At 74.3% G+C, this 82,352-nt stretch carries 73 protein-coding genes and 3 pseudogenes; 39 read left to right on the top strand and 37 right to left on the bottom strand.

The annotated features are described in order from the left end of the window. Positions 1 to 249: 249 nt before the first annotated feature. Entirely contained in the window at positions 250 to 624 is a 375-nt protein-coding gene (locus ACFV9M_RS31325; protein WP_385079816.1) for a ferredoxin, read from the top strand. A 146-nt stretch (positions 625 to 770) separates the two neighbouring features. Here ACFV9M_RS31325 and ACFV9M_RS31330 read toward each other — a convergent pair whose 3' ends face one another. Next, positions 771 to 1,628 (bottom strand): NUDIX domain-containing protein, encoded by an 858-nt coding sequence (locus ACFV9M_RS31330; protein ID WP_385079813.1) that lies wholly within the window; start codon positions 1,626 to 1,628, stop codon positions 771 to 773. A gap of 162 nt (positions 1,629 to 1,790) precedes the next feature. On the opposite strand from ACFV9M_RS31330, the gene ACFV9M_RS31335 reads away from it, so the two are divergent. From ACFV9M_RS31335 to ACFV9M_RS31345, 3 genes are all read left to right on the top strand, one after another. Continuing rightward, positions 1,791 to 3,374: a phytoene desaturase family protein gene (locus ACFV9M_RS31335; RefSeq protein WP_385079811.1), complete on the top strand. Its 1,584-nt coding sequence runs from the start codon at positions 1,791 to 1,793 to the stop codon at positions 3,372 to 3,374. Between the two features lie 82 nt (positions 3,375 to 3,456). Beyond that, on the top strand, positions 3,457 to 3,648 hold the full coding sequence (locus ACFV9M_RS31340; RefSeq protein ID WP_385079809.1) for a DUF2795 domain-containing protein: 192 nt from the start codon (positions 3,457 to 3,459) through the stop codon (positions 3,646 to 3,648). Between the two features lie 130 nt (positions 3,649 to 3,778). Then, positions 3,779 to 5,272, top strand: coding sequence for an acyl-CoA synthetase (locus ACFV9M_RS31345; RefSeq protein ID WP_385102594.1), 1,494 nt, complete (start codon positions 3,779 to 3,781; stop codon positions 5,270 to 5,272). Positions 5,273 to 5,309: 37 nt separating this feature from the next. Here the strand turns inward: ACFV9M_RS31345 and ACFV9M_RS31350 are convergent. Beyond that, a pseudogene (locus ACFV9M_RS31350) lies at positions 5,310 to 5,649 on the bottom strand (phenylacetate--CoA ligase); the annotation flags it as partial. Between the two features lie 269 nt (positions 5,650 to 5,918). On the opposite strand from ACFV9M_RS31350, the gene ACFV9M_RS31355 reads away from it, so the two are divergent. The 4 genes from ACFV9M_RS31355 to ACFV9M_RS31370 all read left to right on the top strand — a co-directional run bounded on the left by ACFV9M_RS31355 (position 5,919) and on the right by ACFV9M_RS31370 (position 8,514). Continuing rightward, positions 5,919 to 6,161, top strand: coding sequence for a DUF397 domain-containing protein (locus ACFV9M_RS31355; RefSeq protein ID WP_385077596.1), 243 nt, complete (start codon positions 5,919 to 5,921; stop codon positions 6,159 to 6,161). A 150-nt stretch (positions 6,162 to 6,311) separates the two neighbouring features. Next, positions 6,312 to 7,217, top strand: coding sequence for a universal stress protein (locus ACFV9M_RS31360; protein WP_385077594.1), 906 nt, complete (start codon positions 6,312 to 6,314; stop codon positions 7,215 to 7,217). Positions 7,218 to 7,258: 41 nt separating this feature from the next. Continuing rightward, positions 7,259 to 7,861 (top strand): CGNR zinc finger domain-containing protein, encoded by a 603-nt coding sequence (locus ACFV9M_RS31365; protein ID WP_385077592.1) that lies wholly within the window; start codon positions 7,259 to 7,261, stop codon positions 7,859 to 7,861. 155 nt (positions 7,862 to 8,016) lie between these two features. Further along, positions 8,017 to 8,514 (top strand): hypothetical protein, encoded by a 498-nt coding sequence (locus tag ACFV9M_RS31370; RefSeq protein WP_385077590.1) that lies wholly within the window; start codon positions 8,017 to 8,019, stop codon positions 8,512 to 8,514. Between the two features lie 4 nt (positions 8,515 to 8,518). On the opposite strand, the gene ACFV9M_RS31375 is transcribed toward ACFV9M_RS31370, so the two are convergent. Together ACFV9M_RS31375 and ACFV9M_RS31380 are read right to left on the bottom strand one after the other, a co-directional pair. After that, complete coding sequence (locus tag ACFV9M_RS31375; protein WP_385077587.1) at positions 8,519 to 10,486, bottom strand: N-acetylmuramoyl-L-alanine amidase; 1,968 nt, start codon at positions 10,484 to 10,486, stop codon at positions 8,519 to 8,521. 459 nt (positions 10,487 to 10,945) lie between these two features. Next, positions 10,946 to 12,085 (bottom strand): aminoglycoside phosphotransferase family protein, encoded by a 1,140-nt coding sequence (locus tag ACFV9M_RS31380; protein ID WP_385077584.1) that lies wholly within the window; start codon positions 12,083 to 12,085, stop codon positions 10,946 to 10,948. Positions 12,086 to 12,316: 231 nt separating this feature from the next. Between ACFV9M_RS31380 and ACFV9M_RS31385 the strand changes: the two genes are divergently transcribed. Continuing rightward, positions 12,317 to 13,816 (top strand): hypothetical protein, encoded by a 1,500-nt coding sequence (locus ACFV9M_RS31385; RefSeq protein WP_385077582.1) that lies wholly within the window; start codon positions 12,317 to 12,319, stop codon positions 13,814 to 13,816. An 88-nt stretch (positions 13,817 to 13,904) separates the two neighbouring features. On the opposite strand, the gene ACFV9M_RS31390 is transcribed toward ACFV9M_RS31385, so the two are convergent. Continuing rightward, positions 13,905 to 15,323 (bottom strand): PP2C family protein-serine/threonine phosphatase, encoded by a 1,419-nt coding sequence (locus ACFV9M_RS31390; protein ID WP_385077580.1) that lies wholly within the window; start codon positions 15,321 to 15,323, stop codon positions 13,905 to 13,907. 420 nt (positions 15,324 to 15,743) lie between these two features. Here ACFV9M_RS31390 and ACFV9M_RS31395 point away from each other — a divergent pair, with 420 nt between their 5' ends. Beyond that, on the top strand, positions 15,744 to 16,166 hold the full coding sequence (locus ACFV9M_RS31395) for an SsgA family sporulation/cell division regulator (RefSeq protein WP_385077577.1): 423 nt from the start codon (positions 15,744 to 15,746) through the stop codon (positions 16,164 to 16,166). A gap of 48 nt (positions 16,167 to 16,214) precedes the next feature. On the opposite strand, the gene ACFV9M_RS31400 is transcribed toward ACFV9M_RS31395, so the two are convergent. The 4 genes from ACFV9M_RS31400 to ACFV9M_RS31415 all read right to left on the bottom strand — a co-directional run bounded on the left by ACFV9M_RS31400 (position 16,215) and on the right by ACFV9M_RS31415 (position 21,647). Continuing rightward, positions 16,215 to 17,228: a Gfo/Idh/MocA family protein gene (locus ACFV9M_RS31400; RefSeq protein WP_385077575.1), complete on the bottom strand. Its 1,014-nt coding sequence runs from the start codon at positions 17,226 to 17,228 to the stop codon at positions 16,215 to 16,217. A gap of 117 nt (positions 17,229 to 17,345) precedes the next feature. Then, positions 17,346 to 18,440, bottom strand: coding sequence for a chemotaxis protein (locus ACFV9M_RS31405; protein WP_385077572.1), 1,095 nt, complete (start codon positions 18,438 to 18,440; stop codon positions 17,346 to 17,348). 51 nt (positions 18,441 to 18,491) lie between these two features. Continuing rightward, positions 18,492 to 19,985: a glutamate synthase-related protein gene (locus ACFV9M_RS31410; RefSeq protein ID WP_385077570.1), complete on the bottom strand. Its 1,494-nt coding sequence runs from the start codon at positions 19,983 to 19,985 to the stop codon at positions 18,492 to 18,494. After that, on the bottom strand, positions 19,986 to 21,647 hold the full coding sequence (locus tag ACFV9M_RS31415; RefSeq protein ID WP_385077567.1) for an alpha/beta hydrolase: 1,662 nt from the start codon (positions 21,645 to 21,647) through the stop codon (positions 19,986 to 19,988). Between the two features lie 270 nt (positions 21,648 to 21,917). Between ACFV9M_RS31415 and ACFV9M_RS31420 the strand changes: the two genes are divergently transcribed. After that, the gene (locus tag ACFV9M_RS31420; RefSeq protein WP_385077564.1) at positions 21,918 to 22,709 is read left to right on the top strand and encodes a chaplin; all 792 of its coding nucleotides are present in this window, start codon (positions 21,918 to 21,920) and stop codon (positions 22,707 to 22,709) included. 68 nt (positions 22,710 to 22,777) lie between these two features. Here ACFV9M_RS31420 and ACFV9M_RS31425 read toward each other — a convergent pair whose 3' ends face one another. Next, on the bottom strand, positions 22,778 to 23,254 hold the full coding sequence (locus ACFV9M_RS31425; RefSeq protein ID WP_385077561.1) for a nucleoside deaminase: 477 nt from the start codon (positions 23,252 to 23,254) through the stop codon (positions 22,778 to 22,780). A 133-nt stretch (positions 23,255 to 23,387) separates the two neighbouring features. On the opposite strand from ACFV9M_RS31425, the gene ACFV9M_RS31430 reads away from it, so the two are divergent. Then, positions 23,388 to 24,164 carry a GNAT family N-acetyltransferase gene (locus tag ACFV9M_RS31430; protein WP_385077558.1) on the top strand — a complete coding sequence of 259 codons (777 nt, stop codon included), beginning with the start codon at positions 23,388 to 23,390 and terminating at the stop codon, positions 24,162 to 24,164. 131 nt (positions 24,165 to 24,295) lie between these two features. Here ACFV9M_RS31430 and ACFV9M_RS31435 read toward each other — a convergent pair whose 3' ends face one another. Together ACFV9M_RS31435 and ACFV9M_RS31440 are read right to left on the bottom strand one after the other, a co-directional pair. Next, positions 24,296 to 24,736 carry an SPW repeat protein gene (locus ACFV9M_RS31435; protein ID WP_385077556.1) on the bottom strand — a complete coding sequence of 147 codons (441 nt, stop codon included), beginning with the start codon at positions 24,734 to 24,736 and terminating at the stop codon, positions 24,296 to 24,298. A gap of 415 nt (positions 24,737 to 25,151) precedes the next feature. Further along, entirely contained in the window at positions 25,152 to 25,772 is a 621-nt protein-coding gene (locus ACFV9M_RS31440; RefSeq protein WP_385077553.1) for a sigma-70 family RNA polymerase sigma factor, read from the bottom strand. Between the two features lie 137 nt (positions 25,773 to 25,909). Between ACFV9M_RS31440 and ACFV9M_RS31445 the strand changes: the two genes are divergently transcribed. Continuing rightward, positions 25,910 to 27,097 (top strand): MerR family transcriptional regulator, encoded by a 1,188-nt coding sequence (locus ACFV9M_RS31445; protein ID WP_385102596.1) that lies wholly within the window; start codon positions 25,910 to 25,912, stop codon positions 27,095 to 27,097. A gap of 306 nt (positions 27,098 to 27,403) precedes the next feature. Here the strand turns inward: ACFV9M_RS31445 and ACFV9M_RS31450 are convergent, their stop codons facing one another. Next, positions 27,404 to 28,099, bottom strand: coding sequence for a type 1 glutamine amidotransferase domain-containing protein (locus tag ACFV9M_RS31450; RefSeq protein ID WP_385074426.1), 696 nt, complete (start codon positions 28,097 to 28,099; stop codon positions 27,404 to 27,406). 200 nt (positions 28,100 to 28,299) lie between these two features. Between ACFV9M_RS31450 and ACFV9M_RS31455 the strand changes: the two genes are divergently transcribed. Then, positions 28,300 to 29,208 (top strand): LysR family transcriptional regulator, encoded by a 909-nt coding sequence (locus ACFV9M_RS31455; protein WP_385074429.1) that lies wholly within the window; start codon positions 28,300 to 28,302, stop codon positions 29,206 to 29,208. A 296-nt stretch (positions 29,209 to 29,504) separates the two neighbouring features. Further along, the gene (locus ACFV9M_RS31460; protein ID WP_385074512.1) at positions 29,505 to 30,740 is read left to right on the top strand and encodes an NAD(P)/FAD-dependent oxidoreductase; all 1,236 of its coding nucleotides are present in this window, start codon (positions 29,505 to 29,507) and stop codon (positions 30,738 to 30,740) included. An 81-nt stretch (positions 30,741 to 30,821) separates the two neighbouring features. Here ACFV9M_RS31460 and ACFV9M_RS31465 read toward each other — a convergent pair whose 3' ends face one another. The 3 genes from ACFV9M_RS31465 to ACFV9M_RS31475 all read right to left on the bottom strand — a co-directional run bounded on the left by ACFV9M_RS31465 (position 30,822) and on the right by ACFV9M_RS31475 (position 35,309). Then, positions 30,822 to 32,327, bottom strand: coding sequence for a cryptochrome/photolyase family protein (locus ACFV9M_RS31465; RefSeq protein ID WP_385074431.1), 1,506 nt, complete (start codon positions 32,325 to 32,327; stop codon positions 30,822 to 30,824). Positions 32,328 to 32,336: 9 nt separating this feature from the next. Then, positions 32,337 to 33,701: a cryptochrome/photolyase family protein gene (locus tag ACFV9M_RS31470; protein ID WP_385074434.1), complete on the bottom strand. Its 1,365-nt coding sequence runs from the start codon at positions 33,699 to 33,701 to the stop codon at positions 32,337 to 32,339. Between the two features lie 84 nt (positions 33,702 to 33,785). Further along, positions 33,786 to 35,309 (bottom strand): SDR family oxidoreductase, encoded by a 1,524-nt coding sequence (locus ACFV9M_RS31475; protein ID WP_385074437.1) that lies wholly within the window; start codon positions 35,307 to 35,309, stop codon positions 33,786 to 33,788. 126 nt (positions 35,310 to 35,435) lie between these two features. Here ACFV9M_RS31475 and ACFV9M_RS31480 point away from each other — a divergent pair, with 126 nt between their 5' ends. The 3 genes from ACFV9M_RS31480 to ACFV9M_RS31490 all read left to right on the top strand — a co-directional run bounded on the left by ACFV9M_RS31480 (position 35,436) and on the right by ACFV9M_RS31490 (position 38,494). Beyond that, the gene (locus tag ACFV9M_RS31480; protein WP_385074438.1) at positions 35,436 to 35,942 is read left to right on the top strand and encodes a MarR family winged helix-turn-helix transcriptional regulator; all 507 of its coding nucleotides are present in this window, start codon (positions 35,436 to 35,438) and stop codon (positions 35,940 to 35,942) included. Between the two features lie 171 nt (positions 35,943 to 36,113). Continuing rightward, a complete protein-coding gene (locus tag ACFV9M_RS31485) occupies positions 36,114 to 38,252 on the top strand; it encodes an MMPL family transporter (RefSeq protein WP_385074441.1) in 2,139 nt (712 codons plus the stop codon). 74 nt (positions 38,253 to 38,326) lie between these two features. Continuing rightward, positions 38,327 to 38,494, top strand: a complete 168-nt coding sequence (locus tag ACFV9M_RS31490) for a hypothetical protein (RefSeq protein WP_385074443.1) — start codon at positions 38,327 to 38,329, stop codon at positions 38,492 to 38,494. Positions 38,495 to 38,668: 174 nt separating this feature from the next. Here ACFV9M_RS31490 and ACFV9M_RS31495 read toward each other — a convergent pair whose 3' ends face one another. The 7 genes from ACFV9M_RS31495 to ACFV9M_RS31525 all read right to left on the bottom strand — a co-directional run bounded on the left by ACFV9M_RS31495 (position 38,669) and on the right by ACFV9M_RS31525 (position 46,334). Further along, positions 38,669 to 39,700, bottom strand: coding sequence for an acyl-CoA dehydrogenase family protein (locus ACFV9M_RS31495; RefSeq protein ID WP_385074445.1), 1,032 nt, complete (start codon positions 39,698 to 39,700; stop codon positions 38,669 to 38,671). A gap of 506 nt (positions 39,701 to 40,206) precedes the next feature. Further along, entirely contained in the window at positions 40,207 to 40,899 is a 693-nt protein-coding gene (gene urtE / locus ACFV9M_RS31500; protein WP_385074448.1) for an urea ABC transporter ATP-binding subunit UrtE, read from the bottom strand. Beyond that, on the bottom strand, positions 40,899 to 41,672 hold the full coding sequence (urtD, locus tag ACFV9M_RS31505; RefSeq protein ID WP_385074451.1) for an urea ABC transporter ATP-binding protein UrtD: 774 nt from the start codon (positions 41,670 to 41,672) through the stop codon (positions 40,899 to 40,901). The genes urtE and urtD overlap by 1 nt, the downstream gene beginning before the upstream one ends. After that, positions 41,669 to 42,760 (bottom strand): urea ABC transporter permease subunit UrtC, encoded by a 1,092-nt coding sequence (gene urtC, locus ACFV9M_RS31510; protein WP_385074453.1) that lies wholly within the window; start codon positions 42,758 to 42,760, stop codon positions 41,669 to 41,671. The genes urtD and urtC overlap by 4 nt, the downstream gene beginning before the upstream one ends. Further along, positions 42,757 to 43,653: an urea ABC transporter permease subunit UrtB gene (gene urtB, locus ACFV9M_RS31515; RefSeq protein ID WP_385074455.1), complete on the bottom strand. Its 897-nt coding sequence runs from the start codon at positions 43,651 to 43,653 to the stop codon at positions 42,757 to 42,759. Before urtB ends, urtC begins: the two co-directional genes overlap by 4 nt. A gap of 64 nt (positions 43,654 to 43,717) precedes the next feature. Continuing rightward, complete coding sequence (urtA, locus tag ACFV9M_RS31520; RefSeq protein WP_385074458.1) at positions 43,718 to 44,986, bottom strand: urea ABC transporter substrate-binding protein; 1,269 nt, start codon at positions 44,984 to 44,986, stop codon at positions 43,718 to 43,720. A 235-nt stretch (positions 44,987 to 45,221) separates the two neighbouring features. Further along, complete coding sequence (locus ACFV9M_RS31525; RefSeq protein WP_385074461.1) at positions 45,222 to 46,334, bottom strand: substrate-binding domain-containing protein; 1,113 nt, start codon at positions 46,332 to 46,334, stop codon at positions 45,222 to 45,224. A gap of 84 nt (positions 46,335 to 46,418) precedes the next feature. On the opposite strand from ACFV9M_RS31525, the gene ACFV9M_RS31530 reads away from it, so the two are divergent. From ACFV9M_RS31530 to ACFV9M_RS31550, 5 genes are all read left to right on the top strand, one after another. Further along, positions 46,419 to 46,868: a MarR family winged helix-turn-helix transcriptional regulator gene (locus ACFV9M_RS31530; RefSeq protein WP_385074463.1), complete on the top strand. Its 450-nt coding sequence runs from the start codon at positions 46,419 to 46,421 to the stop codon at positions 46,866 to 46,868. A 293-nt stretch (positions 46,869 to 47,161) separates the two neighbouring features. Further along, positions 47,162 to 47,326 carry a hypothetical protein gene (locus ACFV9M_RS31535; protein ID WP_385074466.1) on the top strand — a complete coding sequence of 55 codons (165 nt, stop codon included), beginning with the start codon at positions 47,162 to 47,164 and terminating at the stop codon, positions 47,324 to 47,326. Next, the gene (locus tag ACFV9M_RS31540; protein ID WP_385074468.1) at positions 47,323 to 47,889 is read left to right on the top strand and encodes an RNA polymerase sigma factor; all 567 of its coding nucleotides are present in this window, start codon (positions 47,323 to 47,325) and stop codon (positions 47,887 to 47,889) included. Before ACFV9M_RS31535 ends, ACFV9M_RS31540 begins: the two co-directional genes overlap by 4 nt. After that, a complete protein-coding gene (locus tag ACFV9M_RS31545; protein ID WP_385074471.1) occupies positions 47,886 to 48,755 on the top strand; it encodes a hypothetical protein in 870 nt (289 codons plus the stop codon). Before ACFV9M_RS31540 ends, ACFV9M_RS31545 begins: the two co-directional genes overlap by 4 nt. Positions 48,756 to 48,807: 52 nt before the next feature. Then, positions 48,808 to 49,713 carry an aldo/keto reductase gene (locus ACFV9M_RS31550; RefSeq protein WP_385074473.1) on the top strand — a complete coding sequence of 302 codons (906 nt, stop codon included), beginning with the start codon at positions 48,808 to 48,810 and terminating at the stop codon, positions 49,711 to 49,713. Positions 49,714 to 49,740: 27 nt separating this feature from the next. On the opposite strand, the gene ACFV9M_RS31555 is transcribed toward ACFV9M_RS31550, so the two are convergent. Further along, positions 49,741 to 50,199, bottom strand: coding sequence for a pyridoxamine 5'-phosphate oxidase family protein (locus tag ACFV9M_RS31555; RefSeq protein WP_385074476.1), 459 nt, complete (start codon positions 50,197 to 50,199; stop codon positions 49,741 to 49,743). Between the two features lie 343 nt (positions 50,200 to 50,542). Between ACFV9M_RS31555 and ACFV9M_RS31560 the strand changes: the two genes are divergently transcribed. Then, on the top strand, positions 50,543 to 50,938 hold the full coding sequence (locus ACFV9M_RS31560) for a VOC family protein (RefSeq protein ID WP_385074479.1): 396 nt from the start codon (positions 50,543 to 50,545) through the stop codon (positions 50,936 to 50,938). Between the two features lie 83 nt (positions 50,939 to 51,021). Continuing rightward, on the top strand, positions 51,022 to 52,110 hold the full coding sequence (locus ACFV9M_RS31565; protein WP_385074482.1) for an adenosine deaminase: 1,089 nt from the start codon (positions 51,022 to 51,024) through the stop codon (positions 52,108 to 52,110). Here ACFV9M_RS31565 and ACFV9M_RS31570 read toward each other — a convergent pair. Beyond that, positions 52,074 to 52,589 carry a DinB family protein gene (locus ACFV9M_RS31570; protein ID WP_385074484.1) on the bottom strand — a complete coding sequence of 172 codons (516 nt, stop codon included), beginning with the start codon at positions 52,587 to 52,589 and terminating at the stop codon, positions 52,074 to 52,076. The two genes, ACFV9M_RS31565 and ACFV9M_RS31570, sit on opposite strands and share 37 nt — an antisense overlap. Positions 52,590 to 52,732: 143 nt before the next feature. Further along, complete coding sequence (locus ACFV9M_RS31575; protein WP_385074486.1) at positions 52,733 to 53,620, bottom strand: LysR family transcriptional regulator; 888 nt, start codon at positions 53,618 to 53,620, stop codon at positions 52,733 to 52,735. Between the two features lie 126 nt (positions 53,621 to 53,746). On the opposite strand from ACFV9M_RS31575, the gene mgrA reads away from it, so the two are divergent. The 5 genes and pseudogenes from mgrA to ACFV9M_RS31600 form a co-directional block, all read left to right on the top strand. Continuing rightward, positions 53,747 to 54,739, top strand: a complete 993-nt coding sequence (mgrA, locus tag ACFV9M_RS31580; RefSeq protein WP_385074488.1) for an L-glyceraldehyde 3-phosphate reductase — start codon at positions 53,747 to 53,749, stop codon at positions 54,737 to 54,739. Between the two features lie 457 nt (positions 54,740 to 55,196). Beyond that, entirely contained in the window at positions 55,197 to 55,607 is a 411-nt protein-coding gene (locus ACFV9M_RS31585; RefSeq protein WP_385074491.1) for a hypothetical protein, read from the top strand. A gap of 68 nt (positions 55,608 to 55,675) precedes the next feature. After that, positions 55,676 to 58,015: an FHA domain-containing protein gene (locus tag ACFV9M_RS31590; RefSeq protein ID WP_385074493.1), complete on the top strand. Its 2,340-nt coding sequence runs from the start codon at positions 55,676 to 55,678 to the stop codon at positions 58,013 to 58,015. A 7-nt stretch (positions 58,016 to 58,022) separates the two neighbouring features. Continuing rightward, positions 58,023 to 58,568, top strand: coding sequence for a hypothetical protein (locus tag ACFV9M_RS31595; protein ID WP_385074495.1), 546 nt, complete (start codon positions 58,023 to 58,025; stop codon positions 58,566 to 58,568). Further along, positions 58,568 to 59,548: pseudogene (locus ACFV9M_RS31600) on the top strand (serine/threonine-protein kinase); the annotation flags it as partial. The gene ACFV9M_RS31595 and the pseudogene ACFV9M_RS31600, both read left to right, overlap by 1 nt. A 76-nt stretch (positions 59,549 to 59,624) precedes the next feature. Here ACFV9M_RS31600 and ACFV9M_RS31605 read toward each other — a convergent pair. Continuing rightward, positions 59,625 to 60,866 (bottom strand): streptophobe family protein, encoded by a 1,242-nt coding sequence (locus ACFV9M_RS31605; RefSeq protein ID WP_385074514.1) that lies wholly within the window; start codon positions 60,864 to 60,866, stop codon positions 59,625 to 59,627. A 272-nt stretch (positions 60,867 to 61,138) separates the two neighbouring features. On the opposite strand from ACFV9M_RS31605, the gene ACFV9M_RS31610 reads away from it, so the two are divergent. Together ACFV9M_RS31610 and ACFV9M_RS31615 are read left to right on the top strand one after the other, a co-directional pair. Beyond that, the gene (locus tag ACFV9M_RS31610; RefSeq protein WP_385074498.1) at positions 61,139 to 62,401 is read left to right on the top strand and encodes a DUF6777 domain-containing protein; all 1,263 of its coding nucleotides are present in this window, start codon (positions 61,139 to 61,141) and stop codon (positions 62,399 to 62,401) included. 108 nt (positions 62,402 to 62,509) lie between these two features. Continuing rightward, entirely contained in the window at positions 62,510 to 62,965 is a 456-nt protein-coding gene (locus ACFV9M_RS31615) for an ATP-binding protein (RefSeq protein ID WP_385074501.1), read from the top strand. Positions 62,966 to 63,016: 51 nt separating this feature from the next. Here the strand turns inward: ACFV9M_RS31615 and ACFV9M_RS31620 are convergent, their stop codons facing one another. Further along, entirely contained in the window at positions 63,017 to 63,904 is an 888-nt protein-coding gene (locus ACFV9M_RS31620) for an RNA polymerase sigma factor SigF (RefSeq protein WP_385074516.1), read from the bottom strand. Between the two features lie 335 nt (positions 63,905 to 64,239). Between ACFV9M_RS31620 and ACFV9M_RS31625 the strand changes: the two genes are divergently transcribed. Then, complete coding sequence (locus ACFV9M_RS31625; protein WP_385074503.1) at positions 64,240 to 64,644, top strand: helix-turn-helix domain-containing protein; 405 nt, start codon at positions 64,240 to 64,242, stop codon at positions 64,642 to 64,644. Between the two features lie 370 nt (positions 64,645 to 65,014). Further along, complete coding sequence (locus ACFV9M_RS31630; RefSeq protein WP_385074505.1) at positions 65,015 to 65,497, top strand: VOC family protein; 483 nt, start codon at positions 65,015 to 65,017, stop codon at positions 65,495 to 65,497. Between the two features lie 435 nt (positions 65,498 to 65,932). Here the strand turns inward: ACFV9M_RS31630 and ACFV9M_RS31635 are convergent. Then, positions 65,933 to 66,931 (bottom strand): annotated as a pseudogene (locus ACFV9M_RS31635) (family 2B encapsulin nanocompartment shell protein); the annotation flags it as partial. 231 nt (positions 66,932 to 67,162) lie between these two features. On the opposite strand from ACFV9M_RS31635, the gene ACFV9M_RS31640 reads away from it, so the two are divergent. After that, positions 67,163 to 67,969 carry a VOC family protein gene (locus ACFV9M_RS31640; protein WP_385074508.1) on the top strand — a complete coding sequence of 269 codons (807 nt, stop codon included), beginning with the start codon at positions 67,163 to 67,165 and terminating at the stop codon, positions 67,967 to 67,969. A 136-nt stretch (positions 67,970 to 68,105) separates the two neighbouring features. Next, complete coding sequence (locus ACFV9M_RS31645) at positions 68,106 to 68,801, top strand: ribonuclease H (RefSeq protein WP_385102599.1); 696 nt, start codon at positions 68,106 to 68,108, stop codon at positions 68,799 to 68,801. Positions 68,802 to 68,816: 15 nt separating this feature from the next. On the opposite strand, the gene ACFV9M_RS31650 is transcribed toward ACFV9M_RS31645, so the two are convergent. Further along, positions 68,817 to 69,269, bottom strand: coding sequence for an SRPBCC family protein (locus tag ACFV9M_RS31650; protein ID WP_385078827.1), 453 nt, complete (start codon positions 69,267 to 69,269; stop codon positions 68,817 to 68,819). Positions 69,270 to 69,589: 320 nt separating this feature from the next. On the opposite strand from ACFV9M_RS31650, the gene ACFV9M_RS31655 reads away from it, so the two are divergent. Next, positions 69,590 to 70,807: an FAD-dependent monooxygenase gene (locus ACFV9M_RS31655; RefSeq protein WP_385078824.1), complete on the top strand. Its 1,218-nt coding sequence runs from the start codon at positions 69,590 to 69,592 to the stop codon at positions 70,805 to 70,807. Between the two features lie 101 nt (positions 70,808 to 70,908). Here ACFV9M_RS31655 and ACFV9M_RS31660 read toward each other — a convergent pair whose 3' ends face one another. Continuing rightward, entirely contained in the window at positions 70,909 to 72,630 is a 1,722-nt protein-coding gene (locus tag ACFV9M_RS31660; RefSeq protein WP_385078821.1) for a cholesterol oxidase substrate-binding domain-containing protein, read from the bottom strand. A 136-nt stretch (positions 72,631 to 72,766) separates the two neighbouring features. Here ACFV9M_RS31660 and ACFV9M_RS31665 point away from each other — a divergent pair, with 136 nt between their 5' ends. Both ACFV9M_RS31665 and ACFV9M_RS31670 read left to right on the top strand, forming a co-directional pair. Beyond that, a complete protein-coding gene (locus ACFV9M_RS31665; RefSeq protein WP_385078818.1) occupies positions 72,767 to 73,750 on the top strand; it encodes an aldo/keto reductase in 984 nt (327 codons plus the stop codon). Between the two features lie 161 nt (positions 73,751 to 73,911). Further along, complete coding sequence (locus ACFV9M_RS31670; RefSeq protein WP_385078830.1) at positions 73,912 to 74,337, top strand: DUF6328 family protein; 426 nt, start codon at positions 73,912 to 73,914, stop codon at positions 74,335 to 74,337. Here the strand turns inward: ACFV9M_RS31670 and ACFV9M_RS31675 are convergent. The 6 genes from ACFV9M_RS31675 to ACFV9M_RS31700 all read right to left on the bottom strand — a co-directional run bounded on the left by ACFV9M_RS31675 (position 74,258) and on the right by ACFV9M_RS31700 (position 82,014). After that, positions 74,258 to 74,989, bottom strand: coding sequence for a DUF2238 domain-containing protein (locus ACFV9M_RS31675; RefSeq protein ID WP_385078815.1), 732 nt, complete (start codon positions 74,987 to 74,989; stop codon positions 74,258 to 74,260). The genes ACFV9M_RS31670 and ACFV9M_RS31675 overlap by 80 nt on opposite strands. A 93-nt stretch (positions 74,990 to 75,082) precedes the next feature. Then, positions 75,083 to 76,054, bottom strand: coding sequence for an LLM class F420-dependent oxidoreductase (locus tag ACFV9M_RS31680; RefSeq protein ID WP_385078812.1), 972 nt, complete (start codon positions 76,052 to 76,054; stop codon positions 75,083 to 75,085). A 74-nt stretch (positions 76,055 to 76,128) separates the two neighbouring features. Next, on the bottom strand, positions 76,129 to 77,799 hold the full coding sequence (locus ACFV9M_RS31685; protein WP_385078809.1) for a serine/threonine protein kinase: 1,671 nt from the start codon (positions 77,797 to 77,799) through the stop codon (positions 76,129 to 76,131). Positions 77,800 to 78,101: 302 nt separating this feature from the next. Beyond that, entirely contained in the window at positions 78,102 to 79,061 is a 960-nt protein-coding gene (locus ACFV9M_RS31690; RefSeq protein WP_385078807.1) for a pyridoxal-phosphate dependent enzyme, read from the bottom strand. Between the two features lie 195 nt (positions 79,062 to 79,256). Then, complete coding sequence (locus ACFV9M_RS31695; RefSeq protein ID WP_385078804.1) at positions 79,257 to 80,597, bottom strand: CAP domain-containing protein; 1,341 nt, start codon at positions 80,595 to 80,597, stop codon at positions 79,257 to 79,259. Between the two features lie 106 nt (positions 80,598 to 80,703). Beyond that, positions 80,704 to 82,014 carry a serine hydrolase domain-containing protein gene (locus tag ACFV9M_RS31700; RefSeq protein ID WP_385078801.1) on the bottom strand — a complete coding sequence of 437 codons (1,311 nt, stop codon included), beginning with the start codon at positions 82,012 to 82,014 and terminating at the stop codon, positions 80,704 to 80,706. Positions 82,015 to 82,352 lie beyond the last annotated feature (338 nt).

Here is an 82,352-nt window from a genome sequence, read left to right on the forward strand (position 1 = left end):
CCACGGCCCAACAACTTGCCGCGATCGCCGGGCGCGATCTCGCGAGCTCATGACCACGCCAAGACCAAGGACTTATTTTTCGACACTCCCCTGGCGGTCCGCCCGGCTCCACGCGTGCGCGCATCCGTATCCGTATCCGTGGCCCACTGCTCCGTATCCGTGGCCCACTGCGCTCCCGGTGCTCACGGAAGCCGACGAGCGCGCCGCCCCGGCAGGTTTGGGTCCGGCCGGCGCGGCAACCCGCACGGTGTGACTTCGACGACATCCCAACAGGAACTCTTCCGGTTCCTGGAGGACCGCTTCGCCTGCGCCCAGGCGTGCACCGAGTGTGCCCGTGCCTGCGCGCAGCGCGCGAGCCTCGTGGATCCGGACGGGACGGAACTGCAGGACCTCATACGCCGCAAGGGCATCATGTGCGCGGAGGTGTGCGACGCGACCTGCCGCATGCTGTCCGAGGACAACCGGACGGACGAGAGCGGCATCCGCGTCCAGCTGGAGTGGTGCCGCACGGTCTGCCTGGAGTGCGCGCACGTCTTCGACCGGCAGCCCGGCGCCGAGCGGAGCGCGGCCGCGTGCCGCGCCTGCGCCCAGGCCTGCACGGACTTCATGGCAACGCTCAGTTGATCAGTGATCACTGATCACTGATCGCTGATCTGCCGCTCACGCTTGGCTGATCGGCTGATCGGCTGATCGGCTGATGCGCCGGTCCGGCGGGCCGCCCTCGCGGTCCGGGGCGACCCGGGAGGGGATGCGAGCCCGTCCGGCCCGTCTCAGTCCCGGCCCCAGCCCCGTTCCGAGTAGAGCCGCCCGGCCCGGATGCCGTCCAGGGCGGTCCGTGTGTAGCCGACCAGCGGGTCCGGCAGGGCGTCCAGCGGCCACCACTCCCAGGCGAGGCACTTGTCCGGCTCCAGCAGCCGGGGTTCACCCGCCCACCGCCGGGCCCGGAACACCAGCTGGAGGCGCGGCCGGGTGCCGGGCGTGTCGACGACGTGCACGACGTGGGCCAACTCGACGTCCGCGGCCTCGATCACCAGTCCGGCCTCCTCCTTGGCCTCCCGGATCAGACAGGCCACGGCGGACTCCTGCTCGCAGTGGCCGGCCAGGAAGTGGTGGTGCAGGGGCGCGAAGGGCGAGTCGGGGTGGCGCAACCCGAGGAGGACCTTCCCGTCGCGCTCCAGGTACAGGTGCACGCCGACGACGTTCGCGACGGCTTCCCGCTGCGCGTGGCGCCGGGGCGGGGGGATTCTCCCGTCGGCCTGATGGCGGGCGAGGACCTCCGCCGCCCACGGCGCCATCGTCAGCTGGGCGGTGGTCGCGGCGTCGAAGAAGGCGAACATGATGCCCTCGCCGACCGGCAGCCGGGACGGATCGCCGTCCCAACGGCCGAGGAAGACCGTCATGTCGTCGATGACGGTGAAGCGGGTCAGCCCGTCCAGAACGAGCCCGGTCTCCTCCAGCAGTTCCCGCGCGACGCCCTCCTCCGGCGTCTCGTCCCCCTCCCGCGCCCCGCCGGGCAGGGACCAGGCGCCCGGATCGCAGATGGGTTTGTGCGCGTCGCGCAGATGGAGCAGGTACCGGCCACGCCGGTCGACCAGGAGCGCGGAGGTGTGGCGAGGCTCGGTGTCCATGCGGTGCCCTTCGTTCCGTACACGTGAGCGCCGGGACGAATTCCCGGATCCCCGACCGTACTTGAGGCCGTCCTGATGCGTATGGCAGCCGACACCGCGTACCACGGAAGGACGGGCGAGGAGTTCGCCGCCCGTTCCACCAGCAGTGTGTTACGAAGAGGCATGCCTGCACACGAGGGACCGGAACGCCCAGGGCACCGCGCCTACGACGCCGTGATCGTCGGCGGCGGCCACAACGGGCTGGTCGCCGCCGCCTACCTGGCCCGGGCCGGGCGGTCCGTGCTGGTGCTGGAGCGGCTGGACCACACCGGGGGCGCGGCCGTCTCCACCCGCCCGTTCGCCGGGGTGGACGCCCGGCTGTCGCGCTACTCCTACCTGGTCAGCCTGCTTCCGCGGAAGATCGTGCGGGACCTGGGCCTGCGGTTCCGCGTCCAGGGGCGCACCATCTCGTCGTACACCCCCGTGGAGCGCGGCGGGCGGCCGACCGGCCTGCTCGTGGGCGGGGGCGAGGAGCGCACCCGGGAGGCGTTCGCCCGGCTGACCGGCGGGGAGCGGGAGTACGCGGCCTGGCAGCGCTTCTACGGCATGACCGGACGCGTCGCCCGGAGCGTCTTCCCGACGCTCACCGAGCCGCTGCCCACCCGCGAGGAACTGCGCCGCCGCGTCGACGACGAGGACGCCTGGCGGGCCCTCTTCGAGGAGCCCCTGGGCCTCACGATCGAAGAGCACTTCGCGGACGACCTGGTGCGCGGCGTGGTCCTGACCGACGCCCTCATCGGCACCTTCGCCGACGCCCACGACACCTCCCTGAAGCAGAACCGCTGCTTCCTCTACCACGTCATCGGGGGCGGCACCGGCGCCTGGGACGTGCCCGTCGGCGGCATGGGCGCCCTCACCGACGCCCTCGCCGCGGCAGCCCGGGACGCGGGCGCCGTCCTCGCCACCGGCCACGAGGCCGTACGGATCGCCACGGACGGCCGCGGCGCCGAGGTCACCTGGCGCACCGCCGACGGCGAGGGCGTCGCCGCCGCCCGGCACGTCCTGGTGAACGCCTCCCCGCAGGCGCTCGCCGCCCTCGCCGGCGACGAGCCGCCCGCCCCCGCCGAGGGCGCCCAGCTCAAGGTGAACATGCTGCTCGAGCGGCTGCCCCGGCTGCGGGACGCCTCCGTCGACCCGCGCGAGGCCTTCGCCGGGACCTTCCACATCGCGGAGGGCTACGAGCAACTCGCCCGCGCCCACGCCCGGGCCGCCGCCGGCGAGCCGCCCACCGCCCCGCCGTCCGAGCTCTACTGCCACTCCCTGACCGACCCGAGCATCCTCGGCCCGGACCTCGCCCGACGCGGCTGCCAGACGCTGACCCTGTTCGGCCTGCACACGCCCGCCCGGCTCTTCGCCCGGGACCACGACGCCGTACGCGACACGCTGCTGGAGGCCACCCTCGCCCAGCTCGACGCCCACCTCGCCGAACCCCTCGCCGACTGCCTGGCCACGGACGCCGACGGCCGCCCCTGCATCGAGGCGCGGACCCCGCTCGACCTGGAACGCGACCTCGGCCTGCCCGGCGGCCACATCTTCCACCGCGACCTGTCCTGGCCCTACGCGGACGAGAGCGCCGGCCGCTGGGGCGTCGGGACCCGGCACGCCGACGTCCTGCTGTGCGGGGCCGGCGCGGTGCGCGGGGGAGGCGTCAGCGGAGTGCCGGGGCACAACGCGGCGATGGCGGTACTGGAGAGCGGGGACGGCTGACGAGCCGCATGCGTCGCGTGGGGAGGGGTACCCCGGCACAACGGAAAGACCGCACGAACGCACGGATGACAGGGAGGCTGTCATGGCGGACCTGAGCCCCATCGACCTGCAGAAGGCCCTCAGCGGCATGGACTACCCGACGGACAAGCAGCACCTGGTGGAGCGTGCCCGTCAGAACAAGGCCGACGACAAGGTCGTCAGCCGCCTCGACGGACTGAAGCAGGACCACTTCGACGGGCCCAACGAGGTGCAGAAGGCCGTCTTCAACCAGTAGCCGACGACAGCGGAGCCCGCGGCCGGCCGACGGACCGCCCTCGGCCGGCCGCGGGACCCTGATCCCCCGGCGCCGGACGTGCGCGCCGACCGCTTGACCCGCCCGCGTCGTCCCCCGAGGATCCTGTGTCATGACGCCAGGACACGGCAGCACGGTCGACGGGGTGCTGCGGCGCAGCGCCCGACGCACCCCGGCACGCGTCGCGGTCGAGTACCGCGACCGCACCTGGACCTACGAGGAACTCGACGAGGCCGTCTCCCGCGCGGCGGCCGCCCTGCTCGGCCTCGGCCTCGCCCCCGGCGACCGGGTCGGCGCCTACGGCCACAACTCCGACGCCTACCTCGTCGCGTTCCTCGCCTGCGCCCGCGCCGGCCTCGTACACGTCCCCGTCAACCAGAACCTCACCGGCGACGACCTCGCGTACGTCGTCGGCCAGTCGGGCAGCGCCCTGGTCCTCACCGACCCCGACCTCACGCACCGGCTCCCCGACGGCGTACGGACCCTGCCGCTGCGCGACAGCGACGACTCGCTCCTCTCCCGGCTGGCCGGCACCCCGCCGTACGACGGCCCCGAGCCGCGCGGCGAGGACCTGGTCCAGCTGCTGTACACCTCGGGCACCACGGCCCTGCCCAAGGGCGCGATGATGACCCACCGCGCCCTGGTGCACGAGTACCTGAGCGCGATCACCGCCCTCGACCTCGGCGCCGGCGACCGGCCCGCCCACTCCCTGCCGCTGTACCACTCGGCGCAGATGCACGTGTTCCTGCTGCCGTACCTCGCCGTCGGCGCCACCAACATCGTCCTGGACGCGCCGGACGGCGACCGGCTGTTCGACCTGATCGAGGCCGGCCGCGTCGACAGCCTCTTCGCTCCGCCGACCGTGTGGATCTCCCTGGCCAACCGCCCCGACTTCGCCACCCGCGACCTCGACGGACTGCGCAAGGCGTACTACGGGGCGTCGATCATGCCGGTCCCCGTCCTGGAACGCCTGCGCGAACGCCTCCCGAAGCTCGCCTTCTACAACTGCTTCGGCCAGAGCGAGATCGGCCCGCTCGCCACCGTACTCGCCCCCGACGAGCACCAGGGCCGCATGGACTCCTGCGGCCGCACGGTCCTCTTCGTGGACGCCCGCGTCGTCGACGAGAACGGCGAGGACGTGCCCGACGGCACCCCCGGGGAGATCGTCTACCGCTCCCCCCAGTTGTGCGAGGGCTACTGGAACAAGCCCGAGGAGACCGCCGACGCCTTCCGGGACGGCTGGTTCCGCTCCGGCGACCTCGCCGTGCGCGACGCCGACGGCTACTTCACCGTCGTCGACCGGGTCAAGGACGTCATCAACTCCGGTGGCGTGCTGGTCGCCTCCCGCCAGGTCGAGGACGCCCTCTACACCCATGAGGCCGTCGCCGAGGCGGCCGTCGTCGGCCTGCCCGACGAGAAGTGGATCGAGGCGGTCACCGCGGTCGTCGTCCCCAAGGGCGAGGTCACGGAGGACGACCTCATCGCCCACGCCCGCGCGAAGCTGCCCGCCTTCAAGGCGCCGAAGCGGGTGCTGTTCGTGGACGAGCTCCCGCGCAACGCCAGCGGGAAGATCCTCAAGCGGGAGCTGCGGGACCGGCTGGGCTGAGGAGCCGCCCGCCGCCCGCCGCCCCGGGACGGCGGGCTCACCGCGGCCGCAGGTCCACGATCCGCCTGATCTTCCCCACCGACCGCTCCAGGGACTCCGGCTCGACGATCTCCACACCGACCGACACCCCGATGCCGTCCTTCACGGCCGCCACGACGGCCCGCGCGGCCGCCTGACGGACCTCCGCCCCGGCGCCGGGGCGGGCCTCGGCGCGCACGGTCAGGGCGTCGAGGCCGGCCAGGTCGCGGCAGTCGTCGGGGTGGACGCCCGCCTTGTCGAAGGCCTCGCGGTAGAAGGGGACCCGGGTGTACGCGTGCCGCAACGAGGCGCGCAGCCGCTCCTGTTGCAGGGCGCGCAGCGCGTCCGCGCCGAGCCGTTCGCCGTCGTCCAGCAGATCCCTCGCAGCCGTCACGGACGCCTCCTTCGCCGCTGCCCTCGCAGACGACCGATCATTCGGTCGCCCGCCTCGAGGTCAATGATCCGGACCACGGGACGACGGGCAAGGGGGGAGACACGAATTCCCGGCCCGCGCGGCTCGTGGGCGCGGGTTCCCCGGACAGCCGCAAGGTCCCCGTCATGTGCTCTGTCCGCGTCCGTGGCCGATCGCTAGGCTGGCCGCGGACGACGAACCGGGAGGAGCACGGACGTGGCCGAGAGCACCATCCAGCAGCAGCCGCTCGCGGGCTGGGAGAAGCCGGAGCTGGACCTCAGCAGGGCCGAATGGCAGTCCAGCAGCAGAGGCCGGGGGGATGTCCAGATCGCCTTCGTCGAGGGATTCGTCGCGATGCGCAACAGCGGCCGCCCGGAGAGCCCTTCCCTGATCTTCACGCCCGCGGAGTGGGGCGCCTTCGTCTGCGGCGCCCGGGAGGGCGAGTTCGACCTGACCTGAGCCCCCGCCGGTCCGGCCCGCCGCAACGGGCCGAACCGGCGGTGTTCCCCCTCGTTTTCCGGACACGCGACCCCGGGGACCCGGGCCGGGCCCCCACCTGGGCCAGGCTGGCCCCAGCAGGACGAAGGACGTGTCCCGGAGGTGAGGACCATGAGCACTCTGCCGGTCGTCGCGGCGGTCGACGGCTCCGAGAACGGCTGGCGCGCTCTCGACTGGGCCCTCGAGGCCGCCCGAGGGCGCGGGGCTCCGCTGCGCGTCGTGCACGTGCGCCAGTACGCCCTCTGGACCCAGCCCGGCGCCCCCGTGGTGGTGCCCCCGCCGCCGGACGAGGACCCGGTCCTCGCCGACGCCCGCGCCCGGCTGGCCGGCGCCGCGGACGGCACGGACCTGGAGTACGTCGGCCTGGACGGCGCGCCGGGCGCCCTGCTGCCCGAACTCGGCGCGGAGGCCGAACTACTCGTCCTGGGCTCCCGGGGTCGCGGCGGCTTCGCCCGGCTGCTCCTCGGCTCCAACGGCCTCACCGCCGCGCGGGACGCCGAGTGCCCGGTCGTGGTCGTGCCCCCGCCCGGACGCGAGGCGGACGGCCCGCACCCCGCGCCCGAACCGGGGCCCCGCGTGGTCGTCGGCCTCAAGACGGACGGCCCCGACGACGCCACCCTCGACTTCGCCTTCACCGAGGCCGCCCTGCGCGGCGCCCGCCTCCAGGTGGTCGCCGCCTACCCCTGGCCCGTGCAGACCTGGGCCGCCCCCGGCGAACTGATCGCGCCGGTCGTCGAGCAGGGGGCCGTCGAGCACGAGACCCGTACCCTCGTCGAGGGCTTCCTCACCGCGCACCGGGAACGGCACCCCGGAGTGCGCGCCGAACCCCACCCGGTCCCCGGTGACGCGGCCGGACAGTTCGTAGCCGCCTCCGCCGCCGCCGACCTGGTCGTCGTCGGCCGCCACCGCCGCCGTCTGCTGGCCCCCGCCCGCATGCTGGGCTCCGTCACCCACGCCGTCCTGCTGCACGCGGCGAGCCCGGTCGCGGTCGTGCCCCCGGCGCCGGGGGAGGAGTGACCGCCGGGGCGACGGACGCCGGTGGACCTATCATCGGCCGCATGCAGGACGCGACCCACGGCGACACCCGCCTCGCCCTCGACCTGGCGCTGACCATCCGGCGCGACGGTCACGGCGGGGTCGCCGACGACCTGGCCGACCCCGCCGGACTGACCGCCTGGGTGGCGGCCCACGCCGAGGACCTCCCGGACACCGCCGGACGGACCGTCGACGCGGCCGCCCTGGCCGCCGTGCACGCCCTGCGCGCCGCCGTCCGCGCCCTCTTCGCCCACGCCGTCCGCCCCGCCGAGCCCAGCCCCGCCGACGCGGCCCGCCTGCTGCCCCTGCCCGAGGCCCTGCGCCGCCTGAACGCGGCCGCCGCCCGCACCCCCACCGTCCCGGTCCTGCGGTGGACCGAGGGCACCGGCCCCGTCGCCGACCGGCGGCCCGTGCCGGACGGCGGCGATCTCACGGCCGCCCTCGCCCAGGCCGCGATCTCCTTCCTGACCGGCCCCGACCGGCAGCGACTGCGTGCCTGCCACGCCCCGCGCTGCGTCCGCTACTTCCTCAAGGACCACCCCCGCCAGGAGTGGTGCAAGCCGTCCTGCGGCAACCGCGCCCGCGTGGCCCGCCACCACGAACGCCACCGCAAGACCGTGGGCTGACCCACCGGGGAGGAACGCGCACGGCGGTACGGACGAAGGGACGGACACCGTCAGCGGAGGTCCCCTGTACGACCCGCCCGCGCACGGCGGTCCCGCGGCCCACCGCCCCCGTGACCTCCCGCCCATCGCCGAACGGCACCACGTACCATGGCCGCATGTCGTTCCTCCGCCGCCGCAGCGCCACCCCCGCCGGGCCCGACTTCGACGTACTGGCCATGGACCCGGGCGACTGGCCCGGCAATCTCGGCGCCGGGCTGCTGCCCGCCCCCGACGGCACCTGCCAGGGCGTCTTCCTGCGCTACGACCTCTTCGGCGGCCGCGGCCCCGCGATGATCATCGGCAACCTCCCGGCGGGCTCCCCCGCCCGCGAGGTCGCGGAGGGCCAGGTGCCCTTCGAGGTCGCCCAGCTGCTGCTGGCGCTGGAGAACGACGAGGAGGTGACCGTCGTCGGCACCGAGGACATGCCGGTGATGCAGGGCGACAACCTGCTGATCGTGCGCCGCCTCAAGCTCTCCGAGAGCCGCATCTCCTGCGTCCAGTTCGACCGCAGCGACAACGTCCTCGTCACCATCGCCGCCTGGGACCGCCCCATCACCGACGACCTGTACGCCCTGCTGAAACCGCTCCCGGCGGAGCTCTTCCAGCAGGGCTGACCGGTCAGGAGGCCGACACCCGCACGTCCGCCGCCCGCACGAACGCGACCCGGTGGCCGTACTGGATCTCGTAGTACAGGTCCTTGCCGACCACCACCCGGTGCGTGTCGGCCGCGAAGGTGACCGCGTAGTAGTACTCGCCCGGCACCTTGCCGCCGACCACGTACTTCTGGCCCTTCGGCAACCGGTACGGCAGCGGGGAGACCGCCTGCGCCGGGACGCCCGCCGGATAGGCCGACGCCTCCGGATAGGCCCGCCCGTAGACCGGGACGCTGTCCACGCCGTCCTTCGGGGTGACCACCGTGCCGGAGGCGGGCACGGCCGTCGGCTGCTTCGCCGGGTTGCGGAACCAGGCCTTCTGGCCGAGGTACCAGATCGCCGTCCAGTCCCCCCACCGGTCGGCCACCGCGTACTGCTGGCCGGTGGACACCCGCGAGGAGATGTCGTTCACGCCCGTGCCCGGTGTGGTGCCCAGGCCGATGTCCTCGATCAGGGGCGCGGTCTCGGAGTGGTCGGAATACAGCCGGACCTCGCTGGAGCCGTGCGCCGCGCACGGCTCGCCCCGACTGGCGCAGCCCGTGTACACCGGCTGGTGGGCCGTGTAGTCCGGCAGGATCGTCACCAGCGAGCCGTTCTGGCCGGCCGTGGCCCCGAAGGGGCGTCCCAGCAGCTCGAAGTAGTGCCGCCAGTCCCAGTACGGACCGGGGTCCGTGTGCATCCCCGCAACGGTCGCCGTCGTCGGGCCGGGCACGTTGTCGTGGCCCAGCACGTGCTGGCGGTCCAGGGGGACGCCGTACTTCGCGGCCAGGTACGTCACCAGGCGCGCCGACGACCGGTACATGGCCTCCGTGTACCAGGAGTCCGGGGAGGCGAGGAAGCCCTCGTGCTCCAGGCCGATCGACTTGGCGTTGACGTACCAGTTGCCCGCGTGCCAGGCCACGTCCTTGGCCTTCACGTGCTGCGCGATGTGGCCGTCGGTGGAGCGCAGCGAGTAGTTCCAGGACACGTACGCCGGGTCCTGGACCAGGTCGATGACGCCCTCCCAGCCGCCCTCGGTGTCGTGCACGACGATGTACTCGACGGACTGGGACGCCGGACGGTCCCCCACGTCGTGGTTGCCGTAGTCGTTGTCGCCGAACTGCTCGTAGGGCGCCGGGATCCACTCGCAGGAGACGGTGCTCGGGCACTCGGTGCCCGCGGCGGACGCCGTGCGCAGACCGGTGTGCCGCAACTGGGCGGTGTGCGGCCGCACCCGCGGCTGCGCGGGCAGGGCGACCCGCTGGCCGGCGTCCGTGACGCGCTCCGTGCCGGTGCGGATCACCTCGTACACGTCGTTCGCGTAGGCGGCGCCCGTCGCGGTGTCGTCGGCACCCGAGAAGTACGCCACCGCTCCGTACCAGTCCGCCGGGTCGGCGCTCAGCGGCTCGCCCAGATCCTGCTGGGCGGCGGCGAGCAGGGCGGCGCCGCCGGCCACGTTGGCCGCGGGGTCCGTGCGCAGTTCCTCGAGGCTCGAACCGGTCAGCTCGGCCGCGTGCAGGAGCGTCTTCAGCCGCGAGGGGATCTCGGCGTCCTCGGGGAGAGCTGTCCCGGGGCGCAGCGGCGGTCGGGCGTCGTCGCCGCGGGCGTCCTCCGCGCCCTCGCTGTGGTGCGGGGCCGAGGCCAGGGCGGTGCGGGCGTCGGTGAGGTGCATGGGGCCGTAGCCGCCGGTCACGCTCGGCGCCCCGGCGTGCCCGTCCCAGCGGGACTGGAGGTAGGAGACGCCCAGCAGCACGCTCTGCGGCACGTGGTACTCGGCGGCCGCGGTGCTGAACGCCCGCTGGAGCAGCGTCGCGGACGCGCCCGCCGCGTCCGCGGACCCGGAGGCCGCGCCGAGCAGCGGCAGCAGCAGGGCCGCCGACGCCACGGCGGCGGTGGCTCCGCGGGCGCGTGCGGAACCGGGCTCTGGTCGGGGGTGGGTGACGGATCTTCGCAATGCGGCCTCCTGGGACCAACGAGCGGGTCGGGGCGTGCGGGGCCGGGCGTGAGGCAGTGGTACCCGGTTGCCGACGGTCCGTCAATGATGCCCACCAGGAGACGATTTCCCATGTCAACAGGGGTTCGGCGAGTTTCGTGGCGGCGGCCCGCGGGCCTGCGGCCCGCCAGTGGAGTACACCTGTGGGTGAGGGTCTCGCCGGACGGCCGCAGCCTCGACGGAGCGCGTCACCCAGGCGGCCGTACCACCCGGCAGTGCGTGGAGCGGGCGGGCGTACCACCCGGCAGTGCGCGGAGCGGGCGGCCGTACCACCATCCGGCAGTGCGTGGAGCGGGCGGGCGTACCACCACCCGGCGGTGCCCGGTGTGAGGGCGTCCCGCCGGGAGCGCCCCGGGGGCCGGTCCGGACATGCGAAGGCCGCGGGGCGCCGCCGCTCCGGCGCTCCGCGGCCTTCCCCCCTCAGCGGGTGCCGACAGCCGCCCGTACGGCCCGCCGGGCCAGCTGGCAGTCGTCGTGCAGCCGCCGCAGCAGCAGCCGCTGTTCCTCGCCGGACTGCGCGACCGCCGGATGGGCCGTGCCCGGAGCCGTCGGGGCCGTGTCGTGCATCGAACGCTGCACGGCCGTCTCGTAGGTGCGGATCTCCCGGGTCAGGACCAGCATCAGGTTCACCAGGAACGCGTCGCGCGAGGCCGGGCCCGCCGACTGCGCGATCTGGCTGATCTGACGGCGCGCCACCGGCGCGTCCCCGAGGACCGACCACAGCGTCGCCAGGTCGTAGCCCGGCAGGTACCAGCCCGCGTGCTCCCAGTCCACCAGCACTGGACCGGCCGGTGACACGAGGATGTTCGACAGGAGGGCGTCGCCGTGGCAGAACTGGCCCATGCCCTGACGGCCCGCGGTCGCCGCGATGCCGTGCACCAGCTTCTGAAGGTCGCCCAGGTCCCGGTCGGTGAGCAGGCCCAGCTCGTGGTAGCGGGAGATCCGGGCCGCGTAGTCCAGCGGCGCGTCGAACGTGCCCGCCGGCGGACGCCAGGCGTTGAGCCGGCAGATCGCGCCCAGCGCCGCCCTGATGTCCGCGCGCGGCGGTGGCTCCGCCGGGTGCCGCAGGAGCGCCGCCGCCCGTCCCGGCATCCGTTCGACGACGAGCGTGCAGTTGTCCGGGTCCGCCGCGATCAGTCGCGGCACCCGCACCGGGGGGCGGTGCCGGACGAACGTGCGGTATGCGGCTATCTCGTGGCGGATCCGTTCGGCCCAGACGGGTGAGTGGTCCAGTAAACACTTCGCGACGGCCGTGCTCCGTCCCGTCGTACCGACCAGGAGCACGGAGCGGCCGCTGCGGCGCAGCACCTGCACCGGGGCGAACTCCGGGCAGATGCGGTGCACCGACGCGATCGCCGTGCGCAGCTGGGCGCCCTGGGGGCCGGACAGGTCGAGTCTCCCGCTGAGCGGTTGTGCGCCGAGACCCGCGGGACGCCGGCCGCGGCCCGCGCCGAGCACCGGGGCCGCCGACCGCGCGGGGTCGAGGTAGGGGCCGCCGCCGCCCGGGCGGGGGAGCAGCGACCGGGGCGGGGCGGACACGGAGGACGATGCTGCGTACATGGGGGAGACAGATCCCTTCGTGTGCCTGCTGTGTCAAAGCGCTGCCCGGCCCGGCCTCCCGGGTGCACCCTGGGGAATGTTCCCGGCGACCGGGTCGGGGTGGCGCGTTCCTACCTGACACCCGTAGCCCGGTGGCACACCATCTGGCGGACCCTGGCGAAACCCTGGCGAATAGTCCCTCGGCACTGTCCCCGGGCTACTGTCAACTCAGCCGAGAACCTGGGGGCTTACGTGAGCGGACAACCCAACACCCGGCTCGCGGACCTGTTCGGCCTGGCCGGCTGGTCCAAGGGCGAACTCGCGAGGCTGGTCAACCGGCAGGCGGCGGCCATGGGCCATCCCCAGCTGGCGACGGACACCTCGCGGGTGCGGCGGTGGATCGACACGGGAGAGATCCCGCGCGATCCGGTGCCGCGGGTGCTGGCGGCTCTGTTCACCGAGCGACTCGGCCGTGTCGTGACCATCGAGGACCTCGGTCTGGTACGGCACGGGCGTGCGGGGAAACGGCAGGGCGGCGGGAGTGCGGATCATCCCGACGGCGTGCCGTGGGCGCCCGAACGGACCGCCGCGGTCCTCACCGAATTCACGGGAATGGACCTCATGCTCAACCGACGCGGCTTGGTGGGCGCGGGCGCCGCGCTCGCCGCGGGATCAGCACTCAGCACGGCCATGTACGACTGGCTGCACACCGACCCCACCCTCTCCGCCGACGCTCCTGTCATCGACCACCCCCTCGCGCACGTCGACCCCGCCGGGTTCGACCGCTACGAGGCCGCCCCGATCGGGACGGAGGAGGTCGACGAACTGGAGCGCTCGGTCGAGGTGTTCCGAGCCTGGGACGCCGCCCGTGGCGGCGGGCTCCAGCGCAAGGCCGTGGTGGGCCAGCTCAACGAGGTGGGCGGCATGCTCGCCTACCGTCACCCACCCCATCTCCAGCGGCGCTTGTGGGGCGTCGCCGCCAACCTCGCCGTCCTCGCGGGCTGGATGTCGCACGACGTCGGCCTGGAGCCCACGGCCCAGAAGTACTTCGTCATCGCCGCCCATGCCGCGAGAGAGGGCGGTGACCGGCCGCGGGCCGGCGAGGCGCTCTCCCGGGCGGCCCGGCAGATGGTGCACCTCGGCCGGCCCGACGAGGCCCTCGACCTGATGAAGCTCGCCCAGTCCGGCTCCGGCGACGAGGTGCTGCCCCGCACCCGGGCCATGTTCCACACCGTCGAGGCCTGGGCGCAGGCGTCGATGGGCAAGGGCCAGGCCATGCGCCGCACCCTCGGCCGGGCGGAGGACCTGTTCGTCTCCGACCGCGACGACGCCAGGACACCGTCGTGGATGCAGACCTTCAAGGACGAGGACCTGTACGGCATGCAGGCCCTGGCCTACCGCACCCTGGCGGAGTTCGAGCCGGGCGCGGCCGCGCACGCCCAGTACTACGCGGAGAAGGCGCTGTCGCTGCGGGTCGACGGACGGGAGCGGTCGAAGATCTTCGACCATCTGTCCATGGCGTCGGCCTGCTTCATCGCGGACGACCCCGAGCAGGCCGACCGGTACGCCCGGCTGGCCCTGATGTCGATGGGGTCGAACTCCTCCCGTCGCACCTGGGACCGGCTGCGTCAGATGTACCGGCTCACCGCGGAGTACACCGGTTCCCCGAGGATCAGCGAGCTGCGCGAGGAGATCCGGCAGGCGCTGCCGAAGGCGAGGGGAGGGCGGGGCGGTAGCGCCGCTCCGGCGTAGGCCGCCGGCAAGGGGATCCGGTCCGGCCCGTCGGAGCCCGGTCCGACGACGGGGGCGCCGATGCGGCCGTCGCCGCGGTCCCGGTGCGTCACGCGTCGTACGGCGTCACCCGGGCGACGAGCACACAGGCGTCGTCCTGGCGGTCCCTCGTGCCGAACTCCTCCACGGCCATCCGTACGCAGTCCTGTGCGGTGGGCGTCGCCGCGAGGCGCGGGGCCAGGTCCAGCAGCGGGGAGTCCGCGTCGGTCCCGTGGCCGTCGCCGGGTACCAGGCCGACGGTGTGCAGGAGCAGGAGGTCGCCCTCCTCGAGGGTCTCCTCGGACTGTCCGTAGACGGTGCCGGGGGCGGCACCGAGGAGGGCGCCGGCCGGTGCGCCGAGCCGGCGTCCCGTCCCGTCGCGCAGGAGCAGCGGGGCGGGGTGTCCGGCCCGCGCCCAGGTGAGGGTGCGGGTCTGCGGCTGGTAGCGGCAGCAGACGGCGCCGGCTAGGGCGGGCTGGGCGCCCGCGTCGAGTAACTGGTTGAGCCGGGTCATCAGTTGAGCCGGGCGAGTGCCCGCCATCGCCATGCCGCGCAGGGCGCCCAGCGTCATCGCCAGTGTGGAAGCGACGGCCGGGCCCTGGCCGGTGAGGTCGCCGACGCTCAACAGCGTTTCCCCGTCGGCGAGTTCGAACACGTCGTACCAGACGTCGCCGATGGTCGAGCCGGCGTGGGCGGGCAGGTGGTGGGCGGCGATGTCGAGACGGCGGGGACCCTGGTGCGCGAGCCGCAGAAAACCGCGCCAGGGCGGCAGCGCGGCTTGCTCCGGTTCGACCGCGATCCGGCGCTCGGTCTGCGCCTGCCGCCGGTGCCGTTGCAGCGAGTCACGGGTCTCGCGCACCGCCCGCTGGCCGCGGCGCAGTTCGCCGACGTCCCGCAGCACGGCCCACATGGCGGCGGTGCCGCCGTCGGCGTCGAGTACGGGTTCGCCCATCATGTGCACGGTCCGGACCTCGCCGTCCGGCCGGACGATCCGGAACTCGCCGTCGATGGGCCGGGCGTCGACGAGGCAGCCGGTGACCATCGTGGTGAGCAGGGGGCGGTCCTCCTCCCGGACGAGCGAGGGCAGTTCGTCGAGGGTGAGCGCGGGGGTGGCCGGATCGCGGCCGACGAGCCGGTACAGCTCCGGGGACCAGACGGCGTCGTCGGTCAGCAGGTTCCACTCCGCGGTGCCGACCCGGCTGCGCGGTGCGCCGCGTCGGGGAGGGGACGGCGCGGGTGCCTCCTCCACCGCGGGCGGGCCGTCCCGCAGTTCGGCCAAGTGCGCGTCGAGGTCGTTGAGCTGATGCAGCGCCAGGTCGTAGAGCGCGCGCTGCCAGCGCCCCCGCGGGCCGGTTCCGTCGCTCTGCGTGTCCCTCCGTACGGCGTCGACCTCGCCCCTGAGCCGTCGCGTCTGCGTGATCAGCGCGTCGACCGGGCCGCGCCCCGGCGGCTGGGCGGCGGGGCGGTCCGCAGAGAGAGGGGGCGGCATGACGCACTCCGATGCGGGGGGACGGGACGACCAAGGGTGACGGAAGGGGCCGTTACGACTCTCGCACAGCCCGCGACGCCGTGTAAGTGATTCGGCAAGACACGATACGGTGATGCGCTTGGCATATGCCACAGTCTTCACGGCCGTATGTCCCGGTGCGGTTGAGGTAGCCGGATCTCTGGTGCAAGTCGTAGGTGGCGTAAGCGACTTGGGGGACCTCTGGGGTCGCGCGGGGGCGTCCATCCGGGTGTTCGACGGTCGTGTGTTCCATGCTGCGGGGCCTCGCGGAGCCGATGCGGCCGGGAGTGACGCAGCTCACATCAATTCATCATCGCTTCCGCGTAATGCGGAGCGCCCCTGCGGGGTCCTACAAGCAGTACGCCCGACCGGCCGACCTCTCAACCGCCGCGGAGACCGCCCATGGATTTCGTCCCCGTCACCGTCCAGCAGCCCGCCCGCGCCGAGCTCATCACCTCGCAGGAGCGGGAACTGCCGGTGCCCGTCACCCTCCGCTACTCCTCCGACGACCCGCTCGCCGTGCACCTCGACTTCCCGCCCGAGGCGTGCCTGAAGGACGAGGCCGTCACCTGGACCTTCGGGCGCGCGCTGCTGGAGGAGGGGCTGGACGGGCCGGCCGGCACCGGTGACGTGCAGATCTGGCCGTGCGGCCGGGCCGGGACGGTGCTGGAGCTGCACTCGCCGCTCGGACTGGCCCTCCTCCGCTTCGACACGGCCGCCCTGCGCCGGTTCCTGCTGCGCAGCCACGCCGTGGTCGCGGCGGGACGCGAGGACGTCGGCGCCGCGGTCGACCGCGGGCTCGAAACCCTCCTCGGCAACGTCTGACACGCTCGCGGCCGCCCGGCCCCGGCGCTGGGGGCCCGGCCTGGACCGTCAGCCGTACAGGGCCGGACGCGGGGCGAGGCCGACGTTCACGCGCGTCCCCGTCTCCGACGCCCGGACCCCGGCCTCGGCGACCACGGCGGCCGCGTATCCGTCCCAGGCGCTCGGACCGGTGACCGTGCCCCGCCGGACGGCGTCGACCCAGGCCCGCACCTCGCGGTCGTAGGCGTCGACGAACCGGACCAGGTAGTCCTGCGGTACGTCCGTGCCGGCCGTGCCGCCCGCCGCCACGAGCATGCCGTGGTCGTCTCCGATGCGGGCGCTGCCCGCCTCGCACACCGCCTCGCAGCGCACCTGGTAGCCGAAGCCGGAGTTGACGAAGACCTCCACGTCGACCAGGGCGCCGCCGTCGGTCTCGAAGAGCACGAACTGCGGGTCGGCCAGACCCGCCGGGGCGCCGGACGAGGGGCGCGGCCGCAGCACCGTGACCGCCGTCAGCTCCTGGCCCAGCAGCCAGCGGGCCGCGTCGATCTCGTGCGACACGGAGCTGTCGATGAGCATGGCGCTGGTGAAGCCGGGCGGGGAGGAGACATTGCGGTGGGTGCAGTGCAGCATCAGCGGCCGGCCCAGGCGCCCGTCGTCCAGCAGCGCCTTGAGCCTGCGGTACCCGGCGTCGTAACGCCGCATGAAACCGATCTGGGCCAGCCGCCGGCCCAGCCCCGCCTCCGCTTCCAGGACACGCAGCGCGCCGGCCGGGTCCGGCACCATGGGCTTCTCGCACAGCACCGGCAGACCGCGGGCGAAGGCCGCGAGCAGCGCCTCCTCGTGCGCGGGACCGGGAGAGGCGATCAGGACGGCCTCGACGCCCGGGGCGTCCAGAACGGCCTCCACCTCCGTGTGCGTGAAGACGCCCGCGATCCCGGCGACGGCCTCCTCGGCGCGGGCGGAGTCGGCGTCGGCCACCGCGGCGACCCTGGCGCCACTCACCACCTGGTCGAGGCGGCGTATATGGTCGGCGCCCATGTGTCCGGCGCCCAGGACCGCCACGCCCAGCAGGTCACCCACGTGCGTTCTCCCTCCCCGACGGTGATCACGCCGTAGCGTACGCCGCCGGGGAGAACGCCGAGGAGGGCTGCCCGGGTCGCCGGGGAGGGGCGCCTCGGACGTGGGGGGAGGGCCGCCTCAGTAGCGCAGCACCCCCGCGATGCCGTGCGCGTCGCCCAGGGCGCCGTCCGGGACGAAGTGCACCTCGGCGCCCGTCTCCAGGCACTGCTCGACGATCTCGTCGACGATGTCCTCGCGGGAGTCCAGGTCGCCGCCGCCCGCCGGGACCAGGTGGTCCCCGTCGTCGCGGACCGTGACGCGGTAGTTCTCCTCGACCGCCAGCAGCCGGACCCGGCCCTCCCGGGCGCTCCGCCAGACCTCGTCGACGCCCGCCGCGAAGGTGCGGTGGCCGCGCGCCGCGTCCAGCTCCCGGCCCACCGCGGCGGTGTCCCGGCGGGCCTGCGCGTCGTGCAGCGGCCGTACGGCCTGCCACACGGCCTCGGCGGAGCCGTGCGCGAGACCGCCGTGCCGCACGTGCAGCGCCTCCCGGGCGACGCCCCCCGACTCGTCCAGGAGGGAGAGCGCGGCCTCCTCGCCGGTCAGGTACAGCGGCCGCGGGTCCTGGCGCAGCAGCCGGGCCATGGCGATGTCGGCGTCGCGCAGGAAGCGGCGGGTGTCCTCGTCGCGGTAGGTGCTCGGCAGGTCGCCGATGCGCTCCATGCGCTCGGCGTCGAAGTTCTCCCGGCTCCGCACCAGCGGGAAGCCGCCGGTGCGGACCTCGGCGACCCGGTCGGCGCCGCCGTTCCACAGGGTGACGCGGTCGGGGGAGAGCGACAGCACCCAGAACGGCCGCTCGGCCGCCTGGGCGGAGACCAGGTTGCGGGTGAGGAACGTGTCGGAGAGGACGACCCGCTCGGGCACGGGGCGGGCCAGGGACCACACCTGGTGCTCACCCGGCGCGGCGAAGATCACCAGGCCGTCCTCGGCGTGCGTCAGGTCGACCTCGGCGAGGGCCCGGTCGAGCTGTCCGGCGACATCGGTGCGCCGGTTCCGGGTGACCGACGGATCGGCCTCCAACTGCTTCTTGGCCTCGGCGACGACATTGCGCAGCCGCACCCGGTCCTGGGCGTTGTCCGGCTCACGGCGATGCGTCGGGGTCAGCACGGACACCGCGGGGTAGGGGCGCGGACGGCGCAGTTCGGAGAGGGTCGCTGGGCTGAGTGCGTGCTCCATAGCAGCACGATAGGGCGGATTCGCGTGACGGGCATTCGGGGCAAAAGGGGATCAGGCGGGCAGGGGTGCGGGCCGGCCGAAGGCGTCCGGGTCCGCCGCCTCCCAGTCCCGCGCCCACGACGTCGGCGGCCCGGCGAGGAGCTCGCCCGGCTCCAGCCACTCGTACAGCTCCGCGTACGACCGGAGCGCGGCCGGTCCCGTCCGCCGCACCAGGTGGGCGGGGGTGAGGCCGGCCGTGTCCGGCACGCCCATCGACGCCATGACGCGGACGGCGCTGCGGACCGTGGCCCGCTGGTAGCGCTGGACCCGCAGGGACCCCTCGCCCACGTGCAGGGCGCGCGCCCGCAGCGGGTCCTGGGTGGTGACGCCCGCCGGACACGTGCCCGTGTGGCAGCGCCGGGCCTCGACACAGCCGAGGGCGAGCATCATCGCGCGGGCCGAGTTGGTGTAGTCGGCGCCCTGGACGAGACGCCGGACGATGTCCGGGCCGGTGGCCACCCGCCCGCTCGCCCCGATCCGGATCCGGTCCCTGAGGCCGGCTCCGACCAGCGCGTTGTGGACCGTGATCAGCCCCTCGGTGAGCGGCAGGCCCAGCCGGCCGGCGGACTCCGCCGGCGCCGCGCCCGTCCCGCCCTCCGCCCCGTCCACCACCACGAAGTCCGGCGCCACGCCCTCCGCCAGCATCGCCCTGCACACCGCGAGGACGTCCCGGCGCGAGCCGACGCACAGCTTGAACCCGACCGGCTTGCCGCCCGCCAGCTCCCGCAGCCGCGCCAGGAACAGCACCAGTTCCCGCGGGGTCGAGAACACCCGGTGGCACGGCGGCGACACCACCGCCTCGCCCACCGGCACCCCCCGCTCCCGTGCGACCCCGGCGCTCACCTTCACTCCCGGCAGGACCCCGCCGCCCCCGGGCGCGGCGCCCTGGGAGAGCTTCAGGCAGACGCACTTCACCTCCGGAAGCGCCGCCTTGTCCGCGAACTCCCGCCCGTCGAAGCCCCCGTCACCGGTCCGGCAGCCGAAGTACCCCGTCCCGATCTCCCAGATCAGGTCGCCGCCCCCGCGCAGGTGGTGCTCCGACAGCCCGCCCTCACCGGTGTCCTGCGCGAACCGCCCCAGCCGTGCTGCCCGGTTGAGCGCGAGGACCGCCCGGGGCGACAGCGCCCCGAAGCTCATCGCGGACACGTTCAGCAGCGCCATGTCGTACGGCTGGCGGCAGTCGGGCCCGCCCACCCGCACCGCCGGCGCCTCCTCGGGCGGCTCCACCGGGCGCAGGGACGGCACCAGGAACTCATGGCCGTCCGCGTCCACGTCCACCTCCCGGGCGCGCTCCCGGACGACGGCCCGCCCCCGCCGCAGCCGCCCGGCCAGGGGCCGCCCGCGCAGCACCGCGTCCCGGCGCTGCGCCAGGTCCCGGCAGCCCAGCCCGGTCAGCGCCAGCAGCGGACCGGCCGCCCACCACCACCCCGCGGACAGGACGGCCGCGGCCGTGGCCGTCCCGGCCGCGCCGGCCGCGACGAGCAGCAGCGGCAGGTACCGGAGCACTCAGCCGTCCTCGTCCGCCCCGCACGAGCTGCCGCTCGGCGGGAGGGAGCCGTACAGCAGGAAGTCGTCGACCTTGCGGTGGACGCACTTCGACGAGCCGTACCCGGTGTGTCCCTCGGCCCGGTTGTCCAGCACCACGGCCGACGGCCCGAGGCGCTCCGCCGTCTCCACGGTCCAGCGGTACGGCGTCGCCGGGTCGCCGCGCGTCCCCACGAGCAGCATCCTCGGCGTGTCGAGGTCCTTGACCTCGTCGCGGATGTAGTCGGTGCCCTTGGGGCGGCCGTAGCACATCAGGACCTGGGTGAGCCGGTACCGGCCGAAGACCGGCGACGCCTTCTCGTAGACGGCGCGCAGCCGCTTCAGGTCGGCGGTGACCTGGGCGGCGGTGGGGCGGTCGGGGTCGTCCGCGCAGTTGATCGCCATCAGCGCCGCCGGAAGGTTGTCGAGGGGGACGTCCTCCCCGTCGGCCGGCTCGCCGGCGTTCTCCGGCTTCCCGGCGCCCTTCAGGTCTCCGGTGCCCGCCAGGTCCCCGGTGGGTCCGGCGCCGCCGTCCGGGCCGCGGAACGGCAGCCCCAGGCCGCCGGTCGCGAACGCCATGACGCCGCTGGTGTCCCCGTGCTCGACGAGCTGTGCCAGCGCCCGCTCCAGGGACGGCCACAGCTCCTTGCTGTACAGACCCTGCCCGATGGCGCCCACCAGGTCCTGCCCGGTGAACCAGTCGCCGAAATCGGTCGCCACCGGGTCCTCGTCCAGCGAGCGGACGACCCGTACGACCTCCTCGCGGGCCCTGCGCGGGTCCTGGCCGAACGGGCACGCGATGTCGTCGGCGCACCAGTCGACGAACTCCTCCAGCGCCCGCTGCTGGCCCCGCGCGCCCGCGACGCCCTGCTCCGCGAGCGGCTCGGTGAGCGTGTCCACGCCGTCCATCACGAGCCGGCCCACCCGGTCGGGGAACTCCGCGGCGTACACCGCGCCGAGCCGGGTGCCGTAGGAGAACCCCAGGTAGTTGAGCTTGTCGTCGCCGAGTGCCGCCCGCATCACGTCCATGTCCCGGGCCGCGTTCACGGTGCCTATGTGCGGCAGGACGGGCCCGGAGTGCTCGGCGCACGCGGCGGCGGCGTCCTTCAGCCGCTCCAGCAGCACCCGCGGGTCGGAGGCGTCGGCCGGGGTGTTGTCGAGGGCGGCGAGCGCGTCCTCCTCGCCCTCCCCGCAGCTGACCGGCGAGGACCGGCCGACGCCCCGGGGATCGAAGGAGACCACGTCGTAGCCGTCGGTGAGGCCCATGAACTCCTTGCCGCCGCCGTAAGCGAGTTCGGCGACGCCCGGGCCGCCCGGCCCGCCGAAGTTCAGCAGCACCGAGCCCCGCTTGTCGCCGGTGGCCCGGTAGCGGGCGAGCGCCAGGTCCAGGGAACCGGCCTTCGGGTGCGCGTAGTCCAGGGGGACGGTCACCTTGCCGCACTGCAGATCGTCGGGCATGCCCTCGCCCTCGCACGTCGTCCAGGCGACCTTCTGGTCGTAGAACCGTGACAGGCCGGGGTGGCGGTCACCGTCCGTGTCCGCGGTCGCGGTGGGCGGGCCCGTGCCCAGCAGGGTCAGGGCGGCGGCGGTGACGGCGAGCGCGCGGCGCCGCGGCACGGGCCGCCTCGACAGCTTGGCCAGCATCAGTGCCTCCAGGGGCGCCCCACGGCGGACCGTGCGCCGACGCCCCCGCCCACGATAGGCGGGCCCCGCGGGGGCCGCCTCCGGACGGGCGGGAGGCCCGCGCGGTGGCCACCCCGCGCCCGCCGCGCGGGCCGTCGGGGGAGGGTGTCGTGTGTTCGACGAGGTGACACCCAATGGGGTGAAAGACCGATTAGGCATAACTCGGACGGTTCGTCCGCGTTCTACGGGGTGCGGGCGAGCGCCCGCGACATGTCTGGAAGGCAGGGACCCATGAGACGGGTTACCCGAAACGGTGTGATCGCCGTCGCCGCCGCATCGGGCGCGATGGCCGTGACGATGCCCGCGTTCGCCGACTCCGCCGCGAACGGCTCGGCGGCAGGCTCGCCGGGGGTGATCGCCGGCAACACCGTCCAGGTGCCGGTGCACCTCCCGGTGAATCTGTGCGGGAACACCGTGAACGTGGTGGGCTTGCTGAACCCCGCCGCGGGCAACACCTGCGTCAACGAGGGCTCCGGCCACTCGGGCGCGAAACCGGGCGGCGGTACGAAGCCGGGCGGCGGTACGAAGCCGGGTGGCGGCGTGAAGCCGGGCCACGGCGCGAAGCCGGGTGGTGGTGCGACGGCGACCAGCAGCACGGCGCACTCCCCGGGCGTCGTCGCCGGCAACGGCGTCCAGTCGCCGGTCGACCTCCCCGTCAACGCCAGTGGCAACGGCGTGGACGTGGTCGGCATCCTCAACCCGGTGTTCGGCAACGAGTCCGTGAACACCTCGGGCGAGGAGCCCGCGCCCCCGGCCGGGCCGGCGGCGGAGCCGCCGCGGAACACGCCGCCCGCCGCGTCCCGGCCGGGCCCGACCGGCCCGAGGACCGTCCCGGCGGCCCCGGCGCCCCAGGCCCCGGCGCCGGCACATCAGGCGCAGGCGCCCGAGGTGCCCGAAGCGGTCGGCGGCTCCCTCGCCCGGACGGGGGCGGACGTCACCGTCCCCGCCGCTGCGGGCAGCGCGGCCCTGGTCCTCGGTGGAGCACTGCTGTACCGCCGGTACCGGCCGGGCGCGCGTCGCTGACCCGCCCCTCCACCAGGGGCGTCCACCGGTCCGCTCCGGGGCGGGCGGCGACCGTCCCGCCCCCGCCCTCAGGCGCCGTGGAACCGCCGGTGGAGCCCCCGTACCTCCTCCGCCAGCTCCGGGACCGGCCCCTCCACGGTCACCCCGGGCGCCACCTCCTGGACCGGCAGGGCCCTGACCGGGGCAGCCGGTACGCCCCACTCGGCGAGCCAGGCGGCGAGCTGCGCGGAGGAGGCGACGTACACGATGCGGCCGAGGCCCACCCAGGCGTGGGCCGCCGCGCACATCGGGCAGTGCTCCCCGGAGGTGTAGACGGTGGCCGCCGCCCGCTCCTCGGGCGAGAGCCGGGCCGCGGACCAGCGGGCCAGCTCGAACTCGGGGTGGCGGGTGCGGTCGCCCGACGCCACCCGGTTGCGGTCCTCGGCGAGCACCGTGCCGTCGGCGCCGACCAGCACCGAGCCGAACGGCTCGTCCCCGGATCCGAGCGCCTCGGCGGCGAGCTCGACGCAGCGTCGCAGACAGGGGAGTTCGTCGTCCTTCACCATCGTCCACGGACCTCCTGGCCATCGGGTGCCGATCTTCGCCGACCAGCCCAGGACGGCGCGCGGCCCCGCCGGTCCGTCCGCGTCCGCCCGTAATCCGGTTGAGGCGGCCGTGCCGGGGTGCTGGAGTGGGCGCGTGGACCATGCCGCCGTACGCGCGCTCTACGACCGGGACATGCGCGAGGGCGCACGGCCCGACGGCCCCGGTGCCCGGATCGAACGCCACGGGAACGTAGTCCGGCAGGTGGCTTCCGCGCAGGGCTGGAACGGCGTCGTCTGGTCCTCGCTCGGGACGGCCGACGCCGATGCGGCGATCGCCGGGCAGATCGCGTACTTCTCGCGGATCGACCGCGAGTTCGAGTGGAAGCTCTACGGGCACGACGGCCCGGCGGACCTCGGACGCCGGCTCGCGGACGCCGGGTTCCGGCCCGGACCAGAGGAGACGCTGATGATCGGCGAGACACGTGACCTGCTGTCCGGTGCCGAACCGCCCGACGGGGTCCGCGTGCTGCCCGTCACCGACCCGGCGGGTGTCGACCTGCTGGCGGAGGTGCACGAGCGGGCGTTCGGGGCCGACGCCTCACGTCTGCGGCGGCATCTGCTGGCCTGTCTGAGCGATGCCCCGGACACGGTCGTCGCCGTCGTCGCCGTCGCCGGGGACGAGCCGGTGAGCTCGGCGCGGATGGAACTGGTGCCCGGCACCGGGTTCGCCGGGCTGTGGGGCGGCGGGACCGTCGAGGGCTGGCGCGGCCGCGGCGTCTACCGGGCCCTCGTCGCCCACCGGGCCCGCGCCGCCGCGGAGCGTGGCTACCGGTACCTCCAGGTCGACGCCTCCGACCTGAGCCGCCCCGTCCTGGAGCGGCTCGGCTTCGCGGCCGTGAGCACGACGACGCCGTACGTGTACGCGCCCTGACCGGCGGGCTCCGGGCCGCGCCGCCCACCCGTACGCGGGCCGTACGTCTGCCGTACGTCTGCCGTACGTCGGAGCGAGCGAGCCGGCCGGCCCGCGCGTGGACCGGCCGGCTCGCTCTCCGTCCGGTCGGGTCAGGGCTTCGGGACGCTCCTCGCCGCCGTACCGGCGCACATCAGCCCCAGGACCAGGGCCAGGGCGCCGATGACGATGTTGTTCACGATGACACCCGCGTCCGGGCTGTCGCCGACGACCCACGGGGCGATGATCATCCAGATGCCCAGCGCGCACATGGCCCAGCTGAGGCCGTACATGCGGGCCGGAGCCGCGGTGAATCCGAGCGCCAGCAGACCGATCGCCGTGCCGACGATCAGGTTGTGCGCCACGAGCGCGGGCTGGCTGGCGGTGTAGTGCAGTATCCACGGGGACACGGCGCAGTACAGACCGAGCAGGAACACCGGTCCGTCCACGAGCGCCACATCACGACCACCGAGCACGCGTTCGTACCGTGCGCGCATCTCGGATACATCGGGGTGAGTCGACATGTCGCCTCTGGCGGGCGAGACGTTGGCCATGACTCGTCTCCTTCGACTTGCAGGCCTGACCGCGTCTGGTGCGGTGTGCGGTAAGCGCCGCGCAGGTTCATTCTGCGCTTATTTGCCCTTTATGTGTAGAGGTCAGGTGGGGTGGGCCGGGTGCCGCGACGCGGGCGCGCGCCCGGGCCTGCCGCGTGTGTCGCGCAAAGGGCTCGCCCCCGGAGAGCACCGACTCTCTCCAGGGGCGAGGGGGGAGCGGGGCCGCGCTCCCGCCCGCGGCGCCCGAAGGGGAAAGGGCTGCCGCGCGAAGGGCTTCCGGCGCCCGAAGCCCTTCGGATGCGCGGGACGCGGAGTTCACCCGGGTGCCGGGTCTTCCGGCGCAGCGTTCGTGCGTCGAAAACGCCTCCGAGTGGCCCGACGGCCGGGGAGTCGGCGGCCGCGGGGCAGGTGTACGTCAGTCGTACGTCTCGTTCCCGCTCTCCAGGCGGCGTCGCAGCTGGTGCATGCCGCGCCGGGCGTGGCTCTTGACCGTGCCCAGCGGCCAGCCGGTGAGCGCCGCGATCTGGGTCTGGCTCAGGTCCCCGTAGAAGGCCAGCCGCAGCACCCGCCGCTGGGGCGCGGGCAGTCTGGCGAGCTCGCTGCGCAGCACGACGCGGTCCACGACCGTCTCCGGGCGGTCGCGTCCGGGATCGGTCAGGGCGAGGACGGAACCGGCCGAGGCGACCAGGTTCCCCCGGCGGGTGCGGGCCGCGAGGGCGTCGGCGATCTTGCGCCGGGTGATGCCGACGATCCAGCCGCCGACCGTGCCGCGCTCGGACCGGTAGCCCGCGCGACCGCGCCAGACGCCGATGAACACCTGCTGGGTGACGTCCTCGGCCTCCTTCGCGTCGCCCAGCGAACGCCAGGCCAGCGTGTGCACCAGGGTGGACCAGCGCCGGTAGACGGCGGCGAGGCACGCCTCGTCGCCCGCGACGAGACCGCGCGCCAGTTCCTCGTCGGGGAGGTGGTCCGGGTCGACGGCCCGTGCCGCGGCCGTGGGGGCGGGCGGGGCCGGGGCGATGGTCGGCGGGCTCATGACGACGGCTCCTCACGTCTGGCGGCCTGTCACCGGGCCGGTGCGGACGTTCGTCCGGGGCGTCCCGGTGCCGTCATCGTGCGAGCCGCTGCGGCGGCGCCTCAACGTGCGTCGATTCCGCGTCGTATCGTCGTGCCATGAGCGAGTTCCCGAGCCCCGAGGAGGCCGGCCTGACCACCGGCGCCCTGGCGCGCCGCCTGGGCGTGGCACCCACCACGCTGCGCTCCTGGGACCGCCGCTACGGCATCGGCCCCGCCGTCCGCGCCGACGGCCGGCACCGCCGCTGGCGGCCCCAGGACGTGGCCGTACTGGAGGCGATGTGCCGGCTGACGGCCGCGGGAGTACCGCCCGCCGAGGCGGCGCGGACCGCGCGGGAAGGGGCGCGGGCGGCACGGGAAGAAGGGGTCGCGGCGGGGCCGGTGCCGGAGGGGGGCGCGGCGGGGCCGGCACCGGAGGGCGGGGCCGGACCCGTCGACTTGGCCGCGGCCGGGACCGCGTCGGTCGCAATCGCGTCGGCTGGGACCGCGTCGGCTGGGACCGCGTCGGCCGGGGCCGCGGCGGGCGGCGGCGCACCGGCCGGTCCGGCGGCGGGCGGTGGCGGCCGGTCCCGCGCGGCCGGTGCGCTGCCCTTCGGCGGTGACGTGCGCCAGGAGTGCCGGGGGCTGGCCCGCGCCGCCGTACGGCTCGACGCGCCGGCCGTCGAGGACCAGTTGGCCGACGCCGTCGAACGGCACGGGCTGACCGTCGCCTGGCAGGAGGTGATGATGCCGACGCTGCACGCCGTGGGGCGGAAGTGGGCGTCGTCCGGCGACCGGTACGTCGAGGTCGAGCACCTGCTGTCCTGGCACGTCTCCACCACCCTGCGACGCGCCACCAGGCCCCCCGCGCCCGGGAACGGGGACGGGGGGCCTGGTGGCGCCGGGCCGGTGCTGCTGGCCTGCGTGCCCGGGGAGCAGCACACCCTGCCGCTGGAGGCGCTCAACGCGGGCCTGAGCCACCTGGGGCTGCGCACCCGCATGTTCGGCGCCGCCGTGCCCGCGGAGGCGCTGACGGCCGCGGTCCGGCGCCTGGGGCCGTCGTCGGTCGTCCTGTGGGCCCAGGCGCGCTCCATGGCGAGCCTGGCGCTCGCCCGCCACGTCGCCGACACGCGGTGGGGCGCGCACGGCGCCCGGCGCCGGCCCATGGTCGTCCTCGGCGGCCCCGGCTGGGCGGGGCGCTCGGCGCCCGGGATGCCCCGGCCCGCCGGGCTGCGCGAGGCCCTGGAGGTGCTGGCCCCCGCGCAGGAGCGCGGACCGGCGGCCGACGCCCCGTTCCCGCTCGGCTGAGCCGGGGGTGATGCTCCGCGCTCGCTTGGCGGGCGGCGAGGCGCCGACGCCTTTTCCCGCTCCGCCCGGCGCCCGGCGGAGCGGCCGATGGCCTGTACTCACCTGCCGGGACGGGGCGCCGGCGCGCTGTACACGCCTGCCGGGCGCTGGGTCGATGCCGGTACTTGTCCGCCCCTCGGTCAGGCGTCGACGCACCTCAGCCCGGTTTGTCGCCGGGGAGTCGACGCACCCCCGGCCCGTCGCCGGGGCACCGACGTTCCGTGTGCGCCCGGTGCGCCCGGTGCGCGGTGTCGCCCCTCCTCGCGGTCAGCCCAGCTGCTTCAGCAGCTCGGCCGCGAGCGGCTCGGAGGAGGCCGGGTTCTGGCCGGTGACCAGGTTGCGGTCGACGACCACGTTCGGCGCCCACGGCTCGCCGACCTGTACGTCGACACCCGCCTCGGTCAGCCGGTCCTGGAGCAGCCACCTGGCCTTCTGGCCCAGGCCTGCCTGGAATTCCTCGGCGTTGGTGAAGGCGGCGACCCGGTAGCCCGCGAAGGCGTTGGAGCCGTCCTCCCGCACCGCGGCCAGCAGGGCGGCGGGGCCGTGGCAGACCACCCCGAGCGGCTTGCCCGACTCCAGGGTCTCGACCAGCACCCTGCCGGAGGCGGCGTCCACGGCGAGGTCCTCCATCGGGCCGTGGCCCCCCGGGTAGAAGACGGCCGCGTAGTCGCCGAGGTCGACGTCCTCCAGACGGACCGGGCGGCGCAGTTCGGTCATGGTGTCCAGCCCGGCGGCGATCCGGTCGGCGCCCTCCTGGCCGCCGTTGGCCTCGGCGGCCAGGCTGCCCTTGTCGACGGGCGGGACGACACCGCCGGGCGTGGCGACGACGACCTGGTGGCCCGCCGCCCGGAACGCCTCGTAGGGCGCGACGGCCTCCTCGGCCCAGAAGCCGGTCGTGTGCCGGGTGCCGTCGTTCAGCGTCCAGTGGTCGGCGCCGGTCATCACGAAAAGGATCGTGGCCATGGTGTGTCTCCGAAAGGGGTCGAGGTTCCAGGGGGAAGGGGCGACCGTCGCCAGGACGCCGTCTCGCGGCGTGGCGCGCACGGCGCGAGGAACGGCCTGCCGACGTCGTCGAACGTAAGCCGTTCGAGGCGCAGGGCTCCAATGGGTCTTCCAATGTCCGGCATTGGAAAACGAATGGCAGGCCGGGAATACTCAGCACAGTGGAATACCCCCAGCACCTGGACCTGAACCTGCTGCGCACCTTTCTGGCGGTCTACCGGTCGGGTACGTTCACCGGCGCCGCCCATCTGCTCGGCCTGTCCCAGCCGACGGTGACGACCCAGATGCGCGCGCTCGAGCGGCAGGCCGGGCGCGAACTGTTCGAGCGACTCCCGCGCGGGGTCGCCCCCACGGCCGTCGCCGACCAGTTGGCGGCCCGGATCGCCGTCCCGCTCGACGAACTCGCCGCGGTGGCCGGCCCGGACCCGGCAGCGGCCGGCCGGCCCGGGCCCGTGCACCTCGCCGGCCCGGCCGAACTGCTGTGCACCCGCGTCCTGCCCGCCCTGGCGCCGCTCGTCGCCGACGGCGTCCGGCTGCGCGTGGCGACCGGACTGACCGACCCGCTGCTCGACGAACTGCGGGCCGGACGCCACGACCTCGTCATCTCCACGATCCGCCCGCGCGGCCGCACCCTGACCTCGTCACCCCTGACCGACGAGGAGTTCGTACTGGTGGCGGCCCCCGTGTGGGCGGAGCGGATCGGGGACCGGCCGGCCGCCGAGCTGCCCGCGGCGCTCCACTCCGTCCCCATGGTCGCGTACGCGGAGGATCTCCCGATCGCGCGCCGGTACTGGCGGCACGTCTTCGGGCGGCGGCTGTCCGGCCCCTCCGCGGTGACCGTGCCCGACCTGCGCGGAGTGCTGGCCGCGGTCGCCGCCGGCGCCGGATTCACCGTGCTGCCCCGCTACCTGTGCCAGGAGGAGCTGGCGTCGGGGGCGCTCATCGCCCTGCACGAGCCCGACGACCCGCCCATCAACACCGGCTTCCTCGTCCAGCGGCCCGGTGCGCTGGAGAACCCGGACATCGCACGCGTCCGAGACCTGCTGCTGGGCGCGGGCCGTACCTGGTGAGACGCCCGGCCCGCGCGCCGGTGCGGAGGAGCCACCCGGCCGGGCCGGGCCCCGACCACCCCCGCCACCCAGGCGGCCCACCGCGGACGCGGCGCCCGGCTGACGTCCGGCGCAGCCGCTTCCCGGCCGCGTCGAGGTCCGGCGATCCGCGCCCCGGCCGCGCCCCGGCCGCGCCCCCGCCCGGCCGATCCGCCTCTCCCGCACCCACGTCCCACCCGGAACGGGAAGCCCCGACGGGGGTACCCGGGCGGGCGGTGGCCCCCACCGGCCGTACGACGAAAGGCGCCCACGTGACCATGGACAGGGATCCCTCGGACGTCCTCGTGATCGGAGCGGGTGTCGCCGGGCTCGCCTGCGCCCGGGATCTGCTGGCGGCGGGGCTCGACGTCCGCGTGCTCGAGGCCTCCGACGGCGTGGGCGGACGCATGCGCTCCGACCACGTCGACGGGTTCGTCATCGACCGCGGCTTCCAGGTACTCAACACCTCCTACCCGCAGCTCCGGCGCCGGCTGACCCTGCGGGAGCTGCGGCTGCGCCCGTTCACCCCCGGCATCGCCGTGCGCACCGACCGGGGCATGCTGCGCTTCACCGACCCGACCCGTCGGCCCCGCGCCCTCCCCGACCTGCTTCCGGGACGCCTGGCCGGCCCGCGCGACCTCCTCGCCCTCGGCGTCCTGTCGGCGGGGGACATGTTCACCCCGGTACGGCTGCTGAAGCGCCGTGAGGCCGGCAGCACCCGGTCCGTGCTGGCCGCGGCGGGCTTCTCGGACGCGTTCGTGGAGACCTTCTTCCGCCCGTTCCTCTCCGGGGTGTTCCTGGAGGACCGGCTGGAGACGTCCGGCCGGGTCTTCCACCTCGTCTGGCGCAGCATGCTCCGCGGCACCCTGTGCCTGCCCTCCGACGGCATCGGCGCGGTGCCCCGCGCCCTGGCGGCCGCGCTGCCCGAGGACACCGTCCGCCTCGGGACCGCCGTGCGGCACCTGACCGGCACGGGCGCCGTGACGGCCGACGGCGCCGAGGTGACGGCGCGCCGGGTGGTGGTCGCGACCGGCCCGGGCCCGGCCGCCGCACTGCTGCCCGGCCTGGACGTGCCCGTCTGCCGCACGGTGACGACGTACTACCACGTGGCACCGCGCCCGCCGCTGCGCGAGCCGACCCTCGTGATCGACGACCGGCGCCGGTTCCTCAACACCTGCGTCCTGTCCGAGGTGGTGCCCGGCTACGCCCCCGCCGGCCACGCCCTGATCGCCACCTCGGTCCTCGGGCGCGACGACACCGGGCGGGAGCGCGCGGTGCGCGAGGCCGCGGGGGACGCGTACGGCGCCGACCCGGCCGGCTGGGACCTGCTGACCGTCCGGACCGTCCCCGACGCACTGCCCGCCATGACGCCCCCGCAGCCGCTGAGCCGCACGACCCGCGTGGCCCCCGGGCGGTACGTCTGCGGCGACCACCGCGCCACGGGGTCCGTCCAGGGCGCCCTGGCATCGGGGGCACGGGCCGCCCGCGAGGTGCTCCAGGACCTGCGCGACTGACGCCGTGCCCGCGCGGTGCGCTCCCGCACCCGGCCTCCGCACCCCGCGGGTGTGCCGCGCCCCACGCGCGGGCGCCGCCGCTCAGGGCGGTCCGTCGTCCCGTCCCGCCTCCTCCCGCAGCAGCTCGTCCAGGTCGGTCAGCCGGTCCAGGCCCGCCACGGGCTGCCTCATCCGGGGGTTGCCCGCGAAACGGCTCCGGTGCCGGTGCAGGAAGGCCCAGTAGCCGGCCGTGTACGGACACGCCCCCTCACCGACCCGGCGCGTCGGCCGGTAGGCGCAGGGCCCGCACAGGTCGCTCATCCGGTGCAGGTACGCCCCGCCCGAGGTGTACGGCTTGGTGGTCATCCGCCCGCCGTCGGCGTACTGGGACATGCCGACGACGTTCGGCAGCATCACCCAGTCGTAGCCGTCGACGAAGCAGCGGTGGAACCAGTCGGTCACGGCGGCCGGGTCCCAGCCGCGCTGGAGGGCGTGACTGCCCAGCACCATGAGCCGCGGGATGTGATGGGTCCAGCCGGTGTCCCGCACCTGCGCGAGGACCGTGGCCAGGCAGCGGGCCGTGACGGCGTCGGCGTCCAGCTCCAGGAACCAGCCCGGCAGGGGCGCCCGGTGCCCGAGGGCGTTGCTGTGCCGGTAGTCCTCGCCGAAGTGCCAGTACAGCTGCCACACGTACTCGCGCCAGCCCGCGATCTGCCGGACGTACCCCTCCGCGCTGTTGACGGGCACGTCGCCCGACCGCCAGGCGTCCTCCGCGCGCTCCACGCATTCGGCGGGATCCAGCAGACCCAGGTTGAGGGACGACGACAGCAGGCTGTGGCTCATGACCGGATCGGCCGCCAGCAGCGCGTCCTCGTACGGGCCGAAGCCGGCCAGCCGGTGGGCGACGAACCGGCGCAGCGCGGCCAGCGCCTCCCGGCGCGAGGCGGGGAAGAGCCGCGGCCCGTCGCGCCCCACGAAGGCGATGCCGTCCCGCTCCCGCCAGCGGTCGAGGTCGGCCCGGACCTCGTCGTCGACGGCGTCCTCACGGGGCCGGTAGGGCGGGGGAACGTCCAGGGCTCGGGCGCCCTTCGGGGGCGGCTCGCGGTTGTCGTGGTCGTGGTTCCAGCGGCCGCCCGCGGGTTCGTCGCCGTCCATCAGCAGGTCGTGCGTACGGCGCACCCACCGGTAGAAGTCCTCCTGCCGCAACCGCTGTCCGCCGTGCCCGTCGGCCCACGCGCGGAAGTCGTCCCGCGCCACCAGGAAGCCGCGCGGGGGCAGGACCGTGACGTTCTCCAGCGACCGCACGAACCGCAGCGCGGCGCGCGAGGTGGGATGGCACACGGTGACCGGCCCGGTGCCGACCGCCGCGCGCAGTCCCTCCCGGTAGGTCTCGGCCCGGACGTAGCGCACCCGGTCGCCGAGTTCGGCCGCCCGGTGGCGCATCGCGGACAGCACCAGGTGGGCCTTGGCCCGGTGGAAGCGCCGTCGGCGGAAGACGGAGCGGGCCTCGATCATCACCACGGGCGCCTCCCGGCCGGGACCGTCGTCACCGGGAGCGAGGAAGTGCGGTCCGAGCTGGTCGCCGAAGATCCAGTGCGGGGTGGTCACGGTCTCTCCTCAGCCGTGCGAGCGCGCCCGTCTGAACCGGGCGAGCCCCTCCGACAGTTCGACGAGGGGGTCGGGGTAGTCGATGGCCGCCCGTACCCGGCCCGGCAGCTTCCACGGCTCGTGCACCGCCGGGCCCTGGACACCCGCCAGTTCGGGCACCCAGCGCCGGACGTAGGCCCCGTCCGGGTCGTAGCGCTTGGCCTGGGTGACGGGGTTGAGGACCCGGTTGGGCCGGTTGTCGGTGCCGGTGCCCGCTACCCACTGCCAGTTGAGCTGGTTGTTGGCGACGTCCCCGTCGACCAGCAGGTCCAGGAAGTGCCGGGCGCCGATCCGCCAGTCGACGTAGAGCGTCTTGGCGAGGAAGCTCGCGGTCAGCAGCCGGCCCCGGTTGTGCATCCAGCCCTCGTGGCGCAGCTGCCGCATGGCCGCGTCCACGACCGGATAGCCGGTCCGGCCCTCCCGCCACGCCTCGATGTCCTCCCGGGCCGTCCGCTCCGTACGCCACCGGTCGTGCCGCGTCCGGTAGTCGGCGCCGGACGCGGCCGGGCGGGCCGCCAGCAGCTGGCGGTGGAAGTCGCGCCAGGCGACCTGCCGGACGAACGCGTCGGCGCCCCGGCCGCCCGCCGCGCGGGCCCGGTGCACGAGCTCGACGGGGGAGAGGGTCCCGAAGTGCAGATGGGGCGAGAGCCGGGAGGTCGCGTCACCCGCCAGGTCGTCGTGCCGGTCCTCGTAGGCGTGGATTCCCCGGTCCAGCCAGGAGGCGAGCCGCCGGCGGCCCTCCGCCTCCCCGCCCGCCGCCAGGCCCTCCGACACGCCCCGGTACGCGGGCAGGTCCTGCGAACCGACGCCGTCGGGCACCCGTACGGCCCGCGGCGCCCCGACCGGCTCCCGCAGCCGCTGGTCCGACCAGTGCCGGAAGTACGGCGTGAAGACGGCGAAGTGGTCGGAGGCGGACGGGGTGAGCGCGCCGGGCGCCACGGCCGTCGTCACCGCGTCGTGGACGTGCAGCCGCACACCCTCGGACTCCAGCGCGCGCCGCAGCCGCTCCTCCCGGCGGTGCGCGTACGCGCTCACGTCCGCCGACAGGTGCACCTCGTCGGCGCCCGCCTCGGCGGCCACCCGGCACACCTCCTCGGTCAGGCCCCCGGAGCGGACGACGAGCCGCCCGCCCCGCTCCCGCAGCCCCGCGTCGAGGTCGCGCAGGCAGTCGGAGAGGAACGCCAGCCGGTTGGGCGTGGCGAACCCGGCGCCGTCGACGGCCCGGTCGCGCACGAACAGCGGCACCACCTCACGGGCGCCGTCCAGCGCGGCGCGCAACGGCGGATGGTCGTGCAGGCGCAGGTCGGAGGTGAACAGGACGACCGAGACGTTCATTGCGCTGACTCCGGATGAGGTGAGAGGGCCACGGCTGATTCCCCGGCTGCGCGCCCGCCGGACGCGTGCTCGGGCGACGCGTGCTCAGGCGACGTGCGCCGTCGTGGCGGCGGACTGCGCCGCCGCGGCCCGGACGATGTTGCGGGCCATGCCGCCGAACACGACCGCGTGGAACGGCGAGACGCCCCACCAGTACGCCTGGCCGAGCAGTCCGTGCGGGTGGAACAGGGCGCGCTGCCGGTAGCGGGTGCGGCCGTCCCCGTCCGACTCCGCGTACATCTCCAGCCAGGCCAGGCCCGGCAGCCGCATCTCGGCCCGCAGCCGCAGCAGCCGGCCGGGTTCGATCTCCTCGACCCGCCAGAAGTCCAGCGAGTCGCCGACCCGCAGCCGCGTCGCGTCCCGCCGTCCCCGGCGCAGGCCCACCCCGCCGGCCAGCCGGTCCAGCCCGCCGCGCACCGCCCAGGCGAGCGGGAAGGAGTACCAGCCGTTCTCGCCGCCGATGCCCTCGATCACCCGCCAGAGGGCCTCGCGCGAGGCGTCCACGGTCAGTTCCCGGTGGTCGGTGTACAGGCTTCCGCCCGCCCAGTCGGGGTCGGTCGGCAGCGGGTCGCTCGGGGCGCCGGGCAGGGAGGCGGAGGACCAGCGGGTGGTGACCTGCGCGTCGCGCACACGCTGGAGGGCCAGCCGGACCGCCTCGTCGAACCCCACGGGGTGGCCCGGCGGATCCGGCACGTACCGGGCGATGTCGTGCTCGTGGCAGACCACCTCGTGCCGCAGCGACTCCGTCAGCGGCCGGGCGATCGACGCCGGCACCGGGGTGACCAGGCCGACCCAGTGGCTGGACAGACCGGGGCTGAGCATCGGCACCGGGAGGATCAGCCGGCGCGGCAGCTCCGCCACGGCGGCGTAGCGGACCATCATGTCGCGGTACGTCAGGACGTCCGGACCGCCGATGTCGAAGGCCCGGTTGACGTCCGCGGGCATCCCGGCGCTGCCCACGAGGGCGCGCAGCACGTCCCGGACCGCCACCGGCTGGATCCGGGTGCGCACCCAGCTCGGGGTCACCATCACGGGCAGCCGCTCGGTGAGGTAGCGCAGCATCTCGAAGGAGGCCGAGCCGGAGCCGATGACGACGGCCGCCCGCAGCACGGTGGTGGGGACGCCGGAGCCGAGCAGGACGCGCCCGACCTCCGCGCGTGAGCGCAGGTGCGGCGACAGCTCCCGTTCGGGCACGTCGGCCGGGGTGAGGCCGCCGAGGTAGACCACGCGCCGCACACCGGCGGCCCGAGCCCGCTCCCCGAAGATCCGCGCGGCCCGCCGGTCGGTCTCCTCGAAGTCGTCGCCCGTGCCCAGCGCGTGCACCAGGTAGTAGGCGACGTCGACGCCCCGCATGGCCCGCGCGACCGACGCGGCGTCCGTGACGTCTCCGCGCACCACCTCGGCCCGCCCGGCCCACGGGTGGTCGCGCAGCCGCTCGGGGGAGCGGGCCAGGCAGCGCACCCGGTGGCCCGCGGCCAGCAGCTCCGGGACGAGCCGGCCGCCGATGTACCCGGTGGCTCCGGTCACCAGGCAGAGCGGCGCGCCGGAGTCGTCGCCATGTGCGGTCATGAGTCCTCGGTCCTCCGTGTCGACGGTCCCCTCGGTATGGCTTCCACCCCGCGGCGGTGGGCGGATGCGCCGGTCCACGACCATGCACACGACCGGGTGATCGCCGGCAGCGACTACGCTGACCGCGTGGCCACAGCGAACGACGGTGAGCGCCGCGCGCGGGAAGACCGGCCGGGCGCTCCCGGAACACCGACCGACCTGCCCGCCTTCGCCGTCCGGTTGCGGAGGATGAACGGCGAGATCAACCGGCTGGTGCACGGGTTCGCCGGGGACCACGGACTGCACGCGACGGACGTGCAGGCGCTCGCCGCGATCCTCGACGCCGACGAGCCGATGACCCCGGGGCGGCTGCGCGAACACCTCGGACTGACCTCCGGGGCGGTCACCGCGTGCGTGGACCGGCTGGAGCGCGCGGGACACATCCGGCGGGTCCGGGAGAGCGCCGACCGCAGGGTGGTCCACCTCTACTACGCCGCCGACGCCCGGTCGGCCGCCCGCACCTACTTCCGGCCGCTGGCCGAGGCGACCGAGGCCGCCCGCGCCCGGTTCACCGAGGACGAGCTGGCGGTGGTGATGCGCTTCCTCACCGTGATGGGCGAGGCGCTGTCGGAGATCACGCCGCACGGCCGCTGAATCGTGGCCGCCCGGTGCATCCGGGGGCCGGGCGCGAGCGGAAGAACGGACACCGTCTACGATCATCGGCGACAAGTTAACTCAATGATTGAGATTGTTTGTCATTGAGATAGTTGCCGGTGCCGGGACACCTCGGCCAGGCCAAGAAGATCCATCCCCGCTGGGAGAACGATGTCCACCACCCCTCGACGCGCCCGCTGGCTCGTCCCCGTCCTCCTCGTCGCCGTATGGCTCGGCCTGGGCGGCGCCCTCGGCCCCTACGCCGGACGCCTGGGCGAGGTCGCCACCAACGACCAGGCCTCCTTCCTGCCGCGCAGCGCCGAGTCCACCGAGGTCATCGACGCGCAACGGGCCTTCAAGCAGGACGAGACGCTCCCGGCGATCGTCCTGTGGACCGCGTCCCCGGCCGGCTCCGGCTCCGGCTCCGCGAGCGGCGGCACCGGGCTCGAGGACCGCAAGCAGGCCGCCGACAGCGCCCTCGCCACCCTCACCGACGCCCCCGGCGTCGCCGGGCAGCTCTCGCCCGCCCTGCTCTCGGAGGACGGCGAGGCCATCGAGGCCGTGATCCCGCTCCGCCCCGACCTCGGCGACGACCTCGTCCCGGCCCTGGACCGCATCCGCGCCGCCGCCGAACGCGTCCCCGGCACCACGGTGCGGCTGGCCGGGCCGGCCGCGACCCAGGCCGACCTGTCCGACGCCTTCGCCGGCATCGACGGCCTGCTGCTCGCCGTCGCCCTGGTCACCGTCCTCGTCATCCTGCTGCTCGTCTACCGCAGCCTGCTGCTCCCCCTGGTGATCATCCTCGGCGCGGTCTTCGCCCTCGGGCTCGCCTGCGCCGTCGTCTACGCCCTCGCCGACCACGACGTGGTGCGGGTCGACGGTCAGGTCCAGGGCATCCTCTCCATCCTGGTGATCGGCGCCGCCACCGACTACGCCCTGCTGCTCACCGCCCGCTACCGCGAGGAACTCGCCTCCCGCACCGACCGGTTCGCGGCCGCGTGGGCCGCGCTGCGGCAGTCCTGGGGCGCCATCGTGGCCAGCGCCGCCACCGTCGCCCTCGGGCTCCTCGCCCTGCTGTTCAGCGACCTCACCAACAACCGCGCCCTCGGCCCGGTCGGCGCCATCGGCATCGCCGCCGCCGTCGTCAGCACCCTGACCTTCCTGCCCGCCGTCCTGGTCCTCCTCGGCCGCGCCGCCTACTGGCCCGCCAGGCCCCGCCCGTCGGACGGCCGCACCGGCGGCGCCGGCTTGTGGCACCGGGTCGCCGCCCTGGTCGACCGCGCGCCCCGCAAGGTGTGGGCGGTGTCGCTGGCGGGCCTGCTGGCCTGCGCCGCGTTCGCGCCGACCCTCGCCTCCCGGGGCGTCCCGCTCGACGAGACCTTCGTGAACGACGCCCCGTCCGTGACGGCCCAGCAGACCCTCGCCCGGCACTTCCCCGGCGGCTCGGGCAACCCCACGGTCGTCATCGCCGACGCGGACCGCGTCGAACGGGTGGTCGCCACCGCCGGACGGACCGAGGGCGTGGCCTCGGCCGCACCGGTCGGCGCCTCCGGACAGTCCGGCGGCGAGCCGCTCGTCGTCGACGGCCGGGTCCGCGTCGACGTCACCCTGAGCGCGGCGGCCGACAGCGACGCGGCGAAGGACACCGTGGCGCGGCTGCGCACCGCCCTGCACGCGGTGCCCGGCGCCGACGCCCTCGTCGGCGGCTACACCGCCCAGCAGTACGACACCCTGCGCACGGCGGAACGGGACCGCACCCTCATCGTCCCCGTCGTCCTCGCGATCATCTTCCTCATCCTGACCGCGCTGCTGCGCTCGCTCCTGATGCCCGCCCTGCTCGTGGCCACGGTGGCGCTGAACTTCCTCGCCACCCTCGGCGTGTCGAGCCTGTTCTTCGAGCACGTGCTCGGCTTCACCGGCACCGACGCGTCCGTGCCGCTGTACGGCTTCGTGTTCCTCGTGGCGCTGGGCGTCGACTACAACATCTTCCTCATGTCCCGGGTCCGCGAGGAGAGCCTGCTGCACGGTGTGCGCGAGGGCGTCCTGCGCGGCCTGGTCACCACGGGCGGTGTCATCACCTCCGCCGGCGTGGTCCTCGCGGCCACGTTCGCCGCGCTCGGCGTGATCCCGCTGGCCTTCCTCGCGCAGATCGCCTTCATCGTCGCCTTCGGCGTGCTGCTCGACACGCTCGTCGTGCGCTCGCTGCTGGTGCCCGCGCTGGTGCGGGACATCGGCAGGCGGGCCTGGTGGCCGGGACGGCTCTCGCGCGGCGGTGCCACGGCCGGTGCGGAGCCGGTCACCCGGGCGTGAACATGCTCGCGTCGATCCCGGGCAGGCGCAGTACGAGGGAGTTGTCCGTTTCCGGATCGGGAGGTGCTGCCGCTATGGGTGCGAAGGTGTTGGAGCGTTTTCCTGCGGGAGCTCCGCGCGGATCGTGGCCGGCGGAGGAGTACGCGGCGCGACGGCGGGCGGAGGGCGAGCCCGCGACCGTCGTCATGGACCTGAAGTCGGACGCCTTCCTCGTCGTCGTGCCGGCCGGCGACGACGAGTGACCCACCGGCCGCCACGGGCGCGGGCCCGGAGGACGCCGGTCCGCCGGCGGCCCCGGCCGCGCCCGCACCGGTACGCCGGGGCTGACGGCTGACGGCTGACGCCCGGACGGCCGGGGCGGCGCGGGCGCGGCCCACGCCGGAGTGCACCGGGCGGCGGCACCGGCGCCCGCCGTGTCACCCCGCCGCCAGCGCGGCCAGATGCGCCGACCGTGACGGCGCGGTCTGGCCCTGGACCATGAGGAACAAAGCCTCCCGCGCCAGGCGTTGGGCCCGGTTCGTCAGCAGCATCGAACGGCCGCCGCCGGCCACCACGGCCGCCGTGGTGGCCGCCAGCAGCACCTCGTACGCCGCCGTCCTCAGGGCGAGCCTGTCCTCCAGGTGCTCGTGGGGCACCGGATGGTCGGCCAGGGCGTAGGCCCGGCGGCGCACCTCGGCCAGGCGGTCGCGCAGGGGAGCGGCCGTGTCCTCGTCCAGCAGGGTGAGCGCCGTCTCCGTGACTCCGAAGACGGCCGGGTTGGCGGCCACCGTCTTCGGGCGGTCGGCCGCCGCCCACCGCTCGTACGGCGTCCGCAGGACCACCGCGTCCTCCGGCACCCACAGGCCGTCCAGCTCCTGGGAGACCGTACGGGCCGCGGTGAGGGCCGCCAGGCGCAACGGCTCCGACGCGCGCAGGCCCGGCTGCTCGCGGGCCTCCGTGAACGCGAAGAGCGCCTCGCCGGTGTCGGTGACTCCGGCGAGGAGCATCACGTCGTTCAGCCCCCAGCCGGTGTACCAGGGCACCGTCCCGTCGAAGCGCCGGCCGCCCCGCTCCCGCGTCACCCGCACGGGCACGCGCGGATGGGCCCGCAGGTGGGCGTAGGCCACCCCGGACAGCAGCTCGCCGCGCGCCAGCGGGCCGAGCAGCCGCTCCCGTGCCGGGCCCTCGCTCCTGGCCAGGGTCAGCACCGGCGTGTGGTGCTGCGTCTGCACGAACCAGGTCGAGCAGCACGCCCCCGCCAGGATCTCCGCCGTCTCGCGCACCGCCGCCGCCGGCGCCGCCGACCCGCCGTACTCCTCCGGCGCGTTCACGCCCAGCAGGCCCGAACGCCTGATCGCCGCGAGATGGCCCACCGGCACGCCCTCCTGATCGACGCGCTCGGCGTGAGGTACCAGCAGCTCGTCGGCCAGGCGGCGGGCGCGGGTGACGAGGGGGTGCGGAGGAGTCATGAACGAGATTGTCGGGGAGCGGCCGGGCGGGGGCGGCCCGGGGGTGCGTGGTCCGCGCCCGAGGCGGGCGGAGCTCTCCGCCGGGCTGCGCGGCGGGCCGGTTCGGGTGGTGGTCCGGTTCGGGTGGTGGTCTGCGCCGGGGGAGGTGGTGGCCTGTGCCCGGTTCGGCGGCGCTCGCCGCGGGCACCGCCGCCGTGCGCTCACGTGCCCGCCCGCCTTCGAGCCGAGCGCCGGCGGGCGGGCACTGATGTGCTGTGCGCCCGCCGCCGCCGTGCGCTCACGCGTCCAGCGTCGGCGCGCCGAGCACCGGTAGAGGCCGAGCGCCGGCGGGCGGGCACTGATGTGCTGTGCGCCCGCCGCCGCCATGTGCTCACGCGTCCAGCGTCGGCGCGCCGAGCACCGGTAGGCCGAGAGCCGGCGGGCCGAGCGCCGGTGCGCCGGGCGCCGGTGGGCCGGGCGTCGGCAAGCGGGCGTTCGCGGGCCGTGTGCCCGGTGCCGCCGCCCGCTCACACGCTGAGCGCCTCGCGGACCGCGGCTTCCGACTCCCGTCCGCCCGTGCCGGACGAGGTGACCCGTCCTGCCTCCAGGACGTAGTACCGCTGCGCCGCCCGCATCGCGAAGCCGACGTGCTGCTCCACGAGGAGGACCGACAGGCCGCCGCGGGCGGCCAGCGCGAGGATCGTCTCCTCGATCTCGGCGACCACCGAGGGCTGGATGCCCTCGGTCGGCTCGTCCAGGAGGAGGATCCGGGGCTCGGTCACCAGGGCGCGGGCGACGGCCAGTTGCTGGCGCTGGCCGCCGGAGAGCAGGCCCGCACGCCGGCCGGACAGCGCCCGGAGCGCGGGGAACAGGTCCAGGGCCTCGGCGACCGACTCCCTGCCCCGACGGCGCCCGTCCGCGACGAGCTGCAGGTTCTCCGCCGTGGTGAGGTGCGGGAACGCCTGCTGGCCCTGCGGCACGTACGCCATGCCGCGCGCCACCCGCTCGTGGGGCGGGCGGCGGGTGATGTCCTCGCCGTCGAGACGGACCGTGCCGCTCGTCGGCGTGAGCAGGCCGACGGCCGCCCGCAGCAGGGTGCTCTTGCCGGCGCCGTTGTGCCCGAGCACCGCGGCGACCGAGTCCTTCGGCACCTCGACGCGGACGCCGTGCAGGACGGTGCTGCGGTGGTAGCCGACCCGGACGTCCTCGATCTGGAGCATCACGCCTCCCGCACGGCCGCGTCCGCGGTGTCCTCGGTGGCCGCGTGCCCGAGGTACACCTCCTGCACCTTCGGGTCGGCCTGCACGTCGGCGACGGTGCCCTCGCTGAGCATCCGGCCGGCGTGCAGCACGCTGACGCTGCGGGCGTAGGAGCGCATGAAGTCCATGTCGTGCTCGATGACGACGACGGTGCGGTCCGCGCTGATGCGCCGGAGCAGTTCGCCGGTGGCCCGGCGTTCGTCGTGGCTCATGCCGGCCACGGGCTCGTCCAGCAGCAGGAGCCGTACGTCCTGCACCAGCAGCATGCCGATCTCCAGCCACTGCTTCTGCCCATGCGCGAGCGTCCCGGCGGGGGAGTCGACCAGCTTCGCCAGCCCGACCGTCTCCAGCGCCCTCGCCACGGGCTCGGGCACGCCCTTGCGGCGGCGCAGCATCGTCCACGCGCCGCGCCCCGCGCCCGCCGCGATGTCCAGGTTCTGCAGGACCGTCAACTCCTCGAAGACGGTGGCCGTCTGGAACGTCCGTCCGATCCCCGACCGGGCGATCCGGTGCACGCTGCGCCCGAGCAGCTCCTCGCCGCCGAACCGCACCGAACCGCGGGCCCGCACCAGCCCGGTGACCGCGTCCACCAGGGTGGTCTTGCCGGCGCCGTTGGGCCCGATGAGGAAGCGCAGATCGCCGGGGCGCACGTCCAGGTCCACCCCGTCCACGGCGGTGAACCCGTCGAAGGCGACGCGCAGCCCGCGTATCTCGAGTCCTGCGGTTGCGCTCATGCCGCTTCTCCCACGGGAACGACGGGTGCGGGCTGCTCCGTCCGCGCCGACCGGCGCCGGCGGACGACCTCGGTCAGCGAGACCAGACCACCGGGCAGGAACGCCAGCGCCACGACGAACAGCAGCCCCTGGAAGTAGGTCCAGGCCGCCGGGAACTCCTCCGACAGCGCGGTTTTCGCCCAGGCGACCGCGAGCGCCCCGAGCACCGCGCCGGCCAGGCTGGCCCGCCCGCCGACCGCCGCGCCGATCACGAACTCGATCGACGGGACGATCCCGATCAGCGCGGGCGAGATGATGCCGACGGCCGGCACGAACAGCGCGCCCGCCAGGCCGGCCATGCCCGCCGCGACGACGTACGCGACGAGCTTGACGTTCGCCGGGTCGTAGCCGAGGAAGCGCACCCTCTCCTCCGAGTCCCGTACGGCGACGAGGAGTTCGCCGTAGCGGCTGTGGACGAGCTGGCGGGCGAGCGCGATCAGGAGCAGCAGGGCGGCGGCGATGACGAAGTACACCATCCGCTGGTTGACCGGGTCGTCGAGGGCGTAGCCGAAGAAGCCCTGGATGTCGGTGAGGCCGTTGGTGCCGCCGGTGGTGGCCTGCTGGCCGACCAGCCAGATCGCGAAGGCCGAGGCGAGCGCCTGGCTGAGGATCGCGAAGTAGGCGCCCTTGACCCGGCGGCGGAAGACGAACAGGCCGAGCACGGTCGCGACCGCCATCGGCAGCAGCACGGTCGCCGCGAGGGCGAACACCGGGCTCGCGAACGGCTGCCACCACCAGGGCAGTTCGGTGGCGGTGCCGTACAGCTGCATGAAGTCCGGCAGGTTGCCGGGGCCGGCGTCGGCGATCTTCAGGTGCATGGCCATGGCGTAGCCGCCGAGCCCGAAGAACACGCCCTGGCCCAGCGTCAGCATGCCGCCGCGCCCCCAGGCGAGGCAGATGCCGACGGCCACCATGGCCATGCACAGGTACTTGGCGAGCAGCCCCAGCCGGAAGTCGGACAGGACGACCGGGGCGACGGCGAACAGCAGCACGGCGGCACCGGCGAAACCGGCGGCGGCCCGCGCCGGACGTCCCTTCAACACAGTCATACGAGACTCCTCGTGCGCAGCGTGTACAGCCCTTGGGGCCGCCACTGGAGGAACGCGACGATCGCGACCAGGACCAGCACCTTCGCGACGGAGACGGTGGTGGAGTACTCCAGCACCGACTGGAGCACGCCGAGCACGAAGGCCACGATCACGCTGCCCCTGAGCCGGCCGATCCCGCCGACCACGATCACCAGGAAGGCGTCGATGATCACGTTGGTGCCCATCGTCGGCCCGATCGGCCCGACCAGGGTGAGCGCCACCCCGGCGACCCCGGCGAGTCCGGAGCCGATGAAGAACGCGGTGCGGTCCACGCGGGCGGTGGAGATGCCGGACACCTCCGCCAGGTCCCGGTTCTGCACCACGGCCCGGATCCGCCGGCCCAGCGGCGTCAGCCGCAGCGTCAGCGACAGCGCGACCACGGCCGCGACCGCCAGCGCCAGGATGAACAGGCGGCTCGCGGCGACGGTGAGCGGATCGTCGCCGCCGATGAGGGTGACGTTCCCGGTCAGCGCGTCCGGCGCCCGTGTCTGCACGTTCGGCGCGCCGAAGACGTCCCGGGCGAGTTGCTGGAGCATCAGCGAGACGCCCCAGGTGACGAGAAGCGTGTCGAGCGGCCGCAGATACAGACGGCGTATCAGCAGCCATTCCAGAAGGGCCCCGAGGGTCCCCGACACGACAAAGGCGACGGGCAGGGCGACGACGAGCGACATTCCGGCGCTCGAAAGGGATTTCTGCAGGACGTACGTGGTGTAGGCGCCCGCCATGATGAACTCGCCGTGAGCCATGTTGATGACGTTCATCTGGCCGAAGGTGAGCGACAGGCCGAGCGCGATGAGCAGCAGGACGGCACCGATCGAGATGCCCGTGAAGGTCTGACCGAGGACGACGGTCATGCGGCGGCTCCGTGGGGGAGGCGGGTTCCGGGGCCCGTGCGGGCGGGCCCCGCGCGACGGACGGTCAGGACAGGCCGGAGGCCCAGGAGTAGCTCTTGAGGAACGGGTCCGGCTTGACGGGCTCGCCGGAGTTCCACACCTCGGTGATCAGGCCGTCGGTGCCGATCCTGCCGATGCGCGCGGTCTTGTGGAGGTGCTGCGTGGCGCCGTCGACGGTGACCTTGCCCTCGGGCGCGTCGAAGGTGATGCCGTCGGAGGCGGCCTTCACCTTCTCCGGGTCGAAGGACTTCGCCTTCTGCACCATCGACGCCCACAGGTACACCGAGGTGTACGCGGCCTCCATCGGGTCACTGGTCGGCTTGTCCGCGCCGTACTTCGCCTTGTACGCCGCCACGAACTTCTCGTTCGCCGCGCCCGGTGTCGTCTGGTAGTAGTTCCACGCCGTCAGCTGGCCCGCCAGGTACTGCGCCCCGATCGACTTGACCTCCTCCTCGGCGATCGACACCGACACGACCGGCATGCTCCCCGCGGTCAGCCCCGCGGACTTGTACTCCTTGAAGAAGGCCACGTTGGAGTCGCCGTTGAGGGTGTTGAAGACGGCGTCCGCCTTCGACGCCTTCACCTTGTTGGCGATCGTGCTGAACTCCGTGGAGCCCAGCGGCGCGTAGTCCTCGCCGAGGACGGTCATGCCGTTGGCCTTCGCGTACGCCTTGATCTCCTTGTTGGCGGTGCGCGGGAAGACGTAGTCGCTGCCGACCAGGTAGATCCTTTTCTTCCCCTGGCTCTTGAGGTAGTCGAGCGCCGGGACGATCTGCTGGTTGGTGGTCGCGCCCGTGTAGAAGATGTACGGGGACTGCTCCAGCCCCTCGTACTGCACCGGGTAGAACAGCAGCGACCTGTTCTTCTCGAAGACCGGCTTGACGGCCTTGCGGCTGGCGGAGGTCCAGCAGCCGAAGGTGGCGGCGACCTGGTCCTCCTTGATGAGCTTGGTCGCCTTCTCGGCGAACGTCGGCCAGTCGGAGGCGCCGTCCTCGCTGACCGGCTCGATCTTCTTGCCGAGCACCCCGCCGGAGGCGTTGATCTCGTCGACGGCCAGCAGCAGCGCGTTGCGTACGGTCACCTCGCTGATCGCCATGGTGCCGGAGAGCGAGTTGAGCAGACCGACCTTGACCGTGTCGCCGCTGACGTCGATCTCGGCGGCCCGGTCGGACGAGGAGCCGGCCGCGTCGGTCTTGGCGCCGCACGCGGACAGGGCGACGACGGCCGCGAGCGCGGCGCCGCCGGCCAGGAGACGGCGGCGGGGAACGCGTGAAACGGGTGAACCGCTGGACAAGACAACCCCCTCGGGTAGGGAGGCGAGAACCTCCTGAAGCGCGGTCCACAGCCTCAAGTCGCCCTGTTTCAGCGGTGTTTCGCGGGACTTTCCCGCAGGCAACAAAAAAGGCCCCGACGCACTGTGAGGGGCATTCAGAGCTGCTCAATCGAGCTGCGCATCATCTGAATTCACAATTCGCGCGAGGCATTCTAGTTACTTTCTGTGGGAAGTATCTTGAGAGGCTCGGGAGGTGTCAAGGGTGCGCACCGTGCGGGTCCAGTTCGGTGACGACGTCGAAGTCGAGCCCGTCGGCGCGGGCCAGGTAGATGCGCTGGCGGACATGGCTGCCCCGCAGGCGGAGCAGCCCGCGCGGACCCTCGTAGGACACCGTGCCGGCCGCCGCGCCGATCGCCGTCACGTCCAGCGTGCCCGCCCGCCTGAGCAGCGCGGCCAGCAGCAGGACGCCCTCGTGGCAGGATTCGCCGAGGCTGCCCGGGGCGGGCGCCTCGACCCCGAAGCGGCGGGCGTAGAGCCCGTGGAAGTCGAGCGTGTCGGCGTTGGCCAGCGAGGCGAAGAACCCGGCGGTGCTGTAGAGGTCCACGGTGGCCGAAGGGCCGCTCGCCACCAGCATGTTCTCGTCCATCAGCGTGCTGAGCCGCAGACAGCGCGCGTCCAGCCCGCGGGCGGCGAACGCGCGGTTGAAGCGGACCGCGTCGCTGCCGACGAGCAGCAGGAGCACCGCGTCCGCGTCGGAGCGCTCGATGCGCCGCAGGACCGGCTCGAAGTCGTGCGTCCCCAGCGGCAGGTACACCTCGCCGCCGATCCGGCCGCCCGCCTCCCGGGCGTACGCGTGCGCCGCGCGGGCCGTGCGCCGGGGCCACACGTAGTCGTTGCCGACCACGAACCACCGGCGCACCCGCCGCTCGTGCGCCAGCAGCACCATCGCGGGCCGGAGCTGGTCGCGGGGCGTCTCGCTCGTCAGGAACACCCCGGCCGTGTGCTCGCCGCCCTCGTACAGCGCGGTGTAGACGTACGGCACGCGGTGGGCGATCCTCGGTGCCAGCGCCTGCCGCACCGAGGAGATGTGCCAGCCCGTGACGCCCTGTACGGCGCCCAGGTCCACCAGCGCCTCGACCTGGTCGGCGACCTCGCGCGGCGGCGCCCCGCCGTCCACCGGCAGCAGCCGCAGTTCCCGGCCGAGCACCCCGCCCGCCCGGTTGACCTCCTCCACCGCCAGCAGCGCGCACAGCTCGCAGGCCGGCCCGAAGATCCCCGCCGGCCCCTGCTGGGGGAAGACCAGGGCCACGCCGAGCACGGAGTCGTCGGCCGTGAGCCGGCCGGAGTCGGGGGAGGGGTGCCGGAACATGGCGTCATGCTTGCCGGTCCGCCGGGTGAACTCCAGCCCGTCTCCTACGATGTACGCACCTCGTGACCTAGGAGCGATTCCGGGATGCCCACCTCGTCGCCGCGCGGCCCGCACGACCTGATGCAGCTGCTCACCCGGGCCGAGCGACTGGCCGCGCGCCGGCTGCGGGCCGCCCTGGACGAGGAGGGCTGCTCGCTGGACGCCTGGCGGGTGCTCGCCCGGCTCTCCGACGGCACCGGCCACCACATGACGGCGCTCGCCGAGGCCGCCTTCCTGCCGGCGCCCACCCTGACCAAGCTGGTCGACCACCTCGTCGACCAGAACCTCGTCCACCGGCGCGTCGATCCCCTGGACCGGCGCCGCATCCTCGCCCACCTCACCCCGCGCGGCCAGGAGTACTGGCGGCGCGTCGACCGCGCGGTGCACGCGGCCTGGCCGGCCGGCGGCGACGGCGACGGCGAGGGCGACGAGGAGCTGCTGCGCGCCCTGCTGGGCCGCCTCGCGGAGACGCTGGACGACGCGTCCCGCGTCTGAGACCCGAGGGAAGCCTAGGGAAGCCGAGGGAAGCCTAGGGAAGCCGAGGGAAGCCGAGGGAAGCCGAGGGAGGCGGACACCCATGGGCGGAAGCAGTCCCAAGTCGGTCGCAACGGCATGGCCGTTAGTCCGGAACGGTGCGCTCCGTAGTCCGAAACGGCCAATTCCATAGGACTTTCGAATCTCGCATGCACGAAACGCGTCCGCCCGGACGCCGTGGGGGCAGAAGGTGTAACCGTCGCCTTCCGGGGCTCGTGAGCCCCGCACCGCCAGCGGAGAGGACCGAAGGGTCCGTGAACGACCAGTTCGATCAGCTCGTCCGGGACATGGCGCTGTCCCTGCTCGCCCTGCGGGTCTTCGGGCCCGCCGCCGTCGCCCTCGCGCGCCGGGTCGCCGCCGCGCTCGTGCGGGTGGGCGTCCGCGAGATGGACCACCGGCTCCCGGGAGGCGATCGGTGACCCAGGAGGAGCTGCGGCCGGCCGGAAAGCCACGGGCGCCGGAGAAACTGCCCCTGGACTTCGCCGCCTTCCACCAGATGCACCGCCCCCGCTACGTCCGTGAGGCCGAGCGCTGCCTGCGCAGCCGCGCGGACGCCGAGGAGGCCGTGGACGAGGCGTTCGTCCAACTCGCCCAGGAGTGGCAGCAGATACTGCGCGCCGAGAACCCCGCCGCCTACGCCTGGCGCGTGATGAAGAACCGCGTCATCGACCACGCCCGCGCCCGCGGGCGGCGTGCCACCCTCATGGACACCGCGGTCTTCGAGACCGTCACCCTCCAGTGCGCCGAGGACGCCTTCGAGGTGATCGAACAGAACCTTCGGCTGTTCCGCGCGATCTCCCGCCTCCCCGAGCGCCAGCGGGACGTCATCCGGCTGCGCTACTGCGAGGGCTACAGCACCGCCGACGTGGCGTTCCACCTGGGCATCACCGAAGCCGGAGTGCGCTCCACCGAGCGCTACGCCAAACGCCGTCTGCGGGAGATCTACGCATCGTGCGCCGAGGAGGAGGCGGAGCACTCATGACCTTCGACACCGCGAGCGACATGGAGACCCTGCTGGCCAGGGCGCGCCTCGTGCCCACGGCCCCCTACAGCCGCTCGGACATCGAGGCCGCCGAGGCCCGTGTCGCCGCCCGGGTCGCGGCCCGCTCCGGCGACGAGCCCCTCGCCGCCCGAGCCTGCCCCCGGCACACCGCGACCACCCGCCGTGCCCCGGGGGCCCACCCCGCGGCCCGGGACCTGCGGGCGCTGTGCGAGGCGCTGCTGACCCACACCGGCGCCCTGCACGACCTCGGCAACTTCCTCGGCAGCGCGCTGCCGGAGCCCTCGGGCGCGCGGCTCCTCGGCGGCATCCTCTACCTGGCCGGCTGCGAGGACAGCGCCCGCTTCTGGTGGCAGTACGGCGCCGGCGCCTCCGACACCGTCTCCTCGTACTGCCTCTACCTCCACCACCGCTCGACGGGGGAGGACGAGGAGGCCGACTGGTGGCTGAGCCACACCGAGATCACTCCCGCCACGCTGAGCAGGGAGGCCACCGAGCTGGAGATCGCCACGGCGTTGCATGTGCTGCGCGGGCTGCGACGCGGCCGCAGGGGACTGCCCAAGGCGTTGCGGGCGCTGGTGGAGTACGTGCCGGCGGTGGTCGGCTTCGTCGACGACGACCTCGAACTCCCCCTGCCGGACGGCGATCTGGCCGACATCGTGGAGGAGGTCGTCACCCGTGGCACACCGCCCGCCGGGGAACGCCGGCGTGCCCGGTCCGGCTCCCTGCCCTCACGCCGGGAGCCGGCCGTGCACACGGTGTCGTCGGCCACCCCCCGCACGGCCCGGCACTGGAGCCGCGACGTGCAGGAGGCGCTGCGCAAGTGCGAGGAGACCGTGGCCTGTTGAAGGACCCGGGCCTGCCCGTGCCGGCGTCCGCGGTGCGTGGAACACTCCACGGATGACCACCGCAAGGATCACCGCGGATGCCGCGGGCAGCTGGGAACTCGGCGACCTGGCCGTCCACCGCGTCGGCCTCGGCGCCATGCGGCTGACGGGCAGCGCCGCCTTCCACCTCGGCGCGCCGAGCGACCGCGCACGCTCGATCGCCGTCCTGCGCAGGGCGATCGACCTCGGCGTCAACCACATCGACACGGCCGCCTTCTACTTCTCCTCCCTCCGCTCCGCCAACGAACTCATCAACAGCGCGCTGTCGCCGTACCCCGACGACCTGCTCATCGCCACGAAGGTCGGCCCCTTCCGTGACCCCGCGGGAGAGTGGGGCACCTCGGCCCGTCCCGAGGACCTGCGCGGCCACGTCGAGGAGAACCTGCGCCAGCTCGGCCGGGACCACCTCGACCTCGTCTACCTGCGCCGCATGCACCAGGAGTCGATCGCCGAGCACTTCGGCGCCCTCGCCGAACTGCGCGAGGCCGGCCTCGTCCGCCATCTCGGCCTCTCCGGCGTCGAGCCCCGGCACCTCGCCGAAGCCCAGGCCATCGCCCCGGTGGCGAGCGTCCAGAACCGCTACGGCCTGGACCACCGGCCGCCCGCGACCGAGGAACTCCTGCGTCTCTGCGGCGTACAGGGCATCGCCTTCGTGCCGTTCTACGCCGTCGCCGGCGAGGCGGGCCCCCAGGGCGCGACGACCGCCCACGCCGACGCTCTTCTGGCGGTGGCCCGCGCCCACGACGCGAGCCCCGCCCAGATCAGACTCGCCTGGAGTCTGGCCCGGGGCCCGCACGTCCTGGCCATACCCGGCACCGGGGACCCCGGCCACCTCGCCGAGAACGTGGCCGCGGGGGCACTGCGGCTCGACGACGAGCAACTGGCCAGGCTCGACGGCGTCCCGCCGCACGCCGCCTGAGGCGGACGGCGTGCGCACCACCGGCGCTCAGACGACCCAAGCCCCGTCCACCATCACCTTCCGCCCCGGCATCTCGTGTTCCTCCCGCCACGCCTGCACCTCCCTGGGCCGCACCCGGAAGTAGGCGTACGAAGCGGCGTCCCGCCGTGGATCCCACCCCGTCCGGGCGGTGAACGCCTCCGCCGCCCGGGCCGGCACCACCTCGGCCGGATACGTCTCCACCTCCCCGTCCACGAGCACCACGTCCCGGGTGTTCCCGAAGGCCAGCCGTGCCCGGCGCCCCCGGCGCAGGTTGCGGCCGGTGGGGTTGGTGAGCCGGGTGGACAGCCACAGATCGGTGCCGTCCCACACGAACCACAGGGCGACCAGGCACGGCCGCCCCTCGCCGTCGGCCGTGGCGACCCAGACGTCGAGTTCGGCGTCCAGCCGGTCGAGGACGTCCCGCTTGCGCTGCTCGGGGCCGCGAGGCGGCTCGGTGATCTCCATGCCGCCGACGCTAGCCCCGACCCCGGCCACCGCACCTCCGACCTGAGTCCCACCCGCTTGTCGGACCCGAGTCCCCTCAGCTCTCGGGCGCGGGGCGTAGGACCGACCCGGTGGCCGGGGCCGCCCGGAGGGGCGGCGGCACGGCGGGACGGCACGGCGGGACGGCGGGACGGCGAGCCGGTGGCTGACGTTGGCCTTCGGTACGTTTTACGTATAACCTCTCCCGCCGTCACCCATTGACCACCTCCCGCCGTCACCCATTGACCGCTCCCGCGGTCACCCATGACCACCTCCCGCCGTGCCCCCGTCACCCGGCCCCTCGCCGGCTCCCCGAAAGGCCCCCATGCCCCGCATCGACCTGGTCACCCTCGTCGTCGACGACTACGACGAGGCGATCCGCTTCTACACCGAGGCACTCGGCTTCCGCCTCGCCGAGGACGAGCCCCGCCCCGGCGGCTCGCGCTGGGTCGTCGTACGCCCGGGGACCGGCCAGGACGGCACCGGACTGCTCCTGGCCCGCGCCGCGCACGACGCCCAGCGCGCCCGGGTGGGCGACCAGACCGGCGGCCGCGTCGGCTTCTTCCTGCACACCGACGACTTCGCCCGCGACCACGCCCGGATGCTGGCCGCCGGTGTGACCTTCCTGGAGGAGCCCCGCCACGAGCCCTACGGCTCCGTCGCCGTCTTCCAGGACCTGTACGGCAACCGCTGGGACCTGCTCCAGCCGGCCCGGCACTGAGACCTCCAGACCCCCAGAAGCCTCCAGAGACCTCCAGAGACCTCCAGAAGCCTCCAGAGAACGAAAGCCAGGAACGACCGTCCATGACCGCCCCCCGCATCGACACCGACACCCTCCGCCGGCTCCCCAAGGCCGTCCTGCACGACCATCTCGACGGCGGCCTGCGCCCCGCCACCGTCGTCGAGCTCGCCGAGGACGCCGGACACGCCCTGCCCACCCGGGACCCCGACGAACTGGCCGCCTGGTACGTCGAGGCCGCCGGCTCCGGCGACCTGGTCCGCTACATAGCCACCTTCGAGCACACCCTCGCCGTCCTCCAGACCCGCGAGGGCCTGCTGCGCGCCGCCGAGGAGTACGTGCTCGACCTGGCCGCCGACGGCGTGGTCTACGGCGAGGTGCGGTACGCCCCCGAGCTGATGCTGAAGGGCGGGCTGAGCCTGCCGGAGGTCGTCGAGACCGTCCAGGAGGGGCTCGCGGCCGGTACGGCGAAGGCGGCCGCGGCCGGCACCCCGGTCCGGGTGGGCACCCTGCTCTGCGGCATGCGCATGTTCGACCGCACGCGGGCCACCGCCGATCTGGCGGTCGCCTTCCGCGACGCGGGCGTCGTCGGCTTCGACATCGCCGGCGCCGAGGACGGCTTCCCGCCCGCCGACCACCTCGACGCCTTCGAGCACCTGCGCCGCGCCAACATGCCGTTCACCATCCACGCCGGCGAGGCCCACGGACTGCCCAGCATCCACCAGGCCCTCCAGGTGTGCGGCGCCCAGCGCATCGGCCACGGCGTGCGGATCACCGACGACATCGTCGACGGCGAGCTCGGCCGGCTGGCCGGATGGGTGCGCGACCGCCGGGTCGCCCTGGAGATGTGCCCGACCTCCAACCTCCAGACCGGCGCCGCCCCGTCCATAGCCGGGCATCCGATCACCGCGCTGAAGGACCTCGGCTTCCGCGTCACCCTCAACACCGACAACCGGCTGGTCTCCGGCACGACGATGACCCGTGAGATGTCCCTGCTGGTGGAGGAGGCGGGCTGGACGGTCGAGGACCTGCGCACCGTCACCGTGAACGCCCTGAAGAGCGCGTTCATCCCGTTCGACGAGCGCCGGGCACTCATCGAGGACGTCGTGCTGCCGGGCTACGCGCCCGAGCTCGCCAGCAGCCCGCGCACATAGGCGGCCTGCCCCACGTGCTGGAGGTCGTCGGACAGCACGCTGACCAGCCGGACGCCCAGGGTGACCGGCGGATCCCACCGTTCGTCCACGACGCGCTCCAGATCCGCCGCCCTCACCCCGCGCAGCGCCTGGAGGGTCTGCGCGTGGACGGCGTCGTGGTAGCCGGTCAGCAGAGCGGCGGAGCCGACCCGCACCTCGGCGACCTTCGCCGCGCTGTGCCCGTACCCGGTGTCACGGCGCGGCAGGTCCAGCCCGAAGCGTTTCTCCCAGTCCTGGGACAGCCACACCTGGTCGAGCCCGAAGGCGTCCGCCACGTGGTCGTCCTGGACGCGGGTGAGGTGCCAGACCAGCCAGGCGACCGAGTTGGTCTCGGCGGTGGGCCGGGCGTTGAGGTCGTCGGGGTTCATGCCCTCGACGGCGGCGTGGACTTCTTCCCGGATGCGGTCGTACCCGTCGATGAGGATGTCCTTGGCATGCATACGTCCACCATGGCGCACCCCGCGCCCGCGTGCCGCTTCTCCGGCAAACGCCCGCCACCCCCGCCGGCCGTCCGCCACCCCCGCCGGCCGTCCACCGGCCGTTCGGCAGGGCCTCGGCCGTTCGGCAGGGCCTCGCCAGGCCTCTAGGCGGCGTCCCCCGCCTCCAGCAGCGCCATCAGCGCCCGGGCCGCCGGGCTGGTCGCCTGCGGCGGCGGCAGCAGGGCGACGGTCTCGTAGACCACCTCGCCGACCCCTTCCAGGGGCAGCGCGGTGAGCGCCTGCCGCTTGTACCGGAAGTGGCGCGGCACGACGGCGATGCCGAGGTTCTCGTCCACCAGGTCCAGCAGGCTGTGCACGTCGTTGACCTCCAGGGCGACCGTGCGGTGGGCGCCCGCGGCGGCGAAGGCGGCGTCGGTGGCGCGGCGCGGACCCCAGTCCGGGTGGAAGTCGACGAAGACCTCGCCGGCGACGTCGGCGGGGGCGAGCGCGGCCTCCGTTGCGGCCAGGCGGTGGTCGGGGTGGCACAGCACGTACATGGGCTCGCCGGCCAGCGGCACCGAGCGCGGCTGGTCGCCGTCCCCGCGGGTGCGGTAGGCGAAGGCCAGGTCGAGGCGGCCGGCCGCGACCTCGTCGGCGAGCGCGCCCGAGCCGGTCTGCCGCAGCCGGATCTCCACGTCCGGGTGCCGCCGCCGGAACGCGGCCAGCAGCCCCGCCACGTGCACACCCGCGATGCACTGCTCGGTGCCGACCGAGAGCGTCCCCCGCACCACGCCCTGCACGGCCGCCACCGCCTCGTGCGCCGCCCGCACCTGCGCCAGGATCCGCTCCGCCTCGGCCAGCAGCGCGCGTCCGGCCTCGGTGAGCGTCACCCGGCGGGTCGTGCGCACGAACAGCGGCGCCCGCAGCTCCCGCTCCAGGGCCCGGATGGACGCCGAGAGGCCCGACTGGGAGACCATCAGGCGTTCGGCGGCCCGGGTGAAATGCTGGTCCTCGGCGACCGCGACGAAGTGCTGGAGATGACGCAGTTCCATGATTGAGAAGCGTAACCGCTGAATCCCATCGGATTCTTCTGTTGGACCACTACCCGCAGGTCGGGCCAGAGTGGGCAGCGGTTCCCGCGAACCGATCCTCCGAGCCCACCCCCTCATGGAGTCGCGTTGTACACCGCACACCCCGACCGCTACGCGGACATGCCCTACCGGCGCACCGGACGCAGTGGCCTCAAGCTGCCCGCGCTCTCGCTCGGACTGTGGCACAACTTCGGCCCGGACCGCCCGGCCGAGGTCCAGCGCGCCATCCTGCGCCGCGCCTTCGACCTCGGCATCACCCACTTCGACCTCGCCAACAACTACGGCCCGCCGCCCGGTGCCGCCGAGTCGGCGCTGGGCGGGTTCCTGCGGAACGACTTCGCGCCGTACCGCGACGAGCTGGTCATCTCCACCAAGGCGGGCTACCTGATGTGGCCCGGCCCGTACGGGGAGTGGGGCTCCCGGAAGTACGTGCTGTCCTCGCTGGACCAGAGCCTGAAGCGGATGGGACTGGACTACGTCGACATCTTCTACTCGCACCGCCCCGACCCGGAGACTCCTCTGGAGGAGACGATGGGCGCCCTGCACTCCGCGGTCCAGCAGGGCAAGGCGCTGTACGTCGGCGTCTCCAACTACTCGGCGGAGCAGACCGGGGAAGCGGCCCGCATCCTCGGCGAACTGGGCACCCCGCTCCTCATCCACCAGCCGCGCTACTCGATGCTCGACCGCCGCCCGGAGAGCGAGGGCCTGCTCGACGCCCTGGACGAGCTCGAGGTCGGCTCGATCGTGTTCTCCCCGCTGGAGCAGGGCCTGCTCACCGCCCGCTACCTCGACGGCATCCCGGAGGACTCGCGCGCGGCGAGCGACAGCCCCTTCCTGAACTCCGAGGCGGTCACCGAGGAACTGGTGGACAGGCTGCGCGCCCTCGACGGCATCGCCAGATCCCGGGGCCAATCGCTGGCCCAGCTGGCCCTGGCCTGGGTGCTGCGCGGCGGCCGGGTCACCTCCGCCCTGGTCGGCGCGAGCAGTGCCCGGCAGATCGAGGACAGCGTCGGCGCGCTGGACAACCTCGACTTCGACGCGGACGAGCTGAAGCGGATCGACGCGGTGATCAACGGCTGAACCGTGGACCGGCGCGGTGCTCAACGGTTGAGCCGTGGACCGGCGTGGTGATTCAACGGTCGAGCCGTGGACCGGCGTGGTGATCAACGGCTGAGCCGTGGACCGAAGCGGTCGTCGACGGCTGAGCCGTTGCCGTGAGGCGGACGGTCGCGGAGCCGCCCTCCCGGCTCCCGCCTTCCGACGGCCCGGCGCGCGCGGCGGACATCGTCGCGCACGCCGGGCCGGTGTCCGTCCGCCGCCGGCTCGGGGAAGCGGCGGAGGGTGCCGTGACGTCCGGACCGGGGGCCCGCAGGATTTCGGCCATGAACGGCGCTGAATATGCCAGGAGAGTGGCCGGAAATCCATGGTGACAGTGTTTCAGTAGTCAACATACTCAAATGTCAGGGGCAGTTCAGCCCTCTCGAGCCGCACGGAAAGCGAGGCAGCACCGGCAAGCGAGCGACCGGGGGAGAAGGACGTGCACGACGAATTCCTGTGCCATGTCACCGCGTACGGTGTCTGCGACGGCCGCCGCATCGGCGTACCGCTCGGCACCTACCGTGCGCCGACGCTGGCCCTCGCCCTGTGGTGGCTGCGGGACCGGGCCTCCTGGATCGCCGAGCGGCTCGACCCCCGGCCCGACGGGACGCCCTTCCCGACCGGCGCCCTCGTACCGGTCGCCGACACCGTGCCGGACGTGCCCGCCCTGCTGCGGGCCTGGTGCGCCGACGTGGAGCGGCAGGAACAGGTCGCCGACGAACTGGCCGGCGGACGGCTGGTGCGGATCGCCGCCAGCGACGACACCACCGAGTACGAACTGCTCGCCGAGTCCGTCGACGCCCTGCGGATGCAGCGCATCGTCCCGGCGCTCGTCCTTCCCGTCGGCTGACACGTGGCAGGAGACGCCGGCGCCTCCTCGACGGGGCACGGAAGAGGGCAAATCGATAGAATTCCGGCATGGTGGAGCGGTCGGCCGCCCCGACGGCGCCCGAACTCGGACTGGAGACCGAGACGGGCTCCACGGTGATGACCCCGACCCGGGCCTACCACGTCGGCCGGGACCCCCGCAGCGACATCGTCCTCGACGACGCCCGCGTCTCCTGGCACCACGCGGTCCTGCGACCCGACGGCGACCACTGGACCCTCTACGACGCCCACAGCACCAACGGCACCTACGCCGACGGCCACCGCGTCCTCGCGCACGGCGTCGGCCCCGGCAGCGTGATCCGCTTCGGCAGCCCGGACGACGGCCCCTACGTCGTCCTGAGCGGCCGTCCGCCGCCGTCGCCGCAACGCCCGTCCGTGGTGTCCGGCCCCCGCCTGACGGGGACGTTCCGGCAGCCCACCTCCGTCCGCCCGCTGCCCACCCGCACCGTCCGCATCGGCCGCGCCGCCGACAACGACCTGGTCCTCGACGACCTGGTCGTCTCCCGACGCCACGCCGAACTGCACGTCCTGCCCGACGGCGGCTACGAGATCGCCGACCTCGGCAGCCACAACGGCACCTATCTCAACGGCCGCCCCCTCATCACCGCCCCGATCGGACCGGGCGACGTCGTCGGCATCGGCCACTCGGACTTCCTCCTGGTCGACGACACCCTCCAGGAGTACGTCGACACCGGCGAGGTCTCCCTCGACGTGGAGGACCTCACGGTCGCCGCGGACCAGGGCCGCAAGCTCCTCCTGGACCACGTGTCGTTCCCGGTGGGGGAGAAGTGCCTGCTCGCGGTCGTCGGACCCAGCGGCGCCGGCAAATCCACCCTGCTCGGCGCCCTCACCGGACAGCGCCCCGCCGACCACGGCACGGTCGTCTACGACGGGCGCGACCTCTACCGCGACTACGCCGAACTGCGCCAGCGCATCGGCCTCGTACCGCAGGACGACATCCTGCACACCCAGCTCACCGTGCGCGGCGCCCTCACCTACGCCGCCGAACTGCGCTTCCCGCAGGACACCGCCCGCGCCGAGCGCCGCGGGCGGGTCGAGGAGGTCATGCGTGAGCTGGGCCTGGAACAACGGGCCGAGCAGCCCGTGCACAGCCTCTCCGGCGGCCAGCGCAAACGCGTCAGCGTCGCCCTGGAACTCCTGACCAGACCGTCCCTGCTCTTCCTCGACGAGCCCACCTCCGGTCTCGACCCCGGCATGGACCGCTCGGTGATGCACATGCTGCGCGGCCTCGCCGACGACGGCCGCACGGTCGTCGTCGCCACCCACAGCGTGCTCAGCCTGGACGTCTGCGACCGGCTCCTCGTCCTCGCCCCCGGCGGCAGGGTCGCCTACTACGGCCCGCCCGAGGACGCCCTCGGCTTCTTCGGTTTCCGGCACTGGCCCGAGGCCTTCGAGGCCTTCGACCGGGACCGGGACCGCGACTGGGCGGGCGAGTACGCCGGCTCGCCGCTTCACCGGCGGTACGTCGTCGACGCCGGCGCCCAGCCCGCGCCGCCCTGCTCCAGCCCGGTGATCACGCCGCCGCCGGTCCGGCCCCGCAGCCGCCGCGCCCAGCTCGGCACCCTGGTCCGCCGCTACACCGCGGTCCTCGGCGCCGACCGCACCTTCCTGGCCGTCATGATCGCCCTGCCGTTCGTGATGGGGGCGATGGCCCGCGCCCTCGCGGGCGGCGCGCTCACCCGGGACACCGCGATGAACACCCTGCTCATCCTGTGCGTCGGCGGTGTCCTCACCGGAGCCGCCAACGCCGTGCGCGAACTCGTCGAGGAACGCGTGATCTACCGGCGCGAGCGGGCCGTCGGCCTCTCCAGATCGGCTTATCTGACGTCGAAGGTCGTCGTCCTCGGCACGGTGACCGTGGCGCAGGCCGTCGTGCTGACCCTGGTCGCCCTGCTCGGCGTCGACCTCGGCGCACCCGGCGGCGACGGCGTGCTGATGCCGCCGCTGGCCGAGATCACCGTGGCGGTCGCCCTGCTGGCCTTCACCGCGATGATGCTGGGCCTGGTGGTCTCCGCGCTCGTGCGCAAGGAGGAGGTGACGATGCCGCTGCTGGTGCTGCTCGCCGTGGTCCAGGTGGTGTTCTGCGGCGCGCTGCTGCCGCTGGAGGGGGTGCCCGGCCTGGAGCAGGTGGCGTGGCTGGTGCCCTCCCGCTGGGCGCTCGGCGCGATGGCCGGCACCCTCGACCTGGGCCGGATCGTGCCCGGCGACCTGACCGCCGACCCCCTCCTGCGGCACTCGGCGGGCGTCTGGCTGCTGGACGTGGGGATGCTCGTGGTGCTCTCGGCCGTCTTCGGGTACGTCGTGGCCCGGCTGCTGCGCCGGCACGAACCCGCCGTGATGCGGAAGTAGGCGCACCATGACGATCCCCGGGTTCCGGCCCACGCATGTCGTCCCCCAGCGGGGCATGCCCTCCTGGGAGGCCCCCGACCCCACCCGACCCACCGTGCCCCTCGACCCGCTGCTGCCCGTCCGGCTCGTCGAACGGCGTGGCGACTGGGGACACGTGCTGTGCGCCAACGGCTGGTCGGCCTGGGTGGACGGCCGGTACCTGGTCGCCGTGCCCCAGGACCCGCCGCTCGCCGAGGAGTCCCTCACGGCCGTCACCGATCCACGCCCCCTCCTCGGCGGTGCCGAACGGGCCCTCGCACGCTACCGGGCCGCCGTCGAGGACCTCGCCGGCGGCGCCCTCGACGGCGAGACCTTCCGCCGCCGCACCCAGGGCCTGCGCATCGGGATCGTCGTCGACGGCGAGTCCATGTGGCTCTACGACGCCGACCGGGGGCGGTGGGCGTACGGCGACGGCACCCGCCTGAGCACCTACGCGGCCGTCGACCCGCCCCGCACGGCCGCAGACGGCGGCCCCGCCCCCACCCGCACCGTCGCCTCCGACGGTGACCCCTGATGGCCGGGGAGGCCGGCCTCTTCCCCGGCCCGCCCGGCGAACCGATCGGACGGCGGATCGCCGGGTACCGCATCGAGCAGGAGATCGGCCGCGGCGGCATGGCCGTCGTCTACCGCGCCCGGGACCTGCGCCTGGAGCGCACCGTCGCCCTCAAACTGCTCGCCCCGGAACTGGCCCGCGACGACACCTTCCGCAGACGCTTCACGCACGAGTCGAGGGCGGCCGCAGCGATCGACCACCCGCACATCGTGCCGGTCTTCGAGGCCGGCGAGACCGACGGCGTCCTGTACATCGCCATGCGCCACGTGGCCGGCCGCGACCTGCGCCACCTCCTCGACCGCCGGGGCCCGCTGCCGCTGCCGGCCGCCCTCCGCATCGCCGCCCAGGCGGCCTCCGCGCTCGACGCGGCCCACGAGCACGGCCTCGTCCACCGGGACGTCAAGCCCGGCAACCTCCTCGTCGACCGCGGCACCGACAGCGACCACCCCGAGCACGTCTACCTCACCGACTTCGGCCTGACGAAGAGGTCGCTGTCCCGGAGCGGCTTCACGAGGGCCGGCCAGTTCGTCGGCACCCTCGACTACATCGCGCCCGAGCAGATCTCCGGCCGCCCCGTCGACGGCCGCTGCGACGTCTACGGCCTCGCCTGCGTCGTCTACGAGGCACTCGCGGGCCGTCCGCCCTTCCGCCGCGACGACGACATGGCCCTGCTGTGGGCCCACCGCTACGACGATCCGCCCCCGCTCACCGGGGCCCTCCCCGACCTGCCCGCACGCGTCGACGAGGTCTTCGCGCGCGCCCTGGCCAAGACCCCCGACGCCCGCCACCCGACCTGCCTCGACCTCGTCGCCGACCTGAGGGCGGCCGGAGCGGGCGACCCGGGCACCGGCCACCCGCGGACACAGGTGAACCCCCAAGCGGCGCGGGAGGCACCGCCGAAACCACCGCCGGACTGGGCGGCGCCGGTGTTCGGGGAACGAGGGTTACGAGGGTTACGAGGGTTACGAGGGTTACGAGGGCAGGGGGCCGTGATCGAGGCGCGGCCCCGGGCGGCCCTCAGCGTGACCGCCCCCGGATCCCGCCCCGCCGCCCCGCCGACGGCGTGTCCACCCGGCCGTGTCCCGCCGTCCGCCGCGCCGCCAGACCGCCCAGGAACCCGGCGGCCGACCCCCACAGCGCCGCGAGACCCAGCGCCGTCCACGTCTCGGGCCGCAGGAACAGGGTCCCCGACAGTCCGAGACCGCCCAGGTCGGTGATGCCCAGCACGGACAGGCCGTAGTGGGCGGAGACCCGGCCGATGAGACAGACCGTCAGCACGGTGAGGACCAGGGCCACCGCCATGCGCACCGCGTGCCGCCACAGGGGCGTCCCGGCCGGTGAGCGGGCCGCCATGACGAAGGCCGCCGCCAGCAGCAGCACCGCGTCCACGGCGACCAGCCACCCCACGCGGCCGTCGTGCTCCGCGAGCGTGCGCAGGTTCAGCGTGGCGGTGTCCGAACCGCGCAGCACCTCGTCCAGCACGGGCGGCATCGGCAGCCCGAACGGGCCGTCGACCCGGCCCTCCCAGGTGGCTCCCAGGCCGATGGTGAACGCGGGCCACGCCAGGTTGGGCAGGCCCAGCAGCACCACCGCGAGGGTCTCGGCGGGCCGGCCGCGCGTCGCCACCGACCAGAGCGCGACGAGGACCCCCAGCGCGACGCAGACGAGGAGCAGCACCACCATGGCGTACGCGGCCGGCCGCCCCGACTCCTGCAAGCGCAGCAGCCGGGCCGGCAGCGGAGCCCCGCGCGAGACCAGCAGCGCCGACGCCAGCACGCCGGCCAGCCACAGCAGCCCGAGACCGAGCGTGAGCGGCACATCGGTGGTGAAGCCGATGGTCGGGCTGATGCCGAACAGGTCCCCGAGGTCGCTGAGCGTGCCGTCGCCCAGGGAGACCGCGAACGTCTGCCGGGCCCCGAGGGCGAGGCCGAGCAGCGCGAGCAGCCACAGCACGGCGACACGGCCCGCCCAGCCGGCCAGTTCGGCCGCCCCGGCGACCGCCCGGTGCCGCAGCGGCCGCAGGAACCCGGCCGCCAGCACGAGCGCCCCGACCAGCGTGACGGACAACGGGAGCACGGCCAGCCCGGCGTGGGTGTCGGCGAGCCCCCCGGCGTTTCCGGAGAGCTCCACCGCGCCGCCGACGGCCGTGACGACGGTCGCCGCCACCACCCGCGGGAACGCGCCGTCGGGCAGGTCCGCGGCTCCGGCCGCCCACAGCCCCAGCGCGGCCGTCACGCCCATGGCGACGACCCCGGCCAGGACCGTGCCGACCGCCTGCGTCCAGCCGTGCCGGACGCCTGCCGGGCCGGACGGGACGCCGCCTGCCGGGCCGGACGGGACGCCGCCTGCCCGGTCGGACGGGATACGCGGGCTCACCCTGCCACGCTAAGCAGCGCCCGGGCCGCGCGCCTGCCGGGAGGGCCGCCCGCGTGCGCTTGCGGGCGGTGCCCGGACGGAGCACACAATGGTGAGGTCGGGGACGAGTGGCGCACAGGACAGGAACGCCGCGGAGAACCACGTCGGGAGTGCCCGTGAGCGTCGAACCGCCGCCCTCCGGCCGCCCCACGGGACCGCCCCCCGGACCCCTCTCGGGTGGAGGCCCGCCCGCCGGGCCTCCCTCCGGCCCGCCCGCCCTGCCTCCCCGCCCCCCGCCGTCCCCGCCGCCCGGCGGGACCCCGGGCGGCGCGCCCGAACCCCGCAGGCCGTGGTGGAGGTCCGCGCCGCGCCTCGCCCTGCTCACCACCGCGCTCGTGGCCGTGGCGGCCCTCGCGCTCGTACTGACCCGCACCGACGGCGGGGGCACCCCCGCGGGCCAGGGGGAGGTCTTCCTCCAGGCCGCGGCCGGGACCGGCCCCTACCCCTTCACCGACAACACCGCCACCGCCACGTCCGCCCCGCCCACCTCCACCGCCCCGGCGACCGAGGAGAGGGCCACGGACGTCGTCCGGGCCGTCGACGGCGGAGCCGGCGGACTGTACGGCGGCACCCGCGACGTGGCCGCCTGCGACGTGGAGAAGCAGATCGCCTTCCTCGGGGCCGAGCCGGCGAGGAACCGGGCGTTCGCCTCCGTCGCCCGGGTCGACCCCGCCCAGGTCCCCGCGTACCTGCGCTCCCTCACCCCCGTGCAGCTGCGCCTGGACACCCGCGTCACCAACCACGGATACAGCGACGGGGAAGCCACCGGCTACCAGGCGGTCCTCCAGGCCGGCACGGCCGTCCTCGTCGACGCCCGCGGCGAACCCCGCGTCCGCTGCGCCTGCGGCAACCCGCTCACCCGGCCGATCGCCCAGAAGACCGCACCGGAACCCACCGGCGACTCCTGGCCGTCGTACCGGCCGTCGAACGTCGTCGTGGTGCTCCCCTCGTCGACCGTGATCGACGTCTTCGTGCTCCACGACGGTGACGACGACGGCTGGTTCGCCCGGGAGCGGGGCGACACCGGGCGCGAGGACCGTCCCGCCGCAGCGCCGGAGAACCCACCGACCCCGTCCGGGAGCGTTTTCCCGCCCGCCTCGCCGTCGACCCCCGGAACACCGTGCCCCTCGCGCCCGGCCGACGCTCCCGGCAGTTCGACGTGTCCGCCGGCGTCGGCCGGCACCTCCCCGCCGTCGCTCTCGCCCGCCTCACCGCCGCCGCCCTCCCCGGAGCCGGAGCCGCCCTCACCGCAGCCGCCGGCTCCGCCGTCTCCCGGCGCGCCCTCGACCGGTCCGACCTCCGCCCCGCCGCCCGGTCCGTCGGGCGAGCCCGGGCACGGGGCGTCCCCGCGGCCCGCCGGAGGCGCACCCGCCCTGTGAGCCAGCCCATGCACGCGGGGCACAACGCGGGGGACTGCGCCGCCCGGCACGGGGTACGAGACCAGGTGCAGTAGCGTCCGGCCAGTCCGGCCTCCGAGAGAGAACAGCATGACCGAGCACCTGGACGGGGCAGTGATACCGACCGGTTTCGACGTACCCGTGGAACCGCTGCGACGAGCGGCGCACTACACCGGCGAACCCGGTTCGATCGCCGATGCCCGTGCCTTCGCCGCCCACTTCGTCGACCAGCTGAGGACGGAGTGGTGCGCCACCGTCGACGAGCGTGCCCTGGGGGAGGTGCTCCTGGTCGTCAGCGAACTGGTCACCAACGCCGACCGGCACAGCAACGGCCCCTACATCCTGGAACTGGAGGGCTCCGAGGCCTCGGTCACGGTGTCCGTCTACGACAGCAGCGACGCGCTGCCCCTGCGGTACCCCAAGGACCCCCAGCGCATCGGCTGTCACGGCCTGGAGATCGTGCACGCCCTCGCGACCGAGGTCACCGCCGAGCGGATCCCGGTCGGCAAGCGCGTCCGCGCCCTGATCGGGCTCGCGCGGCGGTGACCGGGCCCGCGGGCGGTGAGCCGTGGGGCCGAGGCCCCACGGCGTCGGGGGTCAGGCGCAGCCCAGCTCGCCCAGCATGCCCTGGCGCAGCCGGGTGATGATCCGCTTGATCAGGCGGGAGACGTGCATCTGGGAGCAGCCGAGCCGCTCACCGATCTCCGCCTGGGTGGCCTCCTCCACGAACCGCAGATGCAGGATCCGCCGGTCGCGCTCGCTGAGTTCGGCCATCAGCGGCGCCAGCGAGTGGAAGTCCTCGACGAGCCGCAGCCCGTACTCCTCCACGCCGATGAAGTCGGCCAGCACCGCCTCGCCGTGCTCCGGGCCGTCCCCGGTGAGCGCGGCGTCGAGCGAGGAGGAGTTGTAGCCGTTGGCGGCGATCTGCGCCTCGACGACCTCGGCCTCGGAGAGGTTCATCAGCGTGGCCAGCTCCGCGACCGTCGGTTCCCGGTCCAGCCGGCTGGCGAGCTCGTCGCGGGCCTTGGCCAGTTCGACGCGCAGTTCCTGGAGCCGGCGCGGCACGTGCACCGCCCAGGTCGTGTCGCGGAAGAAGCGCTTGATCTCACCGACGATGTAGGGCAGCGCGAACGAGGTGAACTCCACCTCGCGCGAGATCTCGAACCGGTCGATGGCCTTGATCAGGCCGATCATGCCGGTCTGGACGATGTCCTCCATGTCGTCGCCGCGGCCCCGGAACCGCCCGGCCGCGAACCGCACCAGCGACATGTTCATCTCGATGAGGGTGTTGCGCGCGTACTGGTACTCGTGCGTGCCCTCCTCGAGTTCCGTCAGCCGCTGGAAGAACTGACGGGACAGCTCCCGCGCGTCGCGGGGGGCCACGCTGCTCGGGTCCTCGACTCCCGGCAGCGGCGTGCCACCCGTGCCGGTCCCGGCGGTGTCCTCGACGACCTGAGCCTTCGACCCGATCACGGCGGTGTGCATTCCCTCTCCCACGTCAGTCACGGTACGACGTCTGCTGTTCCCGGTGCGTGAGCGGACCGAGTGCCCACAGGTCCGCTCAGGAGGCGGATACCCCGAGTCGGCCGACACATGCCAAGCGTATTCGAGCCGCCCCACCGCGGCGGGGCGCGAGCCGGGAAAATGCCCACAAGCCGGTGGTGACGCGGGGCGGAAGGCCGGGGGAACCGGTGGCCCGGCCGGCGCCGCGGCCGGTGGGACACGTTCGTCCGTCCGGGGGACGGCCCACCCGATCCGATTCCCCTGAGGGCGGAACGCCGTGCCCTTCCCGTACCGGCCCCCGCTTTTAGGCTGGGCGGGTGAGCAACCAAGCGCCGAACCCAGCCCGCCTCATCCCGCTGCGCCCACCGGCCGAGCGCCCGGGAACCGCCCACGCCGACGGCCGTCCGCCCGCCCCCAGGGAGCCCCTCTGGCGCGACCTGGTCGGTGACGTCCTGCGCCGCGAACGCCAGGCGCAGGAGCGGACGTTGCAGGACGTCGCCGACACCGCCCGTATCTCCATGCCGTACCTGTCCGAGGTGGAGCGGGGCCGCAAGGAGGCCTCCTCGGAGGTCCTCGCGGCCGCCGCCCACGCCCTCGGCCTGAGCCTCGGCGACCTGCTGGCGCGCGCCCAGGGCGAGCTCGTCCGGGTGACCGCCCCGCGCGCCGGCGCGCGGCGCACGCCGACGACCTCGTCGTACGACGGGCTCTGCCTGGCCGCCTGAGACACCGCCCGGGCCGGCGTCTCACACCTGCGGGAGACGCCGGCTCAGCACCTCGTCGGCCAGGCCGGCGCGTCGGCGGGCGGCTTAGCGGCGGCCAGGCCGGCGAGTCGGCGGGCGGCTTCGCGGCGGCCGGGCTGGCCGGCCTCGCCGCCGCGCTGACCGGATACCTGCTGTCCCGCCGCCGCCGTCCGTCGACTCGACCGCCCACCTCGGCACGTCGCGGGTCGGCGAGAAGAACGGACGCGACTCATGTCCTCAGTGATCCGCGTTGATTTCCGCCCGTTCCCCGGACGGGCGATGAGTTCCGCGGCGCGCACCGGTCGACACTGACGAGCGCGCTCCGCGTTCCGCCCCGCAGCAGGAGGACCTCATGACCACCGACGGATTCACCACGTGTCTCTGGTTCGACGGCCAGGCCGAGGAGGCCGCCCACCACTACGTGTCGATCTTCGAGAACTCCGGCGTCGGGAACGTCGCACGCTACACCGAGGCCGGACCGGGCGTCCCCGGGTCCGTGGTCACCGTGGAGTTCACGGCGAACGGCCAGAAGTTCGTCGCGCTGAACGGCGGCCCGGAGTTCCGCTTCAACGAGGCGATCTCCTTCCAGATCGACTGCGCCGACCAGGAGGAGGTCGACCACTACTGGGACAGGCTCCTCGAAGGCGGTGGCGAGCCCGGCCCCTGCGGCTGGCTCAAGGACAAGTACGGGGTGTCCTGGCAGGTCGTCCCCACCGTGCTCCTCGAGATGGTCACCGACCCCGACCAGGAGAAGGCCGCCCGCGCCACCAGGGCCATGCTCTCCATGGGCAAGCTCGACATCGCCGCCCTCCGGAAGGCCTACGACGGACGGTAGCGCCCGCCGTCCGCCACCGAGGGCGCCGGCCGCGATCCCCCGGTCACCCGCCGGCGCCCCCGCTCCGCCGTCAGACCCGGTCGGCCGCGATCAGCAGCCGGCGATGCCCCGCTTGCGGGCCTGCTCGCCCGCGAACTCGGCCTGCTTGGCGGAGATCGTGACGCCGTCCGCGTGGCAGCCGTAGCGCAGGTGCGCCACCACGCTGCCGCCCCCTCGCCCGCACCCGGCGTCGAAGACGCGGTCGGCCCGCGGCGTGTACCGTGCCTCGTCCCAGGCCGCCTCGGCGAGGTAGCCCAGGTGCAGCCGGGCGATGTCGTGCACGACCCGGTTGGTCTGGCCGGGCGTGGCCAGGACCGCGTAGTCCCGCAGCGCCCAGTGGTAGGAGCGCAGCGGCCCGTCGGCCTGCACGCCCCGCGCCCACTCGGCCTGGAGGCCGGCCAGCGAGTAGTAGGCGGTCACCAGGTAGCGGATGACCGAGTTGGCGTCGATGCCCATGAACCGCACGTTCAGCCCGGGCTGGAACTCCTCGGGGATGCCCGTCTGGTACAGGCCGACGACCCCCTGGTCGGCCTCCCCGGTGCGCAGCGCGAGGATGCTGCTGGTGTGCTGCGCACTGATCGGGATCTTGTTGCAGGGGAAGATCGGCACCCCGCGCCAGGCCGGGACCCCGTGCCCCTGGACGGTCGCCGTGCCCGGCACCAGACCACGCCGGTTGCACTGGCGGAAGAAGGCCGCGATCGCCTTGGGGTGGGCGAGGAACAGCTTGGTCCCGCGCCGCATCGACAGCAGTTCGTCCATGTCGTCCGGGGTCGGCGGGCCGGTGAAGGTGCTCACCCGCTGCCCGTAGTCGGCGTTGTGCAGCAGCCCGAACTCCCGGTTGTTGACCAGTTCCCACTCCTGCCGTTCGCGGATCTCCTCGACCGTCAGGCGGAGTTGCTGCTCGGTCTGGTCCATCGGGTGGTTGTAGAGGTCGGCGACCCGGGTGTGGACGCGCAGCACGGTCTGGGTGAGGGACAGCTCGTACTCGCGCGGCGCGAGGTCGTAGTCGACGAAGCCGCCCGACACCGTCGGCTCGCCCGAGTGGCCGGCCTGCACCGGCAGGTCCGCCTCGCCCTTGCGGTTCATCGGCAGCCGCTGCCGCCGGACACAGCCGTCGAGGTGCGCGGCGAGGGACGGCACCCGCCCGGTGAACTCGCGCACCACGTCCCAGGGGAGCGCCAGCACGACGCCGGCGGTCTCCGCGCGCACCGAGGCCAGCCACAGCGGGTCGTCCTGGCCCACGGCCTCGTCGCCGAGCTGGTCCCCGCCGGTGACGACTCCGATGATCTCCTCCTCGCCGTACTTGCCGGAGGTGAAGCGGGTGAACCGGCCGTGGACGACGAGGTAGGCCTCCGTGACCGGCTGACCGGCTGACCGGCTGACCGGCTGACCGGCCTCGAAGGGCACTCCGGCGCGGAACGGCTCGGCGCGCGGAGCGGCGCCCGGGTGACTAGCGTGAGGGGACGTACGAACCTGCCCGGACGGATGAACGAACGGACGAACGGACCGCCGGACCGCCGGACCGCCGGATGATCGGACCGCCGGACCGCCGGACCGCCGGACGATCGGACCGCCGGACGGGCCGGCCGCACCGGGCAACCCCGTCACGACGGAAGGGCCGCCGCCATGGCCGTGCAACCTGAGGGAGCCCCGTGCTGGGCCGACGCGATGTTCGGTGACCTCGACGGGGCGAAGCGCTTCTACGGCGAGGTCCTCGGCTGGACCTTCGGCGATTCCTCGCCCGAGTACGGCTACTACACCCAGGCCTTCGCCGACGGCCGGACGGTCGCCGCCGTCGTCCCGCCCATGCCCGGTCAGGAGGGCCCGGCCCAGTGGTGCCTGTACCTGGCCTCCCGGGACGCCGCCGCGACCGCCGCGAAGATCCGCGAGAACGGCGGCGAGGTGCTGATGGAGCCGACGCGGGTCGGTGAGTTCGGCACGATGTGCCTGGCCCGGGAGCCCAGCGGGGCCGTGTTCGGCGTGTGGCAGGCGGGCACCCACGAGGGCTTCGCGACGATGGGCACCCCCGGTGCCTACGCCTGGGCGGAGGTCTTCACCCGCGAACCCGGGAGGGCGGACGCGTTCTTCTCCGCCGTCTTCGGCTACGGCCAGAAGCGGATGGAGGGCGAGGCGACCGACTTCCGCCTCTACGACCTCGGCGAACGCCCCCTCCTCGGCCGCATGCGGATGGGGGACGACTTCCCGCCCGAGGTCCCCCCGTACGTCGACGTCTACTTCACCGTCCCCGACTGCGACGGTGCCGTCGCCGCGGCCACCGGGCTCGGCGCCACCCTGCGGGTCGGTCCCATGGGCACCCCGTTCGGCCGGTTCGCCGGCCTCACCGACCCGCAGGGCGCGAACTTCTCGGTGATCGACGTCACCACCACCGAGGGTGACATGCCGAAGACCACCGACGTCACCGACGTCTCGTAGCGGCGACCGGACCCTGCGACCGGACCCTGCGACCGGACCCTGTCGCCGGACCCCGCGGCCGGGTCCCTCGTGGCCCGGCACCCGGCCCGGCACCCGGTGGCCGGACACCCCGCCCGACCGTGGCATCATCGTGCGCATGCGTGAACGTGTGGTGGCCGCGTGCGACGGGGCTTCGAAGGGAAACCCGGGACCCGCCGGCTGGGCCTGGGTGATCTCCGACGACGGTGAGGGACCGGCCCGCTGGGAGGCCGGCCCGCTCGGCACGGCCACCAACAACGTCGCCGAACTGACCGCGCTGGAGCGCCTGCTGGCCGCCGTCGACCCGGACGTGCCGCTGGAGATCCGCATGGACTCGCAGTACGCGATGAAGGCCGTCACCACCTGGCTGCCCGGCTGGAAGCGCAACGGCTGGAAGACGTCCGCCGGGAAGCCGGTCGCCAACCAGGACCTGGTGGTGCGCATCGACGCACTGCTGGACGGCCGCACCGTCGACTTCCGCTACGTGCCCGCCCACCAGGTCGACGGCGACCGGCTCAACGACTTCGCCGACCGGGCGGCCAGCCGGGCGGCGGTCGTCCAGGAGCCCGCGGGCAGCGCCCTCGGCTCGCCCGAGCCGCCGCCCTCGCCCGACACCCCGCCGGCCACGGGCGCACGACGCCGGACCGCCGGGGGCAAGGCACCCCGGCGGTCCGGCGGTTCGTCGTCCCGCACGATCAAGGCCAAGTTCCCCGGCCGCTGCGCGTGCGGGCGGTCCTACGCGGCGGGGGAGCCGATCGCCAAGAACGACCAGGGCTGGGGCCACCCGGAGTGCCGTACGGCGGCCGCCGGGTGACCGGGCCGGCGTCGGTCAGGTGACCACGCCGCGCCAGCCTCCGGTCTCGTGGCCGCGCTCCTCGATGTACTCCTTGAAGCGCTTGAGGTCTCCCTTCGTCTGCCGCTTCACGACCCCCAGCTTGTCGCCGATGGTCTCCAGCATGCCTTCCGGCTCGAAGTCCAGCTGCAACATCACCTTGGTGTGGTCGTCGTCGAGGCGGTGGAAGGTCACCACGCCGGCCTGCCGGGTCTCCCCGCTGACCGTCGTCCAGGCGACCCGCTCGTCCGGGATCTGCTCGGTGATCTCGGCGTCGAACTCGCGGTGGACGCCGTTCACGTCCGTGACCCAGTGCGTGAGCGTGTCGGTGCGCTGATCGATGCGCTCCACCCCGCTCATGAACTCGGGGAACGTCTCGAACTGCGTCCACTGGTTGTAGGCCGTGTGCACGGGGACACTGACCTCGATGGATTCCTCGACCTGCGTCACGGTCGTCTCCTCCTTCACTCTCGTCCACTCTCGTCCGGTTCGCAGCCCCGGGTACCCCTGGCCCGCGCACCGAACCCCGCCTCGTCCGGTAGGGCCGCGGGCGCGGTGCGCGCGGGACGCGGAAGGGGCAATTCCTCTCCGTGGAAACGATCCTTCCGGTGATTTTCACACCACCCCCTCGGGCCGAGGGCGTGGCTTCACGTGGGGAACGGGGCGGAATAGGCCATATGGGGCCAGCGAGTCGTACAAGCCGACTGCTACTCTGCGTCGTCAATCGGCCACGGTTCGTCCGTCCGGCCGCGCTCCGTCCATGCCAAGAGGTGTGCGTGAAGGTCGCCTGTGTCGGCGGCGGGCCCGCGGGCCTGTATCTCTCGATCCTGCTCAAGCGGCAGAACCCGTCTTACGACATCACCGTCCACGAGCGCGGCCCCGAGGGCTCGGCCTACGGCTGGGGCGTCACCTACTGGCGGTCCCTGCTCGACGAACTCCACGCCCGCGACCCCGAGTCGGCCCGCGCCCTCGAGGGTGCCTCCGTGCGCTGGAGCCAGGGCGTCGCCCGCGTCCGGGGGATGACGGCCCGTCAGCCCGGGGACGTGGGCCACGGCATCGGCCGCCACCGGCTGCTGGAGATCCTCGCCGACCGCGCCCGATCCCTCGGCGTCCACCTGGAGTTCGAGCGCGAGATCTCGGCCGACGACCCGCCGGAGGCCGACCTCCTCGTGGCCGCCGACGGCGTCCACAGCGCCCTGCGCGCCCGCCACGCCGAACACTTCGGCACGGACCTCACCACGGGCCGCAACCCCTACCTCTGGCTCGGCACCACCCGCGTCCTCGACTCCTTCACCTTCGCCTTCGTGGAGACCGACCACGGGTGGATCTGGTGCTACGGCTATCCCCACAGCGCCGAGCGGAGCACCTGCGTCATCGAGTGCGGCCCGCGCACCTGGACCGGCCTCGGCCTGGACCGGGCGGAGGAGACCGACGGACTGCGCCGGCTGGAACGGCTCTTCGCGCACGTCCTCGACGGCCACCCCCTGATCGCCCGCGCCCCCGCCGGCGGCCCCGCCCGGTGGCAGACCTTCCGCACCCTCACCAACCGCGCCTGGTACCGCGGCAACCTCGTCCTCCTCGGCGACGCCGCCCACACCACCCACTACTCCATCGGCGCGGGCACCACCCTCGCCCTGGAGGACGCCTTCGCGCTGGCCGACGCCCTGCGGGAGTGCGCCGACCTCCCGCGGGCCCTCGCCCGCTACGAACGCGAACGCAAGGCCGCCCTCCTCGCCCCGCAGAGCGCCGCCCGGCACAGCGCCCAGTGGTACGAGAGCCTGACCCGCTACATCCACCTCCCCCCGGAGCAGATGTTCGCCCTGCTCGGCCAGCGTCACTCGCCCCTGCTCCCGTACGTCCCGCCCCAGCTCTACTACCGGCTCGACCGCGCCGCCGGGCGACTGGAGGCGCTGCGCCGGCTGAAACGCTGGCTGGGCCCGAGGCTCGCCCGGACCGCGCACACCCGCGCGTCGGCCACGCGCGCATGACCCGGTGAGGCCGTCCGTCCGGCGGCCCCGGCCGACGCGATCGCCGACCGCTGCGGACCGACACGGTCCGGGCCCACCCCACGCCCTGACCGACAGGGCCTCTAGCCGAACAGCCGCGCGTGCAGCGGGGCGCGGAAGACCCGGTGCGGGTCCAGCCGCTCCAGGGTGTCCGCCGCGTCGGTCCACACCGCGCCGAAGGAGGACGGCACGGCCGTCTCCAGCACCTCCTCGTCGCTCCACGCGGAGGTGCCCGTGTACCCCCAGCCCTTGGACCACTCGACGCGGGCGAGGGCGTGCGTGCCGTCGTACGTCGTCAGCAGGAACGCCTCCAGCTCGCGGTAGAACGCCTCGGCGTGCGGGGTGCCGGGCAGCGTCAGCACGTCCAGCCAGACCGCCGTGTCCCACTCCGGCCGCCCCGGGTCCGGCCGCAGCGCCGACAGCGACGGCGCCCGCGCTCCCGCCCGCCCGGCGTCCGCCGGGTCGTCGAGCCCGGTGACGCGGATCTCCACCGCGCCGTTGACGGGGAAGCGCCCGGCGGCGGCGTGGGCCGCGAGCCGCTCGCGGTAGAACGCGGTGAACTCCGCGACGACCCGCTGCACCCGGTTCCGGCCGGTGAGCACCGCGTAGCCGTTGGCGTGCACCCGCAGGGTGGTCGGCCTCAGGTACAGCAGGGTGTTCTTCGACGGCCCCCAGATGTCCGCCGACAGCGTCGTCACCAGCCCCAGCGCGGCCGCGTCGAGCTGCGCGTTGCCCAGCAGCGGAGCCAGGTACCAGGCCGCGCCCGACACGATCCGCCCGACCAGGTCCGCCACCGGCGTCGGGACGCTGTCGGAGAACGGATAGTTGTACGGGGACGTCACCCGCCGTGAGGTGAGCGGCTTGACCGGCTCCACCGACCACACCTTCAGCCACGGGAACTCGGTGAACGCGAACCAGATCGCCTCCGCCCGCCCGTCCGACTCCAGGAAGCTCTCCAGGGTCCGCCCGTCCGAGCCGGGCGCCGCGAACAGTTCGCTCGCCGGGATGTCGGTACGGCTGACGCAGCGCAGCCGGGTGTCGGGCCCCACCCGCAGGGTCACCTCCGTGACCAGGGAACGCCCCAGGTGGGTGAGGAGCGCCGCGCAGTCCGCCTCGTCCCGGGTGAACGTGCGCAGCGCGTAAGCGCCGCTCGCCGGGTCCCACACCACGGCGGTGAGGGAGAGCACGAGGTTGCTGAGCGACCCGTACGTGTGCCCGGGCAGCCGGTGCTCGCCCCGCGCGGGCACGGCGGTGCCGTGGGCGCCGACGGCCAGGGCGCCGCCCAGCGTCAGGTCTCCGGGCGCGGGCGACGCGGTGACGCCGAGGCCGTGCCCTTCGAGGTAGGTGAGCAGGGCCTCCAGCGTGACCCCGGTGCCGGCGCGCACCTCGTCGGCCGACTCCAGGGCCAGGCCGTCGAAGTGCGGGGCGGTGTCGACGAGCAGGACCCGCGCGTCCGACGGCGTGCCCTCCGCGACCGTCAGCGGCGACCAGCCGTGCGAGGCGCCCCGGGCACGCACCGTCCAGCCGTGCCGCCACGCCCAGTTGACGACGGCGACCGCCTGCGCGGGACCGTCGGGCGCGCAGGCCCACAGTCCTAGAGCGGTGATCTCGCCGTCCCAGTTGCGGTACGCGGTGCGGGAGAGGGCCACGCCCGCCGGGAAGCCGGGCAGATCCGCCGCCGCGGCGGCCGGGTCCGCCGCGATCAGACACGGCACGGCGGCCAGGGCGGCCGCGGTGCGCAGCAGGCCGCGGCGGGTCCAGGACGTGTCTCCCGGCTGATGGTTGCTCAGTGAACGATCAGTCACGGGCTCACGGTAGGGGCCTGTCCGCGCGGAGGGCCCGACCGTCGAACATCATCACTCCTGCGGGTGAAATATTCACAGGTGGCGGGCCGGAACGGCCGGTTCACCGCGGGGCCGGGACGGATGACAGACTGACGCCATGGACGAGCGCGAATTCGGTAGGTCCGGTCAGCACGCATCCGTCGTCGGCCTCGGCACCTGGCAACTGGGCGCCGACTGGGGCGACGTCGACGACAAGGAGGCCCTGGCGGTCCTGGAGGCGGCGGCCGAGTCGGGGGTCACCTTCTTCGACACCGCCGACGTCTACGGCGACGGACGCAGCGAGCAGACCATCGCCACCTTCCTGAGCAGCCGCCCCGACCTGCACGTGCTGGTCGCCACGAAGATGGGCCGGCGCGTGGAGCAGATCCCGGAGAACTACGTCCTGGACAACTTCCGCGCCTGGAACGACCGCTCCCGGCGCAACCTCGGCGTCGACCGCATCGACCTGGTGCAGCTGCACTGCCCGCCCACCTCCGTCTACTCCTCCGACGAGGTCTTCGACGCCCTCGACACCCTGGTGGAGGAGGAGCGCATCGCCCACTACGGCGTCAGCGTGGAAACCTGCGCCGAGGCCCTCACGGCGATCGCCCGGCCCGGCGTGGCGAGCGTGCAGATCATCCTCAACCCCTTCCGCATGAAGCCCCTGTACGACGTGCTCCCCGCGGCCCGGGAGGCCGGCGTCGGCATCATCGCCCGCGTCCCGCTCGCCTCCGGCCTGCTGTCGGGCAAGTACACCAAGGACACCGTCTTCCCGGAGAACGACCACCGCACCTACAACCGGCACGGCGAGTCCTTCGACCAGGGCGAGACCTTCTCCGGCGTCGACTACGCCACCGGTGTCGAGGCCGCCGCCGAGTTCGCCGCCCTCGCCCCCGAGGGGTACACCCCGGCCCAGCTGGCGCTGCGCTGGATCGTGCAGCAGCCCGGCGTCACCACCGTGATCCCCGGGGCCCGCTCGCCCGAGCAGGCCCGCGCCAACGCGGCCGCCGCCAGGCTGCCCGCCCTCCCGGAGACGACCCTGGCGGCGATCCGGGACCTGTACGACCGGCGGATCAGGGAGCAGGTCGAGGGACGCTGGTAGCGGCCGGGCGGCGACCTGGAAGAAATCGCCGCTCAGGGGGTACTCGCCCGGGAGACGACCGAACAGTCACTCGACCCGGGGAGGACCAGGTGGCGGAGACCGCGGCGGAGGCCGAGCGGCGCAGAGGGCGCGACGAGACGGAGGAGGAGAGAGCGGACCGGATGTGGGGGGAGCTGATCCAGGAGGTCCGCGTCGCCCAGACAGGCGTCCAGATCCTCTTCGGCTTCCTGCTCACCGTCGTGTTCACGCCGCGCTACGCGGATCTCGCGCACGTGGACCGGGTCATCTACATCGTGACCGTCGTCCTGGGCGCCTGCGCGACCGGCGCCCTGATCGGGCCCGTCTCCCTGCACCGGCTGGTCTCCGGGCGGCGCGTGAAGCCGCAGGCCGTCCGGTGGGCCTCGCGGATGACCTTCGTGGGACTGGTCCTGCTGCTCGCCACGATGACCTCGGCGCTGCTGCTGATCCTGCGGGTGGCGACGCACGACGGCTTCGTGCCCTGGCTGGTCAGCGCGGTGGTGCTGTGGTACCTGCTGTTCTGGTTCGGGGTGCCGATGTGGACCCGTCGCCGTTACACGTCGCGGTGACGCGCGACGCCTCCAGCCGCCGCAGCCCGCGGTCGTGCGCCCCGCTCAGCAGCAGGAGCGACAGCGTGGCCCCGATCAGCGCGCAGAACATGTCCCACTGCGTGTCCCACACGTCGCCCTGCGTGGCGAGGAAGGCGTCCGCCGCCTGCCCGCCGATCACGGCCGCCGCCCACTCGAACATCTCGAAGACGGCGCTGAAGGCCAGGCACGCGCACACCGTCAGCGGCGCCAGCCAGCGGCTGCCGCGCAGCGGGGAGGTACGGCTCAGCAGCTCACGCACCAGGATCGCGGGCACGAACCCCTGCACGAGGTGGCCGAACCTGTCGTACGGGTTGCGGTCCAGGTGGAGGGCGTCGCGCGCCCAGTCGCCCAGCGGGACCCGCGCGTACGTGTAGTGGCCGCCCAGCGCGAGCACCAGGGCGTGGGCCGCGAGGAGACCGCACAGCAGCCCGGTGAGCGGGAACCGCCGCCAGGTCAGCACCACCAGCGGCAGCCCCACGAGGATCCACACCGTCTCCAGTAACCAGGTGGTGCGGTCGTGGGGGTGCCAGGCGGACAGCGCCAGCCCCGCGACCACCACCCCGGCCGCCAGGACGGGAAGGGTGCGGCGCGGGGCGGCCGGCAAAGGGGTCATGGCGGGCAACGGGGTCATGGGACGCTCCTTGTCGGTGGAGCCCCATCCTGGAACACCGCCGGGGCGACGGCATGAGTACGGCTACTCAGGGCCGCCGTGGGCACGCTCCCGTCAGCCGAAGGCGTTCCGCAGCGCGGGCAGCAGCGTCTTCTCCGACCAGTTGAGGAACGCCGGCTGGGAGTCGCCGCCGATCTGCACCAGGGCGATCTCGGTGAAACCGGCCTCCGCGTACGGGCGTACGGCCTCCACGAAGTCGTCCGGGTCGTCGCCGCAGGGGATCGCGGAGGCCACGTCGTCCGGGGTCACGAACTGGGTCGCCGCCTCGAAGGAGTCCGGGTGCGGCAGTTCGGAGTTCACCTTCCAGCCGCTGCCGAACCAGCGGAACTGCGCGTGCGCCCGCTTCACGGCCGTCTCCCGGTCCGGGTCGTGGCACACCGGCAACTGGCCCACCCGCGGCTTGCCGGTCCCGCCGTGCCGGTCGAACGCCTCCAGCAGCCCGGACTTGGGCTCGGTGGCGATCACCAGGTCGGCGTACCGGCCCGCGAGCCGGCAGGACCGCTCCCCGGAGACGGCGATGCCGAGGGGCGTCGGCTCGTCCGGCAGGTCCCACAGCCGCGCCGACTCCACGTCGAAGTGTGTGCCGTGCCGCGTCACGTGCCCGCCCTCGAAGAGCGCGCGGATGATCTCCACCGCCTCCTCGAGCATCTCGTGCCGTACGTCCACGGTCGGCCAGCCACCGCCCACCACATGCTCGTTGAGGTTCTCCCCGGAGCCGAGCCCCAGCCGGAACCGGCCACCGGACAGCAGTTGCATCGTCGCCGCCTTCTGGGCGACGACCGCCGGGTGGTAGCGCATGGTCGGACAGGTCACGTACGTCATCAACGGGATGCGCGACGTCGCCTGCGCGGCGGCGCCCAGCACGCTCCAGGCGTACGGGGAGTGCCCTTGTGCGCGCAGCCACGGAAAGTAGTGGTCCGACGTCACCGAGAAGTCGAAGCCCGCCTCCTCGGCCCGTACCAGGTGGTCGACCAGGTCACGAGGGCCGGCCTGCTCGGTCATCATCGTGTATCCGATTCGCACCATGCGTCCCGGGTCCCCGGTGGCCCGGTGGGGAAACGGGCCATGGGCGGCAGGGGAGTGCCGTCCCCCCGGGGGCGTCAGCCCGTGACGGGCCGGAAGGTCCGCAGGAAGGTGTCCAGGGCCTGCCGGTTCCCGGTCTCCTCCCAGTCGGCGGCGGGCGTCGTCCAGCGGAGCGAGAAGCCGCGGTGCCCGCCGAGGAGGAGCCCGCGCCCGAAGGTGCGCACCGGGGTGCCGGCGACGTCGACGAGCCACTCCATGTCGGCGGCCGCGTACCCCTGGTACGTCGTCGCCTCGATCGCGCCGACGCGCCGGAAGCCGTCCGCCTGCCGCAGACCGGGCTCGACGGTGTCGCGCCAGACGGCGACCGGGTCGGGGCCGACGCGTTCGCTGCAGGTCACCGCGAGGGTGCGCGGGTCGCCCGCCGCGCCGAAGGTGACGCGGTAGGAGACGTCGCCGGTGCGGGACGTGTCCAGCCGTTCCCAGTCGTCGGGCAGGGCGACGGAGAACCCCTCCGGCGCCCGGTACAGGCGGTAGCCGGCCGGCACCGCGCCGGTGGAGGCCGGGGCGGACGGGGTCGGCGACGCCGTGGGTGATGTCGGGGGTGACGCCGTGGGAGACGGCGGGGCGGACGCGGACGGGGACGCCGGCGGAGTCGGCTCGGGTGCCGGGGTGGCCGGTGCTCCGTCGCCCGCGTCGTCGCCGCCGGACGGGGCGGGGGACGCGGGGGGACGGGCCTGCGCGCCGCCGGACGCCGTCTCGCTCCCGCCCGGCAGCCGGCCCGTCGCCGCGAGGGCGGCGACCGCCACCGCGACGACGGCGAGCGCCGTCCCGGCGGCCACGGCCCGGCCGCTCCACCGCGGGCCGAGGATCGGGGTGACGGGATACGCCTGCCGCGGCCGGGGCGCGGGCACCGGGTGCGGACGCTCGTCGAGGACACGGGTGAGGGCCTGGCGCGCCACGGGCCGGGTCAGCCGCTCCCGGGAGTCCTTGCGCAGCAGCGCCTGCACGGTCGGGCCGAGGGCACCGGCCCGCAGCGGTGTCCGCAACGGCAGCCGGTCCACGCTCCGCAACGTCGTCCCGGGCCGGTCCCGGTCCCGGTACGGCGGCCGTCCCTCGACTGCCGTGTAGAGGATCGCGCCGAGCGCCCAGAGGTCGGCGGCCGGTCCGATCCGCTCGTCCCGCGCCTGCTCGGGCGAGGCGTACGAGGGCGCCGCGAGTCGGGGCGCGAGCGTCGCGCCGGCCAGGCCGAACCCCGTCACGACGACCGGCCCGCCCGCCCGGACGAACACCTGACCGGGGCTCAGCTCGCCATGGGTGATGCCCTCCCCGTGGGCGGCCTCGAGCACGTCGAGCAGTTCCAGCCCGAGCGCGGCCGCCCACGGCGGGCCGAACGCCCCCTGCTGCTCCAGGAGCTGCCCCAGCGGCTGCCCGTCGATCCACTCGGTGACCGTCCACAGAGAGCCCTCCTCCGCGAAGGCGTCGAGGACCGCGGCGACCCGGCCGGGACACACCCGGGCCATCGTCCGCGACATGCGCACCACGCGGTCGGCGGCCTGCTCCGCCCCCTGGGCGTCCTGGCCGGCGGGCAGGCCGATCCGGGTGACCAGGCACGGCCGGGAGCCCGCACCCGCCTCGGCGTACTCCCCGTACCAGCTGACGCGGTTGGTCTCCCGGTGGACGACGTCGAGGAGCCGGTACCGTCCGGCGACCGGCTCGTGCCTGGAGACGTGCGCCTTGACCATGGTCATCCCTCGCTGGATCCCCGGAACACTCCTTTCCCAGTGGTACGGCGGGCGACGGGGCATCCGTTCAAGAGAACGCCTCGCGGCCGCAATTCCTGTCTTTCATTCAAAAATGGCCGAGCGGATACGGGGGAAAACACAGTCACTTCGCCCGGTCCGGCGGTCCGACCAGCGGCGCTGCCCCGGTGGAACGTCGTGAGACGTCGCGCCGGAGCCGCCCGGCGAACCCTCCACGGGGAGCGGTCCATTCCCCGCCGCGATGCCCGCGGCGGGAATTGCCCGCCCCGGCGCGAAGCCCGGACCGGCGCTCAGCGCAATCCGCATCGCTCGGCCCAGGCCGCCATGTCCGACACCGTCGCGTTGCCCCCGCAGACCACCAGTCCCAGCCGGGCGCCGTCCCCCACCCGCCGCAGGACCCGCCGGGCGGCCGGGAGGAGGCATCCGGCGGCCGGCTCGGTCCACACCTTGGCGTGCTCGGCCAGTTCGTGACAGCCCCGCACGGCCTCCCGGTCCGGCACCACGAGCACATCGGTCACCAGGGCGGAGACATGGTCGTACGTCAGCGGCGCGGCGGCGGGCGCGCTGAGGGTGGAGACGAGGGACGACAGCTCCACCGGCACCGGTCCGCCCGCCGCCAGCGCGGCGGACATCGCCTCCGCGCCCTCGGTCTCCACCCCCCAGATCCGTACGTCCGGACGGCGGGCCCGCAGCGCCGTCGCGACACCGGAGACCAGCCCGCCGCCCCCGACGCTGACCAGCACGTCCGTCAGGTCGTCGGCGTCGTCGGCGAACTCCAGCCCGACCGTGCCCTGACCGGCGACGACCACCGGGTCGTCGAACGGGTGGACCAGCGTCAGGCCTTCGTCCCGCAACCGGTTCACGAGGGAGAACGCCTCGGCCATGCCGTCGGTCAGCCGCACCGTCGCGCCCGCCTCCTCGGCGATCCCGACGGCCCGGGACGGCGCCGAACGCGGCATGACCACGGTGGCCTTGACGTCGAGGGCGGCGGCCATCACCGCCACCGCGATCCCGTGGTTGCCGCCGCTGACCGCCACCACCCCGGCCGCCCGCTCCGCCGCGTCGAGCGAGAGCAGTTTCGCCGTCGCCCCGCGCGCCTTGAAGGAGCCGGTGCGCTGCAACAGCTCCAGCTTGACCGTGACCGGTGCGCCGAGCAGCGCCGACAGACCGGGGCTGGACAGGGTCGGGGTGCGGATCACATGCCCGGCGATCCGCTCCGCCGTCGCTTCGATGTCCGAGATGCCGATCAAGGATGACCACCTTTCCGGCGCGCCGGTCCGGGCGCGCCCCAGGGCACCCTGTCGCGGGCGACGGGCCAGGTCAAACCGCGGCGGCGGCCCCGCGCCCGCGCGGATCACCCGGCGCCCGCGCGGGGGCGCGGCGGCACGCCCCGGCGGGTGGGGAACGGACCCGGGGGAGTCCTGATGGGATGCCAGAAGGGGACGTCAGGCGCCGAACAGCTGCGTCCAGTACGTGCCCGAGGGGCCGCCGCCCGCGAAGCCGACGCCGATGTGGGTGAAGGCGGGCTTGAGGATGTTGGCGCGGTGACCGGGGCTGTTCATCCAGTCCTCCACGACCTCGGCGGGGGAGCGCTGGCCGCAGGCGATGTTCTCGCCGATCGTCCGCCGGGCGGACCCCGCCGCTGCCGCCCGGTCCCACGGCTGGGTGCCCTCGGGCGAGGTGTGGGAGTAGAAGCAGCGCGCCACCATGTCCACGCTGTGGGCCCGCGCGGCGGTGGCGAGCAAAGGATCGGGGGCGAGGGGCGGCAGCCCGGCGCGCGCCCGCTCGCGGTTGGTGAGGCCGACGACGTCCGCCTCGGTCCGCGCCAGACCGGCCGGCGTGCACGGGTGCGCCCACAGGGCGGTCCAGAAGACGTCGCCGGTCCGTGCGTCCCGGACGTGGGCCCATCCGGTGTGGGTGAACGCCGGGTCGTGCAGGGTGCGCCGGGTGCGGTCACCGCCCAGGCAGTACGTCACGAACTCGGCGGGCGTGCGGGGGCCGGAGACCAGGTGCTCCCCCACGGTGAGGTACCGGTATCCGGTGGCCGTGACGCGCTGGTGGACCGAGACGCCGTCCGGGCCCTCGGCGTCGAGGCGTCCGGCGGCGGCCATGGCGGCGGCATGGGCCCGGGCCGCGGAGACCAGCCGGGCGTCCAGCGAGACGGCGGGGGAACCGGCCGCGGCGCGGGCCGGGTTGACCAGGGCGAGGAAGCCGTCGGGGTCCGCCGGGGGCGGGGGAGCGGACGGCCGCCGGGACAGGGGGACGGGCGAAGGCGCGGGGGCGGACGGCGACGCGGGCGCCGGCTCGTCCTCGGTGACGTCCACGCCGAAGTCCCGTGCGAGTCCCGCCAGCCCGTCGGCGTACCCCTGTCCGAGCGCCCGCAGCTTCCACCCCGTGCCCCGCCGGTAGACCTCCGCGAGCAGCAGGACCGTCTCCTGCCGTGGGGGCGGCGGCACGAACCGGGCGAGCGGGCGGCCGCCGGGGTCGGTGACGTGGAGCGTGGGGCGGGGCAGACGGGCCAGCGGCGCTCCCGGGTCGGCGGCGCTGACGACCACCGTGACGCGGGTGGCGCCGGCCCGCAGCCCGGCCGGGTCCAGGGTGAGCGTGTCGCCGCGCAGGCGGGCTCCCGGGGCCGCCGGCTGGTTGTAGAAGACGAAGTCGCCGTCCCCGCCGACCTTGCCGCTGTCGTCCGTGACCAGCGCGCTGACGTCGAAGGGGCCGGGCACCCGCACGGCCAGGGCACCGCCCGGGAGGGGCACATTGCCCCCGGGGGTCAACTCGCTCATCCCGCCGCCCTGGTGTCGTCGTCCGGCCCCGTGGGGCCCTGCCCGCCAAACGGCCGGCGGGACCGGAGGGTTCCCGGCCGTCCCGCGCCCGCCTCCCCGCGCCGGGTCACTCGCGCACGGTCGCCGGGGTGACGTCCTCCGCCCGCTCGTGCGGCGGCACCACCCCCTTGCGCGCCTTCGTCCCGGTGCCGGTCCCGGCCCCCGTTCCGCAGAACACGGACTCCAGGGTCCGCAGCATCGTGTTGTGCACGCGCGCGCTGTTGGACGCGTTGGCGAGCGCGCTCAGGCTGCGCCGCCCGTCCGCCGACGCGAACGCGTACGTGTAGTAGCCCTGCACGGCGCCCGTGTGCCCGTACACCGACACCCCGCAGGACAGGTCGCGGCGCCGCAGTCCCAGCCCGTACGCCTGCCCGGTGCCCGCCGGGACCCAGCGCTGCATCTGCTTCAGTCCCTCGGCCGAGGTGAGCTGCCCGCGCAGCAGGGCCGACAGGAAGGTGTTGAGGTCACGGGTGCTGGAGACGATCGCGCCCGCGCTCTGCGCCCACGACACGGTCTGCCGGGTCGCGTCGACCAGGGCGGTGGCGGGGGCGTCGGGGGTGAGGTAGCCGCGCGTGTGGGTGCCGGGGATCGCGGTGTCGGGGTGGACGTAGAAGGTGTCGCGCAGTTTCAGCGGCTCGATGATCCGCCTGCCGTACTCCGTGCCCACGGGGTGTCCGGTGAGCTTCTCGACGAGCATCCCGGCGACCACGAAGTTGGTGTTGGAGTAGGAGTAGGCGCCGCCCGGGTCGGTCGTGCGCGCGTGGCGCAGCGAGAGGTCGACCAGCTGACGGTAGGTGAAGACCTTGGTGCGGACCGCCTCGAACCCGGACACGGTCTGGGCGAAGAGGTCGTTGGTGTAGTCGTACAGGCCGCTGCGGTGGCTCAGCAGGTGGCGGACCGTGATGCGGTCGTCGGGCAGCAGCCCCGGCAGGTGGCGGTTGACCGGGGCGTCCAGGGAGAGCTTGCCCTCGTCGGCGAGTTGCAGCAGGACGACGGCGGAGAAGGTCTTGGTGACGCTGCCGATCCGGAAGCGGTCGCCGGCGCCGAGCGCCCGGCCCGCGCTCCGGTCGGCGACGCCCACGGTGAGCCAGTGGGCGGTGCCGCCGTCGTCGATCCGTGCCATCGCCCCGGGCGCCCCCTGCTCGGTCGCCGTGCGCAGGACGTCGCGCAGACCGGCGAGGTCAGGCTGCGGCGGCACGCCGAAGGCCGCGGCGGGGAGTTCCGTGGGCCGTGGCCGCGCGGACACGGCGGGCGCCGGAACCGCCAGGAGGGACAGCAGCGCCACCCCGAGCGCCGTCCCTCCCCGCAGCGCCCGCGCGCGCCTCCTGGCCCGCCGTTCGCGCGGGTCCGTCGCCGGCGCGGGATCGGTCACATGCATGCGAGGCATCCTTCTTCCGTTCCGTCACATCTCCTCGACCGACGCACAGTTGGTCGTTCGCCGATCCCTGTGCGGTGCGGTCGGCCAAGTATGGCCGCAGAAGAGCACAAAAGCGATGATGTCGGCTTTACGCGGACATGCCTCGGTTGTGGGGGGTCGCAGTGGTGCGGCGAGCCCGCGGACACGGTCCGGTTTCACCGTCACCGTGACGGCGGCCGCCGGGAGAGCGGAAACAGACGGTGCGCCCGGACTCAATGAGGAGTCCGGGCGCACCGGGGAGACGGCCCCGACGGCCCGCTGTCATCGGGGCGTCGGGGCCGTGGGGCCGTGGGGCCGTG

The organism is Streptomyces sp. NPDC059895, from assembly GCF_042731035.1.
Classification (GTDB): domain Bacteria; phylum Actinomycetota; class Actinomycetes; order Streptomycetales; family Streptomycetaceae; genus Streptomyces.

Excerpts from the sequence above, each read along its gene's own strand:
- ACFV9M_RS31330 (WP_385079813.1), bottom strand. The coding sequence starts at position 1,628 with ATGGACACCGAGCCTCGCCACACCTCCGCGCTCCTGGTCGACCGGCGT.
- ACFV9M_RS31335 (WP_385079811.1), top strand. The coding sequence starts at position 1,791 with ATGCCTGCACACGAGGGACCGGAACGCCCAGGGCACCGCGCCTACGAC.
- ACFV9M_RS31340 (WP_385079809.1), top strand. The coding sequence starts at position 3,457 with ATGGCGGACCTGAGCCCCATCGACCTGCAGAAGGCCCTCAGCGGCATG.
- ACFV9M_RS31345 (WP_385102594.1), top strand. The coding sequence starts at position 3,779 with ATGACGCCAGGACACGGCAGCACGGTCGACGGGGTGCTGCGGCGCAGC.
- ACFV9M_RS31360 (WP_385077594.1), top strand. The coding sequence starts at position 6,312 with ATGAGCACTCTGCCGGTCGTCGCGGCGGTCGACGGCTCCGAGAACGGC.
- ACFV9M_RS31365 (WP_385077592.1), top strand. The coding sequence starts at position 7,259 with ATGCAGGACGCGACCCACGGCGACACCCGCCTCGCCCTCGACCTGGCG.
- ACFV9M_RS31370 (WP_385077590.1), top strand. The coding sequence starts at position 8,017 with ATGTCGTTCCTCCGCCGCCGCAGCGCCACCCCCGCCGGGCCCGACTTC.
- ACFV9M_RS31380 (WP_385077584.1), bottom strand. The coding sequence starts at position 12,085 with ATGTACGCAGCATCGTCCTCCGTGTCCGCCCCGCCCCGGTCGCTGCTC.
- ACFV9M_RS31390 (WP_385077580.1), bottom strand. The coding sequence starts at position 15,323 with ATGCCGCCCCCTCTCTCTGCGGACCGCCCCGCCGCCCAGCCGCCGGGG.
- ACFV9M_RS31395 (WP_385077577.1), top strand. The coding sequence starts at position 15,744 with ATGGATTTCGTCCCCGTCACCGTCCAGCAGCCCGCCCGCGCCGAGCTC.
- ACFV9M_RS31405 (WP_385077572.1), bottom strand. The coding sequence starts at position 18,440 with ATGGAGCACGCACTCAGCCCAGCGACCCTCTCCGAACTGCGCCGTCCG.
- ACFV9M_RS31415 (WP_385077567.1), bottom strand. The coding sequence starts at position 21,647 with ATGCTGGCCAAGCTGTCGAGGCGGCCCGTGCCGCGGCGCCGCGCGCTC.
- ACFV9M_RS31420 (WP_385077564.1), top strand. The coding sequence starts at position 21,918 with ATGAGACGGGTTACCCGAAACGGTGTGATCGCCGTCGCCGCCGCATCG.
- ACFV9M_RS31425 (WP_385077561.1), bottom strand. The coding sequence starts at position 23,254 with ATGGTGAAGGACGACGAACTCCCCTGTCTGCGACGCTGCGTCGAGCTC.
- ACFV9M_RS31435 (WP_385077556.1), bottom strand. The coding sequence starts at position 24,736 with ATGGCCAACGTCTCGCCCGCCAGAGGCGACATGTCGACTCACCCCGAT.
- ACFV9M_RS31440 (WP_385077553.1), bottom strand. The coding sequence starts at position 25,772 with ATGAGCCCGCCGACCATCGCCCCGGCCCCGCCCGCCCCCACGGCCGCG.
- ACFV9M_RS31445 (WP_385102596.1), top strand. The coding sequence starts at position 25,910 with ATGAGCGAGTTCCCGAGCCCCGAGGAGGCCGGCCTGACCACCGGCGCC.
- ACFV9M_RS31450 (WP_385074426.1), bottom strand. The coding sequence starts at position 28,099 with ATGGCCACGATCCTTTTCGTGATGACCGGCGCCGACCACTGGACGCTG.
- ACFV9M_RS31460 (WP_385074512.1), top strand. The coding sequence starts at position 29,505 with ATGGACAGGGATCCCTCGGACGTCCTCGTGATCGGAGCGGGTGTCGCC.
- ACFV9M_RS31470 (WP_385074434.1), bottom strand. The coding sequence starts at position 33,701 with ATGAACGTCTCGGTCGTCCTGTTCACCTCCGACCTGCGCCTGCACGAC.
- ACFV9M_RS31475 (WP_385074437.1), bottom strand. The coding sequence starts at position 35,309 with ATGACCGCACATGGCGACGACTCCGGCGCGCCGCTCTGCCTGGTGACC.
- ACFV9M_RS31485 (WP_385074441.1), top strand. The coding sequence starts at position 36,114 with ATGTCCACCACCCCTCGACGCGCCCGCTGGCTCGTCCCCGTCCTCCTC.
- ACFV9M_RS31490 (WP_385074443.1), top strand. The coding sequence starts at position 38,327 with ATGGGTGCGAAGGTGTTGGAGCGTTTTCCTGCGGGAGCTCCGCGCGGA.
- ACFV9M_RS31495 (WP_385074445.1), bottom strand. The coding sequence starts at position 39,700 with ATGACTCCTCCGCACCCCCTCGTCACCCGCGCCCGCCGCCTGGCCGAC.
- urtE (WP_385074448.1), bottom strand. The coding sequence starts at position 40,899 with ATGCTCCAGATCGAGGACGTCCGGGTCGGCTACCACCGCAGCACCGTC.
- urtD (WP_385074451.1), bottom strand. The coding sequence starts at position 41,672 with ATGAGCGCAACCGCAGGACTCGAGATACGCGGGCTGCGCGTCGCCTTC.
- urtC (WP_385074453.1), bottom strand. The coding sequence starts at position 42,760 with ATGACTGTGTTGAAGGGACGTCCGGCGCGGGCCGCCGCCGGTTTCGCC.
- urtB (WP_385074455.1), bottom strand. The coding sequence starts at position 43,653 with ATGACCGTCGTCCTCGGTCAGACCTTCACGGGCATCTCGATCGGTGCC.
- ACFV9M_RS31525 (WP_385074461.1), bottom strand. The coding sequence starts at position 46,334 with ATGTTCCGGCACCCCTCCCCCGACTCCGGCCGGCTCACGGCCGACGAC.
- ACFV9M_RS31530 (WP_385074463.1), top strand. The coding sequence starts at position 46,419 with ATGCCCACCTCGTCGCCGCGCGGCCCGCACGACCTGATGCAGCTGCTC.
- ACFV9M_RS31545 (WP_385074471.1), top strand. The coding sequence starts at position 47,886 with ATGACCTTCGACACCGCGAGCGACATGGAGACCCTGCTGGCCAGGGCG.
- ACFV9M_RS31550 (WP_385074473.1), top strand. The coding sequence starts at position 48,808 with ATGACCACCGCAAGGATCACCGCGGATGCCGCGGGCAGCTGGGAACTC.
- ACFV9M_RS31555 (WP_385074476.1), bottom strand. The coding sequence starts at position 50,199 with ATGGAGATCACCGAGCCGCCTCGCGGCCCCGAGCAGCGCAAGCGGGAC.
- ACFV9M_RS31560 (WP_385074479.1), top strand. The coding sequence starts at position 50,543 with ATGCCCCGCATCGACCTGGTCACCCTCGTCGTCGACGACTACGACGAG.
- ACFV9M_RS31565 (WP_385074482.1), top strand. The coding sequence starts at position 51,022 with ATGACCGCCCCCCGCATCGACACCGACACCCTCCGCCGGCTCCCCAAG.
- ACFV9M_RS31570 (WP_385074484.1), bottom strand. The coding sequence starts at position 52,589 with ATGCATGCCAAGGACATCCTCATCGACGGGTACGACCGCATCCGGGAA.
- ACFV9M_RS31575 (WP_385074486.1), bottom strand. The coding sequence starts at position 53,620 with ATGGAACTGCGTCATCTCCAGCACTTCGTCGCGGTCGCCGAGGACCAG.
- ACFV9M_RS31590 (WP_385074493.1), top strand. The coding sequence starts at position 55,676 with ATGGTGGAGCGGTCGGCCGCCCCGACGGCGCCCGAACTCGGACTGGAG.
- ACFV9M_RS31595 (WP_385074495.1), top strand. The coding sequence starts at position 58,023 with ATGACGATCCCCGGGTTCCGGCCCACGCATGTCGTCCCCCAGCGGGGC.
- ACFV9M_RS31615 (WP_385074501.1), top strand. The coding sequence starts at position 62,510 with ATGACCGAGCACCTGGACGGGGCAGTGATACCGACCGGTTTCGACGTA.
- ACFV9M_RS31620 (WP_385074516.1), bottom strand. The coding sequence starts at position 63,904 with ATGCACACCGCCGTGATCGGGTCGAAGGCTCAGGTCGTCGAGGACACC.
- ACFV9M_RS31630 (WP_385074505.1), top strand. The coding sequence starts at position 65,015 with ATGACCACCGACGGATTCACCACGTGTCTCTGGTTCGACGGCCAGGCC.
- ACFV9M_RS31640 (WP_385074508.1), top strand. The coding sequence starts at position 67,163 with ATGGCCGTGCAACCTGAGGGAGCCCCGTGCTGGGCCGACGCGATGTTC.
- ACFV9M_RS31645 (WP_385102599.1), top strand. The coding sequence starts at position 68,106 with ATGCGTGAACGTGTGGTGGCCGCGTGCGACGGGGCTTCGAAGGGAAAC.
- ACFV9M_RS31665 (WP_385078818.1), top strand. The coding sequence starts at position 72,767 with ATGGACGAGCGCGAATTCGGTAGGTCCGGTCAGCACGCATCCGTCGTC.
- ACFV9M_RS31670 (WP_385078830.1), top strand. The coding sequence starts at position 73,912 with ATGTGGGGGGAGCTGATCCAGGAGGTCCGCGTCGCCCAGACAGGCGTC.
- ACFV9M_RS31675 (WP_385078815.1), bottom strand. The coding sequence starts at position 74,989 with ATGACCCCGTTGCCCGCCATGACCCCTTTGCCGGCCGCCCCGCGCCGC.
- ACFV9M_RS31680 (WP_385078812.1), bottom strand. The coding sequence starts at position 76,054 with ATGGTGCGAATCGGATACACGATGATGACCGAGCAGGCCGGCCCTCGT.
- ACFV9M_RS31685 (WP_385078809.1), bottom strand. The coding sequence starts at position 77,799 with ATGACCATGGTCAAGGCGCACGTCTCCAGGCACGAGCCGGTCGCCGGA.
- ACFV9M_RS31695 (WP_385078804.1), bottom strand. The coding sequence starts at position 80,597 with ATGAGCGAGTTGACCCCCGGGGGCAATGTGCCCCTCCCGGGCGGTGCC.
- ACFV9M_RS31700 (WP_385078801.1), bottom strand. The coding sequence starts at position 82,014 with ATGCATGTGACCGATCCCGCGCCGGCGACGGACCCGCGCGAACGGCGG.